The organism is Morganella sp. B601 (assembly GCF_051172335.1).
Lineage (GTDB): Bacteria > Pseudomonadota > Gammaproteobacteria > Enterobacterales > Enterobacteriaceae > Morganella > Morganella morganii.
Map to the genome: position 1 here is coordinate 57,672 of NZ_JBPIZE010000005.1, position 115,343 is coordinate 173,014.

Sequence of the window (115,343 nt, forward strand, 5' to 3'; positions counted from 1 at the left end):
ATGCTCGCGGCTGGTATAAATGCCGTAAATGCCGAGCGCAGGCAGCCGGTATTCCGGAAACAAGCGCACCAAGCGCCCGGTTTTCAGATGTTCATACACCGAACAGTAAGGCTGCAATGCAATACCTTCCCCGTTCAGCGTTGCTTCCAGCAGAAAAGTGGATTCATTGGCACTGAGCACCCCGCTTACCGGGACAGAAATCACCTGTTCATCCCGTTCAAACAGCCACAGACTGCGGCCGTAAAAATTATAGGTCAGACAGGTCAGTTCACTGAGTGCTTCGGGTGACGGCGGGTACCCGTGTTTTTCCAGATAGGCCGGTGACGCACAGACCACAGAATCACAACGGGAAAGCGGCTTTGCGATCAGGTTTGGTTCGAGATTGTTGGTAATGCGGATCCCCAGATCAATACGCTCCTCCACCAGGCTGATCGCTTTATTTGTGACCTGCACATCGACAGCAACGGCCGGATAGCGGGCCCGGAACTGCACAAGCGCCTTCGACAGTGCCACCATCGCCAGTGACTGGGCGCAGGTGATCCGCACCAGGCCGCTGACCGCCTCATCTTCCGTCACCACCGGACGGGCAATCGCCGTTGCCAGTAACAGCAATTCCCGGCTTTGCGTCAGCACCGCTTCACCGGCGGAGGTCAGCGTCAGACTGCGGGTTGTCCGGTTCAGCAACCGCACACCGGCCCAGTTTTCCATTTCGGCCAGATAGCGCGTGACCATCGCGCGGGACATTCCCAGTATATCCGCAGCTTTGCTCATGCTGCGCTGTTCGGTAATGGCAATAAAAACCTGAGCGGCAGTGATCCTGTCCATTTTATTTGTCCGGTTTATGCAACAATGAAGACCGGATTATGGGGTTTTTCCGGCGGATTATGCAACTTATTATAGCGTCATCTTAACGACTCACCTGTAAAAAGGATAACACTATGACTTCTGCAATCCGTACCTCACTGGTATTCAGCGCCCTGATGGGTGCCTCTTTTGTCACTGCCGCCGCACCGCTGTCGCTGGAAGTGTATAACCCCGGCGAAAAAAGTATCTTCCCGGTTTCCTCTGAAATCATCAGCGGCAAAAATGAGGTGGTTCTGATTGATGCCCAGTTTCAGAAAGATGATGCTCAGGTACTGGCGGATAAAATCCGTGCGACCGGTAAAACGCTGACCACCATTTATATCAGCCATTCTGATCCGGATTTCTATTTCGGTCTGGATGAACTGAAAAAAGCCTTCCCGCAGGCTAAGATTGTGGCAACTCCGCAGACCGTCGCACTGATTAAAGAGAGTAAAGACGGCAAACTGGCTTACTGGGGACCTGTTCTGAAAGAGAATGCCCCGCAGAGTATCATTGTGCCGGAGCCGTTAGAGGGCAACCGCATTATGCTGGAAGGGGAAAGTATTCTGATTGAGGGACTGAACAGCCCGGCGCCGGAGCGCAGTTATGTATGGGTGCCGTCACTGTCCGCAGTGATGGGCGGTGTGCTGGTTTCAGAGAATATCCATGTCTGGCTGGCAGATACGCAAACCCCGGAATCCCGTCAGTACTGGCAGCAGTCGCTGAAAAGTATGCAGGACAAACATCCTGCCACTGTGGTGCCCGGCCATTATATCGGTAACAGCCATTTTTCACCGGCTGCCATTACCTTTACCGCCGATTATCTGACCCGTGCGGAAGCCGCTCTGAAAGAGAGTAAGGACTCACAGCAGATGATCAGCACACTGAAAGCCGCTTACCCGGCCCTGGCGGATGAATCAAGCCTCGAACTGAGTGCCAAAGTGCTCAAAGGCGAAATGCGCTGGCCGCAGTAATCTGATTTAAGGAAAACAGAATGTCAGTAAAAACGCTGCACTATATTTATGATCCGCTCTGCGGCTGGTGTTATGGTATCGCGCCGTTTATTCAGGCCGCACATAAGCAGGGCGTGACGATCGCCCTGCACGGCGGCGGAATGATCACCGGCTCACAGCGCCGCCCGGCAGATGACAGCATGCGGGAGATGATCCGCAATCACAATCAGCGCATCACTCAGCTGACCGGACAGCCGTTTACCGATGCCTTTTACACCCTGCTGAAAAATCAGGAGTGGGTGATGGATTCCGTGCCGCCGATTGCCGCCATTCTCAGTGCACAGGCGCAGTCCGGTAAAGGCATTGACATGCTGGAAGCCTGCCAGAAAGCCTATTATCAGGACGGGCTGCCGCTTAACCGCGATACTTTGCGCAGACTGGCGGATAAACTGGGTATCAGCAATATTCAGTCTGATAATACTGAGCAGCATATTAACGAGAGCCGTCAGTTATTTGTGCATAACCCGACCGGCGGTTTCCCGACCCTGCTGCTGGAAGAGGACGGCGCATTTCAGCATATCCCGAACCAGGCTGTACTCGGTGCGGAATCGCACTGGGAAAGGCTGATCCCGTTACTGAAAACGACTGCCTGACATCAGCCCCATCACCATAATCATTCCCGCAATTAAATGCGGCCCGAAGGCAATAATGCGCGGGCCGCATCGCCGGTGATGATAACAGCGGTAACGTAAATATTGCATCCCGGACACCACCAGCGCGGACACACAGGCCAGCATCAGCAACAGCGCCAGCTGTTCCGCCCCCACCCAGGCCCCGGAGGCAGAAAACAGTTTGATATCCCCGCCGCCCAGTCCGCTTTTTTTCCGGCACCAGGCATAACCTTCCGCCACACACCAGAGCAGAAAAAAACCGCCGATCACCCCGTACAACGCGGAAGAGAGCGTCACCAGCCGGACCTCATTCTGAAACAACAATCCGGCCCAAAGCACCGGGAACACCAGTTTATCCGGCAGATAAAATACTGCGTTATCAATATGAAACAGCATTACCAGACACAAAAACAGCAGTGTCAGAAACAGGACATACACGCCCTGTCCGTCTGACCAGAACACAATCAGCACACCGGATAACAGGCAGTGCAGATACAGCCACCCGCCCGGCAACCGCTGCGGATACTGATAGTAATGGCGCAGAATATATTCCGTCCCGGCTTTCAGCGGCAGCGGCAAAAATACTCCCCAGATAATCATAATCAGCCCGTCCATGTTTTCCCCGCGGCTTTCCCTGTTGCGATATCCGCAGCCTGCCTGACCGTCCCGGGAAAGACACGTTTTTTTCCCTGATTACAGCCGAATTACATTTTTTTTCGGCCCAACACGCAATATTGACAGTTACTCCGGCATGTAATGATCCCGGCTGATGCTTGCAGTGAGGATCCCCCCTCTATTATCATGGGGCAATGTGTATCAACCGGCAGCGTGCCGGCAGAACGTAAAGGATATTTTCATGCGGATCCCGCGCATTTATCACCCCGGCACTTTAACCCCCGGCCTGGTGACAGAACTGACAGATGACGGCGCCAACCATGTTGCCCGTGTGCTCCGGATGAAAACCGGCTATTCCCTGATCCTGTTTAACGGCACCAACCGGATTTTTAATGCCGAAATTACGGATATCAGCAAAAAAAGTGTGTCCGTCCGTGTGACAGATGAGCAGGACGACAACCGCGAATCCCCGCTGTCTATCCACCTCGGACAGGTGATGTCACGCGGCGAAAAAATGGAATTCACCATTCAGAAATCCGTTGAGCTGGGTGTTCAGATTATTACCCCCCTGATCTCTGAACGCTGTGGTGTTAAACTGGACGGTGAACGGCTGGAGAAAAAACAGCAGCAGTGGCAGAAAATTGCCATCGCCGCCTGCGAGCAGTGCGGACGTAACATGATTCCGGAGATCCGCCCGGTGCAGACCCTGGAAGCATGGTGTGCAGAAAATGATGATGCTCTGAAAATAAATTTACATCCGCGCGCATCACAAAGTATCAATACTCTGCCCGCAGAAACCGCTAAAGTGCGATTGCTGATTGGCCCGGAAGGCGGGCTGTCAGCAGAGGAAATCGCGATGACCGCCGGTCATCAGTTTACCGACATATTATTAGGGCCGCGTGTATTACGCACAGAAACCACCGCGCTCACTGCAATCACCGCATTGCAGGTGCGTTTCGGCGATCTGGGTTAAGGAGAAAAAATGATCAAGCTCGGTATTGTGATGGATCCTATCGATTCCATCAAAATCAAGAAAGACACCAGTTTCGCGATGCTGCTCGAAGCACAGCGCCGTGGTTATGAAATCCATTATATGGAGATGAATGACCTTTATCTGCATCAGGGCGTTGCCCGTGCCCGTACCCGTACTCTGACGGTGAAAGAAGACCCGGCCGGCTGGTATCAGTTCGGCAGTGAGCAGGATATCGCGCTGGGCACACTGAATGTCATTCTGATGCGCAAAGATCCGCCGTTTGATACTGAATTCATTTACGCCACCTATATCCTGGAACGCGCGGAAAGTGCCGGTTCTCTGATCGTCAACAAACCGCAGAGCCTGCGCGACTGTAACGAAAAACTGTTCACCGCCTGGTTTGCCGATCTGACCCCGGACACCCTGGTCACCCGCAGTGCGCAGCGTCTGCGTGAGTTCCACAAAAAACACGGTGATGTGATTTTCAAACCGCTCGACGGCATGGGTGGTGCGTCTATTTTCCGTCTGAAACAGGATGACCCTAACGTCGGTGTGATTATCGAAACCCTGACCAGTCACGGCCATACTTTCTGCATGGCGCAAAACTTCCTGCCTGCCATCAAAGACGGTGACAAGCGTATCCTGGTGGTGGACGGCGAGCCGGTTCCTTACTGCCTGGCGCGCATCCCGGCCAAAGGCGAAACACGCGGTAACCTCGCTGCCGGTGGTCACGGTGAAGTGCGTCCGCTGAGTGAGAGCGATTGGGCCATTGCCCGCAGCGTAGCACCGGTCCTCAAAGAAAAAGGTCTGATTTTTGTCGGCCTCGATGTAATCGGCGACCGCCTGACTGAAATCAACGTAACCAGCCCGACCTGTGCCCGCGAAATTGAAGCCGCACAACCGGACGTTTCTGTCACCGGCATGCTGATGGATGCCATTGAAAAACGTCTCGGCCGGTAACAGCCGGCGCTGTGTCCGTACATTCACACCCGCAGGCCGTTTTTTCCGGTCTGCGGGCAGACTGAAAAGAAGGTTATGAACTTACAACATCATATTCTCATTGCTATGCCCTCGCTGGATGATCCGTATTTTGCGCGTTCAGTTGTGTATCTGTGTGAACACAATGAAAACGGGGCGATGGGACTGGTGATCAATAAACCGATCGAACAGCTGTCTGTCGGTAAAATTCTGCAAAAGCTGAAAATCTCCCCGGACATCCGTGAAGAAAGCCAGTCGCTGGAAAAACCGGTTCTGGTCGGCGGCCCTGTTTCCGAAGAGCACGGCTTCGTCCTGCACTCCGGTGATAAAAAGTACGCCGCCAGCACCCGCCTGACCGATGACCTGTTTCTGACCACCTCAAAAGATGTGCTGGAAACTCTGGGAACCGCAGAGCAGCCGGAGCACTACCTGATGACGCTCGGCTACTCAAGCTGGACGGCCGGTCAGCTGGAGCGGGAAATCATGGAGAACAGCTGGCTGGTGGCGGATGTCAGCGAGCGCCTGCTGTTCCGTACCCCTATGCCCGACCGCTGGCGCGAAGCCGCCGCCGGTATCGGCGTGAATATTTACACCATTGCACAACAGGCCGGACACGCATAATGAGCAGCAATACTGTGATTGCCTTTGATTTCGGCACCAAAAGCATTGGTGTGGCTGTCGGTCAGACCATCACCGGCACCGCCCGCCCGCTGGCGGCACTGAAAGCCCGTGAGGGAATTCCTGACTGGGAGCTGATCGCCGCCGTGTTCCGTGAATGGCAGCCGGATTATGTGGTTGTCGGCCTGCCGCTCAATATGGACGGAACGCCGCAGCTGGTCACTAATCAGGCGAAAAAATTCGCCGACCGCCTGCACGGGCGTTTCGGGATCCGCGCTGAACTCCATGACGAACGCCTCAGCACAGTGGAAGCCCGCGCCAATCTGTTTGCAGACGGCGGCTACCGCGCCCTCGGCAAAGACAAAGTGGATTCTGCCTCTGCCGTGATTATCCTTGAAAGCTGGTTCGAACAGCTTTACGGTTGACTATCCCGCTCCGGGCACGCGGTACTGTTTACCATGCCGGTACCGCGCCCGCCTCCCCGGCTATCTCCCCTCTGCCACGCCGCCATTGCAGACATTGCTCCTCCGTCATCATCCCGGACTGTGCGCCTGACTGCTGGTGAGAGGCAATCTGATACGCTTTATTATCACGGATAAGACTCGCCACCGCCGGGGTATTGATCAGCACATCAAACAATGCACAGCGCCCTCCGCCCTGTTTTGCCACCAGATGCTGGCTCAGCACTGCCACCAGACTGCCTGCCAGCTGGCTGCACACCCGGTTTTTCTCCGCACCGCTGAATACATCCGTCAACCGCTCAATCGCAGCAATAGCTCCGCGCGTATGAAGCGTGCTCAGCACCAGATGCCCGGTTTCCGCCGCCGTCAGGGCAAGGCGGATAGCCGCCTCATCCCGCAGTTCCCCCAGCATAATCACATCCGGATCCTGTCTCAGCGCGGCTGTCAGCCCCTGCTGATAATCCTCACAATCACGGCCGATTTCCCGCTGGCGGATCAGCGACTGCCTGCTGCGGTGACGGAACTCCACCGGGTCTTCCAGGGTAATCACATGCCGCCGGAAGTGCTGATTGATATAGCTGAGCATTGCTGCCAGCGTGCTTGATTTTCCGCTGCCGGTCGCCCCGGTGACCAGAATCAGGCCGCTTTGCGTCTTTGACAGCAGCCCGGCAAACACCGGCGGCGCCAGGATATCCTCCAGAGAGGGAACCACCGGACTTATCAGCCGCAGTGCGGCGTTCAGCAATCCCCCCGCCATAAAAATATTCACCCGCAAAGGTTGATCGCGGATAAACAACGCAAGATCCGCCTGCCCTTTTGTCATCAATCTGTGGTAATTTGCCTGGTCGAGGATCGTCTTTACCCAGCCGCGCAGTGCGTCATCGGTTACCGCCGCACAGTGTGTCTGCGAAAAAAGCTCTCCATCCACCCGTAACACCGGCACCTGACCAACACAAAGGTGCAGATCGGATGCATTATGCTTTACACTAAGGGCGATTAAATTATCCATATTCATTAGGTTATCTCCCGGATCATCATGAAACCAATAAAAGACAATCTGACAGAAATCAGAGAACGTATAACCGCTGCGGCGCAAAAATGCGGCCGCGATCCACACACAGTGACCTTACTTGCCGTCAGTAAAACCAAACCTGTGAGCGCGCTCGAAGAAGCGATAGCTGCCGGGCAAACCCGCTTTGGTGAAAACTACGTCCAGGAAGGCGTTGAAAAAATTCAGTATTTCTCCGCGAATCAAAATCTGGAATGGCACTTTATCGGGCCGCTGCAGTCTAATAAAAGCCGTCTGGTTGCGGAGCATTTTGACTGGTGTCATACCATCGACCGGCTGAAAATCGCCCAGCGCCTGAGTGACCAGCGTCCGGCGGACAAAGCGCCGCTGAATGTGCTTATCCAGATCAATATCAGTGATGAAAACAGTAAATCCGGTATCACCCTTGCGGAATTACCGGCGTTGGCAGAGCAGGTTGCGGCCCTGCCGAATGTCTGTCTGCGCGGGCTGATGGCAATTCCGGCACCGGAAACGGATCCTGAGCGCCAGTCTGCGGTTTTCCGTCAGATGGAAGCCGCTTTCCGTGAACTGCAGGGGAATTACCCGCAGGCGGATACGTTATCGATGGGTATGACCGACGATATGGACGCCGCTATCACCTGTGGTTCGACCATGGTACGTATCGGTACTGCAATTTTCGGTGCGCGTAACTATTCTGTATCCTGATCATTCGGTATCATGACCTTCCGGTACCTTAGTGCGTTATCACAAACCGGTTAATTTGTTTTCTGTTAAGGATTTCACCGATGCAAACACTGAATTTTGTTGTCACCACGCTCCTGCATGCCTATGCCACGATTTTACTGCTGCGTGTCTGGATGCAATGGGCGCGCGCGGACTTTTATAATCCGTTTGCCCAGTTTGTCGTGAAAGCCACACAGCCGGTTGTCCGTCCGCTGCGCCGTATTATTCCGGCTATCGGCCCGATTGATACAGCCTCTGTGCTGGTGGCTTATGTTGCCGTACTGCTGAAACTGCTTTTTCCGTGGTTTCTGGCCGGTTTTCAGGGGCAGCTCGGCGGGCTGATGCTGTTAGTCGCTTTCTTTAACCTTCTTTATCTTGCAGGTATGACGGTATTCTGGGTGATCCTCGCCCGCGCGCTGCTGAGCTGGTTCAGCCAGGGCCGCAACCCGGTGGATTATGTGCTGATGCAGCTGACCGAGCCGCTGATGTCGCCGTTCCGCCGTATCATTCCGCCGATGGGCGGCATTGATTTCTCTGCAATGATTGTCATTTTTATTTTGTATGCACTGGGCTATCTCTATAACGATATTGTTCAGTGGATATTTATGTAATCAGGCGCTGATATGACCCGCAAAATTGTTTTAGCTACCGGCAATGCCGGAAAAGTCCGCGAAATGGCCTCACTGCTGGCGGATGCCGGTATGGATGTGGTGGCACAGACAGAACTGGGAGTCGGCTCCGTTGAGGAAACCGGCCTGACATTTGTTGAAAATGCCATTATCAAAGCGCGTCACGCAGCGAAAGTAACCGGTTTACCGGCCATTGCGGATGACTCCGGGATCTCCGTCGATTACCTCGGTGGTGCGCCGGGGATCTACTCCGCCCGCTATGCCGGGACTGACGGCAACGACGGTGCCAATATCGTAAAACTGCTGGCCGCCCTTGACGGCGTACCGGCGGCGCAGCGTCAGGCGCACTTCAACTGTGTGCTGGTGTATATGCGTCACGATAACGACCCGACCCCGATCATCTGTCATGGCCGCTGGGCCGGTGTGATCGCAGAGCAGGCGCAGGGTGAAGGCGGTTTCGGTTATGATCCTGTCTTCTGGCTGCCTGAACTGAACAAAACCGCCGCACAACTGCGTCCGGAAGAGAAACAGGCTATGTCTCACCGCGGCAAAGCGCTGGCACTGCTGTCGGAAGCCCTGCGTAATGGGTAAGCTTCCCCCGCTCAGTCTGTATATTCATATTCCGTGGTGTGTTCAGAAGTGCCCTTACTGTGATTTCAACTCTCACGCGCTGAAAGGTGAAGTGCCGCATGATGATTATGTGGCACATCTTCTGGCGGATCTGGATGCCGATCTGCCGCTGGTTGCCGGACGCGAAATCCGCACTGTCTTTATCGGCGGCGGCACCCCCAGCCTGCTGAGTGCGGAAGCGATGCAGACACTGATGGACGGCGTACGTGCCCGTATCCCTGTCGCAGCGGATGCGGAAGTGACCATGGAAGCCAACCCGGGCACTGTGGAAGCCGGTCGTTTCAGCGGCTACCAGAAAGCCGGTATCAACCGTATTTCCATTGGTGTGCAAAGCTTCGGTGATGACAAACTGATCCGCCTCGGGCGCATTCACGATGCCGGAGAAGCCAAACGGGCTGCCCGGCTCGCGGCGACACTCGGACTGCGCAGTTTTAACCTCGACCTGATGCACGGGCTGCCGGAGCAGCATCTCGGCGAAGCGCTCAGTGACCTGCGCCAGGCGATTGAACTCGCACCGCCGCACCTGTCCTGGTATCAGCTGACGATTGAACCGAACACCAGCTTCGGCTCCCGCCCGCCGGTGCTGCCGGATGACGATCTTCTGTGGGATATTTTCTCACAAGGCCATCAGCTACTGACACAGGCCGGTTATGTGCAGTATGAAACTTCCGCGTATGCAAAACCGGGATTTCAGTGTCAGCATAACCTCAATTACTGGCGTTTCGGGGATTACCTCGGGATCGGCTGTGGTGCGCACGGCAAAATTTCGTTTGCTGACGGACGCATTCTGCGGACAGTCAAAACCAAACATCCGCGCGGTTATATGGAAGGGCGCTATCTTGATCAGCAAAATGAGGTGGCAACAGAAGACCGGCCGTTTGAGTTCTTTATGAACCGGTTCCGCCTGCTGGAAGCGATGCCGCGCCGGGATTTCACCGATTACACCGGACTGCCGGAATCCGTGGTTCGTCCGCAGATTGAAGCGGCACTGAATGCCGGTGAGATTTCTGAAACCGCAACCCACTGGCAGATAACCGAACACGGCAAGTTATTCCTCAATACACTGCTGGAACGGTTTTTATAAAACAAAAACCCGGTCGCTTTCACGTCCGGGTTTTTATTATTTATATGAATCAGCTGATTACAGCGCGCTTTCCACGGCCTGCACCTGACGGTTCAGACTATCCAGCCCGCCGCCGGAGAGATACCAGAGATCCGGCTGTAACACGATAATTTTGTCATTTTTAAAGGCATTGGTCTTTTTCACGCCATCGGTTTCAAAGGCCGCTTTATCCCACTGCCCTGCACCAATCGCCGCGCTGCGGTCAATCACCAGAATCACATCCGGATTCAGCTCTGCCACCATTTCCGGTGTCACCAGCGGGCGCTTATCTTTCTCTGCTTTCGGATCAACAGGAATATCAACAGCGGCCGCTTTCACCACCTGATAGACAACCGGCTGTTTATTCGGGAATAATTTTCCGTCATTATGCAGCATTACCAGCACTTTTTTACCGGATTTGGCGGCTTTTTCCTGAGCCTGAGCAACGGTTTTATTCAGCGCGGCCAGCTCTTCTGCGGTCTTCTTCTCAATATCATAAAGCTGACCGATCAGAGTAATATTCGCCTCTGCCGCTGCCAGATAATCATCACCGCCGGTACCGAGGTTCACTGTCGGCGCGATTTTGTTCAGTTCATCAAATGATTTGCCCTGACGGCCGGTGATCACAATCAGATCCGGCTTCAGTTCTGCAATTTTTGCCAGGTCCGGCGTTTTCATTCCGCCTGCATCAGCGACTTTGCTGTCCACCTGACCTTTCAGATATGACGGCAGATTGCCCAGCGGCAGCGCGACAACATTGTCAGCCAGTCCCAGCTTATTCATGGTGTCGTACACACCAAAGTCAAACAGCACCACGCGGGATGGCTTTTGTGCCACTTTCGCAGAGCCCGACTGATGTTCGATGGTCAGCAGCGGGCTTTTATCCGCCACGGCGGCAATATGATTCGGGGTATATTTCGGCGCGGAGTCAGCCAGCGCGGAAGCGGAGGCAAAGCCTAAAAACGGAATTAACACTAACGGAATGATCTTTTTCATGTTCCTGCCTGATTAAATGCGTTTAACGTCGCAGTTCATTCTAGGCAGAAGCCGAAACATGTCAATCAAATAAGAATCATTATCATAACAATTACCATTTATTTGAACCTGATCGGTTAAAAAAGCAGTTACCGGCACAGAATGTACCGGTAACCTTATATTACTTAAGGGAATTTATCAGCTGAATACGCTGCTGTTCCAGGGTAGTGACTTTGCCGCACACCTGTTTGCTGAACTGTTTAAAATCATCTTCCTGTTCACGCACGGCCTGCTGTAAGGATTTCTGTAACCCGTCCAGCCCGCTCAGTGCCGCACCGGCGGCGCTTTTGTCACCGGTCAGCCCGGCAAGCAGCTGTTTGCGGCCGATTTCATTGATAGCATCCTGGAGCATACCACCGAGACGCTGCTGGATCTGCGCCCGTCCGTCCTGCTCCACCTGCTTAATCGCCTGATGATGGAAGGCATAACCATCCGGACGGGTTTCAATGATCCGATCAACCTGTTTATTCAGATCCGCTTCCAGGGTTGTCAGATGGCCGCGCAGTTTGCTGTCCTGCCCCATCTCTTTGATCAGCACTTTATCCACAGCCTGACGGGATTTACCGATCCGGTTCACCGCCTGCTGTTTTATCCACGGCACATCCTGACGCACACCTGACTGGTAGCGTTTTGCATCCGCACTTTGTGCGGCGCTGAGTGTCAGGGATTTGCCGTCGCGGGTGATCTGCCCGTCAGGGGTGATCTTCATTTCCCCGCTTTTCCCGATCACCTGCACATAGGCCGGTGTGATAACCAAATCATCCTGCGGGGTGACACTGCACTGATACCCTTCCGCAGATGCCAGCGACGCGGCACCCAGACTCAGAACGGCAATCCATTTACGTAACATAAACACTCCTGATTCTCAGACAGCGGACGCTGAACCCGGCGGGTTCAGAAAATAGAGCGCCCGATTTTTGCAGATAACATTTCTAAGGCAGCGCAACCGGCCAAAGAGTTCCCTGAATCATCCAGTTCCGGTGACCAGACCACCACAGAAAACTCGCCCGGCACCACACAGACGATCCCGCCGCCGACCCCGGATTTACCGGGCATGCCTATCCGGTAAGCAAACTCCCCCGAGCCGTCATACATCCCGCAGGTCAGCATCAGGGCATTTATCTGCCGTGACTGTAACGGCGTGATCACCGGCTCGTTGCCGCCCAGCGGCACACCGCCGTTGGCCAGATATGCAAAACAGGTTGCCAGTTCAGCACAGTTCATTGAGAGTGCGCAATAGTGAAAATAGTTCTCCAGTACAGTCAGTACATTATTCTCAAAATTGCCGAAGGATTTCATCAGGAAAGCAATAGCCGCATTGCGGCTGCCGTGCTCCAGTTCAGAACGTGCCACCTGCAAATCATAAGTGATATCCTGACTGCCGGTCAGTTTGCGGACAAACTCCAGCATCCGCTGACGCGGCGCACTGAGGCGGGACTGCAGCATATCCGCGATAATAATCGCCCCGGCATTTATAAAGGGATTGCGCGGAATACCCTTTTCCATCTCCAGCAGCACCAGTGAGTTAAACGGCAGACCGGACGGCTCTTTGCCGACCCGCGACCAGATCTCCGATTCCTTATAACGCGTCATCGCGAGTGTCAGACTCAGCACTTTGGAAATGGACTGCACAGAGAAGCGCTGATACGCATCACCGGCGGAAAAAATCTCCCCGTCCACGGTACACACCGCGATCCCCAGCCTGTCAGGTGAGACTTCCGCCAGCGCCGGAATATAATCCGCCACTTTACCGGAGCCAATCAGCGGCCGGACACAGTGTAAGATATCGTCCAGCAGTTCATTACTAAAGTGTGTGGTCAAGGTTGTTACTCCAAAATACAGCACGCCTTAAATCCGGAGGCCGGAGAGAGATAAGGGCACCTTTTCAGGTGCCCTTATTAATAATTAGCGTGGTAAGAAATTTATCTCAGTCCCACCAGATATCGAACAGTTCAGACATCTGAATGTTCTGCATCCCTTTGGCTTTCAGCCAGTCACCCACCAGCTTACGGTGCTCATCGGTACATTCACCGATTTTCTGTAAACAGACCATGGCTTCCCAGCTCAGGTAACCGCTGGCATCCAGCGCCAGGCCGTTCGGCTCGATCACTTCCTCAACCAGCTGGTCAACGGTGCGGTCGATAGTGTCGACATCAGTGCCTTCCGGGAAGTCCCATTTGAAGGAAAAACCGAGTTCGCGGAACTCATCGATACGCATTTTTTTCCGTAATCGACGACTACGTTGTGTTGCCATTATTTCATCCTCTCAAACATCAGATCCCAGACGCCATGGCCTAAGCGATGGCCGCGTTTTTCAAACTTCGTGACCGGCCGGGTATCCGGACGCGGTACATAATCCTGTGTTGCTGACAGATTGCGGTAACCCGGTGCCTGAGTCATGACCTCAAGCATGTGCTCCGCATACGGCTGCCAGTCTGTCGCCATATGGAAGATACCGCCCTGCGTCAGTTTTGTCCGCACTTTTTCCGCAAACGGCAGCTGAACAATGCGCCGTTTATTGTGGCGGGCCTTATGCCACGGATCAGGGAAGAACAGCTGCACCATATGCAGGCTGTTATCCGAGATCATTTTATCCAGCACTTCGATGGCATCATGGCACATCACCCGCAGGTTCGTCACCCCGGCTTCCTGCGCATCCGCCAGACAGGCACCGACACCCGGAGCATGCACTTCAATGCCCAGATAGTTTTTATCCGGATTTTGTTTCGCCATCTCCACCAGAGAGGCGCCCATGCCGAAACCGATCTCCAGTGTGACCGGCGCATCACGCCCGAACAGCGCGGTAAAATCCAGCAGTTCCGGGGTAAAATCCACCCCCGCTGACGGCCACAGGTCTGTCAGGGCATCTTCCTGACGTTTGGTCAGCCGTCCCTGACGGCGCACAAAACTGCGGACACGGCGCAGGGCTCTGCCGTCTTCATTAAATTCCGGCGAAATTACATTGTTGATCATAAGGTTTGCTGTCAGTATCCCGGCAAAAATAAATCATAATGTGTCCGGCACAACGGGCTGCGCTGCGCTGACACACGCAAAGTGCGGCAAGTTTAGCAAGAGACAACCGACTTCGCACCGGTTAATCATCCTCTTTCGCACAATTTCAGGTAAAAGTTGGTTTACAGTCGCAAAACAGTGTGCTGGAATTCCCGTCAATTAAAACTATTCAATTATTATTTTATTCTCATGGAAGCACAGCAATTTTCGCAATCGGTTCTGACGTGGTATCACCGCTACGGCAGAAAAAATCTGCCCTGGCAGCAGGAGAAGACCCCTTACCATGTCTGGCTCTCTGAAGTGATGTTACAGCAGACCCAGGTGGCAACGGTTATTCCTTATTTTAACCGCTTTATTGAACGGTTTCCGGCAGTCACTGACCTGGCTGCCGCACCACTTGATGAAGTGCTGCATTTATGGACCGGGCTCGGCTATTACGCCCGTGCCCGCAATCTGCACAAAGCGGCGCAGACTATTGCTTCTGAATTCGGCGGACAGTTCCCGGTCACGTTTGAGGACGTGGTTGCCCTGCCCGGTGTCGGGCGTTCAACCGCAGGCGCGATTCTGTCACTTTCTCAGAATCAGCATTTCCCGATTCTGGATGGTAATGTAAAACGGGTGCTGGCGCGCTGTTATGCCGTCAGCGGCTGGCCCGGTAAAAAAGAGGTGGAAAACCGTCTCTGGGCGATCGCCGAAGATGTGACCCCGGCTGACGGTGTGCAGTATTTTAATCAGGCAATGATGGATCTGGGTGCGATGGTCTGCACACGCAGCAAACCAAAGTGCGAGTTATGCCCGCTGCAGTCCGGCTGCATTGCCTATGCAGAGCACAACCCGGCGGCGTATCCCGGCAAAAAACCGAAACAATCAATCCCGGAAAAAACAGCTTACTTTCTTATCATTCAGCATGATAATGAGATCTGGCTGGAAAAGCGCCCGGCAAAAGGGATTTGGGGCGGATTATACAGTTTTCCGCAGTTTGCAACGGAAGACGCCATGCACGACTGGCTGGCACAGCGCCGTATCAGTCACTCACCCTTACAGCAGCTGATTGCCTTCCGCCACACATTCAGCCATTTTCACCTGGATATTGTGCCCGTTGCCGCAAACGTCACCGATCGCACAGCAGTCCATGACGACAGCGACGGGATTTGGTATAACAGCCAAAATCCGCCGGTGATCGGCCTGGCCGCCCCGGTGGAAACCTTGCTTAAGCAGATCGGGTAAAGAACCCCATTTTTGAGGATGTTACATGAGCAGAACAATTTTTTGCACTTTTCTTCAGCGTGAAGCTGACGGCCAGGATTTTCAGCTCTATCCGGGCGAATTAGGCAAACGTATTTTTAATGAGATTTCCAAAGAAGCCTGGCAGCAGTGGATGTCCAAACAGACCATGCTGATCAACGAGAAAAAACTCAGCACCATGAACCCGGATGATCGCAAACTGCTGGAACAGGAGATGGTCAAATTCCTGTTTGAAGGCCACGATATCCACATTGAAGGCTACACACCGCCTGAAAAATAACCCTGTCATCAGAGCCCTTTCCCGGCTCTGATGTTGTATCTGAACCCGGATCACACCGTATTTATACCCATGAAAAAACTTGCTGCACTGATCATTATTGCGCCGCTGCTGGCTTCCTGTACCGGTTCACAGGAACAGACGGATTACCGTCCTGAATATGTTAAGGATACCAACGGATTTGATATTCTGATGGGTCAGTTTGCCCATAACATTGAAAATATCTGGGGTATAAAAGAAGTTCTGATCGCCGGTCCGAAAGATTATGTCAAATACACCGATCAGTACTACACCCGCTCCCATATCAACTTTGATGCCGGTACCGTCACCATTGAGACTCTGGCGGGTGTTGAGCCGGAAGCGCATCTGCGTCAGGCGATTATCAATACCCTGCTGATGGGAGAGGATCCGGGCTCGGTTGACCTCTATTCTGACGCCAACGATGTCACTATCAGTAAAGAGCCTTTCCTGTTCGGCCAGGTGCTTGATCATACCGGGCAGCCGATCCGCTGGGAGTGGCGCGCTACCAAATTCGCAGATTATCTGGTGACCAACCACCTGCAGCGCCGCCAGTCCGGCTCACAGATGATCACCTATATCACCCTGAAACTGGTGCCGAACCATCTGGACCAGCGTGCTCACAAATACCTGCCGCTGGTTCGTCAGGCATCGGCCAAATACGGTGTGGAAGAGTCTCTGATCCTTGCGATTATGCAGACGGAGTCCAGCTTTAACCCGTATGCGGTCAGCCGCTCTGATGCACTGGGGCTGATGCAGATTATGCCGAACACCGCCGGACGCGATGTGTTTAAATCTCAGGGCCGCTCCGGTGTACCGAGCCGCAGCTATCTGTTTGACCCGGCAAGTAATATCGATACCGGTACGGCATATCTGGCGATTCTGCAGAATACCTACCTCGGTGAGATCAGCAACCCGACATCACGGCGCTATGCGGTGATCACTGCCTACAACGGCGGTGCGGGCAGTGTGCTGCGTGTCTTCCACAGTGATAAGAAACAGGCCGCCCGCATTATCAGCGGGATGGAGCCGGGTAAAGTGTATGAAACCCTGACGACGAAACACCCGTCCGGAGAATCCCGCAATTACCTGCGCAAAGTAAACGACCTGCAGAAAGGTTACCGTCGTTAAGCTTTCCGGCGGACAGCATCCGCAGTTGTCCGCCGGTAATTTTACGTGTTATGCCGTAAAAACAGACGTTACTGATTAAAATTTCAGTAAATTGCAGAAAAAACCGGCACTTGATTAAATTTGAAGGAAATAAGATTGACGCCCCGAACGGAATCGGGTTTAATACGCCTCGTTGCCCGGATAGCTCAGTCGGTAGAGCAGGGGATTGAAAATCCCCGTGTCCTTGGTTCGATTCCGAGTCCGGGCACCAAATTCATGTCAACGGACCTCTACGGAGGTCCGTTTTAGTTTGTAAAGCCCGCCAGATATCTACTTCTCCGTAGTTCTTCATTCAACCCAACTCAACCAAATTCTACCCGCATCAAGTCGCTTGCGCGGGTACAAATGAGGGTATACCCTGATTCGACAGGAATTTGTACCCTCCCGCCTTCCGGAGACCCCTTTTATGGCACTTACTGACGCTAAGATTCGGGCTGCAAAACCGAAAGAAAAACCCTATAAACTTGCTGATTCCGGCAACATGTTTTTGCTTGTTCATCCCAATGGCTCACGTTACTGGAGACTCCGCTATCGCTTTCAGGGAAAAGAAAAAACATTGGCTCTGGGAATTTATCCTGAATTGTCCCTTTCTGACGCACGTGATAAAAGAGACAGCGCACGTAAGCAGATTGCTGAGGGTATCGACCCTTGCGAACAGAAACGGGTAAAGAAAGCTTTACCAGACGCTTCACAAAGCTTTGAAGCCATTGCCGGACTTTGGCATAAAAGCAACAAAACCTGGTCCGAATCCCACAGGGAAAAAACCTGGAAAAGCCTTCAGACGCATGTTTTCCCTTATATTGGTTCACGGGATATTACATCACTGAAAACACCTGATTTGCTTATTCCGGTTAAAGCTGCTGAAGCAAAAGAGATTTATGAAGTAGCAGCCCGTCTTCAACAGCGAATTTCCGCTATCATGCGATATGCCGCACAGTCCGGGATCATTGATTATAATCCCGCTACCGATATGGCGGGGGCGCTGGCCACAGTTAAACGGCAGCACAGACCTGCATTGCCACTGAGTCGGATACCTGAGTTACTGGAACATCTTGATACTTACCGGGGACAAATCATGACCAGACTGGCAACACAGCTTTCTTTGCTGATATTTATCCGCTCCAGTGAATTTCGCTTTGCCCGCTGGCCTGAGATAGATTTTGAAAAAGCCATGTGGACTATCCCTTCGGAACGAAAACCGATTGAAGGTGTAAAATTCTCTCATCGTGGCTCAAAAATGCGTACAGAGCACCTGGTTCCGCTTTCAACTCAGGCGCTGGATATTCTCCGGGTGATTCACACTATCAGCGGTGAGCATGAATTGATCTTCACGGGTGATCACAATCCCTGGAAGCCGATGAGTGAAAACACGGTAAATAATGCATTACGACTTATGGGATACGATACGAAGGTTGATGTTTGTGGTCACGGCTTCAGAGCTATGGCCTGTAGTTCATTGATTGAATCAGGATTATGGTCAAGAGATGCGGTAGAGCGTCAGATGAGCCACCAGGAGCGTAATGGTGTACGTGCAGCTTATATTCACAAGGCGGAGTTTCTCGAGGAACGCAGACTGATGCTGCAATGGTGGGCTGATTTTCTGGATGCTAACCGAGAACAAACTATTTCACCTTTTGATTATGCGAAAGTGAATAATCCTTTTAAGTAATCCTAGTTAACACTTTATCGTAATACGTCTTATTCAATAAACTTATACCACTGAAAGCCCCTGTCCTGATGGACAGAGGCTCTTTTCGTTTTGACCAACCCGAAGGGACATCATGACAGAAAACATATCGTGTTGTCGGCTCTATGAGCCAATTCATCATCCTGATCTAAAAAGTTATTAATTAATTTTTAAAGCCCGTGGCTATTTTTCAGCCATATCGACATCTCCGTTTTGAGTGAAGGGGATCGTCCCCTTTCTCAAAATATCGCTGTTTATAAAAACGCAAGACATCAATAATAGGAAATGAATATGTGCATAACTGCGACGGCTTCCCCATGCCTAAAATCGGGGATGATTTCTGTTTTTATCACGAATTTAGGAAAATATAACGAAGGTGAACTGGTTGGTGAGTGGCTTGAGCTTCCGGCAACCTCAAAAGAGATCGAATACTGTTTAGCCCGTATTGGTATTGATGGCATTCGCTATGAAGAGTATTTCCTGACGGACTATGAGTCCTCAATTGATGGCCTTTCTTCCTATATTTCAGAATATAACGCTTTAGAGGAGTTGAATGAATTAGCTACTCAGTTAGCTGCATTATCGCATGATGAAATGCGTCTTTATCAGGCAGCGATTGAAATCGGTGACTCAGTGAGCTCAATTCATGATTTGATTAATTTAACCGGTAATTTAGCGGTTATTCAGCGATTAGACCATGTGAATAATGAATACGACCTGGGCTATTACTGGATTCAGGAAAGCGGCTGTTATGATTTGGCACAATTCGGTGGCTTAGCACATTACTTTGATTATGAACGCTATGGACGTGATATCTGCATTGAACAAGGGGGAATTTTTTACGGTGGAGGATATGTTTATCATACGGACGGGTAGACAGGATAACCGTGTTATAGCGAGGAAGCTCATCATCGTAACACAACATCCTGAACGCCCTCATTCCGGAATAGCTTACGGCTAAAAATGTAATCATGCTCACTATTTAGCCATAACATATTTTATTGCCTAATACCTATCTGACAGAAAGCCCTTCTCTTCATCGAGAAGGGCTTTTTTATTTTAACCAAACCAAAAAGGACACTATTAATGGAAAATTTTATCCGTTGCCCGTTATGTCATTCTGTTTATACCCATGAGCGGCATATCGGTAAAAAAGGAGGTGCAATCCTCGGCGGCGTATCCGGTACCTTAAATGCAACAGATACTGAATCAGAACAACCTGTTATCAATACCCTGTCAGGGTCTCATATCGCCATGCTGCTCAGCCGTTTTGTCGCCGGGGCTGCTATCGGTGCCGTCACCGGCTCTTCACTGGACGGTATGCTCTTCGACCGTTTTAAATGCGCATCCTGCGGACATACCTTTAATTAGCTGACAGAGTCAGTAAACGGATACCTTAAAGGTATCCGTTTTACCGTACATTTATTTTTTTATATTTCCTGACGCGGGAGCGATGAGATAACAAGAGATCTGAGGTAAGCATATATCACGCTGGTTTCATAAATAAGCCAGCAACCATGCTACAGCGCAGCCAAATAGCTCACAGTAAAAAGATGGTTTCCATCCCGGATAATACAGGTATGTGCAAATACCTTCGCAACACTTTAACTGAGTACAGTTATCTACAGACAAAATACCATCATCTTTGTCAGCATCAAGGCAGAAGCTCACTCACAGATTATAAAAAACCAACATTATCAGCTATTTTCGCTATTTTTTACGCCATTGATTATGTTGACGCTTTTATCTCTGCCTTAATATGAATTGATCTGCGATACCGATCGACAACAACAAATTGATAGCTATTAACTATTGATTTTAATTAATTGATCGCCATTATTGATAGAAAATACAGATCAATTTCATTATTTCGATCGTTAATAACGATTTTAACTCTCTGTCAGGTTTCGCTATGCTGTCACTTGAAGTATCTAATTTTGTCTGTTTGTATATAGGCGATATTTTTGGAGAGTAAATCATGTCAGAAGACTTTAAAGACAGTCAGGAATATGAAGAGTGGATTGAAGAGACTGGTGGACGGGATGAGGAATATTCAGACTATTATAATGAATGGTTGAAAAAACAACAGAAAGAATGGCTCTCTTAAACAGCTAAATACTCTCTTTTTGTAAAAAGTAAGCCGGTATTATTCCGGCTTATTTTAGTAAAAAAAAAATAATAAAAATAATAAAAATAATTACTATTTTTATAATCAAAGAGTCATAAATTAAAATGACGCCAATCAAAAAAACCGAAATTAAAACCCACCCACCAAACATAATAGCTAAATATACTACATAAGGTAAAGTATGAAAAAATATACGTTATTGCTATCTGCATTATTATTCTCATCAATAACATATGCAGAGCAACTTCCTATAAAAATACAGGAAGGTTTACGGGAAAACATTGTTCACAAAGGGTTGTATTATAAATATATAAACATTGTATCATTAACCGATGAAATAATAATTGATGACGTTATTGTAAACCGGGGCAACTGCCAAAGAGTCATGGCCCCAACAGGAAACAAAAAATTGCATTATGGTCAGTCTATCCGCTATGACTATCCGAAAAATTGTCAAATTATGGAAATAACGGTCACAACTAACAAAGGTTCAGGCACATACTCAAAAAATTAAAACAACTCTATACACTTTTAACAGAAGTGACACGCAGAGCTCGGGCTCCCGGTGGTTATACCGTATCGATACGGCCCTCTGAGAGGGCCCGTAGCAGAAAATAATTAATAACATATCAAAGCACGTTGAACCTGTGTCGATTCACTGATGCGATACTATTCAGTGTTCACTATTATTTCACAAGCCACTCTATTAAGCTCAACAAATTCATCCCATGTATATAGATTGGCATAGTTAAGTGCATACTGTTTATCCACTCTACATATATCAGGTCGCTCATGATAAATAGTGCATAGCAAATTCGTTTCATTATAGTGCTTACAGATACCATCACCACGATCTAGAAACTGAGTTTCCTCCGCGCGGTCTACATGGCGGCAGCAAGCACCACATTTATCACAAGGAAAGCTATATTCAAGCGTTAGCGTCATAAGGAATCTAACCATTCGTCGAATGAATCTTCATTATCGACATCATAAGGCAAAGTGATATTATTTCGCTTAATTTCCTGAACGAGGATAATTTTACGTTCATATTCTGAATTTGTCGTTTGTAATCCATTCACAAATAACCGCATTTCAACGACATTAAAATTAAATTCCAATTGTGACAATTCAACTAGATATTGATCTAAAGCTAAATTAACCTGTTGATAATACTGCAATGTCAGCTCAAATTTATCACGAAATTTATTTAAAAAACGCCAGACCTTATTCATTAACTCACTGTACTCTAAAAAATAACACAGTGCTAATGTAACTAATCCCGAAACTAACGCCCCTATAAATATCGAGACATCATTTCCAAAAGGAAATGTTAATATACCATTTAGCCATGTTGTCAGCGCTGAGCCTAATATGACAGATATGCTTACTGAGATGATTTTTATTGCTGATTTTAACAAATCACCTAACGCTAAATTTTCTGGGTTAAAAAACAGCAACTTAACTGCTGAAACCAAGCTATTCCAAGATTCACGGATTAATTTACCCACTAGCTTTGTTGAGGTGAAAAATATATTTAATAAAGTGTTAGTGATGCTGGCTAATAAACCACCAAATAAACCATTTTTAAATTCCGTAAAAAAATCTTTAAAACGAACTTTCAATCTTTCCCAAATGTTAGTAACTACATTTCCCAAATCTTCTAAAAACACGTTAAATTTAAAATTTGATTTATGGCTATTGACCAATTTTGGGATAGCATCTTTTAATTCAAACCAAAGCTCTGCAAATACAATCCCTAGCATCTGCCTAGCCCCCATTCTGATGCCTGTATTGACAGCAGACAGGGCTGTATTAGCAAAAAACTTACTACTGCCATAATACTTACTGCTAACTTCAGCGTCATATTGCTTTCTAGCTGATTCATCGACAGCCTTCATCGCATCAAAATTGGCCTTTTCTTTATTCTTCAGCGTTCTTAATTTTTTTAATTCAACATCGGTCAGTTGCCCTTTATTTTCTAATGCACTTATATCTGCTTTTACTTGAGCTTGCTGAGATTGCATACGCAAAATAAAATCAGCCATTTTGCTGGCTTTTTTCGATTTATTTATTGTTTCATTAGTAAATGTTAAATTAGAATCGCGATTAGCTAAATCAGCGCCATTAAGCTCCGCTAAAACCCGAGCTGGGTCATTATGTACTTCATAAGCAGCGATGATATGGTCAAGGTTAGTCACATCATGTTGACTAAATGTCTCACCGGTATAAGCGTCCTTTAGCTCACCTTCAAGCTTTTTTTGCTTTCCCTGTCGATTTGTTTCTTTGTAATTTTGATGGCTATGATATTCATGGGAATCATATTCTCCGCGATTTTCATAGCGTTCTTGCTCTGCCTCTGTTGCCCAAATATTCTGCCTAACGTTATGTATGGTATCAACATCCCCACCTTTTTTATCCTTTAATAATAAAAAATCCAGACCAAAAGAAGTGGCCAAACTTTGAACAATTGTATCATTAATTTCTTTTTGCCAATTATAATTTGACTGTTGCATATACCTTACCTATAAAGTAGCCGCCTAACACGGCTACCTATGATTTACTACGCGTCATCAATATGAAGCATTAAGAGAGAGTGAATCGTTCTGTTTTATCTAATTGCTTATCCAGACTATCCTGATTTAGTACTTTTAATCCATTGCTATCAGTTTCAATTTCAATGACTCCATCGACAATAGTCGCTTCATTATTTTCATTCAATTTTGGTTTAAATAATGGAGTTGTTATTAGATTGGTCATAATTGACGCAAGGCTATAACCATTTTGAATGATGAGTTTCAAATTTAAGTCACTATTAATAACGCTAGAAACTGATTGCCCTGATGCTTTAGTACGTTCAATGAGTTCATTTGCTTCAGTCAATTTAGATAAATAAGGCTGGAATACTGTAAATTGCGCTTCCAAGACTTGATAAATAGCAGCGACATATTCTTTAGTTTTGGTTAAATTTTCTTTAGCGAGTGCCATTTTATATACAGCATCACTAACTTCAGAACGAATTTTTTGCGCATTATCTAATGCTTTTTCAGCATGAGAGTTATAAGCCCATCCCGCAATTGCCAGAATAGGTGCAACAACAGCTCCACCTAAGACCATCGCTCCTCCAGCCATCCCCCAACCGCCAGCAGCTAGCGAACCGCCACCTATCGCGGCCATTGTCGCATTATAAGCTGCGGCACCAGATAAGGCTGCGATTGGTGTACCTGTAGAAGCCGCAGCAAATGCCATCACACCACCATAGACAGCAAAGCCTGCAGCAGCACTTGACGCGCCAGCGCCAACTACTGTTCCGAGATACTCTGTCGCTGAAATCGCTAAATTTTGAATTTTATCAATTTCGTGACGTGGAATAGAAACTGTGATGTCTTTACCAGACTCATTAAGCTGCTTTAAAATTGCTTGAGCAAGAATGTTGAATTTATTAAAACTCTCACCAATGTTTAATTCTAATGTGCCAAGTTTTTCTAATTCAGCTGTTGTGCTGACATTGACTTCCTCTAGTACTTCTTTATTTTCATCGTAACGATGCTGTGCTTTGCCTAAAATATCCTCAGCTTCTGATTTAGTTTGATATCCGTCATATGCTTTTTTTCCGCCAAATGCAGCTGCCGCAATAGCAGCCCCAGCAATAATAAATGGAATAGCCATAGTACCCTCTTAACTTTTATGACATTGAAATAATCGACTATAAACGTGTAATATAGTCGTGTAGATTTTGTTCAAATTTTAACTTTAACCATTCAGGCTCTAATATCTTAATATTAGGTAGCCAGTATTGAATTAAAGGTAATATTTGTTTGTCACTCATTGCTACACATGAAATAGTAAAATAATTTTCATTCTCCTCAATAATAGATTGCTGAGGAAATATATCTCTTCTTTTAAAATATTCTGCTATCGAGGATGATATCTCAACCCTAACATTAAAATAGCTACTCGCTATCCATGGATCATGACTATGCAGCAATAGTCCTGCAATACTATCATCAAATTGAAATGACTCTTTACTTACATCCAACCACTCTATTCTATTTAATGAAAATGACTTTAATTTATCATTTTCAGTTGCCTTCAAATACCAAATCGTATTATGACAAACCAATTTATAGGGGTTTAAAATACGATTTTTACCCTTATAAAAAACTTGACACTTTCTTTTATTGTCAATTGAATACCTAATTTTTTCGTAATACTTACCAAGATAGTTTTTAACCCTGTGCTCAATACCATTGAAATTAATCATAACACTTTTACTTTGAATTGTTTGTGGAATACTTCTCAAAAATGATTGATTAAAATCAGGCAGATACTTATCTATTCCAAAAAAAGAAATCATTTTGTAATATTCGACAACAATCGAAAATCCATATTTAGAGCCTCCTTTGTGCTCTAAAATTAGACTCAGCGAGCCCAGATCTCGGTAAATTGTACGTTCACTGACATTAAAGCGTGTAGCTAATTCATATTTGTCAACTTCACCATACAAATAAGTATCTAGAATGATTGTTGCTAATCTTATCCCTTGATTTTTTTTATCATCATTCATGTTTATTCAAAAATAAGGCTATAAAAATTTAGGTTAAGGGAATTATACTAGCTATAGTGACAAATGGTGTCAGTGTGATCTAGTTATTTTTATAAGATAAATCTTAAAAATCAAAGAAGGTAGATTTGACCTTTATATCTAGGCTCATATTCTCTCTCATGGACAACTCCTTTCTCGCAGCTAGCTCGTCTGACGAATGTCTATCGTGACATACACCACGACCCGATCGTCAAACACTACCACCGGAACTTTTTGAATACCAAGTTGACAGGCTTCTCCTCCCTGCCGTACCTCAGCAATCTGCTGCTGCGGTCACGCTGTCGACTGCCTCATAGCGTTTGTCTAGCGCTCAGCATCAACAGGTGAAGCGGGCAGTTCGCCAAAGACTCACGCCTGAACCATATCCGAGGGTAATCCCCCCGAAAAACCGGTGTGTTCATAAGTAGAATTTTCTCGTAATCTGAACCTGGGAGAATTCTATGAAGAAAGCACGTTTTACCGACAGTCAGATCATGTCTATCCTGAAACAAGCAGAGGCCGGAACACCGGTAGCTGAACTGTGCCGCGAGTACGGCATGAGCAATGCCAGTTTCTATAAATGGCGTTCACGCTATGGCGGAATGGATGCTTCTATGGTGGCCCGCCTCAAAGAGCTGGAAGATGAAAACCGCCGCCTTAAAAAGATGTATGCCGAAGAACGCCTCAAAGCCGAGATCATTCAGGAGGCCATGGCAAAAAAGTGGTAAAGCCATCATGCCGGAAGCAGATGGCGCAGGATGTAGTCAGAAGCCGAAACGTCAGTATACGTTTTGCCTGCCAGCTGTTTGCTGTCAGCGAAAGTTGCTATCGTTATCGGCCTAAACTGAATGAAGAAAATCAGGTCATTGCCGACGGGTTGCTCCGCATTACTGACAGTCAGCGCAACTGGGGGTTTGGCCTGTGTTTTTTGTACCTGCGCAATGTAAAAGGCCTGCGGTTCAACCACAAAAGGGTGTACCGGATTTACTGCGAGTTGTCACTGAACATGCGCATCAAGCCCAAAAAACGACTGAAGCGGGATAAACCGGAACCACTGACAGTGCCTGAAAGCAGCAATGAATGCTGGTCAATGGACTTTATGCATGATCAGCTATCAGATGGTCGCTCTGTCCGTTTACTGAATGTTATCGATGATTTTAATCGTGAGGCACTGGCCATAGAGGTGGATTTTTCTCTGCCAGCAAGTCGGGTAGTCAGAACACTGGAGCAACTCATTGAATGGAAGGGAAAACCCGCAGCCATTCGGTGTGATAACGGACCGGAATATACAGGTAACATACTGATATCATGGGCAGCTCAGCAGAATATAATGCTTCGCTTTATACAACGAAGTTCAATACGGTTGTTGGCAGTTAGTGCACGTATTACAAATGCAGAGCTACTTTTGTGCTGTATAAACCTTTATGCGTGTATCTACCCGCCTGAAAACGTTAATGCCTTCAGATGATAGCTGCTCATCTTGAGTGAAAACACCAAGAAATCGATACAGCGTCCGGTTCAGCTCGTCACAAGAATGAGCCATTACGATACGATAACACCATGTCTCCCTGTAGTTGCGCAGTGAATTAAGACTTTTTTCCGTTATCAGGTCGCCATCAATGGACAGTGAGTTGTCCCACTCCCCGGCCTTATATAAACGCGGAAACCAAACTATCACATCCCCGTCCAACCCGATCGCCTTTACAACAGTCTCAGGTACCCGCCAGCTACCTGATTGGTGGTGTCCTTTATTATCTCCATAACCAAAACACTGCAAAGCATCCCTGTGATATCGGAATGCAGCATAAGGTCCTGCTTCAATAAAGCCTGCGTCCCTATACTTTTGAGCGGTATAACGGCCGTCATAGTCCCAGGGCCGGAACAAGCCCTGCGCTTTCAGTTGGACTTTTCTATCCCTAACAAGAAGGATGAACTCATCAACAAGATGATCGATCTTGTCCAGTGTTATGTTATTGGCTCGAATTCGTTTTTCAATAAACCCCGTCGCTTCCATGATATCCAACCGGCGGATCGCGTCAGCCATTTTAGCTTCATCACTGTCATGGTGCGCCTCGTCTATTTCAAGGTACAGTTTAAGCTGTGGAAAAAGCAGATCCGCAAGGTAAATCTTGCCGGAATGCCCTTCCTTTCGAATACACTGCTGGCAAACGAACTCAAGCTCAGGGTCATTCAACCTGTGAAAAATACGGTTGATGATATAGTGTTCCCAGCGCTTGTGAGAAATTTTTGATAGCGCACGAAGGATATAATCATCTTTACTCATGTTAATACCATTTAACAGCAAATAAACTATACTGCTTGTGACTTCAGCTCACATGCATCGTTACGTAACAACCCGGTTGTAGTGGCTAACTAAATTTGGTCTATTCACACTGACAATTCAAACCCTCACTGCAATTATCCTGACCTTTTTTATTTTTTATATTCTCAAGCGCTTTTTTGAAATTACTGAACGCTTCATCATATGAAAAACTTCCTGAGCTGGGGTGTTTTACCCAGCACCACTCAATAGCGTCTACCTCCGGTAGCTGGTCCCACAGCTGGGTCCCCAGGACGATAATGATTTGCGGTTTTAATTCTTTCACAACGTTTAAAAATGGCTGCCTGGCCTCATCCCACATTTCCGGTGTCGGCGATATCCGGCTTGTTATCCCGACGATATCCTGTATGTAGTTATAAAAAGCCACCTGCTCCCATGCCGCCCTTCGTTCAGTATCATCCGGCGCGTCTTTGGATAAACGCAGTAAATTAGTCAGAAGTGTGAAAAACCGGTTTCCCGGTGCATACGCATTCTCATCGATAACGTCTCTTGTGAATTCCGGATATGCATCCTCCGGGTCGCCATAATGAGATAATCCGAGAATCATCACCCTGGCCCCGTAGATACTGTCTTCATACTGACGGCCAATAAAAGGTAAAAAACCGCTCATATTTTTTCCTCAGTTGCATTATTACTCCCGCAGAGGGGTTAAATAGCGGGCTCCGGGGGATGGAAATACGCAATACTCGCCTGCTGATATATAACAGGTCCCCCGTCCCAGTTTCAGCTGTTCAGGCAACTGACCACTATTCCCGCCGACACCTTAAAATTTCTCAATAACAGTTAAATCTCTGAGCTTTCATAAACAGCCGCCAACTCTTCCATTTTCTCTCTCACCAGCTCAGCTACGGCTTTGCGGGCTGTGACCTTTGGCCTGACAGATAAAACAGCGAGCAGTTCTTTAATGTCTGGTAGCCTGTTACGGTAGATGTACTCTTCATACAGGGTCTTAAAACCAGCTAAATCGGCATTGAGTTCTTCACAGACCAAAGCCATGGCTTCTTTTCGTTTCTCAGCCACGAACAGATTGAACTGTTTTTTGACAAAACCTTCGACCTTATCGTCTGATTTTGGCTTCAGCCCGGGTAGCTTGGTATCGATGAAGTCCCTGAACAGTTGCTTTTTATGACGTAGCTCAGGGTCGGTCTGTAAGACATTCAGGATCATGTCACGGGTGAGGTCATAAGTTTTCTGATTAGCGTCACCTTTCTTCAGCTTCTCAATCAACTGAATGATGTAGGTCACGTTAACCTCATCACGTTTGATCAGATCGATCTCAAAGTCAAAATCAAAGTTGAACTGCTCTGGATTAGGTTCATCTGACCCCTTTTCATCACCGGTACTGACATCAGGTTTCTTCTTCCGGCGTTCACGCTGAGCGGCTTCTAAATCTTCACGCTTATCAAGGTATTTACTCTGGTAATCCAGTAATGTTTGCTCATCGATATCCAGTACTTCATTCTGAAGGTCTTCATGGAACTCACTGAAAGTCTTCAGGGTATTTTGCAATCTCAGGACATCACGGAATTTAGCTAAGAAATTTAACTGGTCTTCTTCTTTGTAAAGCTCATCCACCGCATCCGGTGTTTCAGCGATGGCTTTGAGCTGTGCCACTCCATCTCTGAAGGAGTCCACCAGATCAGGATAAGGTTTCATGATCACAGTGCTGATCACCTCATCGACACCACCGGCCTTAGCATCACGGTTCGCAAAGATCGACAGGGCCTCATCGGTGGCATCTTTCAGACGACGATAACAAACGATATTGCCGTGTGATTTCCTGGCATCAAAGACACGGTTAGTCCGTGAAAAAGCCTGGATCAACCCATGGTGTCTGAGGTTCTTATCCACGTACAAGGTGTTCAGTGGTTGACTATCAAAACCGGTGAGGAACATACCCACCACGATAAGCAGATCGATTTCTTGATTCTTCACTCGCTTGGCAAGGTCACGGTAGTAGTTCTGAAAGCCATGACTGTCCACGCCATAGTTAGATTTAAACATGACGTTATAATCCGTGATCGCGGCGCTCAAAAACTCTTTCGCACTGCTTTTCATGGCACTAACTTCAAAACTCTCATCTAAAATATCACCAATAGCATCCTGCTCTTCATTAGCTGCAAATGAGAAGATAGTCGCAATGCGAAGAGGTTTACTTGTGACTTATCCAGCCCCAGCTCCTTGGCAATTTGACGTCCTTTCAGCCATGATGACTCATCTGATAACTCTGAGTTTGCCTTTACAAACCATCACTCCTTTCTAGCTACATACCAACCATTCGTCGCATACTTTGCGTCCACGACGCTTTAAATGCTGAATCTCCAGCGAACAACTTGTAGAGCTCAAGTTCATCTTTACGGCGTTGTAGCATGATTTCCTTGAGCATTTTTTCGAAGGCCAAATCTCGATTATGGGGATCTGGGTTGTTTTTGTATTTCGATTCGAAGTCAGGGTGATTGCGGATACTTTCAGCGATGTTCACGAACTTAACCTTTTGCTCTTCAGGTGTGGCACTCCAGCCCTGGAACCATCGCTCATTAAATGTGCGAATAACTTCATCCAGCGGGTCAGTTTCTTTTTCACCGCCATGCACCCCACGTGGGTTTGGATTTTGAGGATCAAGCTCCGCTTCTTGGTCACTAAGTTTAATGCTGTGGTTAAGCTTCACACGTTGCAAACCGTATGAACTCAGATCGACAGAATCGAGAAGCTCATCAATAGCATCAGCATCGGGATCTTCCACTTTCAATTTCGGTATTAAAAACTTCAGGAACCAAAACAGTTTTTCCCAGCTGACCATTTCATAAGGCATGATAGAAGCCATCTGCCCATAGATTTTAACGAACTGTTTGGCTTTAATCTTAAAGTCCACTTTAGCTTCAGCTTCAAGATCTAGTTCATGGTCAAACCGCGCTGCAGCAATATCAATGATTGGACTGAGTGTTTGGGCGTCTTCATTCTTGAAATAACGCGTCACAAAGTCTTCAACTTCATACCACTCGTACACACCGACATCGTCCATTTCATCTTTCAACTCGTGCAGTACGTTTATATCTGTAGCTTGGGACAATGACGTTGCTGTATAGAAAGGATCGAATGCTGATTGAATATCTTCAACCGAGTTGAAAAAATCCAGGATAAACAAGTCTTCTGTTTTCTTCCCTAGCTTAGGTGCACTGCGATTGAGCCTAGATAGCGCCTGAACACACAAGACACTGGCGAGCTTCTTATCTACATACATGGCGCAAAGTTTAGGCTGATCAAACCCAGTCAGATACTTGTTCGCAACCACTAAAAGTCGATACTCATCGGTATCAAACATATCTTTGGTATCTGACTCTGCAAAACCATTAATATCTGCTTCGGTATATTCAATACCATCAACTTCTTTGGTTCCTGAGAAAGCAATGGCAACTTTAAAGGGGTTCCCTTGCTCCTCAAGTATTCGCCTTATCGCTTTGTAGTATCGAATGGCCGTCTCAATATTTTGAGTGACCACCATTCCTTTACCTTTACCTTTGAGCTTTTTCGTATTCACGACATGCGAAACAAAATGCTCCAGCATAATCTCTGCCTTGGTATCAATTGTTTGCTGGCTTCGTTCTACATAAGCTCTGAGTTTTTTCTGCGCCTTTTTGGTATCAAACTCAGGGTTATCAGCTATTGATTTCTCAATCTCATAATAACTTTTGTACGTCGTATAATTTGCCAGCACATCCAAGATGAAGCCTTCTTCAATGGCTTGTTTCATCGAATACAAGTGAAACGGCTTGTAAGAGCCATCTTCTTGGCGTTGACCAAATTTCTCCAAAGTGCTGTTTTTTGGTGTCGCTGTAAATGCCAGGTACGACGCATTCCCGCGCATCTTACGCGATCTCATCGCCTGAAGGATTTTATCCTGAGCATCTTCTGCCTCTTCGACTTCAGACTTGCCCATCGCTCGGTTCATATTGTCATGCGCCGAACCAGACTGTGAGCTGTGTGCTTCATCGATGATCACTGCAAAGCGCTTGTCACTAAGATCGGCGATACCATCAATAATGAACGGGAATTTCTGAATCGTCGTTATAATAATCTTTTTGCCATTCTCCAGCGCCTGCTTAAGCTCAGAAGACTTGTTCGCTGGGGCAATAATGTTCTTTACTTCAGAAAACTCTTTAATGTTATCCCGCAGCTGCTTGTCCAATAGGCGTCTATCGGTGACCACAATCACAGAGTCAAACAACGGCTGCTCCAAGCTTTTTCCGCCTGCCACATCAGACGAAGCAGGATAGGTTTCAATTAGCTGATAAGCTGCCCAGGTAATCGAGTTAGACTTACCTGAACCGGCTGAGTGTTGAATTAAGTAAGTCTGACCGACACCGTGCTGGGCGGCATGGTCTACTAATTTTCTCACCACATCCAATTGGTGGTATCGAGGAAAGAACAGGGTTCGCTTTGGTAATGGATCTTTGCTTGACCCATCCAGACGCACAAAATGCTGAATAATATTCGCCAAGCTGTCTTTAGTGAATACTTCTTGCCATAGGTATGCCGTTTTATGGCCAGATGGATTCGGCGGGTTGCCTTGTCCAAGATTGTGACCTTTATTGAACGGCAAGAAGAATGTACTGCTACCTGATAACTTGGTGGTCATATACACTTCGTCGGTATCGACCGCCATATGCACTAGGCAGCGGCCAAAGGTCAGCAATGGCTGAGTTGCATCCCGATCATCTCGATACTGCTTTTGGCCGTGATAACGTGCTGTTTGCCCGGTCCATGCGTTCTTCAACTCCAGCGTTATCAAGGGTATTCCGTTGATAAACAATACCATGTCGATTTCTTGTAGGGGATTTACCATGGAATAGCGCACTTGGCGAGTACAACTAAACACGTTATCTGCAAAGTTTTGCTTTACCTTCTCACTACTGCTTGCCAAAGGGGCTGGATAGAGCAAATTGAAATGAGCATCGTCTACGCTTAGCCCTTTCTTAAGTAAATGAAGAATGCCATGCTTCTTAATCAGTCGGTCAAATCGTTCGAGTAACTTACGCTGCCAATCTGAGGGGTTGTTCTTTTGCAGTTTGGCCAACTCTACTTCTTGTGTCTTTTGCAGAAATTGCCAGAAAAAACGTTCATCAATGGCATATTGCATATTAAAGTCACTAGCAGCACCAATGAAGTATCCAGCACCCAGTGACTGCTGACTCAGTCCCTCTTTAAGCTCTTCAGTACTGATCCCAGCCAGACATTTCTCAATGGCCGACTCTAATGCTTGTTCATTGGTTTGACTGACCATAATTGTAAATTCCCTTAATCAAAATTCTTCTGTTTCATTGCTTCAGCCGCTTTTTGCAGCGGTCCTTTCAAGGCTTTTTCTAACTTTGTCATCTGCTCTAAGTGCCACGCAACCGCTTGGGGCCAAGTCTCTTTGTTAAACCCGTCAGCTTTGGTCGAAAACTGGATACGGCAAGATTTCTTCTCATCCAGCCTCATCCACTCAAGTTCTGCACCAAAAGTATGCTCAATGTCTTGTTTGGACTGACTCAACAAATCAAAAAGGTATTTATTCTCTTCGGTAACCCCACGGCTGATCCAAAGCTCTACTCGAAGCTCTTTTTGCAGAAATATCAGGTTATACGGACATCCACTTAGCCCTGAGCCTGCTGATAACCAATGATCTTTGCTTGGGCTAATGTTGTTATAGAGTTGGCAAGAGCTTTTCTGAAACGCCTCTAAGGCACGCTCCCAGTACTCGCGACGCACGGTATGGCGGTTTTTTAGTACCACTTCGGTGGTTTTTTCTTCCGCTTCCTTGGCATTAATGCCGATCATCAACTCTTTCGCTTCTGGCGTTGGAATGATCTGGTCAATATTAATCAGTAGCTGTTCACCCAGTGAATAAGGCGTGATTTTGAAGCAGGCAATGCTAATGCCTTGACCCAATAACCACAGCGCGGTGCTGGTCACTTCTTTGCGAAAGTTTGCCGCAACTAACATAATGCGCTGGCTGTTACCCAGGTTGAGCTTTAACTCATCGAGATCGGGCGCATCCAAAAACTCACATATTCTAGCAGAGGCACTTGCAGGGGTATTAAACAAGTCAACCTCTCCTGTTACAGGCTCATAGCGGTCTAAGTACTGCTGGTAAATTTCAACGATTTGCGCTTTGGTTAAACTTGCGCAGTAGGAGGCATATTTAAGCGCCTGCCACACCACATCGCGGCCACTGTCGTCCAGCTTGTTTTCAATAATGACCAAGTTGCCATCTTTATCCAGTGCCAGTAAATCTAAGCGTTCACGGGTGTCATCAAAGCCATCGAACTCTTTTTGAATAATCAGCAGCTCTTCACCCAGTGCGGAAGGCTCGTGTGCCAACCATTCCTGAAGATTTTTGCGCTCAGTAAAGCCCAACTCACTGAACTTCTTTGTCCTAACAGGACTAATCCTGTTGGTTTGATGATTTACCGTGAACATATTCGCGTCCTATTGCTCAACCATTTCTGGGGTGATCTTGATTTTTCCTGTTACGGCGCTGTTGATCAGGGTGGTTTTATATTCTTTAAGCTTTTCGATTTGCTTTTCTTTGATCGAAATAGCTTCGTCGATTAGAGCGGTTTTCTTGTCTAGAAAGTCGGCGACCTCTGCCTGAACAAATTCATCAGGAAAACAGAAAACTTCATTTAAATACGAATTCGCATCAAGGTTTTGGATACCTGTTGTTTGCTTAATAGATACGTAATTGACACCTCGACTATATAAACTAAAAAATACATACTTTAAAAAACTGTGATTTACCCAATTTTTTGGAGTCATTTTTGCGACGAAGTTTGACGTGACTGCCGTATAGCTTTTATCAAACAAAACAACTCTACCAACTAAAGTTTTATCGCCTCCACCTGATTTTTCTATCAATAAATCACCAAATTTCAATAGGCGACTTTTCCGTTCGTTTTCAGGTATGGAACGGTAAGTAAGTTTTTCATCAGAAACATTCAGTTTTTGCTCGTCAAAATCCGCGACTCTTACTACAACCAATTCATCTTTACCATTTGGATCAGCCCCCCATAAGCCATTGACGCATCCATTGATCGTATTTTTCAATCTTGTAATCTCCCAATGCTCTGGAATCTTACCAATCCAATCCACACCGGAGTCTTTCATTGGCACATTGGGATCAAGCCCTTGGGTCACCGCCTGTTGGATGATGATCTGCTTATGTTCTTTTAACAGATTAATTTGCTTTTCTTTGATCGAAATAGCTTCGTCGATTAGAGCGGTTTTCTTGTCTAGGAAGTTGGCGATTAGGGTTTGTTCTTCTAGAGGTGGAAATACCAGCAAGCTATTCGCAATATGGTTAAAACTAATTGTTTGTCGTACCCCTGAACCCAACAGCTTCATATAAGCAACATCATATCTGTGCAAAAGATATTTGAAATACTGCTTTTGCAGTTCTTCCTTTTCTCTAATGACGATATATCCTGCACTAACAACCACATCGATTTCTGAAAGAGCAATTCTCAAACTGATCAAGTCGTAATTTAGATTTAACGGATTTATTAAAAACTCACCAGATAATACCTCCTGATAAGAGGCTTTAGTGCTTAGTAAAATCTTTTCATCATCTTTTGTAACCACTTTTCCAAAACTAATAGCACCGCAATTCAAGCTCATATTTGGCCTATGCTTCTTTTCATAAAAGAGATGCTTTAACTTTCTAATATCCCAGTGTTCCGGTACATCACCAATCCAGCCCTCGGTAGAGTCCTTGTAAGTTTGATATTTAGGCATTTCAGCAATATTTGTCATAACTGCTTACCCCTGAACCTTTTTTACTTCCGCACCAAGAATCTGCGCAATCAAACCTTCGGCTTTTTGTTCTAGGTTGATGATGTCGGTTGCGACCTCTTCTAAACTACGCAGCGGTTTATGACGGTAGAAATACTTATTGAAGCTGATTTCATAGCCAATTTTTACCGTATCTAGGTTTATCCATGCTTCATCGACATGAGGCTTCACTTCATCTAGGAAGTACTGGTAAATGCTTTGCTTTAATGGAACAGATTCTGTATCTCGCAGGTCTGAATTGGTCTCGTAAGTGATATACTCGCCTTTTTTACCGCCTTCTGCTGAAGGAACGGGGTAATAACCAAAATCTGGCAAGTCAGCGACTTCACACTCATAGCGCTCCAGCAGGTCGTTTAATTTATCACCCGTTAATTTAACTACCTTTTTAACCACTTTCTTGGCGGTTTCGTCATACCAGCTCACCGCGTGAAGAATGGCATTTTTCTCAGGTGCTGAAAGCTTAATAGCATGGGCTTTTAGCGATTTATCAACTTGGGTTTTAAAGCTATTGAAGTCATCAAATTCAATGCTACCGATGTCAGCCATCAGCGTTTGTGCAGTTTCAAGCAATGCTTTTAGCGCCAGCCAGTGTTTCACATCAAGCAGTTTGGCCTTAGCCTTAGCATTGAGACTGATGTCGTTATCTTCACACCAAGAAAGAATGTCTTTCTCGATGGATTTTAAGAAGCTCTTTTTCTGATCTGACCCGTAGCCAGTTTTTTCGTAAACACGTTCGCCGTGCTCTGCGTACACGTACTCCATCACTTCACTAAGTTGCTTATCAAAACGCAGTGGGGCTATGGCATCTTGAGTAAACTTGGCTTTGCGGCGATCTGGGCGCTCGATAGTGACTTTGTAGTAGCCAAAATCGTCATTGCTGAATACCTTACTGGCGATGCCAACAGGATCATTGTTTGCATCCAGTGCTCTTTCAACATCCTTACACGCGAGGTAAGTATCGGTAATTTCCGTGATGTGCTCAGGCGCAAATTCGCAGTTTTTGTTACCTAAGTTCTTGCGCAACTTACGGTAGAGCAAGCTGGCATCAATTAATTGCACCTTACCTTTACGCGCCTCAGGTTTATTGTTGTTCAACACCCAAATGTAAGTGGTAATGCCAGTGTTATAGAACAGGTTATTAGGTAACTGAACGATGGCATCTAGCATGTCGTTTTCAATGATGAAGCGACGAATATTACTTTCGCCACCGCCCGCATCACCGGTAAAGAGCGATGAGCCGTTATGAACAGAGGCAATCCGGCTGCCTAATGGACTTACGCTCGGATCTTTCATCTTGTTGACCATCTCCATTAAGAAAAGCAGCTGGCCATCACTCGAACGTGGCGTGGCATCCACCACTTCGAGATTTCCCCAATAGTCTTTCAGGCTAACCTTAAAACGCGGGTCAATCACATCACTGCCGTCTTTAATGTACTTCTGTTCAGACGCCCAACTCTTACCGTATGGCGGGTTAGACAACATAAAGTCAAAGCGTGAAGCCGCAAACTCGTCGGTAGACAAGGTTGAGCCTACTTTGATGTTCTCAGGGTTGTTGCCTTTGATCATCATGTCCGATTTACAAATCGCGTAGGTCTCGTCATTGATCTCTTTGCCGTAAAGGTAAATATCTCGGCTGTCGTTCGGGTAATTCTCTTCAATGAAGTTTTGAGATTCAGTGAGCATACCACCGCTACCACACGCAGGGTCGTAAACGGTCATGGTCAATGGTAGCTGCTCTTTCACTGGGTCAAAAACCAAGTGTGTCATCAGCTCAATCACTTCCCTAGGTGTAAAGTGCTCACCGGCTTCTTCGTTGTTTTCTTCGTTGAACTTACGGATCAACTCTTCGAACACGTACCCCATACCCAGGTTAGTAAGGGCTGGCATCTTGTTGCCATCTGGGTCTTCGACCGTTTCATGAGTTAAGTTGATGTAAGGGGAAACAAACTTTTCGACGACATCAAGAAGGACTTGCTTTGAGGCCATGTGACGAATTTGCGACTTGAGGTTAAAGCATTCAATGATTTCTTTAACATTATCGCTAAAGCCAAGCAGGTACTCTTCAAAGTTGGCGAGTAATATCTGTTGGTTATTCGTTGCGGTGTTGAACAGGGATTTCAGGGTCCATTTAGATGTATTGTAAAAAACATAACCACTAGCCGCCTTCAATGGTTCATCATCAAGCTCCGTGGCTTGCATCTCTTCTTTTTGGAACTTGACCTCTTCAAGCACGGCTTCTTTGGTGGGTTCAAGTAACGTATCTAAACGTCGTAATACCACCATAGGTAAAATCACATCGCGGTACTTACCGCGAACGTACACATCACGTAAACAGTCGTCGGCAATGTTCCAAATAAATGAGATGAGCTTGTTATGTACACTATGATCCATTTTCTTTTCCTGTTCAGTGTTGGTTGCACCCCACAAAGTTGCTGCAACGGTTTCACTATACATTTAAATTCTGTTCTTTCTGTAACGCCTAAATGGCCGCTACATCGTTCGATTAACTTGTTCTACCCGGCGCTAGATTTAAGTTTATGACACCATAAAGTGCCTGGCTGTTACGCAACCAAAGCTGATACTCAAAGCCCATTAATGAGTGCTCCGTAGAACAATCCACATGCCATTGGCGAAGCAAATAGCCAGCAGTAGCCGCTCTAATCTCAACTTTCATCACGCCCCCCGTCATGCCATAGTCTAGCTCAATCGCTTCGCTGTGCTCAATACGAGGATGCGGCACTAACTCTAGCTCTACAAAGCGATTCCATTGCCGGTCTTGGGGTTCGATCTCCATTTCAGACAAAGTGGAGTCTTCAAGCACAATAGCTGCTTTAATTCGAGTCAATACAAAGTCACGAAATTCACCATGCTCGCGGTCAAAACCACGAACGTGCCAACGCAGGCCATTGTCCACCAACGTATGCGGCACAATTTCACGTATTGTTTCACCGCTCGATAACGACACATAGGTGATACGCAAGGCTTTGCCTTTATGGATGGCCTCGGTAACTTTCGCCACTATCGATAAACTCGGCTTGTTAAGGTGATAAGGCGCTTCACACGCAAAAGGCGGTTTTACCTTGCCAGTAAAGCCATCTCCGAACCCTTGGCTAATTGTCGCCAATGTTCGAACGACGTCGTAGTCGAACAAGGGTTCAAATGCTTCACCTCGCTTATGCAGCTTGAGCTTTTGGTCATACTCAATGTTACCTGGTGCAAGCACTTTGTATAGCGCGAAGTCTTTCGTTGCTTGTGTAGCCGCTATGCTGAAGCGATCGACTAAATCTGCCCGTACCGCTTCCCCCTTAAACAATAAGGTGAAATCGATGTGAGCAATGCGATCCCGGATTGCTTGTGGCAACTGTGCTATCTCCGAAGCCCTATGTGACTTCGCCCCTACCGTTTGTTTCAGACCATCATTTATCATGCGTCTTGTTTATCCCATTCAAGCAATGTCTTAATACTCTGTTTATCAAGTCATGACTGGCATCGCATCATCACATTAAACTGATCCGCTCAACGCGGTTATTCATCCATACTGACTCAATCATCTCTACGGGTTGAAGCTGGACTGATGGATATAAAGTACGGAATAAGCCCCAACCTAATTAATTTTATTAGGCCTTATCCTATCATAAATTATTTTATAAGGAAGACTAAAAACCTACCCCAGAAGGGTTTTAAGGACAGACTAAATACCTTAATGGGTAAAAGCTCCATTCGTAACTTTGCAAGTGAATGTAACAATCAGTGATACCATAATTAGAAAATACCTAAGCGGTCAGAGCCTTCCGGGTATTGACAAAATTGAAGCAATAGTCAAGTACACAGGGTGTTCATTAGAGTGGTTAGTTACGGGAAAAGGTACTCTGCAACCTGCACCACCCAATAATGTCACACCGAAAGAAATTGAAGCGGGTTGGAACTACATCTTTCAGTCATTGACACTAGAAGAAAAACATCGCGTGATTTCAACGTTTAATCGAGGTGGATTACAGGCGCTATTTGCTGAAGGCATCATTAAATACAATGAAGATGTAATAAATTGAAATTTAAATATAAAAGTGACCAGACCGCTAAAACAATTATACCGAGGTATCACTTCCTATATGATTTATTGGTATTAGGTTAACGCTAAGTACGCGATTCTTGAATTCGCTCTTGTAGCCACTGTTCAACTTCACTTTTCAGCCATCTTGAGCTGCGTCCCAGTTTGATAGGCTTAGGAAACTGACCGTCCTGTATCAGTTTATAAAACCATTTATCCGATAACCCTGTCAGTTGTACAATAAATTTCATGTCAATAAACTTGTCTTCAAGTAGTGTATATTCAGTCATGAGAATAATTCCTTATATTAATAAAAATAAGGAGTAATAATTTTAATTACCACTCCCCTCATGACATTCCACTCAGAGTTATTTATTACAGATTTGTTTACTGTATCCAATTGATCGTTCTTTTACATCATAAGTCTTGGTGTATTCCTTAGTTAAATAAAAATAGTAATCCAGCATTATTTTCTTTTTCTCTTCAATATCATCGTCATATATGCTTAAGTTTTCATATTGAAAGAAACAGTAGTGAACAAGTTTTTTTTCATCTGATAAACCTAACGCACTATTCCATGCACTATCAATGATTCGCTGCAAGCGACTGCTTATATTACAATTAAAAAAACAATCCTTATTAAAAAACATCAGCACATGATAGTGTTTCCTTTCTGATTCCTCACCTATCTCTTTTACCCATACATATCTCATACCATCTTCATATTTTCTTGGTTTATGTTTTATTAATTTAGCCTTGTATTTCTTCATGGATTCAGAATGTCGTCTGTTTAACTCAGCTTTTATTTTACTTTTTACTGATGAAAAGAAACGAGTAATGACTTTGTTATTCCTCACAACAGAATAATCATAGATACCATCATCACAATCATCGTTAATAATCACAGGAAAGCGTAAATCAAACCTGACAACATAAATCCGCTTATACATTTCTAAAGAGGAATACAACTTATCTGTTACAATCATCTTATACTTTTCATTGAATTCGTATTTATCATTTATTTTTAATTTATCTTGATTCACAAAGACCACCATTATTGTTAAGTATAAAAGTAAAATTAAAAGGGATGTATTAACAAAAACCATGAGGGTGATTGAATTTAATTAATCACATAGTTTTTAACCTCCTGAAGGTTTATATGCTCAATGAATAAATAAATCTGTCTAGATAATAAAAACTATTCATCTGTGCAGAGCTGTATCACAAAGATATATCCTATATAGTTACACACTGACACCTACCCATTATCACTCACACTCTTTTCTATTCGCCATATAGATTATTTATTCATGTAATTAATCACATGCTAGTATTTTTATTTATATAGTTCATTTGATTAGAATACCTTTCTTATTTACCTGTACAATAACATTATTATATTATTACCTTATAATATAATAAACATATAATATAATAAATATATAATATATTACTATACCGTCAATATATAACTAAGTTAAACAGACTGAATACAGTAATATAACTGTACTGGATATGCATAATGATTTAAAAAACAACTCTGATATTATGTTTCCATTCAAGAAAAGGAAGCAGCACACTCTGACATCAGAAAAACACCTGAAAAACCTTAATCTCAATCACTACGCTAAAGATCACCACACCAGAAGATATGCAATCAGAGTATTTTATTACATACACATACAAGACAGGACAGGACAGGACAGGACAGGACAGGACAGGACAGGACAGGACAGGATTACCGCTCATTTTATAAAAATCAATATACTGATTTATAATAACAATCTAAAAGTGCAGCACCATTGACAGGGCCGTTACAAAATGATAAAAACCAAAAATAAATAAATCAAAAGTGCAGCACCGATCAGGATAAAGCCCATGACCAGTAAATACAGAAAAACCATAAATTTTAAAAGCAAAGAACTCTTTGATAAAATAGAGTCAATATCAAAAGCAATGGGATGTTCAGAATCAAATTTTCTTGAAGGAATAATTCAGGACTGGTACATTAAAAACAGAGAAAAAGAACCTCAGACATTAACATACCCTGTATATCTTGATACAAATAAAAAAGAATTGCATATCAGCAGATACCACCTAATAAAAAGCACAACAAAAGAAATTAATTTCTACAAAGATGATTTGATTCTTTACAGTAACAATAAGAAAATAAACGATATTTTTATATATGGAAAATTAGAAAATATCACATCAAACATGCTAACTAATCTATACGACACTGATGATGTTGATTTCTATATCGTCATTGTAAAGTCAGCAAAAATTTACATTAAAAATGATAATGCAGATAACAATAATAATAGATTCTCCATGAGGATAAGCATTGATATACTACCCATTCCTATCTTATATAAAAATGAAACAATCCCTGACAAAATAAAAAACCTTGATATAAGTAAAATAAAATACAATACATATAAGGACGAACTAACACGAATATACAAGAGCAATAAAAAAAGATTCTTGATTGCAGATACAGGTGGAAGAAATGGTGCATATTTCATAGAGAAAGGAACCCTGACTGATAGTGACATAAAATCAGTTGCCACTAAAAAAAAGAGCTTTAATTTAGTTATAGATAATAAGGTAATAGAAATGACATTTAAAGACAAATCACTCAAGGATTATTTATATAACAAAAACACATTTCGCACCTTAACATCAAGATCACGTAAAGATACGCAAGAAAAAATATAACCACCACAGGGGCAATCAATCAAGCCCCTCTATTAAAACTTTTAATCCCTCCCCCCTTAAACTGAAATCTTTGATTTGTTCTTCATAACTTAAATCACCTATCACAGCAACATTAAAGCAACTATAAAAAACCAAGTATATTAATCTGGAAAATTATTCAGTAATATATTATCAACAGGTCTGAACATGAATAATTACTTTATTTACTCATTAACACCCCCCCCATCCAAAACCTTTGAGTTATTATTTTAAAAGGATTGAAACTATGTTTAACTTACATCAACAAGAACCAGAGACGATTAAAGCTAACCTTGTCCATCCCCGTGGCAGAGATTCATTCTGGCGTTTTTACTTTGGTGCCATTCCCGGCTGGCAGCATATTGAAGGCGATATTTTTAAGATGATGGATAATCTGTGTGAGATTTATCACGGTGCCTTCTGGGAATTCAGTATGCTTTCTAATGGCGGGGCTTTTATCTGGCCTGACATGATTGAAACATCGCTCCCGATGTTTAACCCGCATAACGGTAATAATGCCGAACTGAGTCCGGAAGCAGCCGGTATCGCTGTCTGTTTAATGACGTTCAGTATCTGGTCATTTAAAACGGAAAGTCCCGTGCTGGTGGAGTATTTTTACCAGTTACGTGACTACGCCCTTCAGCATGACGAGTGTGCCGCTATTTTTCATCTTATCGATTAACTGAGGACGATATTCATGAAGAACCGTATATTACCCGACTCACCGGCTGCCGTCTGGCAGACGCTGCTGACTTACCTACTCAGGCAGCACTATGGCCTCACTCTGAACGACACGGAGTTTTGTGATGAGCGCGTCATTGAAGCCTGCCTCCGCCGTGGGGTATCGTTATATGAGGCACTGAACGCTTTTGCGGAGAAATACGCACTGGTCCGCACTGACCGGCGCAACAACGGTATCACTGAGCCGTCACATAGTATCACTGCGACCGATATTCTTCGGGCACGGAAAGCCACTGGTTTACTCGCATATCGAAGAACTCCCCCCACCAGCTGATACATCTTTGTATAAAAAGCCCGTACCTCATCTTATTTGTTTCTTTATCCCGTTCAGTACGGGTTTTTATCTGACTACCCTTTTACCCGTTTAATTTTACCGGAGAATGACTATGACGCGTTTAGCCTCGCGCTTCGGCAGGGCGAATATTATTCGTCGTGACCGCCCGTTAACCACCGAAGAATTATACTGCACAGTACCCAGTGTCTTTTCAGCAGAAAAACATGAATCCCGCAGTGACCGTTATACCTATATTCCCACCATAACCCTGCTTGAGAGCCTGCAAAAGGAAGGCTTTTATCCGTTCTTTGCCTGCCAGACCCGTGTCCGGGATGACAGTCGCCGGGAGCACACCAAACATATGCTACGCCTTCGCCGTCATAACCAGATCACCGGCGCCCAGGTACCGGAAATTATTCTGTTAAACAGCCATGACGGCACCAGCAGTTATCAGATGCTGCCGGGATTATTCCGTGCGGTTTGTCAGAACGGACTGGTCTGTGGTGATACCTTTGGTGAGGTCAGAGTGCCGCACAAAGGTAATGTCGTCGATAAAGTGATTGAAGGGGCTTATGAAATGCTGGAAACGTTTGATACGGTGGCTGAAAAACGCGAACAGATGCAGTCTCTGTTGTTACCACCACCGGCACAGCAGGCGCTGGCGCATGCCGCTGTCACGTACCGGTTCGGGGATGACCACCAGCCGGTCACAGAAGAACAGGTGCTGCAACCCCGCCGGTGGGAAGATAAGAAAGATGACCTGTGGACGGTGTACCAGCGTTTGCAGGAGAACCTGATTAAAGGCGGACTGTCCGGACGTACAGCCAAAGGGAAACGATCACATACCCGGGCCGTGACAGGTATCGATGGTGATATCCGTCTGAACAAAGCGCTGTGGGTGATGACAGAGAAAATGTATGAACACTTCACTGATCGTCAACAAATCTGAGTAAATTCTCAGATATGGAAAAAAACAAAATACATAATCATTTAAAGGAGGTAAAGTAACCCTGTGATATCCTTTTAAGACCTCAGGCTGACTGGTAGGATTTATAACTATTAACCCTACTTTTATGCCGTTTTTGGTCCTTCATCACTGTATGATCCCGGACCGAGGGTACAAATGAGGGTATAAATATAATCACATCAAAAATTAAATTTAAAAACCAACAAGATAAGAAATGAAATCGATTCCGAGTCCGGCACCACTAATTTATAAGGCCTCGCTGAAAAGCGGGGCTTTTTTTATGTCTAACGCTTGTGCTATAAGGGCTGTAAAGCGGCACAGCAGACCTCCACTCCCGGCAATTTCCACAAAAGTTTATAATTATCTGTTTTTATTTATAAAAACTAAACAGATAACCCTCAATTTTAAAATATTTATCTGAAATGATATTCCCAATTTGACTTTCTATAAACGGTGTTATATTCAATTACAATCACCCCATGATAATGAGTAATGCAGATGAAAAAACTATCATTAGTTTTAGTTGATGACCATCCAATTGTTCTCTCCGGATTAAAGGAGACATTATCACAATCATCAAATTTATCTGTTATGGGAGCTTTTACCCAAGACGCTGAGCTATTTACATTTTTAAAAAAAAATAATGTTGATGTTATTGTGACTGATTATATGATGCCAAATAACACATTATTAAGTGACGGCCAAAATTATATTCAGTTTTTACGTCGTAAATATCCTGGTACTGCTTTAGTTGTATTAACAATGATTTCTAACCCCATGATCATACAGATGTTGTATGACAACGGTGTCAGCGCTGTTGTTTCAAAAGAAGCTCCTTTGCAGGATTTGATGAAAGCAATAAAACTGGCAGGGCAAGGCCGGGAATATCACCAACCTGCTGCTGATTTAACTACAACATTAAAAAGCCGCAATGCCACAACCCTTGATGAACGGGTAAAAACACTATCACCCCGTGAATTAGAGGTGCTGCGACTATTTGTACAGGGGAAGCCCATTGTTGAAATTGCGAAGCTGTTAAACCGAAGCGATAAAACGATTAGTTTACAAAAAAATGCAGCAATGCGTAAATTGGGGGTTGATAATAATCAGGCTTTAATCAGTTATTGCGTCACTCACCATCTGTTTGATTAAGCTTGTTGACCCAGGTTATCAGATCATTGCAAATACTCTGACCAAATTTGATTAAGCCTGAGTTTGCAGTTTCTGAATTTAATGACTTTTCAAATTGCAGAAGCTTATCGGCAAGCTCTTGTTGTTCTGCGCTGACTAATGCTCCGCGCAGCCGATGCGAAAGTTGTTTTACTATTTCGATATCCAGTTTGTTTATAGCCTGGTTGAGCTCTTGTATATCAATACTAAATTGCGAAATAATTTTTTCCCTATCTTTACTATTGAGTGGATTAACGCGGGTAATTAATTCATCTTCAGAAAAAAAAGACTGGCTGACAGGGAAAAAGCGACTTAAAACATGTACTAAAGTTTCTAATTCTATTGGCTTGACAAGCCAGGCATTCATTCCTGCCTGTAAACAACGTTCTTCTTCTTCTTTCAGGCCATTTGCAGTTATACCGATGATTGGGCAGGTTTCTCCTTCAAGGCGAAGTTGTTTTGTGAGTTCATAACCATTGCGGTATGGCATATTGACATCAGTAAGAATAATATCAACGATTTCATTATCCCAAATAACTAAAGCTTCCTCACCATCACTGGCTGTAAAGACCTGACAACCAAGTAGTTCAAGCTGTTCCTGAAGAACAACCTGGTTAATCATATTATCCTCAGCAATTAATACTTTTAATGAAAACAGATCAGTATGTGCTTGAATCCTGGGAATTGGATTAATTAATGAGGTTGTCAGATCCCCGTTATTTTTTAATAAAAATAGCTTTTGGTTTAGTTCTGATAGTTTGCAATAGCTTTCAGAGGCTAACCATATTTTCCCCTTCCAGTATTCAGGTAGTGAAATATGTTCTATTAATATACCAACTGCGATAACTGATGATGTATCCTCTGGTAAGCTATCTTGCGTTAAATAAACAGTAGCTCCCCATTTTTTTAACCATTGAGTAAGATTTTTGGTAAGTAATGGATTAATGGTTTGGAGCCAAATGTGGGTACCTGTCAGATCTTCCCATATATCGTCTTGTTGTCCGGACTTAAGAGGTAGCGTGATAAGAAAAGAGCTCCCCTTGCCGGGCTGGCTTTGCAAGCTTATCAGTCCCCCCATTAGCTTAACCAGATTTGAGCAAATAAATAATCCTAAACCAGTGCCGCCATATGTGAGAGATTCCGGATGCGCCTGGTAAAAAGGTTCAAACAATTTTTTCTGTTGCTCAGCATCAATACCGACCCCGGAGTCAATAACCCGCAACAATATATTGTCATTGGTGCCTGTTTTCAATTCGACAATAATAGTACCTTTTTGTGTAAATTTAATGGCATTACTCAATAGGTTTCCAATAATCTGCTGTAATCTTGCCTCATCTCCGACTCTGTTTGAGTGGATGTCCGGATCTATAATCTGGAAAAGCACTAAATTCTTTTGTTGTGCCAAGCCTTGATATAGTTGAACAGTTTGTTGTATTAATTCCAAAAGAGAAAATGGTTGATTTTGAATTTTAACCTGATTAGCTTCGATTTTACTGATATCGAGAATATCTCCAATCAATAGCATTAATAATTGAGATGTTGTCGACATACGGTTAATTAAATTAACTTGCTGAGGAGATAACAATGTATTAGATAGTAATTCTAATGTACCAATAAGCCCATAAAGTGGTGTTCTTATTTCATGACTCATGGTTGCTAAAAATGAAGATTTAGCCCGGTTTGCTTCTTCAGCTAACCGTTTGGCATTAGCTAGCTGTTTCTCAGTTTCTGCCTGCATCGTTATATCGGTAAATGCACACAAAATTACAGAACGTTGCTGGTAATTCGTCTCTGTACTCGTGATATACAGAACATTATCTCCTGATTTTTGTATTGTTTTGACGTGTTTTTCCCGGGTAATAACATGGCTAAGAAGTTCCCGGTATTCACCGGAGTCCTGAGGCCGGGAAGGTTCTGTAATTTTAAGCCAGTATTGTGCAAGTTCATTTGCGAAACGCAACTGCCGAGTTTCTCTGTCAATAACACACAGACCAATCGGCGTTATAGCAATAAGTGTCCGATTAAAAGATTCATTATCTAAGATAATTTGCTGGGACTGAATAGCTGGCTGAAGAATTTTTCTTTGGTACCAACGGTGGTAACCCCAGCCACAAAAAAAGCTGAAGAACAGAGCTGTGATTAAACTAATGGGTAACCAAAGATTATCTTCAAAAAAAGCGGCGTAACTAATTCTGTAATATCCGCTCCATTTTTTATTTTGAGAATCCAGTTTCAGAACAAGCCCGTCTTTGGTATAAAAAAGTCCTTCACTGGTTTCAAATGGTATATTTGTGTCACCTGACAACTGACCAAACTCATTATGAGTTAACCAAAATTGATGTGTTAGTGACGGGTTTAACATTCTTTCAAAAACACGTATTCTTATTTGGCTCAGTAACGAAGCAGCATAAATGTTTTGTGGCGATAATTGTGCATTCTCCCACAAATGTACGTCGAAACCTGCAGAAATAACGCCTATAAGATTATTCGTTGAGTTTGATTGTCTTATCCAAATAACAGTATTTTTCTCATGTTTTTTTTGTGCTTCATCAAGCTGTTTTTTTATTGAAGGGAGGTTGATGCGAATACTGTCTGTCACCGCATGGAATAACTCAGGTGATATCGATTCATTACCCATGACTGAACCCACAGAAGGAACGCCGATACTGATATGGTCATGTTCATTAATAAAGAATACTGCTGCAGCAGGATAATATGACCCTCCCCAAAATGTAGAGTAAAAATCAGCTAAATATGCACCAAGTGAAAATAAAATACTTGGCACCCTGGAGCACTCTAAACTCTCATTGCAACCTAATGTGAATGGCATAGCAACAAGCGATTCTTTACCCTCCAGTAATTGGAGTGGCCATTTTTTGGGAAACGATTGGTAATTTATTGAGTAAGTCCGGCTTTCTACTAACTCTGATAAGTCTTGATTTTGCTGATTTAATGCAATTAAAAACTTTTCTTGTTCAAAGATATAGCCGGTAAGTGTTCTGAAATCTACCTCTAACCGCTTTGTTTCTTGTTGAATAATTCGTTCAGCACTCCAAACCAGAGTTGCAATCAGAATAAACAGGAGAGGAAGCGCAACAGTTAATATGCTATTTGTACGCCCTGAATTACGTGTTATCCGTGAAAATGCAGTTGGAGAGGAATTGACCATGACGCTATTCTCATCGATTACATTCAGACCCTGTTATTTCCATCATAATATAAAAAATAAATTAAACAATAATTCTTTTTAAGATGTTGCAAAAGAGTGATAACAGATGAGCTCACCCGGAAACAGCACCGGAATAAAGCAGTGTTTATCACTGCCACAGAAGTCGTGGCGACCGGGAGGACACATAGCGGATACGGAAAATAGCAGTAACCCGGACCCGCAATGACTGCCTGTCATTCAAATGCTATTACCCGTTCCCGACAGACGTTTAATGGGCGATCTTCATTCCCGGTAACACACATTCAGTAAGAGACTACAACCCGGATCGTTTTTGAAAATGGTCCTGAGCTTATAGTGCTGCCCGGCACTTTATTTAAGATCGCAGTATAAGGGACACTTACCGGCGATTGAGGTAAGATTTCGCCAATCGCATAGTTCTGGCTGTAATTTATTTCTGTTGAGCCACTTTGTAACATTGTTTGTAATCCATTTCCCATATCAAGGTATTTTCCACCCAGAATAGTATTATTATTTGGTTCAAAACGGACAGATACATTTAAACCAGTTTCACAATCGGGGGGAACAGCCATCATTAAGTAAAAAGGACGACTAATTGACTCTCCTGTATTCATTTGCTTTGGTGAAACTGTATTAAACTCGATACTGCCACCTTGTGATACTGATAAATTAACCGCAGGGGTTGGACAAAGTAATGTTAAATTACCGACAATATGAGCATAAACTAATACACCAAGATATTGCCCCTGATAATCTTCATGATAACCCAACAAAAAAGAACCTGTGTCAAACGACTTTAATGCATTATTCCCTTTATTGACAGAAAAGTTATACATTATCCCAATAGTCGTCGTAACACCGGTAGCAGGTTGGCTCCAATAACCTAAATCAATATTAGGTACACTTGGGTTTGTAATTGTCACAGCTATACCGCCACCAATGGCGTTTTGTTGTGTTACAGTTACACCACTATTAATTAAAAGTGTTTTTATCTCCGGTGGCACTGTGTTTTTAAAATATACATGGTTAGGAGCAGCTACTGTTCCTGTAAAATCACATGAAAAAGAAACTACTGAAGAGGTAGCTGATGCTAATTGTGTACCGGTCGCCATTGAACTATTACTACTGGTAATATTAAATGTGAGGTCTTGCTGTATGTAACCCGGACCTGAATTTGTCCGGCAATTAGATACCGATGCCGATACATTAAAACTCAAAAATAAAAACCCCAATATAATAAATGAAGATATTTTTTTTAAACAGAACATAGCCCCCCCTTATTCTTTCTCTCTGTCAAGTACACACGATGCACTACTGCATGAGTAGTTTAATAATTTCGGGGAACCATAATCATCAACATATGTTATAACTATTTTAGATGAATTTTTTTGTTTATCAGATAAAAAATAATTCATATTACTATTAGGTTTAATGATCACTTCTTCAAAATTAGCAACCTTACTTTTACTATCATTGATATTTATCACGACAATATGATAATCAGTAGGGTTTACCAGTTTTAATGTACTACCTATCTTTTCAACTTTTAATTCTTTTTGCCAGTTATTACCTGCATATTTAACAATTCCTTTTGGACGATAAAACAACTTAAAACGAGACTGAATAACAATTTCAACTGCATTTTCAGATTGGCTTTTAGGTGGGATACCAAGCACATTAAAATAAAATAATGACTCTTCATTACCGGCAATAGCCTGGTTAATTTTTGATGTGCTAATCCTGATTTGTTTCTTTTGGTTAGGTTCAATACGTTGCAATAAAGGTAATGCAACTAACGGATCAGTAATTTTCTTACCTTTTTCATCTTCCACCCAGGACTGAACTAAAAATGGGTCTTTATTATCTGTATTTTCAACAACCACACTAACGCCCTTGCTACCTTCATCATAAATGACGCGAGTACGGTCGACAGAAATTGATGCATATGTGTATGTGCTTACTAAAAGTAATACACTCATTATTAATTTTAAATTTTTCATAATATTCTGCTATTTATAACAAGTTATTTTCTGAACGTTAGTATTATCTAACGTAATCCGGCAGGATTGATTCCCTGTCCATTTAACAATTAATTTCTGATTTGGTTGAATACCTGCTAAATAAACTTCACCTTGTTCAGCAATCATACCCAATACTTTTTCATCAGAATCGTAGACTAACGCACCAAATGGTGGTGTTTTTCCATCAGGAAAACTGATTGTTAATAATGCTTTCTCACCCATAATGGTATTTAGTTTAGAATATCCAACCGCACCGTCTGTTAGTGTTGATTCAATAACACTGTCATCAATACTGACATTTTCTGGTATGTTATTCAGATCCACATACTGAGTTGATTTATAATAGGTTGGTACATTACTGATTGCAGCTAAACCAAACCTGTTGGTTATTGACTCATTTTTATTGATAGACACATCTTTTGCTTTATCTGTATCAATAACCATTCTTGCCTGGTTTTCGTAAACTCTGCGATGTAAAACAGGGCCATGGCTTGTTAATGTTAAAGACCCATCTAATGACCCGCTCGCTGTATGATAATCATTACCATAAGCACCAGTGAACTGAGCCATACCATATTGTGTGTCACGATATAAAGATGCATTAATCGTCGTGTTCTCAAAAAAATCTTGACCTGACAACCCAATATTGACATTATTTTCATCTATTTTAGTATAATAATTTACATTATTACTATATTTTTTGTCCCGATCATTATAAGAAGAAAAATATTGTAACCTGGAGTCCCGTTCTTTACCTAAAGGAAGACTTAAAGAAAGATAAGCCTGTTTAGATCGTTTTCCTTTTGTATAGCTACTTTCACCAATTGAAAAAGATAGAACCGCATTATCAAGATAATCATTTCTGATTGTTTTGTTAAATGATAAATTCAAGGTGTCATTACTTTTAGATTCATTCCAGTAACTTTCTCTTGAATAGCTTAAGCTTATATCAGCATTCCAGTCAGGGATTTGCTGAGTAAAAGATGTTGTAAATACATTCTTTTGTCGATAATGATTTCCTGATGGATTTTCTTTAGTGTCAATGTAATTATTAACTGACATGAAGCCTTCATTAGAAAATTGATATCCAGTTAAATCAAGACGACTTGAATTTGAAAAACGCTTAGCATAATTAATCCGATAACTCTCTCCTGTATGTGAGGAAACATCCTTCAATTTGTTTCTTGATTGAGTAATATCAAATGACATCGCACCAAAACGTTCCATATTTAATCCGATACCTACGTTATAAGCATAGTATTCATTATCCGATGTTGAAAATACTCCACCAAATGCAGATAAGTTATTTAAAGCCCCCCACGAAAATTCAGTTGAAATGAAATCATTTTTAACATTCTTATATCCCATAGGATCCAACTGACCCGCATTAAATTTATATTGAACCATACCCGGCCGCGTTAAAAATGGAATACTTGTTGAAGATACCTGGTACTCCCTGACAGAGCCATCTTCTTCTGTTATTTTAACATCTAATGTCCCCAACAAAGAGGAACTTAAATTATCAATCAAAAATGGTCCCGGTGCGACTTTGACCTGATCTAGTATCCGTCCATTTTGCGATACTGTGACTGTTGCATTACTTGTTGCTATTCCTGAAACATTCGGAGCATATCCCCTTAAAGATGCGGGTAACATTTTTTCATCTGTAAAAATACTAATCCCGTTAAAGCGGACAGAGTCAAATAGCTGGTTAGCTGTATAGTGTTTTCCAGCAAAAAATTTAGCTGATAAACCTGGTAAATCAGTAAATATATATGTTTGCACCCATTTAAAATTATCATTCTTTGTGTTGTTAAAATCTTTCAGGAACTGATAATTACTGCGCATCCTCCATCGTCCAATATTGGCCCCCAAAGCACCGAATGAACTCAGGTTATTCGTACTTTCAGTATTCTTATATTTAAAGTAATTTTCGATAATATTATAATCAAAAACTAATGCATTAATACCGATCTCACGCTGCATGGGAGGAACCCAACTGTCATCAGCATATAAAAAATAAGCTTGCGGTATTGATAATACCAATTCTTGTTTTTCATCATCGAATCTTGATGTGATGTTTTTATCCTGTGATGATAAATCATAACACCGACCATCCTGCCACGTGGGAATTTTATTTATAAATTCTTCTTTCAAACCAATAAGTTCCACTAATTTTTGTGGAATACAGGGCTGAATTTTCCCGTTGTTATTCAGAAAATCAATTTTATCCAGAAAATTAACTCTTTTACCATTTACAGAAACATTTGAAAAATAAGAACCTTCTGCAACTGAGTTGTGTTCAAAAGCACTTAAGTCAATATCTGAGTCACCAGAAATAGACAAAGCATCCTGATTAAATTGAATTGAGTCTGCATTAACATAGTTTGAATAAAAAAATAATCCAGCTATTAAACTAGCTACTATGTTTTTTTTAAAATTGTTCATTTTCATTAGCTGGAATATTCTGTAATTGATATATTTATTATATTACCATTTATAAACAGCCGAAAATGCTGCAACATATTAATTTCACACAGCATTATCGGCATGCTAACAATCAGATAGAAATCTTATTTATTGTTATTAAAGTGATCAATATATATTTATTGGTAATCTAAGACATAGGCCACTGTAGATTTCACTGAGCCTCCTGTCGCCACACCTAATGCTTGCATACGAGCGGATAAATTAATCGTATTAGAACCCGCATTTAAGTTCTGAAAGATAACATCACCTGTTTTTAAATTATTGCCATTACCATCCTGGAATAAAATACCGACATTCTGTGCTGTACCACTGTTTGCCCATAAAACACCCGCGGCATCCATCTGGCCTGTGAATTTAACTGTTACTTTAGAGTAATCTGTACCGCTTGCCGCTGGATCTAATACACAGTCAGCGAGTTCAAGAGTAAAATCAACATTAGGACCCTGTGCTCCCGCCGTTTTTAAAGAAACAGCAGGAATGGAACCTAACTGAACTTCTTTATTAATTGATGATGGTACAATACTGCAGGCACCTGAGTTAACTGTACCATTAAATTCAATAGTACCGCTTCCAACATCGGCAGCAAATGAAGTTGATACAGCTGTAAATGTTAATGCGATAATTGAAGATGCTAAAAGCGTCTTTTTCATTTTTAAGTCCTTGAAAATTTTATAAATAGTTATTTAATTGGTTAATATGATTAACCCGGATACGTCACTGACTTTTATTTCAGATGACATAATTTTAATTTCATACCATCTCAACGAATAAAAAATACATTTAGGCTGGTATAAATAAAATTTTATACAAAGAAAGTAAACCCGACTATAAGGTGATCCTTAAAAGAGGAAATCCATCATGAGCAACCTGGCATGTATTTAATCATCTTTAAGTTCATAAATTATATTTTTATTTTCAGTAAAAAAAACATCTGACGAACAGACCTCTGATAACTCATCAAAAAAATAGTTTATGTCAACCTTAAATAGTGATGATATACAGATCAGTTTATCAATATCAATCCTACTTGTTCCTTTCTCATAACGAGAAACTTGTTGTTGGCTTATTTTTAATATTATGGCCAAATCGGATCCTGTTAATCCCCTTTCTTTCCTTAGTTTTTTTATTTTCTCCCCTATAGCTTTAGCTATAGGGTATTTTACGGTCATAATTAATTTCCTTTTATCACATTATTTTAATACATGGTGTCAATCAAAATTAATGTCATAATTTAATAGAAATATTAATCCGTGCAATACTTACGGATATATAATTTAAAAATTAATAGAAATCAACTTGATTATAGTGATACTAAATCTACACATAACAAACACAAATAACTATAAGGGGATCCTTAAAAAGGCTGGATTATAATCTTAATTAGTGTGTTTTTTCGATTATAAACTTATATTTAGGGTAAATACAAAAATACACTCACACAAGATATGGATATATTTGCAAGGAAAAAACATTAGACTATTTTAACTTAAATATAATTAAAAGGTTATTAATTTAGATTTTTTGTGAAAAAAGTTAAAGTATTTTAAACAATTCTATAATTTAAAAAAATTTTCAGATAAAAAAAACGCAAAACAATTGAAGTTTTGTACCAAAAAAAAAATAAATTTCAAACTAAAGTAGTATAAAAAATAAAATGCTCAAGATTTTATGTCACCCAGAGCCTCAGCAGACTACCGGGTTCGGTTTTCCTGTTCAACACTGACTAAAAATCGGATAGCTAATCCGCGAATTCATGCGGGGAACAGTCACAATGATCGGTAATTACTACCTTCCCGTTTTTAAGTAATACAATCCCGCGGCTGATACAGCTCATCACGGCAGAACTTCAGTAGCTTTGCCTGAATCGCCCCCTGTCATTCCGGATATCAGATTCAGGAATCCGACATCAGGGATAATTCAGCCTCGAATGTCATAATGACAACATCATGGAGAATAAAAATAACCCATTGATTTATTATAAGAATAATAAAAAATATAATACTGTAAATTGCCGGTACAGCCCGAACGTTCAATAACAAGCCACAGTTGTTAAACTATACACAGCAGATAAAACCATCCCGTATTTTTCACCTGTCACTGTTATTTCCTTACTATTCTCAAATTGTTACATATTACCGCCTTATTACAACACGGATGAGTAGAAACATACGCGTCTGAGTGGTATTTTTCTTATTAACGATCTGTATATCTGAATTAATTCCGGCAGACGGTATTTACCGGCTGTTTCATTATTTTATTACCTGTAAAAAATAATATTCCGTTTTATTTCCGGACGGTTTTCTTACAGCTCACAGCACCACATTCAATCTGATAAATAATTTTAATTCGCTTTTTAAAGCAAGGATTTGGATATGACATTTAATAATTCAGTGCTGATTGCACTGTTTTCCGCTTCTTTCAGCGCTTATGCCACGGAACCACCACCACCTTATCAATCAGAGGTTGAAGTCCCTGATATTAATACCATTCTCAGCAGTGCCACCGATGGCTGGCCGACCGCAAAAGATAAGTGGGATAATAAATATCAGTCAATTATCACCGGCAACCAATATATTAATGGTCAGACATTAACCAGAACCTGGTTCCCGGAACAATTTCTTTATGTTGAGAATAATTCTTACAGCCTGAATAACACCATTGATTCCTTCCAGACCACATTCCGGAGCGGCAGTGTCGCTATCGGAAATATAGTCAAAGGCGGAATTACCAATCCGTCCGACCCTTCCAAAGTCTATCGCGGCTTTATGTCGATGATGGAAGACTCCGTCGCGTATAACACTATTGTTGAAGATAACGGCAGCCTCAGCCTGGGAAATGACGCCAAAGCGTATAACACCACAGTGAATGCCGGCGGCAGAATGGTTGTCGGTACACGGGGCTATGCGCAGGCAATTCTGATCGACGGCGGTTATCTGGAGCAATCCGTTACCAGCACCTCAAATACCAAAGATGTCATTGTCGTGAATGGCGGCCAGCACATTATCTACGGCGGTACGGCAACCAACAGCCATATCGGCAGCGGCAGCTATCAGATGAGCAGCGGCAACACGATAGATACCGTGCTGTATGACGGTGCGGTTCAGCAGATTTATGCCGGGAAAGATGGTGTGACTGACCGCAATACCATCGTTAACCACGGTGCATTACAGTTTGTGACCCACGGTAATACAGAAGATACCCGTGTTTACGGTACCCAGATTATTACCGGTGTTGACGGGGAATGGGAAAACGGCGAGTGGACATCCGACGGTTCTTTCCGGATTGATGATCAGACAGCCAAAAATGCCACCATTTATGCCGGCGGTGTTCAGCGTATTCAGACCGGCGAAGCCATTGATACCCAAGTTTACGGACAGCAGATTGTCAGCGGCAAAAAAGGCGGCTGGACCGGCGGACAATGGGTTGAGCAGGACGCCTGGATTGGCAAAGATCAGGTTGCCACCGGCTCAGTGATCCACCAGGGCGGTGAGCAGATTGTTGAATACTATGCCGATGCGGTTGGTACACTGGTTAACGGCGGTACACAGCTGGTCAAAGAGTTTGGTCATATTCAGGATACTACCATTGAGAACGGAGGTTCATCCTTTATTGCTTACGGCGCCTACTCCACCGGTGACCTGAATGTTAATGACGGTTCAGTAACGATGGAAGGCGGTAGTCTTCACAGCTGGACCGGAGCTCTGGACGGCAAAGGTGCTTATGTTACCCGCCTTAATCTGACCGGTGACAATGCGTTTATGTATCTTAAGCATAATGACACCACCAGCGAATCCGAAGCAACGATTGAAACACTGGCTAACAACGGCACCGTGGTATTCGGCAGCAGTGACGGCAGTGATGCCGGTAAATACAGCCGTTTACAGATTTCAGATCTGACCGGTTCCGGTACCTTTGTGATGAACACTAATATTAACGGCGGTACCGGTGATTTCCTGAATATCAGCAACAGTATCAGCGGTGAGTTTAATGTCAGAGTAATGGATTCCGGTCAGGAGCTGAAAAGCCGCGGCGGTGTGAATCCTCATCATCTGATCTTTGCCAACGGCAGTGACAGCAACAGCTTTGCGCTGGTGAACGGCAGTGTTGACCTGGGTGCTTATAAATATTACCTGGTACAGGGTGATGAGCAGGACAGCGATAACTGGTATTTATCGCCGAAAGCAAATGAACCGGCACCAAACCCGGATCCGGAGCCGGGCCCTGATCCTGATCCGAAACCTGAAATCTCTGAAAGCGGGAAAAACGCTATCGCTATGGCCAACGTGACGCCAACTATCTGGAACAGCGAATTATCCACACTGAGAACCCGGCTGGGCGATCTTCGTGATAACCAGACGGCACAGGATGGTGTGTGGGGCAAATATATCGGCAGCCGTAACCGCATCTCAACCAGTAATGTCGGTTACACCCAGGATATGAATGGGCTGATGCTGGGCGGCGACCACGCGATTGCGCTGGAAAACGGCCGCCTGCTGGTCGGGGGAATGTTCTCCTATACCCATTCAGAACTGGATGCCCGCACCAGTGACGGCAAGGTGGACAGCTTAGGTCTTGGTGTCTATACCACCTGGATGCACAACAGCGGTTACTATGTGGATGGCGTGCTGAAAGCCAACCATTTCAGAACCAAAAACAGCGCACAGTTTAATGACGGAAAAACCACGGCCAAAGATAACACCAACGGCATCGGTTTCTCTGTGGAAGGCGGTAAACACATCACCGCAGGCAGTTACTTTATCGAGCCTTATGTGCTGGGATCTTACTTCCGCGGCGAAAAAACAGCCTACCGTTTCAGCAGCGATATGAAAGTGAAAGCGGATGCTGCAGAATCCGTGAAAGGTGAAATCGGTACCACCTTCGGTAAGACGTTTGTCACTGAAAGCGGCGGACTGATTAAACCTTATGCCCGCCTGGCGGTCAGCCACGAGTTCAAAAAGAACAATGATGTGGTAATTAACGACACGGAATCATTCAGCAATGATATGTCCGGAACCGTCGGTAAGTACGGCGTGGGTCTGACAGCACAGATGAATAACCAGTGGTCCGCCTATGCAGAGTTCAACTATGCCAAAGGCAGCCATGTGGAAACCCCTTACAGCGGCAACCTGGGTATCCGTTACAGTTTCTGATAACCCATACAGTACAGAATGACAAAACCGGCCTTTTTAACAGGGCCGGTTTTTTTTATGCTGTTTCTTTATACCACCGCTTTTTCTGCGGCTTTTTCAGCCCGGTGGTCATAACGGAAAGTGAACTGGAAAATAATCGCCAGCACTACGGTGTAAGAGGCGAATATCAGCCAGATTGACTGCCAGTCTTTCACACCGTCCACCGTGAACATATCCACAACCTTACCGCTGACAATCGCACCGGCATAGGCTCCCACACCGTTAACCATCATCATAAACAGCCCCTGCGCACTGGCACGGATTTTGGAACTGACGGTTTTTTCAATGAAAATCGAACCGGAGACATTGAAGAAATCAAATGCACAACCATAAACAATCATCGACAACACGAGGAAGAAGAAACCGATTGATACCGGCTCACCAAAGGCAAACAGACCAAAACGCAATGTCCACGCAATCATACTGATCAGCATGACAGTTTTGATGCCGTAACGTTTAAGGAAATACGGGATCGCGAGGATAAACACCACTTCAGCCATCTGTGAGACAGAAAGCAGCACAGACGGATACTGTACCACCAGCGTGTCTTTATATTCCGCGATACGGCCGAAATCATGCAGGAACGGGTTACCGAATGTATTGGTGATTTGCAGCACTGCGCCGAGCAGCATGGCAAACAGGAAAAATACCGCCATGACCGGCTGTTTAAACAGCACAAAGGCATCCAGGCCGTAACGCTGTGCCCAGGTGGTTGTGCCGGTCTGTTTTACCACCGGAATCGCCGGCAATGTCAGTGAATACAGTGCGAGCAGCAATGATGCGCCGGCGGCAATATAAAGCTGCATATTGCTCAGCTCGAATTTCATCAGACTGACCGCCCACATCGCCGCGATAAAACCGACAGTACCGAACACCCGGACAGACGGGAAATGTGTAACCGGATCGAGATTATATTTTTGCAGGCTTGCGTAACTGACGGAATTTGACAGGGCAATGGTCGGCATAAAGGCCATTGCATTCAGCAGCATCACCCAGAACAATACATTCACATCGGTGACAGTTGCGGCATAAAAGAGTGCACCGGCACAAATCAGGTGACACAGGCCGTAAAGCCGGTTCGCCGGAATAAATTTATCGGCAATAATCCCGACCAGGCCCGGCATAATCACCGCAGCCAGCCCTTTGGTGCTGTAGATCCAGCCCACATCGGCACCGGTGAATTTGAGGGTTGCCATCATATACGAACCGAGGGTGATTAACCACGCACCCCAGATGAAATACTGGAGGAACAGCATCGCTTTCAGTCTGACTTTTATATCCATGGGTATCTCCGCTGAGATAAAGAAAAAAAGGCCGCCGACGTCCCATGATGTCAGGGCGGCCTCTGAACGACGGTTTTCTTAATGTTATACTGAGAAAAAGAAAACCACGCTTAACTGATGATTATCTGATTAAAAACGGGAAATAATACCGGTAACCAGCTTCAGGAAAGTGTTTTTCACCCGCTCAGCGGTTTCAATCACTTCGTCGTGGCTCAGCGGGTGGTCGAGAATGCCGCACGCCATATTCGTCAGGCAGGAAATTCCCAGGGTTTCAATCCCGGCATGGCGCGCCACCAGTGCTTCCGGAACGGTGGACATCCCCACCGCATCCGCACCCAGTGTGCGGATCATCCGGATTTCCGCCGGTGTTTCATAAACCGGGCCGGTCCACCAGGCGTAGACACCTTCGCGCATGGTCACGCCCTGCTCTGCGGCTACTGCTTTGGCGATACCGCGCAGATTTTTGCTGTACACTTCGCTGACATCCAGGAAGCGCACACCGAGATCCGGGTTATTCGGCCCGATCAGCGGATTATTTGCTGTCAGATTGAGGTGGTCCGTGATCAGCATCAGGTCACCCGGGGCAAAACCGGTATTTACTGCACCACAGGCATTGGTGATGATCAGCTTTTCTACACCCAGCGCTTTCATCAGACGCACCGGGAAGGTAACCTGATCCAGCGACACGCCTTCGTAATAGTGGAAACGGCCTTTCATCGCCACCACAGTTTTGCCGCCCAGCGTGCCGATAACCAGCTCATTGGCATGGCCGACAGCGGAAGAGCTGGCGAAATGCGGAATATCGTTGTACGGAATGCGGACAGCATTCTCCAGGGTATCGGCAAACGGTCCCAGACCGGAGCCTAAAATGATACCGATAGTCGGTTTAACAGTGATCTGCGCTTCGACGAACGCTTTGCTTTCTGCGATATCAGCGGTGAGATGCATTATTTATCTCCTGAATTTATCCGGGATGTAACAATTGATGAAATGTATGCCGCGATTGTAGATCAGATGTAAACACGGAAACAGGACCTTATTCTCAATATGAGAAAAAGAATCCAGATACAATGATGAATAACAGGCAGTGCCCCGTGATAAAAGGAGATTCGGGCTTATGACGTTATCCGGCATACTCAGTGAATTCCGGTCATCCAAAAACTCCAAAACCCGGAAACTGAAAACCCTCTGGCAGCTGATTCTGAATGACGGGCCGATCCGCGCGGAAACGCTGTCAGAAAAAGCCAACATGAATGGCGCCACCTGTGCGCGGCTGCTGGATGAGCTGAGCAGGCTGGGTCTTATCAGCGCGGCAGAACTGGGACAATCCACCGGCGGACGCAAACCGATTCTCTACAGTGTCAATCCGGACAGAGGGCGGCTCGCCGGGATTGAAATCAGCAATATCTATTCCACGATTGTGCTGCAAAACCTGAAGCTGGATGTGCTGGCGACCTGCAAAATCAAAGCCGCCGGACAGGAAACGCCGCAGGTGCTGCTGGATCGGCTGCTCACCCGGCTGTTATCGCTGCTGGAGGAGCATCACCTCAGTACGGATGATCTGCTCGGTATCGGCATTGCGGCGGATTACACCCTGCCACCCGGCAGTGACCGCCGCGCCATGAATGATTATCTGATCCCGTTACTGCGTGAGATGGCGGAAAGCCGCACCGGGTGTCAGGTGACTATCGGCAGCGGGGTGAATTTTGCCGCGCTGGCAGAATACCGGCTGCGCCATAAAGAGAGCCGCCGCCTGTTTTTCACCACCTGTGACGCGGAGATCCGTAGCAGTACCATTCTCAGCGAGCCTGTCCGCTTTATGCCGCCGAGTTCGGAAAATGCGTTCGGGCATATGACGCTCGATCTCCACGGCCGCACCTGTGAATGCGGCTCATTTGGTTGTCTTAATCAGTACAGTTCACTGGAAGCTATTCGCAAAACAGTGATTCAGCATCTGCGGCGCGGCAAAGCGTCCGTTATCACCTCGCTGGTCAGTGATGAGCAGGAGATTGATTACCATGTGATTTTTAAAGCCCTTGAGCTGGCCGATCCAATCTGTACCGATGCACTCGAAGAGGCTGCTTATTATTACGGTCTGGCAATCGCCAATACCATCCTCTCCTTCCAGCCGGATGTGGTGGTCTGCGGCGGGACTCTGACCCCGAAACACACTTTCTTTGCCACTGTGCAGAAAACCGTGGCACAAAAACTGGCCGGATTCCCGCAAATTAATACCCGGATAATGCCTGCGTTTGATTCCTATGAGGTGGTTTCTCAGGGAGCCGGCGCGATGGTGCTGGAGAGCCTGCTCAGTGATACGCCCTGATAATCCTCTGCCGGGGTTTTCCTGAACAGGTATCCGCGTAATAACCTGCGCAGTGTCGCCCTCACTGCGCTATCTTTCCCTGAATCCGCCGTCAGCGTTATATACAGGATTGCCAAGCCGCCGGATGTCCGTATACTGCCGGTATTTTCATCAGAAAATAATAAAAACACCTGTTGTCTTTTAAAGGAAAAACCTATGTTTAAAAAAATCGCCCTCACCCTGATGCTGCTGGCCGGCAGTATGATGCTGACCGCCTGCGGCAGTGATTCCCCGCAGGATGTTGTTAAACAGTTCTACAGTGCTGTTGAGAAAAAAGATGCGGATAAAGCTTATGATTTGCTCGCCATCCCGGAAAAAGATAAACAAAAAAATGAGATGGAAATCAAAGGCAAAGTACAGATGATTGTCGGTGATATGGCGCGCCGCATTGAAGGCAACGGCGGCGTGGAAAGCACAGAAGTGAAATCCGTCGATATTGATGAAAGCAAAAAACGCGCAACCGTGATTCTGACGGTTAATTTCAAAGACGGCAAACAGAAAGATGAGCGTTTCCTGCTGACAAAGGATGAAGGTGACTGGAAAATTATCCTGCGCTGATGAGACACACACTCCGCGCCGGGCTTCTGCTCCCGGCGCTGCTGACAGCCGCACTGCCGTTGCGGGCGGCAGTACCGCCGCCCGGCATTCAGAGCGGCGACCTGGTTTTCCGTGACGGCGGCGAAGCCATCAGCGACATTGTCAGAAGTATCGATAACAGCGGTTTCAGCCATGTCGGCGTTGTTGATATCACGCCTGAAGGGACTTATGTTATCCACGCCACCCCGCAGGAGCACCCGGACGGTATCAGCGGCGTGAACCGCGATCCCCTTGATTTCTTTATTGAACACGCCAAAGACGGACAAGTAGCCTGGTATGCCGTACAGGCGGACAGCGAAAATCACCACCGCGCCCGTAATAATGCCCTTGCGCGGCTCGGCACGCCTTTCAGCATCAACCCGCAGGACGGACTGTACTGCACGCAACTGGCAGCAGACGCCTGGCAGTCTGCCGGGGTCACGATCATCACCGGCAAAACCCGTCTGAGTTTACCGCTGGCGGAAGAACCGTTAATCTTACCGGAAAATATTACCCGCTCGCCGCAACTGCGCCGTATTCCGTAATACCGGCCTCCGCGTGGCGGCAACTGCAATACAGGGAACAACATGGAGTTAATTTTTCTGGGCACCAGTGCCGGTGTTCCGTCAAACAACCGCAACGTCAGCAGCCTGGTGCTGGATCTCAAATCATTACAGCGCGGCCTGTGGATGTTTGACTGCGGCGAAGGCACTCAGCATCAGATCCTGAAAAGTCCGGTCAAAATCCCGAAACTGGAAAAAATCTTTATCACCCACCTGCACGGCGACCATATTTTCGGCCTGCCCGGTTTGTTATGCAGCCGCTCCATGGGCGGATGTGAGGAACCACTTACTCTCTTTGGCCCGCAGGGACTGGCGCAGTTTGTTGAAACTGCACTGACACTCAGCGGCTCGTATCTGACCTTCCCGCTGGAGATCATTGAGATAGATGAGGAAGGGGTGATTTACGATGACGGACAACTGAAAGTCAGCGCTTACTCACTCGAGCATCCGGTGATCAGCTACGGTTACCGGATTGAAGAACATGACAAACCCGGCGCGCTGGATGCACAACGCCTGAAAGCCGAAGGCGTACCGGGCGGCCCGTGGATGCAGACCCTGAAACAGGGCGGCAAAGTGACACTGGACGATGGCCGGGTAATTTGCGGAGCGGATTACCTCGGCGAGCCGCAGCGCGGACGTCATCTGGTGATTTTCGGTGATACCGCACCGTGCGAAAATGCGCTGAAACTGGCACAGAATGCAGATGTGATTGTGCTGGAAGCCACACTTGACGGCAGCATGACCGAAAAAGCCAACAGCCGCGGACACTCTTCTACTGTGCAAACAGCTACCCTGGCGCGGGATGCCGGCGTTGGTACGCTGATCGCCACCCATTTCAGCGGGCGCTACAGTGAAAAAGATTGTGAGCGCTTACTTCACGAGTGTCAGGCGATTTTCCCAGCCACGGTGTTTGCCTTTGACCACATGGTGTACCCGCTTTAACCTGTCTGTCTCCGGCGTGATTATCACTGTTACACAGATTTTGATATAGTGAATGCTGCTTATTGTTTCATTCACTGCCGGAGGTTTTACCATGCTGCCCGCCCACGAGTACGCCAATGATCTGATTTTATTTGCGCTGATTGTGGATTGCGGCTCTTTCAGTAAAGCGGCGGAAATGGCCGGTGTCACCGGCTCCGTGCTCAGCAAACGGGTAGGCCGGCTGGAAAAAGCCCTCGGTGCCCGTCTCCTGTACCGCACCACCCGCAGCCTGTCTGTCACGGAAAACGGCCGCGTGTTGTATCAGCATGCCAAATCCCTTACCGGCCAGGTTCACAGCGCATTACAGGCAGTCAGTGCCAACAGTGATGAGCTGACCGGTCTTATCCGTATGTCAGTACCCACTATCTCCGGAGAGCTGGTTCTCAGCGACAGCGTGGCGGAATTCTGTGAAAAATACCCGAATGTGAAAGTAGAAATGCATCTGGAAAACCGGTTTGTTGACCTGGTGAATGAACGGATTGATCTGGCTATCCGCACCGGCATGATGAGTGACTCCAGCCTGATAGCCCGTCCGCTGATTGATTCTCACTGGGTGATCCTCGCCTCCCCCCGCTATCTGGAAAAACATCCCGCGCCGCAGAATCCGGAAGATTTACTGACACACAACTGCCTCACTTACACCTATCAGCAAAGTGGTACCTCAAACTGGCTGATGCGCCGCCCGGATACCGGTGAAATCTATGAATTACAGGTGAGCGGCAATATCGCCTTCAATAATGCCCGCGCCATCCGCAAAGCACTGCTCAGCGGCCACGGTATCGCTATGGTGCCGCGCTGTATGGTGCATGAGGATCTGGAGGCCGGGTTGCTGACGGAAGTCCTGCCGGGTTACAGCGGCAAAAAACTCGGCGTGTATGCCGTGTATCCGTACACCCGCCATCTGCCGGTCAAAATCCGCCTGCTGATCGATCATATTCAGCAGTCATATCAGGCAATCCGTCCCTATTTCGGCTGACAGATTCAGGATTGTTATATATCTGTAATGCCGATTAGTCGATTTTTGGAATTTCTCTATTGACCATAGTGGCCTAATTAATGTGACTCCGTCCTTTTATCATACAAATTAACCTATTAATTTACTGATAAATAACATTTTTTTATTTCCTTTTTTCGCCTGATTTTCTGCGTTTTCCGTCATTTCCCTCCCGCATTCAATTGTTAAAAAAATGCAGCATAGATAATTCTTTTTGGTTGTGATTAAAATAATTACGTAATGAAAATTTAACGAATCCTGCATGCAACATTAATTTTTAAAACAATAATAATGTCAGAGGGCTTTATGGCTATTTTTTTCAGTCTTGCACCGATCGTGATGTTAATCTGGATGATGACAAAACGCCGCAGTATCCCTTCTTACGTCGCATTACCCTTCACGGCCGCCGTGGTGTTCTGTATCCAGCTGTTCTGGTTTAAAACGGATCTCACACTACTGAGTGCCAATATTGTCACCGCCTTTATTTCTGTGCTGACACCGATCACCATCATTGCCGGGGCAATTATGCTCAATAAGCTGATGCAGGTGAGCGGCGCAGAAAACGTAGTGCGCAGCTGGCTGGAAAATATCAGTCCCAATCCTGTGGCACAGCTGATGATTATCGGCTGGGCATTCGCCTTTACTATTGAGGGCGCAAGCGGGTTCGGTACTCCGGCCGCTATCGCCGCCCCAATCCTGGTCGGTCTCGGCTTCCCGGCTATGCGTGTCGCTCTGCTGACCCTGGTGATGAACTCCGTACCGGTTTCGTTCGGCGCTGTCGGTACACCGACCTGGTTTGGTTTTGCCAACCTCGGGCTGAATGAAGAGAGTGTTTATCAGATAAGCCACTACTCCGCCCTGATCCACTTTGTGGCTGCATTTGTGATCCCGCTGCTGGCGTTGCGTTTTATTGTCAGCTGGCAGGAGATCCGTCGTAATATCGTGTTTATTCTGATCAGCGTGCTCGCCTGTACCGTGCCGTATCTGCTGCTGGCTCAGGTCAACTATGAGTTCCCGGCACTGCTCGGCGGGGCAATTGGCCTCGGGATTTCTGTCGTGACCGCCCGTGCCGGTATCGGCCTGACCCGCACTGAACAAAAAACAGAGAAAAAAGTGATCCCGTTCGGGCAGGTTATCAAAGCGATGACCCCGACCCTGCTGCTGATCGGCATTCTGATTGTCACCCGCATCCACCAGCTCGGCCTGAAAGGGCTGCTCAACAGCACTAACGTGATTTGGGAAGGGACTCTCGGCTTCCTTGGCCATATCACGCTGAGTGATGCACTGATTGTCCGCCTGAGCAATGTGTTCGGCACCCCGGCGGCGGCAGATTATAAAACCCTGTATGTTCCGGCGCTGATCCCGTTCTTCCTGGTCGTGTTTATCGGTATTTTCCTGTTCCGCCTGAAACGGACTCAGGTAAAAACCATGTTTGTGCAGACCGCACAACAGACCAACAAACCGTTTATTGCCCTGTTTGGTGCGCTGATTATGGTAAACCTGATGATGCAGGGCGGTGAAAATGCGCCGGTTTACATTATCGGCCGCTCACTGGCGGGAGCCACCGGCGAGAGCTGGATCTACTTCGCCTCTTACCTCGGCGCACTCGGCTCGTTCTTCTCCGGCTCCAATACCGTGTCCAACCTGACCTTCGGCGGGATCCAGCAATCCATTGCCCAGACCACCGGTTTGAATGTCAATTTAACCCTCGCGCTCCAGTCTGTCGGCGGTGCCATGGGGAACATGGTGTGTCTGAATAATATTATCGCTGTCTGCACCATCCTCGGTATTACCAACGCCGAAGGCTCAATTATCAAAAAGACAGTGGTTCCGATGTTTGTCTACGGCGTGATTGCCGCCGTGATGGCACTGATACTGACCCTGTAACCGGGCACAGTACTGAATTTGTTACATACATATACAGGTATTTAAGATGATTATTTCCGCTTCAACAGACTACCGGGCGGCTGCCGAATCCAGACTGCCACCCTTCCTGTTTCACTATATTGACGGCGGGGCGTATGCCGAGCATACCCTGAAGCGCAATACGGCGGATCTGGCGGATATCGCCCTGCGTCAGCGGGTGCTGCGCGATATGTCGTCTCTCAGTCTGGAAACTGAACTGTTCGGGGAAAAACTGGCGATGCCGGTTGCCCTGGCGCCGGTCGGGCTGACCGGCATGTACGCGCGGCGCGGTGAAGTGCAGGCGGCAAAAGCGGCAGCCAATAAAGGCGTACCTTTTACCCTGTCCACCGTCTCCGTGTGTCCGATTGAGGAAGTCGCTCCGGCGATTGAGCGCCCGATGTGGTTCCAGCTCTATGTGCTGCGCGATCGCGGTTTTATGAAAAATGCCCTTGAGCGCGCCAAAGCCGCCGGGGTCAAAACCCTGGTCTTTACCGTCGATATGCCGGTGCCGGGAGCGCGTTACCGTGATGCCCATTCCGGGATGAGCGGCCCGAATGCCGCCATGCGCCGTGTGTTACAGGCGATGGTTCACCCGCGCTGGGCGCTGGATGTCGGCGTGCTGGGCAAACCGCATGATCTGGGTAACATCTCGGTCTATCGCGGCGCACCGACCAAACTGGAAGATTATATCGGCTGGCTGGGGGCAAACTTCGATCCGTCTATTTCCTGGAAAGACCTCGAATGGATCCGCGAGTTCTGGGAAGGTCCGATGATTATCAAAGGTATCCTGGATCCGGAAGATGCGAAAGATGCGGTGCGTTTCGGCGCGGACGGTATTGTGGTCTCCAACCATGGCGGCCGCCAGCTCGACGGTGTGCTCTCCACCGCCCGCGCTCTGCCTGCTATTGCCGACGCGGTGAAATCAGATATCACTATTCTGAGTGATTCCGGGATCCGCAACGGGCTGGATGTGGTACGGATGCTGGCGCTGGGGGCGGATTCAGTCCTGCTCGGCCGTGCCTTTGTTTACGCGCTCGCGGCACAGGGACAGGCGGGGGTCGAAAACCTGCTGGATTTGATTGATAAAGAGATGCGCGTGGCAATGACACTGACCGGCGCAAAAAACATCCGCGATATCACCCGCGACTCGCTGGTTAATCTGCCCGGCTGATCCGTTTTTTACTTCTCTGTAAAAGTCACTCCCCGGAGTGGCTTTTTTGTTTTATGTGGTTTTTCTGTGTGATTGGTACGGTTAATTATGATCAAACTCACATAAAACAACATAAAGCAAAATAATTAGCTAATAATTAAACAGCATTAAATAAAACGAAATCCCATCACAATCAGTTAATAACACTGATAACTACCTACGACAACACTATTTTCCCCGAATTGAATCAATTCAGTGATTATTTCATAAACAATACGCCCTATTTTGATGTGTTGATTTACGTTGTTATACCAAGCAATATCAACAAAAAACAACAATAAGTCGTTACTTACCCTGAACCCCCTGAGGTCCGATTATGAAAAAAATTGTCATACTGGGCAGTAGTGGCGGGAACCTGTACAACCTCGGTGGTGCAGATCCTGAAAAACTTCTGAGCGAAATCTACACACAATGTCAGTCCGCCGGTGTTTCTGTTGCTGCGGTGCAGTTTATTGCAGCACAGGCGTCGATGGATGTTGCCAAACCCTCTACCGCCGCCGCGGTCTACACCCTGACAGAAGCAGATGCCGTGCCTGCGGTGACGTTCTCCGGCACCCTTGCAGAAGTCAATGACGCCGTGCGCGGCAGTGATGAACAGATTGCCCGGCTGATAGAACAGGGCGATATCGACGGCATCATTATTATGAGCGGTGATCCGCACAACGCCAACCGCCTGGCTCTTCAGGCTGCGGCGGAAAAGAAAGTGCCGATCGCCGGTACCGGCGGCACCTCGATGGCCCATATCGCCGCCGCCGGTGCCAATGTGATTGCCACCTCGGGTACCACCGGCACCACCAGCAGAACCCGGGCTATCTCGTTTATCTCTTCCCTGTGCAAACACTGGGGGATTAAATTCCGTCCGGTACTGGGCAGTGCAGGCAGCACCGGCGGGCCGTCCGACAAGAGTCTGCTTAAGCGGATGAATATCCGCGGCATTATGATCCCGGCTCTGCCCGGCTTTATTGCCATGGCGATTGTGCTGGCGCTGAGCCACATCCCGGGACTGGAAAGCCTGGATGCGATCTTCCAGCTGCTGCTCAAAGGGCTGCCGGTGATTGTGGCGGTGATTGCTGCCAAACAGGTTTCCGAACTGGATGAGGTTTCGATTGTTTCCGGGGTTGTCGCCGGGGTGCTCTCGGTCGAGGGTGGTCTGATCGGCGGGATCGCAGGCGGGATCATGGCGGGTATTTTTGTCCGTTACCTGTTTGCCCTGTGCATCAGCTGGAAATTCCCGATGACCACCGTCAACATCGTGGCGGGCGGGATTTCCGGTCTGGCCGCCGGTCTTATCATGTTTTATTTCCTCAGTCCGCTGGCGCTGCTGGCCGGTAACTACATCAAACTGGCGCTGGAAAGCACCCTCGCCTTCAGTCCGGTTCTGGCGGGACTGCTGGCCGGTCTGGTTATCTGGCCTGCGATCCTCGGCGGTGTGTATCACGCCGTGATCCTGCCGCTGGTGCTGCTCGAGATGGAAAAAACCGGTGTCAGCTTCCTCGGCGCGGTGGATATGGTCGGGCTGGTGATGGTGGCCGCCGGTATTAACCTGGCAAACGTTATTGCCCCGCGTGAACGCAGTGAGGCCGCGGTCGCCGCCCCGGGACTGCTTATCAATCTGGGATTCGGTACCTTTGTGGAATCGGCGTATCCCTTCATGTTTGCCAACAAAATCGTGTTCGGCGGTGCCATTCTTTCCGCCGGGATCGGCGGCATGATGCTCGGCATGTTTAATGTCAAAGGGGTGGCGTATGTCCCGGCGTTTGCCTCTCCGTTCTTATCCAGTAACGCACTTTACATGGCGCTGACCATGACCGTGATTCTGGTTTTAACCTGCGCCATAACTGTCATTGCCAACCGTTTCAGTGCCGTGACAACCGCGAAAGCCGCAGGCTGATGCAAAGACAACACAGCAATGAATAAGTGTGAAAAATATCACACGCCAACACCAGGGCTTTATAAAAACGGCACCTCCGGGTGCCGTCATACAAAAACACAAAAAAAGTAATAAGAGGTTGATATGTTTATAGGTGATATGAATAAAAAACGTGAACAGGCCATGGCGAAAGTCAGAAATGCTATTGCGCTGCACAACGGGCAGACTCTGCTCAGCACAGGTATCACCGGTGATGACGCGCGACTGGCGAAAGCAGTGTGTGATGCCGGGGTCAAAATGCTGGAGCCGAACCATCCGGCGCTGGCGCTGGCACGCGGACACAGAGGCGTAAATAACATGCACGCTGCCGAGCAGATCCGCCATGAAATCTCCACCACACAGATGGCGGAAGCCGTCAACGGTATCCGCAATGTGATCCCGGATGATGTCTTTATTACGGTCGGGATCGCCGGCGGATTCACCGAAACCATCCCGGTGCCGGTGACGGAAGAGGATATTTTACAGATCGCCCGCGCCGGGGCTGACGGCCTGCACACCCATAAATCCACTTTTGAGGATCTGGCGGATATTGTCAGTCTTGCGCACCGCTTCGGCCTGACCGTAGATGCTTATATCGGCCACCCGGACGATCTGCATACCTTCGGCATCCCGGCGGAAACCCCGGAAGAAGTCGCGGAAGTGGCGAAGAAAATGGAAGCCATCGGCGTGGATATGATCGGCCTGATGACCGGTATGAGCTACGAGGGCGTGGCTGCCGGTGAAATTCCGGAGCAGATTAAAGCCCGGCTGAAAGCTTTGGTCGGTGCAGTCAGTGTCCCGACACTGGCAGAAGGCGGTATTAACGTCGCCAATGCCAAAGCGTTTAAAGAAACCGGTGTGAATATTTTAGTGGTCGGCACCGCGATTGATAACGTGGTGTGTCAGGCGGCCGCACAGGTCACCCAGTCCTTTATTCATCACAACTGACCAGTATTTCCAATGCGGGGGCACGGCTCCCGCTGAGGCTTTTTATGACCACACTGGCTATCGATCTCGACGGCACGCTTTTACATCCGGATAACCGTATTTCAGAGGGCAACCGCCGGGCACTGCTGGCACTGCCGCCGGAAACGGATATTGTGATCTGCTCTGCCCGCCCGCTGCGGGCGATTTTGTCTCTGACGGACAGCGCCGGGCTGCTTCCGGTGCTCCGCGCTATCGGCGCCTGTAACGGCGCGGTGATTTATGACTGCCGCACACAATCCGTTCTCAGCCGGGCAACCCTCTCTCCGGCCGTGTTATCCGCACTGCAAAACATGCTCACCACCAGCTGGCATGCTTTCGGTGAGGATGCTCTGCTCTGTCCGCCGGGGAAAATATCAGAATACACAATTCATGAAGCTGAATTATTCGGCCTGCCAATACAGACACTCGCGGCAGACGATATTTTCAGCCGGACAGATATCATTAAAATCACCCTGTGCGGGGAAGCGGAAGCCCTGCGGCAACGGGCTGAAAACCTTCGCCCGCAGTTACCGGCAAAGGTCAGCGCATTCTTTACCGACCAGCACTATTTTGAACTGGTTCCGGCATCCGTGAGCAAAGGCAGTACCCTGCAAATACTGGCGGAGCGCGGTATTCTGCGGCCGGGAACCATCATGGCCATCGGGGATCAGGAAAACGATCTCTCTTTATTTGCCGCATCGGATCTGCGCGTGGCAATGGGCAATGCCGTACCGGCACTGAAGCAGGCCGCCGGGTATATTACGGCTGACTGCCGGGAGGATGGCGTTGCTGCCGCACTTCATCATTACAGAGCGGCATTCCGCAACGACACATAATGCGCTAATATTGTTCACGTTTACGAGTGTGATGAGAACGGTCATGAATCCGATAAAAAGAAAGGAATACATCCTCGATCTGCTGAATCAGCAGGGGGAAGTCAGTGTGCAGGATCTTGCTGATACACTGAATGTCACCTCTGAGACGATCCGCCGTGACCTCTCCATTCTGGAGAAAGAAGGCGAGATCATCAAAATTCACGGCGGGGCGATGAAGAAAAAGAGTGTCAGCGAAGGCAGTTTTGAACAACGGCTGGAACTGAACCGTGAGGAAAAAATGACCCTCGCGCGCTATGCTGCCGGGCTGATTTCCGAGCACGACACACTGTATATCGATTCCTGTTCGACAACGCTCCTGTTTTCCGCGCAGTTACCGGCAATTGCATTTACCGTTTTCACCAATTCCGCCCTTATTGCGGATAAAATCGCCTCACAGAACCCGCTGGCAAAAGTGTATGTGCTGGGTGGTGAATACAACCATGAATTCCGGGCCAATCTCGGTGCGAAAACCCTGCATGAAATTGATCATATTTATGCGGACTTTGCGTTTGTCGGCGCAGGCGGTGTACGTGATGAAGGCATTCTGGTCAAAAGTGTTGAAGAAGGCATGATTGCACGGAAAATGCTGGAAAAAAGTAAGCAGAAAATTATTCTGGCCGACTCCAGCAAATTCGGCCAGCAGGGGATTTTAAAAATCGCGGAGATTGCCGTTATCGATAAAATTATCTGTGACGATAAATGGCAGAAAGCGCACGAATTCCGTGAAAAATATCCGGAAAAAGTCATTATCGTGCCGTAAGGGAAAAAACCTTACGGCTGTGACGGCTCGCTGTGATGGCCGGTCATCCGCCCGTCCTTCATCACCACATTGAGGCTGCCGTTATAAAATTCCGCCAGGAAAACAGACTCAGGGTCGTCAATTCCCTGCTGTTTCAGGCGGTCTGCCAGCCACGGCTCATCATGACCAATCTGCTCCAGTTCATATTTACGCGGTACGCCGTCTTTCATCACAATGACAGACGGCATCTGTGACTGGTCACAAATCACCGTCAGCTGGCCGTCCGGCTCTATCTGCGCATAATACACATCGCGGTATGAATAGATCCCCTGTGCATGCATTCGGGAGGTGATATTCAGAATATCGATCTTATTGCGCTTCTCATGAATGCTATCCATGATAAATACCCCGTTTTTAATAATCGGGATCGGGTTACCGATAGTCACCGCGCGCAGTACACTGATATGTTTGCTGACCCAATTGATTATGCTGATAAAACTCACCCCCATCAGCAGAATAATAATATATTGCGTCAGCGGAATGGTATCACTGTAAATAACACCGCCGATAATGCCGCCCAGTACAAAGTTTCCAATAAAATCAACCGGTGTCATTTGTGATAATTGGGTTTTCCCGGAGATATTCATGTGCGTTAACACAATAACAAAGCCGATGATAAATTTAACGATAACCAGAAGATAATATGTCATGGTATTTCCTTACACTGACAGAAACGCTAACCAACTGAAATAAAACACGTTACTATGTTACGCTTATAAGACTACATTCTGTATTGATATTACCGGATATTTTTATGCAGCGGGATATTATTTTATGCCGTTACTGATAAATCCCCCTCAGCACTATACAACCTGCCCTTCATTTTCTATGCTGAAAGGGATAACCCTGACAGAAAATTATATCTGTCAGCAGATTGCCTGATTTTATTATATAATCAATAATCGCGGACACGATGTTATCCGGTTATTTTACTCAGTATTGCTGAAGAGGAGTTAATCATGAAAAAAGCATTATTAAGTTCACTCATCCTTGCGGGGGTATTTGCGCTGGCCACCGGGTGTGACGACAGCAGCAAAACAGACCCTGCTACGCAGAAAGCACAGGAAGGTGCCGCGCAGATTAAGGAAGCCGCAGAGCAGAAAGCGGATGAGATAAAGCAGGATGCCAAAGAGGCTGCGGATAAAACAGAGCAGAAAGCCGCTGAACTGAAACAGAATGCAACTGAAGCCGCCGGTGATGCCAAAGAAAAAGCCGGTGCGGTGATGGCTGACGCCAAAGAGAAAGCAGCCGAAATCCGTGACAGTGCCGATGCCAAAGCGGATGAGCTGAAAAAAGAGGCTGATGCCCTGCTGGCCGATGCCAAAGATAAAGGCGAAGACGCCAAAAAAGCCGCGGAAGAAAAAGCCGCAGAGCTGAAACAGAAAGCGGATGAAGCCAAAGCCGCCGCTGATAAAAAAATTGATGAGCTGAAACAGGATGTCAGCGGAAAACCCGCAGATGCTCAGTAAACCTGAACAGGTAATATCCCGTATCAATCCGTAAAACAGCCGTCAGCCGGAAACAATGATTGTTTCCGGCTTTTTTATTGTGTTATTTCAGGCAGTTTGTCAATTACCGCAAATAAAATTCACAGATAAAAATACCTCTTTTTCCCGCAAAAACACCCCGTGACTTGCCGCAGAGTGACATTTTTGGCACTATAATCCTCTTTTTTTCACCAACCGGGGGAATAAAATCTAATATCACCGCATTTTTTCCGCAGGTTTAACCTGTATTTATCTCCGTTTTTTCTGATCTCCCGCTGACACTATTTTACCGGGGTTTCTATTTACCGCTGCGCAGCCGCGTACCGTTTTCAGAAGGAAAATCTGACGCTTTGATGCAGTTCTCCCCTTTTTACTGCCGGCGTTATCTGCAACTGATAAAAGGAATAATTCATGAGTCATCAGGACACTGAACAATCCGCAAAAAAAATGAAGATTAATCCGCCGGTTTTTTATATTTCGGCCCTGGTTATTCTCCTGATTGTCGGCTTTGCCGCCCTGTTTCCCCAGACGGCGGACATACACCTTAAAGCCCTTCAGACCAGCCTGTTTAAAAATGCCAGCTGGTTCTATATCCTCGCCGTCGCCCTGATTTTACTGAGCGTCACCTTTATGGGGCTGTCCCGTTTCGGTGATATTAAACTCGGCCCGGACCACGCCCGTCCGGCATACAGTTATATTTCCTGGTTTGCCATGCTGTTCTCCGCAGGAATGGGGATCGGGCTGATGTTCTTCGGTGTCGCCGAACCGGTGATGCACTATCTTTCCCCGCCTGTCGGCACACCGGAAACGGTTGAAGCGGCAAAAGAGGCCATGCGCCTGACCTTCTTCCACTGGGGGTTACACGCCTGGGCTATTTACGCGGTTGTGGCGCTGATCCTTGCGTTTTTCAGCTACCGCCACGGCCTGCCGCTGACACTGCGTTCCGCACTTTACCCGATTATCGGCGACCGTATTTACGGCGCGGCCGGTCATGCGGTGGATATTTTTGCTGTGGTCGGTACGGTATTCGGGGTCGCGACCTCCCTCGGTTTTGGCGTGTTACAGGTGAATGCCGGGCTGAATCATCTGTTCGGCCTGCCGCAGACAGAAACCGTACAGGTGGTGCTGATTGTGGTGATCACCTCACTGGCAACATTATCAGTGGTATCCGGTCTGGATAAAGGCATCCGTTTTCTGTCAGAGCTGAACCTCGGCCTGGCGGTTCTGCTGCTGATTATGGTCGGTGTGTTAGGCCCGACCGTACTGCTGCTGAAATCCTTTGTTGAGAACACCGGCGGTTATCTTTCTGAAATCGTCAGTAATACCTTTAATCTCTTTGCTTATGAGCCGAAGTCAGACGACTGGCTGGGTGGCTGGACCCTGCTTTACTGGGGCTGGTGGCTGTCATGGTCACCGTTTGTCGGGATGTTTATCGCGCGGATTTCACGCGGGCGCACCATCCGTGAATTTGTCTTCGGCGTGTTGTTTGTCCCGGCGGGCTTTACCCTGCTGTGGATGACCTTCTTCGGTAATACCGCCATCGATCTGATCAAAAATCAGGGCGCAACCGCACTCGCCACGGTCGTGAAAGAGGATGTGTCACTGGCGCTGTTCCAGTTCCTCGAGTATTTCCCGTTCTCCACGGCGCTCTCTTTCTTTGCCATGCTGATGGTCATTGTCTTCTTTGTGACTTCTGCTGACTCCGGCGCGATGGTCGTGGATACCCTGGCCTCCGGCGGGGATACCCATACGCCGGTCTGGCAGCGGATCTTCTGGGCCGCGCTGATGGGCGTGGTGGCTATCACCCTGCTGCTGGCCGGGGGATTATCCGCCCTGCAGACAGTAACTATCGCCAGCGCCCTGCCGTTTGCGGTTGTGTTGCTGTTCTCGATTTACGGGCTGATCAAAGCCCTGCGGATTGATGTGCACAAGCGTGACAGCCAGCAGCTGGCGACCATTGCGCCGACCGCCAGCCGCAACCCGATCCCGTGGCAGCGTCGTCTGCGTAATATCGGCTATTTTCCGAAACGTTCGCTGGTCAAACGCTTTATTGATGAAGTGGTGTCTGAGGCGATGGACATGGTGTCTCAGGAGCTGGAAAAACAGAGCACACCGAGCCATATCGACCGCAGCCGCGACGACCGGATCACTTTTGAGGTCGATCTGGGGGATGATATGAACTTTATCTATGAAACCCGGCTGCGCTATTACAATCAGCCGTCCTTTGCCCTCTCCGGAATGACCGACGAGGAAAAAGATGAGGAACACCGCTATTACCGCGCGGAAATCCATCTGAAAGAGGGCGGACAGGATTATGACATTATGGGCTGGAACAAGGAGCAGATCATTCATGACATCCTTGACCAGTATGAAAAACATATTCACTTCCTGCATCTGCTCGGCAAGAAGTAAGTCTGAAATGCCGCTCATCTGAGCGGCATTTTTTATTCTTCGTCGCTGTCGCGCTGCGGCAGTGCAACCAGGTCATCCAGCAATGCATAGAGCTGGCGTACCTTCTCCGGCGTGAACTGTAATTCCAGCGCCTGATAGCCGGTCTCCACTTCCGCCTGCACACGGTGATACAGCGCCGTGCCTTCGTCAGTCAGAGAAAGATAGAGTTTGCGCTGATCACTGAGGGGCTTGAGGCGGTGGATAATGCCCGCTTTTTCCATCCGCGTCAGAATACCGGTTAGGCTGGGACGCAGAATACAACTTTTCTGTGCCAGAAGATGAAAATCAAGCGACGGGGTCTTAGCCAGTATGCGAATGATCCGCCACTGCTGCTCCGTCAGTTGGTGTGCTTTCAGGGTCGGGCGAAAATAGCCGAGGACCACTTCACGGGCCTGCAAAAGGGCGATAAGTAATGATTCATGCATAATGGGTAATTTCTCCGCGATGTACTCACATCATAAACATCGACGTTATCAAAAAAAGGCACAATTTTATCGGGAAAATGCGCAATCAGACATCCTCTGTTAGAATAAAAAGCATATCAGTCATAAAGACCCAAAGGACTCTCCTTTTATTAACGCTATATTAACAATAAATCAATGGTCTTCTGCTGATATCTCAGTGCCCTCATCACTTTTTTGAGAAAACGCAACGGAGCTCTCTATGTTCACCTCATCGTTAACCGATCCTTCCTTTTCCCTGCTGCGCACCGGCGGCTATATTAATGGTCAGTGGACCGATGTACAGGATAAGGCCACGTTTGATGTGACCAACCCGGCCACCGGCGGACTGATCACCCGCGTCAGCGACCTCGGCGCACACGAAACCCGGCTTGCCATTGCCGCCGCTGAAAATGCCCTGCCGGGCTGGCGCGCCCTGACCGCCAAAGCCCGTGCGCAGATCCTGCGCCGCTGGTTTTATCTTGTCATGGAGAATCAGGAGGAACTGGCACAGCTCCTGAGTCTGGAGCAGGGCAAACCGCTGGCGGAATCACGCGGGGAAATCGCCTACGGTGCCAGCTTTATTGAATGGTTTGCCGAAGAAGGCAAGCGCGTGTACGGCGAAACCATTCCGGCCACACAGAGCGGACAGCGGATCGCCACCATACGCCAGCCGATCGGGGTGGTCGGTGCTATCACACCGTGGAACTTCCCGAATGCGATGATCACCCGCAAAGCCGCTCCCGCACTGGCGGCAGGCTGTACCATGGTGCTGAAACCGGCAGCGGAAACCCCGCTTTCCGCTCTGGCGCTGGCGGCACTCGGTGAACAGGCCGGTATTCCGGCCGGGGTGTTCAATGTTGTCACCGGGCTTGATGCGGCGGCTATCGGCGGCGAACTGACCACCAGCCCGGTCGTGCGCAAAATATCCTTTACCGGCTCCACCCGGGTCGGCAAGCTGCTGATGGCGCAGAGTGCGGAGACGGTTAAAAAGCTCTCTCTCGAACTGGGCGGTAACGCACCGTTTATTGTGTTTGATGATGCCGATCTCGATGCGGCGGTTGCCGGTGCCATGGCCGCCAAATTCCGTAACAGCGGGCAAACCTGTGTCTGCGCCAACCGTATCTATGTGCAGGATGGTGTGTATGATGCCTTTGCCGAGAAACTGGCGGAGGCTGTCAGTGCCCTGCATGTCGCGCCGTACACCGACGAAAAAGCACAACAGGGACCGCTGATTAATGAGGCTGCTATCCGTAAAGTCAGTGAGCATATCGCCGATGCGGTCAGCAAAGGTGCGACTGTTGTCAGCGGCGGGAAACCGGCGGCACAGGGCGGATTATTTTTTGAGCCGACCGTTCTGACCGGTGTGACTTCAGACATGCTGGTGACCCGAGAGGAGACGTTCGGCCCGCTGGCACCGCTGGTGCGGTTCCGCGATGAGGAAGAGGCCATCCGCGCGGCAAATAACAGCGAGTTCGGTCTTGCCGCTTATTTCTATTCCCGCGATATCGGCCGGGTCTACCGCGTGGCGGAAGCCCTGGAGGCCGGAATGGTCGGTATTAATGAAGGCATTATTTCCACGGAAGTGGCGCCGTTCGGCGGTATCAAGCAATCCGGCCTCGGCCGTGAAGGCTCCCGCCACGGTATTGATGACTATCTGGAAATCAAATACCTCTGCTTCGGCGGGATCCGTTAATCCCCGCTGACCACCGTCTGCGGCTGTCCTTCCGGCAGCCGCATTTTCTGACTCTCCCTTGTATTTTTCCCCGGCTATCATTAGACTGCGTATCATTCGCAAATAAGCAACAATTGCGTCACATTTTTTATCCCACCGGGAGTTGGTATGTCTTTGGATAATTCACAGCGTCTGTTGTTCCGCGACGCAATGGCGACACTCTCCGCTGCCGTCAATATCGTCACCACCGACGGCGACGCCGGGCGCGGCGGGCTGACCGCCACCGCGGTCTGCTCTGTCACGGATACACCGCCGACCCTGCTGGTGTGCATCAACCGCAGCAGTGCGCTCAGTGAAGTGTTCAGAACCAACGGACGTTTGTGTGTCAATGTGCTCACCCATAAACACCAGGCACTGGCGTGTGATTTTGCCGGGATGACCGGCCTGAGTATGGACGCGCGTTTTGCCGGTGATCACTGGCAGCCGGGAGCGCTGAGACAACCTTGTCTGCATGGCTCGCTGGCCTGTCTGGAAGGCGTGGTGACGCAGGTGCAGGAAATCGGCACACACAATATCTTTATGGCAGAAATCCGCAATATTGATGTCCGCGACGAAGGTCACGGCCTGATTTACTTCCGCCGCGATTTTCGCACTGTCGAAACCGGTGATATCCCCGCTGCTGCTGTTGCCTGATCCTCTTTCATTATTGTCATAATATTCGTTAACACATCATGTGTTAACGAATCATTATTCATCAGAAAAATACCTGTTACAGTTTGTCATATTTAATTCCGCCCCCTCCGGACAACAGAATAAATAACCATCAATCTGCTCAATACGCCATCAACAAAACCATTGCTGACTAATTATTGATGTCAATCTAATGAATTTTATTTCAATTATGATATTAATTATTGCAGTAAGTGTGATCTGTCTTTGAGATGCTCAGACAGCAATATATTAGTCTGAGCCCTTTGGCAAATACCCTGACAAATACGCAAACACTCAACCTTACGCAAGAGTTTATCTTTTAGCTTTGCCTCCGCGATGCCGGGAAGGCTTTTGCGTGATGAATAATTATTAATAAGAGGCATTAAACCATGAGTAAACCCGCGCAGGTTGGATTGTTTAACCAACCTAAGCCATTCTTCATGATTTTTATCGTGGAGCTGTGGGAACGCTTCGGCTATTACGGTGTGCAAGGCATCCTGGCCGTCTACTTCGTTCAGAAACTGGGATTCAGTCAGGAACAGGCATTTATTACCTTCGGGGCATTCGCCGCGCTGGTATACGGTCTGATCTCTATCGGTGGTTACGTCGGTGACCACGTCCTCGGGACCAAACGGACCATCATCTTAGGGGCCATCGTGATGGCTGTCGGTTATTTTATGACCGGCCTGTCTATCATGCACCCGGATCTGATCTTCTATGCACTGGGTACCATTGCTGTCGGTAACGGTTTATTCAAAGCCAACCCGGCCAGCCTGCTGGCAAAATGCTATCCGCCGAAAGACCCGCGTCTGGACGGGGCATTCACCCTGTTCTATATGTCGATCAACATCGGTTCCCTGATTTCCCTGGCACTGGCGCCGGTTATCGCGGACAAATACAGCTATACCGTCACCTATAATATCTGTGGTATCGGCCTGCTGATCGCCCTGGCGGTCTTCCTGTTCTGCCAGAAAATGGTGCGTAATATCGGTTCCGAGCCGGATCACAAACCAATGAAATTCGGCAGCCTGCTGGTAGTCATCGCCGGTAGTGTGGCAACCGTCTTCCTGTGTGCATGGTTACTGCACAACGTAGTTGTTGCCAACTATGTGTTACTCGGCGTCACCGCCGTGGTTATCTTCTTCTTCTTCCGTGAAGCCTTCAAACTGAAAGGCGTGGAACGGAACAAGATGTATGTAGCGTTTGTTCTGATGCTGGAAGCGGTTATCTTCTATGTGCTGTATGCCCAGATGCCGACTTCACTGAACTTCTTCGCTATCTATAACGTACATCACACCATTATGGGTATTGATGTGCATCCGGTCAGCTTCCAGGCACTGAACCCGTTCTGGATCATCGTGCTGAGCCCGGTTCTGGCTTACTTCTACAGCAAGATGGGCGCACGCGGCAAAGACTTCTCCATGCCGGGTAAATTCACCATCGGTATGTTCTGCTGCTCCGCCGGTTTCCTGACAGCAGCTGCATCCGGTATGTGGTTTGCCGATGCGTCCGGTCTGACATCACCGTGGTTTATCGTCCTGGTTTACTTCTTCCAGGCCGTCGGCGAGCTGATGATCAGTGCGCTGGGTCTGGCAATGGTGGCTGCATTCGTTCCGCAGTACCTGATGGGCTTTATTCTCGGGATGTGGTTCCTGACTCAGGCGATGGCAACACTGCTGGGCGGTTACGTGGCAACCTTTACCGCTCCGCCGGAAGGCGTGACTGATCCGCTTCAGACTCTCGTTATCTACACTGATGTGTTCGGTAAAATCGGTATTGCAACGGCAGTTGCCGGCCTGATTATGTGGGCTATCGTACCGAAACTGAACAAAATCATGAAAGAAGAAAAAACAGCCTGATTGTGTTAACCGGTGCTGCGGCGGCAGTACCGGTTTTCCGTCTCGTTTGCGTAATGACACGCTGTTCTGCATAACCCGGGCTATCCGGGTTTTTTATTATCTCCCCGTCCTGCTTTTCTGCCCGGTTTCACATTTTCCCGCACGCCATTTCTCAAATATTGGTATCCCTGCTATACGTTAATTAACTATTAATTAACAAATAGTCAATCAATCCCTCATACAAAACCCTGCACGATCAAAGGAGATAATAATGATAACCCCATGGCGAACACCTGTTCTTCTGCTCTCTCTGCTGCTTTCCCCGCAATTGTATGCCGCTTCCGAACCCGCTGCTGAAGCCCGCAACGGGATGGTGGTCTCTTCCCAGCATCTGGCGTCACAGGCCGGGGCTGATATTCTGAAAGCCGGCGGTAACGCGGTGGATGCTGCAGTGGCTGTCGGCTACGCTCAGGCGGTGGTGAATCCCTGCTGCGGTAATATCGGCGGCGGCGGCTTTATGACCCTGCATCTGGCAGACGGAAAAAATATTTTCATCAATTTCCGCGAAACAGCCCCGGCGTCCGCTTCTGCGGATATGTATCTCGATAAAGACGGCAATCTGATCAAAGATGCAAGCCTGTACGGCTACCTCGCCGCCGGGGTGCCTGGAACGGTCAAAGGGCTGGATTATGCCCTGGAAAAATACGGTACCATGAAACGGGAGCAGGTGATGGCACCGGCGATCAAACTGGCGCGTGACGGTTTTATCCTGACCCGCGCGGATACCGATGTGCTGGACACCACCACCGCCCGCTTTAAGCAGGATCCGGAAGCAGCACGGATTTTCCTTAAACCTGACGGCTCCGCATTCCAGCCCGGCGACCGCCTGATTCAGACCGATCTGGCCAATACCCTGGAACGGATCGCCAAAGAAGGCCCTCCCGCCTTTTATGAAGGTGACATCCCGCAAATCGTGGAAAAAGCCTCTCAGGCCGGTGGCGGTAAGCTGACCGCCAAAGATTTCGCGGATTACACCATTTCTGAGGTTGCGCCGATCACCTGTACCTATCGCGGTTATGAGTTTATATCCGCCCCGCCGCCGAGCTCCGGCGGTGTGACTATCTGCCAGACCCTGAATATTCTGGAAGGTTATGATCTGAAAGCAATGGGCTTTAACTCGGCGGATTATATCCACACTCTGACAGAGGCAATGCGCCATTCGTATATGGATCGCAACACCTTCCTCGGTGACCCGGCGTTTGTGAAAAATCCGACCGAAAAACTGACCAGCAAAGCCTATGCGGAAGAGCTGCGCAAAGAAATCATTCCGGGTAAAGCCACACCTTCCGCTCAGGTGCAGCCGGGTACAGGTCCGCATGAAAAACCGGAAACCACACACTATTCCGTGGTGGATAACAAAGGCAATGCGGTTTCCACCACCTATACCATCAATGGCCGTTTCGGTGCGGTGGTGATCCCGCCGGACACCGGCTTCTTCCTCAATGATGAAATGGATGATTTCACCACCAAAATCGGCGAGAAGAATATGTACGGCCTGGTTCAGGGGGAGCGCAACGCGATTGCCCCGGGCAAACGTCCGCTTTCTTCCATGAGCCCGACCATTGTCACCAAAGACGGTAAGATTTTCCTGGTGCTCGGTTCGCCGGGAGGCTCACGGATCATCTCTATCACCTTACAAACCGCACTGAATATTATCGATCACGGTATGGCACCGCAGGAGGCCGTGAATGCACCGCGTATCCACCATCAGTGGCTGCCGGATGAGGTGTATTACGAGCAGCGCGGTGTGTCAAAAGACTCACTGAATTTGCTGGATAAAATGGGTTATAAGATGGTTGAGCAGACACCGTGGGGGGCCGCAGAGCTGATTATGGTGGGGTTACCGGGTGCCGCCGGGGTCAGTGCGGATTCTTCCGGCAATGATGCCGCCGTGTCCGGTAAGGTGCGTGAAGGCTATCTGTACGGTGCCAACGATGTGCGCCGTCCGGCCGGGGAGGCAGCAGGAGTCGAGTAATCTCCCGGCCGGATTTGTAAACGCAGCATGCCCTGTCCGTCACGGACAGGGCATTTTTTACGGCAACCAGCTGATATCAATAATTAAATATTAACACCGTGCTGAGATGCTAATGCAGACAGACCACCGGCGAAGCCCTGGCCGACGGCTTTGAATTTCCACTCTGTACCGTGACGGTACAACTCACCGAAGACCATCGCGGTTTCTGTTGATGCATCTTCAGACAGGTCGAAACGGGCAATTTCACTGCCGTTATCATTGTTACAGATACGGATGAAGCTGTTGCTGACCATACCGAAGTTCTGTTTACGTGCTTCCGCATCATAAATCGTGACGGAGAAGACCAGTTTTTTCACATCTGCCGGAAGGGTGTTCAGGCTGATTTTAACCTGCTCATCATCACCGTCGCCTTCACCGGTGCGGTTGTCGCCCTGGTGCTCCACCGCGCCGCACGGGCTGGTTTTGTTATTAAAGAAGATGAAATGGCTGTCGGATAATACTTTTCCGTCGTCACCCACCATAAATACAGATGCGTCGAGGTCAAAATCCTGACCATCAGTCACACGCGCATCCCAGCCCAGACCAACCATCGCCACGCTCATTGACGGGGCTTCTTTGGTCAGGGAGACGTTACCGCCTTTTGTAAGAGAAACTGCCATTTTCGGACTCCTGCTGCGGGTTATAAAGAGGGCTGGTTGTCAGCCCGCTGAAAAAAATACTCAGGACGCGTTGATACCGTACTGTGCACAAACTGATGACAGACCACCGGCATAGCCCTGGCCGACGGCACGGAATTTCCACTCAGCACCGTGACGGTAGAGTTCACCAAACAGCATCGCGGTTTCGGTAGAGGCATCTTCGGTCAGGTCATAACGGGCGATTTCAGTATTGGTATCATCATTGACCAGGCGGATAAATGCGCCGGATACCTGGCCGAAACTCTGACGGCGGGTCTGCGCGTCATGGATAGTGACCACGAAGACGATTTTGTCGATCTCCGCCGGAATCATATCCAGTTTGATGATCAGGGATTCATCATCACCATCGCCCTGGCCGGTGCGGTTGTCGCCGGTATGGGTGACAGAACCGTCAGATGAACGCAGGTTGTTATAGAAAATAAAGTCTGCATCGCCACGCACTTTACCGGCGGCGGTCAGCAGAAATGCAGAGGCATCAAGGTCGAAATCCTGACCATCTGTGGAACGAACATCCCAGCCTAAGCCAATCAGGACGTTTTTCATTGAAGGGGCTGTTTTGCTCAGCGACACGTTACCACCTTTAGAAAGAGAAACGCTCATTTCACTTACTCCTTAGTTAAATCAGTGACGGGTGGCGGATAATTACTTATCCGCACTTTCCGTTTTTTCCGGGAAAACAAAGCTGGCGATAATACCCAGTGCCAGGACCCCGAGCACCACGAACAGGCTGCTGGTGGCCGAAATATGTAATCCGTGACCCCAGAGGCTGTCTGTCGCATTCAGACCCAGTTTCACCGCGATAAAGAACAGTAACGCAATAACCGCTTTTTCCAGGTGAACCAGATACTGCTTCAGTGCTTCCAGGACAAAATACAGGGTACGCAGGCCGAGGATCGCGAACATCATGGCGCTGTAAACAATCAGCGGCTCACGGCTCACCGCGATAATCGCCGGTACGGAGTCAAACGCAAACATCACATCGGACAGTTCCACCACGGCCACACACAGCATCAGCGGTGTGGCATACAGAGCGGCTTTTTTACCGCGTCCGATAGTGACGTCTTTGTTCTCCGGTTTTGCCAGCTCGGCATCCACTTCTTTCTGGGTCAGCAGGAAGGCGTGTCCGCTCAGTTTCGGCCAGATCGGGAACAGTTTTTTCACCATCCGGTAAGCAATGTGCTGCGAGTAATCTTCAATCTCTTCCTTCTCTTCGCGGTTACGCAGCATCATGACCGCGGTCCAGGCGACGATCAGGGCAAAAATCACTTCCACATACGGCCCCAGGCTCAGCAGACCGGTACCTATCGCCACGAAAATCCCGCGGAAAACGATAGCCCCGATAATGCCCCAGTACAGCACACGGTGGCGGAAACGATCCGGAACCGAGAACCAGGAGAAAATCGCCATCATCACAAACAGGTTGTCGACAGACAGCACTTTCTCAAGCGCATAACCGGTGACGAACAGGCTCGCAACTTCCGAACCGTGGTGGATATAGAGAAACCCGGCAAAACCCATTGCCACAGCAACCCAGAAAACAGACCAGATTGCCGCATTTTTCAGTGAAACCGGCTTATCGCCCCGGTGCATAAACAAATCAATAAAAATCGCACCGATTGCGAGGACGACGAAAACGGTGACTGTTTCCATCGGAAAACCGATATGTGTTGATTCCATAATTAACCCTTAGGTATAAAAATCAGAGACCGAATTCTGCCGGGTCAAACCCCAGGGCAGCGGCGATCTCTTTTGCTGCTTTCTGCTCATCCTGATCGAAGTTACCGTCACTCTTCGCGACTGCAATCCCGACACGCACCGCTAACTGCGCTGCTTCCGGCTGATCCTTCAGCGCCAGGATATATTTCATGGTTTCACCTTTGCCGATTTCCATGTCGAAATCGAAACTGGTGACCAGTTTGTTGAAAAATGTAATGACTTCTTCGGTTTCAAATACTTTCAGTTCTTCAGAGGATTTCAGAAAACCGATCATTTTCTGTTTTTCTTCCGCACTGACCCCGTCACTGGAAACCGCAATACGGGCACAGACAGCGATTGTACCTTCCATAAACTTACGGTTTCTGAAACGGCTGACCTGTTTTGTCAGCTCTTCGCGGCCTGAATTAAACGCACTTTTGACCCTGTTAAGTATACTCATTGCTGTATCCTCACTTAAATTATTTCGAGCCGGCTTTCCAGCGGAAACCCCACCCGAATGCTTCATCCATATCGCTTTGATTTTTAAAGAAACGGTTAAGACGTTCGACTTTTATCGCCCCGTTCTCATTGACCAGGCGGGCAATCGCGCACATGGTGCGGCGGTCGTCCCCTTCTGTCAGCCGGGTTTCCACCGGCGGCTGTTCCGGTACAAAGACCGTCACCACGCCATCTGTTTTATCCCAGCTCGGCACGCCCTGATAAATAAAGGCGTAGATGAGGATCTGACGGATGTGTTTCCACTCGCCGCCGTTGATATGCAGCCACTCACCTTCTGAAACCGAGCCGGTGCGATCATCGCCCTGCAGCTGAATAAAGGGTTCACGCCGGTAATCACCAAATGCATTACCCAGCGCCTGAATCACCGATTTCTGACCATTCTGTAACTCAACGAATGCGCCCAGATCCAGGTCAATACCTTTGTTACCGCCACCGAACACATTGCTGAGAAAGCCCCCGGAGTTGCTGCTCTGAACATCACGGTGCCAGTTCAGATTAATGCGGATTTCACCGAAGTTATCCCGCTTGCTCAGGCTGATTGACGGCTTTTCTTTGCTCAGCGATATCTTGCTTAAACTGATTTTGCTTTCTGCCGGTTTTGGTACAGGCGCTGGTGCCGGTGCGGATTCTGCCGCCACATCCACCCCGAAGTGTTCCGCCAGTGGTTTCAGTCCGCCGTTGAAGCCCTGGGCAACAAAGCGGAATTTCCACTCATTATTGCGGCGGTACAGTTCACCGAGGATCAGTGCAGCTTCCTGACGACCGGCGGTGTCCACAATGCCGCTGAGCAGTTTTTCACGCTCCGCCTCAACCTGAACTTCAAGGCTGCGCAGACCGGCAACAGTCTGTCCGCCGTCACAGGTGACCACAAACGCAACTTTCTGCACATCCTGACGCAGACGGCTGACATCCACCGTAAAGACGGTATTGTTGTCGTTCTGCTGCCAGCTGATGGTGTTGTCATCATTCTGCGGCTGGCCGTAGAAGACCATATCCGGATCGCCCTGCACTTTGCCGTCAGCATACAGACGGAACGCAGAGGCATCCGCCGCCGCACCGGACAGCACCGTCACCCGCAGTGTTTTCAGCGGTACGGGCGCATTCGCCCCGGGCGTCATGTTCATCAGCGCACCACCGTACTGACAATGTCAGAAGACATGTCGTCAATCGTGCGGCCGCGGCATGCAGCACCGTGCGCGGTAAAGTTCCACTCACCGCCGCTGCGGCACAGGGAGGCGATCACGATACCGGTGTGTGAGCCCTGTTCATTCAGCTGATAACGCACCAGCTCTTTACCGCTCTGATCCAGTACACGGCAGAAGGCATTTTCCACATCGTTAAATGTCTGACCACGGAAGCTGTTCACCGTAAAGGCCAGATATTCGGTATTCTGCGGCAGACGGTTCAGATCCACGCGGATCACTTCATCATCGCCGTCACCCTCACCGGTCAGGTTATCCCCTTCATGGATCACCGATTTACAGTCTGATTTCAGTTTGCGGAACCAGATGGTGTCGAGAATACGGCCGTCTTTATCCAGCAGGATGCAGCTGGCATCCAGATCAATGGAGTCGTTACCGCCGCCGAACAGCGAACCGAGAAAACCTTTCTTTTTCTGAACTGGATCCCAGCCGAGACCGAAATGCAGCTGATTTAATGCGGCAGATGCCTTGCTGAGAGATACCGTCTGATTCTTCGTCAATGAAACCATATTTTCATTCCTTAAACGGGAGATAAAACCCGGCAACAGGTGCTGGTGATAATGAATTTTAAAAAATCATATCATGACGGAGTTCTTTGGCAAGATATATTTCAAACAAAATTAATAATACAGATTAAACATATAGTTAATATAGAAATAATGACATTCGCAGTTATGGATAATGTCAGGTTTCGTCAGCGGGTTGTCAATTTAAACATAATCATAATATGATTGACATGTAAATTAATCCTAAATAAACTCGCCCCTAATCTATCGGATAAAACAGAACAGGAATAAACAATAATGGCGCATGCGATCTGGCTGACGGAAGGGCTCTCTTCCCAGCGTGATTTGATCCGGAATATCAGGCTGTTCGCGCAGACATTACAGGTTGATCTCACGATTTTTGCCTCTCACCGGCAGCCCCGTCATGAGATCCTGTCAGAAGCAGATTTTTCACTGACTGAACCGGCTGATGAAAATGAGCGGCTGGCGTTTATCCTGTCTGTTACGGAGAAATACGGTATTCCGGTAATCCACGCCGGGCGGAATATCCCGTGGTTTGAAACACACAGAAACACTATCACGGCTTCCGGCACCCGGCTGATAACCGGCGTCGCCTCTCTGTCCGATTACACCGTGGCGGATGATAAAGTCCGCTTTGCTGCTGAAATGGCATCACACGGCCTGCCGGTTGTGCCTTCTGTGCAGATTACCTCTGCGGCGCAATTGCGTGATGCACTCTCTCATTCCCCGTTTCCGGGGCTGCCGCTGTGTATTAAACCGGTTCAGGGCATTTACGGTGCCGGTTTCTGGCAGTTTGATGACAATGCACAGCCGATGGCCATGTTCACAAACCCTGAACGGCGGATCACCACACCGCAGCAGTATTTGTCCGCCCTTGAAAGCGCTGACAAATGCCCCGCGCAGGTACTGATGCCTTATTTGCCCGGCCCGGAGTATTCCGTGGATATTCTGGCGGATAACGGTGAGGTGCTGGCGGCTGTTGCGCGGCGCAAAGACGGTTCTCTGCAATACCTTGAACATTCAGGTGCCGCCTTTGAGCTGGCCTGCGCCTGTGCGCGGGTGATGAAGGCGGACGGACTGGTGAATGTACAGACCCGCCATGACCATCACGGGCAGCCGCTGCTGCTGGAAATCAATATGCGGCCGTCCGGTGGTATCGGTTATACCGTGCTGGGCGGCGTGAATCTGCCGGGCCTGTTTGCCCTGTACAGTACCGGGCTGCTCAGTGCGGATGAGGTCAGAGAATATAACCGCACTGCATTCCGTCCGGCAATTGTCCGCCCGCTGACCGAAGCCGTCAGCTACCCGTCTTCCCTGAACAATGCAATACACTGAGGTCACTATGCCCGGTTTTTCCCGTCCCGGTCACCACCGGTTCACCCTGACAACCGGCACGCTGGAAGTCCGCAGCGACGCCAGCCCGGAAACCCTGAACGCCCTGTTCGGAATAGCGGAGCGGCGTAACCCGAAACGGGCGTTTCTGTTTGTCAGCAAAGTGCTGGGCCGCCATATCCCGGTCGAGCCGGAAATCATGCGCGGTGTTTACTGCCGCCTCAGTGAGCAGTTTCCGCAGGATCTGCCGCAGCCGCTGCTGGTTATCGGTATGGCGGAAACCGCAGTCGGTCTGGGAGCTGGTGTATACAGCGAAATCCGCCGTCAGTACCCGGAATCCCTGTATCTTTCTTCCACCCGCCATCCGGCGGATGGCGAACTGCTGTGTGAATTTAAAGAGAATCACAGCCACGCCACGGATCATTTGCTCTATTTCCCGGCCGATCCGCAGTTGAAAACCCGGCTGCAACAGGCAAAAACCCTGGTGCTGGCAGATGATGAAGCCACCACCGGCAATACGTTTACCAATTTGCTGACTGCATTGCATGAAAGCGGTCAGCTGCCTGATCTACAACAGGTTGTGACTGTCACACTGACGGACTGGCGTGAGGATCCGGCCACTGTTCAGCACGGGCTGCCGTTGCAGCATGTCTCTCTGATCAGCGGCAGCTGGCGCTGGGAAGCTGATCCGGATGCGGCCCTGCCGGAGATGCCGGATGTGAATGTCAGCGCTGCGGGAGCCGTGCCAATCCGCCGTCCGCTGACACGGGTCCGGCTTGGTCTGCATGATCCGCATACCGGTTTTGGCAGTACGGTGACGACCGCACCCGGTGAGCGGATCCTGGTGCTCGGCTCCGGGGAGTTTGTCTGGCAGCCGTTCCTGCTGGCCGAACGGCTGGCAGAGGCCGGAGCGGATGTAAAATTCAGCGCCCTGACCCGCTCCCCGATAGCCCCCGGCGGTGCCATTGAATCCGTTATTTCCTTCACTGATAACTACGGGCTGGGGATCCCCAATTATCTCTACAATGTGGCACATCAGTCATTTGACCGTATTCTGTTGTGCACAGAAACGGATCCGGCGGCCTTTGATCCGCAGTTATTACAGGCACTGGCCCGCTGTGCGCCGCTGACGGAGGTGATTTATGACGACTAAACCGGTGATCCTGAGCGATCTGGATGACACCCTGTTCCAGACAAAGCGCAAAATGACGCAGGAGCAGGCACTGACTCCGTTCCGCGCCGGTGCGGTTGACCGCACATTGCAGCCGCGCAGTTTTATGACGAAAGAACAGGCGATGCTGACAGACTGGCTGCTGGCGCATGCCGATCTCATTCCGGTTACAGCACGCGGTACGGAAGAACTCCGCCGCGTCACTATTCCTTTCAGTTCTTATGCGATCACCACACACGGCGCGGTGATCCTGCAACCGGACGGCTCGCCGGAACCCGGCTGGCAGTCTGAAATGCTGGGCGCCCTCGCCCCTTACCGTGAACGGCTGCTGTCACTTCAGCAGTTTTGTACTGAGCGGATGGCAGAACGCGGTATTGATGCATGGGCACGTATTAATTATGAGTACGGTGATGTACCGGTCTATCTGGTGATGAAACACACTGACAGTACCCGCACAGCGGAACTGTATGCCGTTGCCGCAGAGATTGAACAACAGTTTCCGGCGGACGGGTTTTACATTCACCGCAACGGCAACAATATCGCCTGGCTGCCGGATCCGGTGGAAAAAGGCCATGCTGTTACGCACCTGCTGGCGTTATTACGGGCAGAGCGCGGCACCTTTCCGGTTATCGGCCTCGGCGACAGCCTGAGTGATTACCGCTTTATGAAACACTGTACCTGGTTCGGGATGCCGTCCCGCAGTCAGTTTGCGGAGGCAGTCGCCGCCCGGATTTTCAGTGAGGTATCCGATGTATAATTTCCCACCGTTCTCAGGCAGTTATCTGCCGGATGATGTGCAGTTTCTGCTCCGGCCGGTCACCATTGATATGACCCCGGTGGAACTGAAAGAGCAGCTGATTCAGTCCGGACAGAAACACTATTCCGATATGCTCAGCCAGGAGCCGGCTCCCACAGACTGGCATCTTGATCTGTTTAACCGCGCACTGGAAAAAGGCGCACCACGTCTGGCGCGGGATGTAAGCGCCCTTGCCCGCACACTGGGTAACTATTTTGCAGATCAGCCGGTTGTGCTGGTCAGCCTGGTCCGCGCCGGTGTGCCGTTAGGGGTGATGCTGCATCAGACGCTGCGTGATGCGGGAAAAATCTCACACCATTACGGCATCAGTATTATCCGCGATCGCGGTATTGATACGGCGGCGCTGGAGTGGATCGAACACCATCACGGCACCGCCGGTATTGTGTTTGTTGACGGCTGGACAGGTAAAGGCGCCATCACCGGTGAACTGATCCGCTCCCTGAAAGACAGATCCGGCTACCCGGCCGATCCGCGCCTGGTGGTGCTGGCCGATCCTGCCGGATGCGCCTGGCTTTCCGCTGCTGATGATGACTGGCTGATCCCCTCCGGGATTATGGGGGCGCCGGTTTCCGGGCTGATCTCCCGCTCTGTCTGGTCAGATACCGGTCCGCACGGCTGTGTGCATTGTGAGCACTTACAACCTTATGAGTGCAGCCGGACACTCACCGATACTGTTGCCGCGCTGCGCCGTCAGGAAACCGCGGCTCCGGCTGCGGCCTTCCCGGAGCCGGACACCAAAACAGCACTGCGGAAAAAAAGCCGAGCGGTGATCACTGCACTGGCTGAACGCTGCGGTGTCACCGATCTGAACAGAATCAAACCCGGTATTGCCGAAGCCACCCGTGCTGTTCTGCGCCGGGTGCCGGATCACGTCTTTGTGCGCGACTGCACAGAGCCGGATGTGGAACTGCTGCTTTATCTCGCCCGTCAGAAAGGGATCACTATCACGGAAGCCGGCGATGCCCTCGGGCAGTACCGCGCCGTCACTATTATCAGGAAGGTATCACCATGACCCGACGTCTCTCCCCGTGGAATTTAGGGGCTTCACTCTATATGCCCGCCACCCGCACCGATATCACGGATGCGATTATCAGTAATAAAATCAGCGGGTTGCGTTCACTGATTATCTGTCTGGAAGATGCGGTCAGTGAGGCGGATATCCCGCAGGCACTGGAGAATTTACAGGGCATCCTGGCCGCGCTGACAGCGGAAAAACAGCGTGCCGGTAACCAGAACTGGCCGTTGGTCTTTATCCGCCCGCGTCACCCGGAAATGGGATTGTGGCTGCGGGAGCACTGCGATCTCAGTGCCGTTGACGGGCTGGTGCTGCCGAAATTCACACAAAAAACGCTGCCGGTCTGGTGGCAGGTGGTGAAAAACACCCCGCTGTGTATGATGCCGACCCTGGAAACAGAAGAAGTCTGTGATGTGGTGCAGATGCGGGAACTGGCTCAGGTACTTAAATCCCATCCCTGCCATGACAAAATCATCGCGCTGCGTATCGGCGGCAATGACCTGATGAATGTGATCTCCCTGCGCCGCCCGCGCCATCTCACCCTGTATGACGGCCCGATGGGTTATGTGATTAAAATGCTGGTCTCTGTGTTTGCCCCGCATGATTTTGCCATGACCGCACCGGTCTGTGAGCATATTGATGATCACGATGTCATGACGCGGGAACTGGCGCTGGATATTGCCCACGGGCTGGTGGGCAAAACGGCGATCCACCCGAATCAGGTAGCGGTGATTGAGCAGGCGCTGCGGGTCTCCGCCGATGAACACGCCGATGCACTGCGGATCCTCAACTCCACACAGGCGGTATTCAAGTCACAGGGGGCTATGTGTGAACCGGCGACACACCGTCGCTGGGCATCCGCTATTCTGGCCCGTGCCCGGGTGTACGGGATCGCACAGCGCAAAACAGACGAACAGTCGTTTAAAACACAAAACGGGTGAGACAGAGGACATAAATATCATCAGACTGAATATCCTGCACTATTATATCTGAATGCCTTGATATATCCTGATCAGCTGATTAAATAGAATTGTTATGCGGAACAGCCGTTTCCGGCATAACAGCGGCTTTGTCTCTTTGTTTTTATACAGGTGTCCCCAGACTATGCAATTAAGCACACGACAGGTTCGTTTATTCACCCTGGCAACCCTGCTCGGTACCGGAAAACCGGTTCCGTCAGATGAAATCCTGGCGACACTACGCTGCTCAGAAGCAACTCTGACCCGTACTTTCAAAGAGTTGCGTGATACCTGGTCGGCGGAAATCCGCTACCGCAAAGCCTCACATACCTATGAAATGACTGACTCCGGCACACTGGATCGCAAAACACTGAAAAAGATGAGCGAAGAGCTGGAAAACCATAACGGTCAGAAATCGGTGTATTACAGCGGGAAAGTGTCACTGGATAAAGAGAAGAAGAAGGCAATTTCGCTGTCACTGACCGGTACAACCGTCCGGAAAATAGCGCATTTATCTATGCTCTCCGGTAAAACCCGCAGTGACGCCGTAGAGATGCTGGTCAATCTTCATATCGATGAGTTAATTGAATCGATAATCCGGCGTAATGAAAGCCAGCAGAAAAAATAATCCGTAAAAAAAGCCCGGTAAAATACCGGGCTTTTTTATTATTCACGCAACAAATTACAGAACGTTAACGCAGTGCAGTTCTTTGAATGCTTTTTCCAGACGTTCGATCATTGTCTGCTGACCGGCACGTAACCATGCACGCGGGTCATAGTATTTTTTGTTCGGCTTGTCTTCGCCTTCCGGGTTGCCCAGCTGCCCCTGCAGATAACCTTCATTTTTCTGGTAGTAGTGCAGGATACCTTCCCAGGTTGCCCACTGAGTATCGGTATCGATATTCATTTTCACCACACCGTAACCCACTGCTTCTTTGATTTCTTCCGCAGTAGAGCCGGAACCGCCGTGGAAAACGAAATTCAGGCTGTTGTGCGGCAGGTTATATTTCTCAGAGACGTAGTCCTGAGAGTTACGCAGAATTTTCGGCGTTAACTGCACGTTACCCGGCTTGTAAACGCCGTGCACGTTACCGAATGATGCCGCGATAGTGAAACGCGGGCTGATGGCATTCAGTTTTTCATAGGCATACGCCACGTCTTCCGGCTGGGTGTACAGCGCGGAGTTATCGAGGTGGGAGTTATCCACGCCGTCTTCCTCACCACCGGTGCAACCCAGTTCGATTTCCAGGGTCATACCGATTTTCGCCATACGGGTCAGGTATTTGCTGCAAATCTCAATGTTTTCTTCCAGTGACTCTTCTGACAGGTCGATCATGTGAGAAGAGAACAGTGGTTTACCGGTTGCGGCAAAGTGTTTTTCACCGGCATCCAGCAGGCCGTCTAACCACGGCAGTAATTTCTTCGCGCAGTGGTCAGTGTGCAGAATGACCGGCACGCCGTAATGTTCCGCCATCTGATGCACATGATGCGCACCGGAGATGGCCCCCAGAACAGCGGACTGCTGGCCTTCGCCTTTGAAACCTTTACCGGCGATAAATGCGGCACCGCCGTTTGAGAACTGAACAATAACAGGCGCACGGACTTTGGCCGCCGCTTCCAATACGGCGTTGATCGAGTCTGTCCCGACGCAGTTTACCGCTGGCAGTGCAAAATTATTCTCTTTGGCTACCGCAAAGATTTTCTGAACATCATCGCCAGTGACGACACCGGGTTTTACAAAATCAAAAACTTTAGACATGTCAAATTTCCTGTATTGGTCTTTCGGAAGTTGTCACGGGCAGCTCACACCGCCCGTTATTGTCATCTGATTATGACTGTTACTGTTTTGCACGTTCTTCGAGCATGACAACGGCAGGCAGTTTTTTGCCTTCGACGAATTCCAGGAATGCGCCGCCGCCGGTAGAGATGTAAGAGATTTTGTCAGCAATGCCGAATAAATCGATAGCAGCCAGGGTATCACCGCCGCCTGCGATAGAGAATGCGTCACTGTCAGCAATGGCGTTAGCCACGATTTCAGTCCCTTTACGGAAGTTCGGGAACTCAAACACGCCGACCGGGCCATTCCACAGAATGGTTTTGGCATTTTTCAGGATTTCAGCCAGGTGCAGTGCGGATTCATCACCGATATCCAGTACCTGCTCGTCATCTTTGATGTCATTGGCTGATTTCAGCACCGCTTCTGCGGTTTCTGAGAACTCAGTCGCCACGCGGACATCAACCGGTACCGGGATATCACAGCTGCTGAGTAATTTTTTCGCTTCCGGAATCAGGTCATCTTCATACAGTGAACGGCCGACATTGTGCCCTTCTGCCGCGATAAAGGTGTTGGCGATACCACCGCCGACAATGATCTGATCCGCGATTTTGGACAGAGAGTCCAGTACGGTCAGTTTGGTGGACACTTTGGAACCGCCGACAATCGCCACCATCGGACGCGCCGGGTTATCCAGTGCTTTGCCGAGTGCATCCAGTTCCGCCCATAACAGCGGACCGGCACAGGCAACAGGGGCAAATTTTGCCACGCCGTGAGTCGATGCCTGGGCGCGGTGTGCAGTCCCGAATGCATCCATCACGAAAATATCACACAGTGATGCATACTGTTTTGACAGGGTTTCGTCGTCTTTTTTCTCGCCTTTGTTAAAGCGGACGTTTTCCAGTACCACCAGCTCACCGGCATTCAGTTCCAGACCGTTGAGATAATCTTTTTCCAGGCGCACCGGGCAGCTCAGTTTATCTGCCAGATAATCAACAACCGGTTTCAGTGAAAACTCTTCGTTGTATTCCCCTTCAACCGGACGGCCGAGGTGAGAGGTCACCATGACTTTGGCACCCTGTTTCAGTGCGGCTTCGATTGTCGGGAGCGAGGCACGGATACGTGCATCAGAGGTAACTTTGCCATCTTTGACAGGAACGTTCAGGTCAGCACGGATAAAAATACGTTTACCCGCCAGATCCAGATCGGTCATCTTAATTACGGACATGGTGAATCCTCTTGTTGATTCTCTTATCAGTTAAATTGTGTTCAATTTTCTGCCGGGGCACGCCGTCCCTCAGTGAAAACCAGCCTCAGCCATTGCCAGAGTGGTATCCAGCATACGGTTCGCAAAGCCCCATTCGTTATCGCACCAGACCAGCATTTTTATCAGATGCTGTCCGCTGACGCGGGTCTGAGTGCCGTCAACGATAGCACTGTGCGGATCATGGTTAAAATCCGCCGAGACTAACGGTAACTCTGTGTAGTCCACTATACCACGAAATGCCCCCGTCGCTGCGTTTTGCAGAAGGCGGTTTACATCCTGCGTGGTGACATTACTTTTTACGGTGACGCTCAAATCAATCGCCGTCACATTAATTGTAGGCACCCGGACTGAAATCGCCTCAAAATGATCTTCAAATTTCGGGAAAATCCGCCGGATCCCCGCAGCCAGTTTGGTATCCACCGGAATGATGGAGTGCCCGGCCGCCCGCGTGCGCCGCAAATCACTGTGATATGCATCAATCACCGGCTGGTCATTCATCGCCGCGTGAATGGTGGTCACTGTACCGGACTCGATGCCGAATCCCTCATCCAGTAATTTTATCACCGGAATGATGCAGTTGGTGGTACAGGACGCATTCGATACAATTTTATCCTGCGCCGTCAGTGTGTCATGGTTAACGCCGTAGACAATGGTGGCATCCAGGTCGTTACCGCCGGGATGGGAAAACAGCACTTTTTTCGCGCCGCCGGCGATATGTGCCAGCCCGTCATCACGGGAGCCGTACACGCCGCTGCAGTCCAGCACCACATCCACACCGAGTTCCGCCCAGGGCAGCTGGTGAATATCCGCTTCATGCAGGATGCGGATAGTGTCATCACCGACTTTCAGTACATTTTTTTCTTTCAGCTGTACCGGTTTAAAAAAGCGTCCGTGGCTTGTGTCATATTGAAGTAAGTGTGCAATACCTTCGGAATCCGCCAGCTCATTAATAGCAACAACGGTAATCTGCGTGTTACGCCCGGTTTCATACAACGCCCGCAGCACACTCCGCCCGATTCGCCCAAACCCGTTGATTGCAATTTTTATTGTCATAGTATCCTCAGAAATAGCCAAATTATCAGCGGACTAAGAATAACGGACTCACGGGTTTTTGTACGGGGTATTTATCATAGAAACCGCAATCTTTTTTATCCTCTGCGGTACATTCAGTATACCCTCAAAACTGAAACGGTTCAGCTCAATAAAGACAGGTTATGCTAAATGAAAAAAGATCGCAAGACAGTCAGAGGAGCAGATATAAAAAAAGCGCATTCGGTCAAAAAAACCGGAATGCGCTTTCAGAATCTGTATCAGCAGATTATTTCAGCAGAGCTTTTGCCTGAGAAACCACGTTTTCAACAGTGAAACCAAATTCACTGAACAGCTGACCGGCTGGTGCAGATTCACCGAATGAATGCATGCCGACGATGGCACCCTGCATACCGGTATATTTGAACCAGTAATCCGCAATACCCGCTTCAACAGCAACTCGTGCGGTCACGGCTGACGGCAGAACAGATTCACGGTAAGCCGCGTCCTGTTTGTCGAATGCATCGGTGGACGGCATGGAAACCACGCGCGCTTTACGGCCTTCGGCTGTCAGCTGCTCGTATGCTTTCACGGCCAGTTCCACTTCAGAACCGGTGGCAATCAGGATCACTTCCGGCTGACCAGCGCAATCTTTCAGGATATACGCCCCTTTTTCGATATCTGCCAGCTGCTGCGCGGTACGCGGCTGCTGTGCCAGATTCTGACGGGAGAAGATCAGGGATGTCGGGCCATTTTTACGCTCAATCGCGTATTTCCAGGCTACCGCAGATTCCACCTGGTCACACGGACGCCATGTGCTCATATTTGGTGTCACACGCAGGCTGGCGATTTGCTCAACCGGCTGGTGAGTCGGACCGTCTTCACCCAGACCGATAGAGTCGTGAGTGTAAACGAAGATGCTGCGGATCTTCATCAGAGCCGCCATACGCACCGCATTACGGGCATATTCAACGAACATCAGGAAGGTCGCGCCGTAAGGAATGAAACCGCCGTGCAGGGCAATACCGTTCATGATGGCTGACATGCCGAACTCGCGCACGCCGTAGTGAATGTAGTTACCCGCTTTGTCTTCATTGATTGGCGCTGAGCCGGACCACATGGTCAGGTTACTCGGAGCCAGGTCAGCGGAACCGCCCATAAACTCAGGCAGTACTTTACCGAACGCTTCCAGTGCATTTTGTGATGCTTTACGGCTGGCAATGCTGGCCGGGTTATCCTGGAGGTTCTGAATGAAGGCGTTTGCATCCGCTTCCCACTGTGCAGGCAGCTCACCATTTACACGGCGGCGGTATTCACGGGCCAGTTCAGGGAAAGCTTTTTCGTAGTGAGCAAATTTCACATCCCACTCAGATTCAGCGGCAGCACCGGCTTTCTTCGCATCCCACTCAGCATAGATTTCCTGCGGGATTTCGAACGGCGCATACGGCCAGTTCAGTGCTTCACGGGTAGCGGCGATTTCCGCATCACCTAACGGAGAACCGTGCGCATCTGCAGTACCGGCTTTCTTCGGTGAACCGAAGCCGATAACGGTTTTGCACATCAGCAGGGATGGTTTGTCAGTAACCGCTTTGGCTTCTTCAACAGCTGCTTTGATCTGGTCAGGGTTGTGACCGTCAATGCCGCGCACGACGTGCCAGCCGTAAGCTTCAAAGCGTTTGGCGGTATCGTCAGTGAACCAGCCCTGAACATTACCGTCAATGGAAATGCCGTTGTCATCATAGAAGGCAACCAGTTTACCCAGTTTCAGGGTACCGGCCAGAGAACAGGCCTCGTGGGAGATCCCTTCCATCATACAGCCGTCGCCCATAAAGACGTAGGTGTGATGATCAACAATATCGTGACCCGGACGGTTGAACTGCGCCGCCAGTGTCTGTTCCGCAACAGCAAAACCGACTGCGTTTGCGATACCCTGGCCTAACGGACCGGTGGTGGTTTCCACTCCCGGTGTGTAGCCGTATTCAGGGTGACCCGGGGTTTTGGAATGCAGCTGACGGAAGGCTTTTAAGTCATCCATCGATACATCATAGCCGGTGAGGTGCAGCAGGCTGTAAATCAGCATTGAGCCGTGGCCGTTTGACAGCACAAAGCGGTCACGATCACTCCAGTGCGGATTGGCCGGGTTGTGCTTCAGATAGTCGCGCCACAGTACTTCCGCGATATCAGCCATGCCCATTGGTGCGCCGGGGTGTCCGGAATTTGCCTTTTGCACCGCGTCCATGCTCAGGAAACGAATCGCATTAGCAAGAGTTTTACGAGAGGTCATTGTCTACTCCAGGTTCGGATAAAAAGCAGATACAGGCTATTTTCGCAGTGCCGCGCACGGATGGCAATCCTTATCACCGGTCAGAGGCAAAGGGTCGGGGCTGAAAAGGCAACAATGAGACGTCAGGCGAGGCGTGTCTGAGGACAGAAACAATACTTCGCACAGGCGGCATTTTCGCTGACTAAATCGTTTAAGCACCAGGTATTGCGCAACAGCGGAAGTGACCTATTAAACCCGATTACCACAATGAATAGCAAGCGGAAATACCGCATTCTGTGCGCTTATCCGGCGGATGGCGGGAGTTTCCTGCCGGCAGCAGAAAAATTCCGCTTACCGGCAGACGAAGATATTACTGTTTCGCTTTTTTACCGACGACACTGTCAAAATTGAATAAAAGATTCAGCACGATAGCCAGAACAAAGGTCACTATCACGCCCTGGGAAAGAATAATCCGCAGCATTTCCGGCAGCTGAGAAAGGGCTTCCCCCTGACCGTTAAACATCAGCCCGACACTGACTGAAATCCCGACCACCATCATATTGCCCATTTTGGTCATATCGACAGATTTTGTCAGTGTGTCTATCCCCGCCACCGTAATAAAGGCAAAAATCACCAGGGTCGCACCACCGAAAACCGAAGCGGGGATCATGGTCGCAATTGCGGAGAATTTGGGAATAATGCTGAGGATAATCAGGATCAGGCCGCTGCACGCGGTTACATAACGGCTGCGCACACCGGAAATAATAATCACCCCCGCATTGTTAATAAAAGAGGTCAGCGGCGTACAGTTAAACAGCCCGGAAATGGTCACCGCCACCCCTTCCCCGCGCATCGGAGAGTTCAGGGCATTACCTTCCATAGAGCGGTTACACAGGCGGCCGACAGTGGAGAAAGTACCGACAGAATCCAGAGTGGCCATAAAGGTACCGAGGAACATCAGAATAATGGCGGTCAGATCAAACTGAATGCCGTAATGGGCGGGACGAACAAACGAAAACCACCCGGCACTGCTCACAGGGCCGAAATTGACCATATCCATCACCACCGCGACCAAAGTGGCCACGATCAGGCCGATCAGAATCGACATTTCCCGCAACGCGCCTTTACCGAAGCGGTTTAGCAGCACAATTACCGCGATAGTCAGCACACCGAGAAAAATACCGGCCGGGTCGCCGTAGGAGGCATCCCCCGGATAGCCGACAATGCCGGAAAACGAAACCGGCAGCAGGGAAACACCGAGCATTATAAGATAACAGCCGATGACTATCGGTTTGAATAAGAAAGCGATTTTTCCGTACAGCGGCGCGAGGAAGAACAGCAGCACCCCGGAGACCAGGGTTCCGCCGAAGACATAAGGCAGCGATTCAAGCCCCCCGCCGAACCGCGAGGCGATAATAAAAACCGGCGGCATCGCCACAAACGAGGTGCCGAGGATCAGCGGCAGACTGACGCCGACGTATTTGGTGATACTCAGTGACTGGATAAGTGTCCCCACGCCGGAGACAAAAATCGCGGCGGCAATCAGCAGGGTGGTATCTTCCTGTGATAGTTTCAGAACCTGGGAAATCACTATCGGCACGGCAATGGTGCCGGTAAACATGGCAAAAATATGCTGAACAGCATACGGAAACAGTTTCCGCATCGGCATCATTTCATTGACTTCATCACTCCCGGTGTTTGTTTTCATAAATACAACCTCTGTGATTGGTTTTATTGTTTTTACCGGCACAGCGGCGACGGCCGCGCAACCGGTTACGGAAAACAAACAGCAAGATATGTGCCAGCACCTGAACATTATTTATTCACATAAAGTATGAGTGTGGTCACAACGCATTATCAAAATGATAAGAGAGGTAATACCGGGGGATGATAATGATACAGGGCGATTGTGCAGTGTAAAAACAGAAAAGCCCTGACATTACTGTCAGGGCTTCTGTAATCTGGCGGAACGGACGGGACTCGAACCCGCGACCCCCTGCGTGACAGGCAGGTATTCTAACCAACTGAACTACCGCTCCGTGTGTTCCTTTTCGGGAACGGTGCGGATAATACGATGCCGGTTCCCGTTCGTCAATACCTGATTTGTGTAAATCCATGCAATTGCACAGTTTTTCACCTGAATATACTGTTTTATACGGGTCACCGCACACGACACACGGTCTCCCGCAACGCGCTCATCCGGTTTCAGGGCGCGGTTTGTTTTTCCAGATCAAGCAGATAAATCATGGCCTCATCCCGGCTATCCCCGCACATTTCCCGCGAGGGCTGTAGTCCGCTGCAAACCGCCGGACGCAGCGGTGAGCCGAAAATCAGGCACAAATTCTGCTCCGATAACTGAACGCAGCGGGTATTGGCAGGTTTACCGTCCGGCATCCCCGGAATCGGTGATGAGATGGATGGCGCAGTACAGCAGGCACCACAGTCACTGCGGCAGGCAGTCAGCTCCGCCAGATGCACGGGTTCGCCCCTTTTTTCTCCGCCAGATCCAGACGCGCCTCGTGCGCGGCAATTTCCTCATCCGTGGCATACACCACACGCAGACCGCTCTGCGGGCGGGTAACGCGCTGAATAGTCTGAACGTTCTCTTCGCCGCTGCTCTCATTATCCGCTGAAAAAGCCAGTGATGTCTGGCCGCCGGTCATTGCCAGATAAACATCCGACAAAATCTCGGCATCGAGTAACGCGCCGTGCAGCAGACGTTTTGAGTTATCTATCTGATAGCGGTCACATAAGGCATCGAGGTTATTACGCTTACCCGGAAACAGCTGTCTGGCGAGCGTTAAGCTGTCTGTAATGGTACAGAATTCCGCTGTCGGCGGGATCCCCCGGTTCAGCTTGCGGAATTCATAATCCATAAAGCCGATATCGAAGGGCGCGTTATGAATAACCAGTTCTGCGCCACGGATAAATTCAATAAATTCATCTGCGATGTCGGCAAATACCGGTTTGTCCATCAGGAATTCATCACTGATTCCGTGCACACCAAAGGCTTCCGGGTCCACCAGCCGGTCAGGCCGGATATAGAGATGGAAGTTACGGCCGGTCAGGCGCCGGTTGATCACTTCAACCGCACCGATCTCAATAATATTGTGCCCCTCGTAGTGGGCACCCAGTTTGTTCATACCGGTGGTTTCGGTATCGAGAACAATTTGTCGTGTAATATCAGTGCTCATAATGGCGTTTTGTGTCAGACTCAGGTAATTGCCAATCAATCAGAGGAAGAGTCTACCAGAGATGAGTGACAAGGTAGAAATTTTCACCGACGGCTCCTGCCTCGGAAATCCGGGCCCCGGCGGCTACGGCGCACTACTGCGTTATAAAGGCCATGAAAAAGCACTCAGTGAGGGCTTTTTTCTTACCACCAATAACCGGATGGAGCTGCTGGCCGCTATTGTGGCGCTGGAAACCCTGAAACGTCCGTGTAATATCGTGCTGACCACCGACAGCCAGTATGTCCGTCAGGGCATCACACAGTGGATCCATAACTGGAAGCGGCGCGGCTGGCGCAAAGCGGATAAATCCCCGGTGGTGAATGTCGATTTGTGGCAGCGCCTGGATGCCGCCATCACCCGCCATCAGATTGACTGGCAGTGGGTGAAAGGTCATGCAGGGCACCCGGAAAACGAACGCTGTGATGAACTCGCCCGGGCAGCGGCAGAATCTCCGTCACAGGACGATACCGGTTATCAGCCGGCAACGGAATAATCCTCAGCGCCGTTTCAGACAGCGCGGCGGCGTCTGCTGGCGTGTCGCGCCCACCACATTGTTCAGTTTCGGCCGCAGCAGGCGCAGCTTCTGCGGTGTGAACGTCAGCGGCACCGTACGTTTACGGGCCACAATCACCCCCAGACAGCCGAAAATACGCGCATGCCGGTTGCCGAAACTTGCCGGATCACACCAGGGGATCGGCGTGGTAAGCCGGTGATACATAATTTCGTAATTAAGCAGACTGAGCCAGTCGAGCATACGGAACTGTGAAAACATCCGGCTGCACTGCGGCTCCCGGTTCAGACGCCACGGGATCAGTTTGCGTGCCCCCAGCAGGCTCAGCGGGTTAAATCCGCTGATAATCAGCCAGCCGTCCTCAATCAGGACACGGTCAGCCTCGCGCAGCAACCGGTGCGGATCACTGCTGTAGCCCAGATTATGTGCCAGCACACAGACATCCGCGGATTTGTCCAGAAACGGCAATTGCGCCGCCTCCCCGAATACCTGTAAGGTGTTACCCTGCGGTGCCACATTCACCTGATGCGGGATCATGCAGCTGCTGCTGTCAATTTCACAGCTCAGCGTGCCGATCTTAATCAGATGAAAACCAAACATTTTCGGCCACCAGGGCGCCAGCTGTGCTTCCAGCGATTGCCGGAAGCGGCGCCCGCAGGGAATATCGCACCACGAGTCCGGCATCGTCAGAGTTTTTGTCGCTCGTGCAGAAAACATGGCTTTATCCTTGGTTCACACTCAGAAAGGTGAGGTATCTATGGAGCTTATCAGAATTTCCGCGTTATCAGATAACTACATTTGGCTATTACGGGATAATGCGCACACCTGTGTCATCGTTGACCCCGGCGTCAGTGAGCCGGTACTGAATACACTGCGGGAGCGGGGACTGACCCCTTCAGCCATCCTGCTGACACACCACCATGCAGATCACACCGGCGGCACGGCGGAGATTGTGTCACATTATCCCGGCCTGCCGGTTTACGGTCCCGCCGAAACCCTGCCGAAAGGCGCAAATCACTGCGTGCAGGATAATGACACTATCACCTGCGGCGGGCTGACATTTCAGGTCATGGCAGTGCCGGGGCATACACTCGGTCATGTGGCTTATTATTGCGAACCTTATCTGTTTTGCGGCGATACGCTCTTCTCCGGTGGCTGCGGCCGTATTTTTGAGGGCACACCGGCACAGATGTTCCGTTCGGTCAGCCGCCTTGCGGCGCTGCCGGATGAGACGCTGGTCTGCTGCGCACATGAATATACACAGTCTAACCTCGCCTTTGCGCGCGCTGTCTGGCCGGAAAACCGTGATATTCAGGCATATCAGCAATATATTGCAGAATTACGTCAGAATCATGAAGCTACGCTGCCCGTCACACTGAAAACAGAAAGGAAAATTAATGTTTTTCTTAACTGTGATAATATTGATCTGAAACATAATTTATCAGTAAGTAAACATACGGCGACAGCTGAAGAAACTTTTACGTCTTTACGCGCAAAAAAAGATCAATTTTAGCCGTAATCGTTGTCAGGGCGGAATAACACCAGTATGATTGCAAAACCTACAGACTTAAGAATAATAATGCTGATTCCGCCAACATGAAAATCAAAGCAACACTTCTTGCCGCCGCAATTTTGCTGGCGGGGTGTCAGACTGCGCCGCAGAAAACTGCTCAGAACCCTCATTATCCTTCCGGTAACGGCTTTTTACTGACTGCCCGGCAGATGAACACAGCAAAGGCATCCTCTGTCAGTCCCGAAGATGATATCTGGGGTTATATCCGTGATGAAATGAAGATGAACATCCCGGACAATGATCGTATCCGCGCCGAAGAACTTTCTTACCTCGCCAAAAAGAGCTATCTCCACGATGTGACACTGCGCGCAGAACCTTACATGTACTGGATCATCGGTAAAATCGATGAACGTAACATGCCGATGGAACTGGTTCTGCTGCCCATAGTGGAGAGTGCTTTTAATCCGCATGCCACCTCACCGGCTCAGGCTGCCGGGTTATGGCAGATTATCCCGAGTACCGGCAAAGCAAGCGGGCTGAACCAAAACCAGTGGGTCGATGATCGCCGTGATGTGGCTGCATCCACCACTGCCGCGCTGGATTTACTGGAGCGCCTGAATACTATGTTCGGCGGAGACTGGGCACTGACCCTGGCCGCGTATAACAGCGGTGAAGGCCGCGTGCTGCGCGCGATGGAAGCAAATGCCGCCGCCGGAAAACCAACAGATTACTGGTCATTATCCCTGCCGAAAGAAACCATGGATTATGTGCCGCGTATTTTTGCCCTGAGCAATGTTATCCGCAACAGTGACCGTAACGGTGTGAATTTACCGGTACCGGATGCAGAGCGCGCCCTGGCACGGGTGAATATCGGTCAGCAGATTTCCCTGGATGTCGCGGCACAGTTGCTGGATATGCCGGTTTCCAGACTGAAAGATTACAACCCGAGCCTGAAACGCGGTGTAACCTCACCGGCCGGTCCTCACTATCTGATGCTGCCGAAAACCAAAGTCGACCAGCTGATGAGCGCATTATCTGATGACGCGGTACTTAATGATATCCGCACAGCGGTCGCGAGAAACAATCAGCGTACTGAACAGCTGAGTTCACCGGCAGGCCGTGCGCAGGCCGCGAAGTACAAAGTGAAAAGTGGCGATTCATTCTACGCCATTGCCAACCGCCATAAGATGACCGTCGCCGAGCTGAAAAAGCTGAACGGACTGAAAAGCGCCGCGGTTCTGAAACCGGGACAGACATTGCAGGTAAAAGGCAGCCCGGTGGTGAAACCATCTAAAGCCGCAACCAAAAATGCTATGCGTCTGGCGAAGTATAAAGTGCGTCAGGGTGATTCTTACTACAGTATTGCGCAGCGCCATGGTGTGACACTGAAAGAGCTGATGTCCTGGAACAGTAAAGTCAAAATGAAGGACTTGCATCCGGGTATTGAGTTAACGGTTTATGTTGCCAATAAACGCGGCTGATAATCACTGAATCACCACGCTTTATCTGAAGCCCTGCATGATGCAGGGCTTTTTTATATCCGGTGATATCCGAATGTCTTTCCGGCTGCTCTTCTTCTCTCCCGCACTTCTGCGATATCAGTACATCCGCACCGATATTCTTTGTTGCCGGTATAAAAAAACCCGCTGATAGATCAGCGGGTTTTCTGTGTTGAACTTTGCTTTCGTGTTTATTATCAGCTGTGCCGTTATACCCAGAACAACCAGGCGAAGGCTGAGATAACAATGATACAGGCGATATTCAGCACACCACCGACCCGCACCATCTCAGACTGTTTGATAAACCCGGTCCCGAACACTATCGCATTCGGCGGTGTCGCCACCGGCAGCATAAAGGCACAGGATGCACCGATACCGATAATCATGGTCAGCGCCATCACCGGCATTCCCAGACCTTCTGCCACACCGGCAAAGATAGGTACCAACAGTGCGGCACTCGCGGTGTTACTGGTGAACTCAGTCAGCACAATAATAAAGGTGGTGACAGCGATAATAATCACCAGCCAGCTGCTGTTACCAAAGGAGGTTTTCATCCAGTCCGCCATCACTTCACTGGCACCGGAATCTTTCAGGATCATACTCAGTGTCAGACCGCCGCCGAACAGGAACAGAACTCCCCACTCGGTGTTGTTCTGAATCTGTGACCAGCTGGCCACCCCGGTAATACCAATCAGGACAGCGGCACTCAGGGCGATAATAGTATCGAAATCTTTAATTTTACCCAGCAGATCACTCAGCGGTGCACTGCCGATCCAGCAGATAACGGTCAGACCGAAAATCGCCAGTGTCAGCAGACGTTTTGGTGTCCACTGAACCTGCTCCACTTCAATTTCAAAGCGGGCACCGAGCTTCGGACGTAACATCAGGTACATAATACCGAACATAATCGGCATCAGGATCAGCACCATCGGAATGCCGTATTTCATCCAGGTGAAGAAGTCCATTCCCAGCTGGTTTGCGGCAATAATGTTCGGCGGGCTGCCGACCATCGTTCCCAGGCCGCCGATACTGGCGCTGTACGCCACGCCCAGCAGCATAAATACGAACGTGTTACGGTCGTGACGGATATCGAGGTTCCCCAGAATACCCAGCACCAGCGGTAACATCATCGCGGCGGTAGCAGTGTTACTGATCCACATGGACAGCGCACCGGTCACACTGAACAGCAGAATCACTGCCGCCCATAAACGACCGCGGGCAATCAGCAGCAGGCGGTTGGCAATCAGGCGATCCAGCCCCTGAATATGCAGTGCCGTCGCCAGCGCAAAGCCACCGAAGAACAGGAAAATGGTCGGACTGGCAAAAGACTGTAATGCCTTACCTGCGCCCAGTAATCCGAGAAAAACGGCCAGAATCGGGATCAGTAACGCGGTCAGCGTGACATGAATCGCCTCAGTCAGCCATAAAACAGCGACGAACACCATCAGCGCCAGCCCGGCATTTTCTTTGTCGCTGTAGGGCAGGTATTTCAGCAGCAGTATCAGCACCACGATGTCCAGAGCCAGTATGATGAGTCCCTTTGTATTAAAAGAACCCAGCCCGGTGGATTGGGTGAGCGTTTCTGAAGCGTCCATGATAATTCCCTCAGTAGGATGAAAAAGTATTCACGAAACCGATTGCTGTCATAGTTTAATAACCGGTATTTTTGCGTGAATGCTAAAAATGTTAAACAATTTATCTTCATGTGAAATATAAAAAGTATTAATGACAAAATACATCACAAATCGTCCGTTTTGCGATCTGAGGCAACAGAATAAGTAAAAAAACTTGTCATAGCATGGTAAACAACCAGTTTTAGTCATTGAGGGAACGGATAAAAAGCGGGGAAATATTCGTAAGATAAGATAACGCAGACATAAAAAAAGGTGTGTCCGCCGGACACACCTTTTTTAACATTAACAGTAACAATTACTGACCTTTGATCTCTTTGCGGCCGTGGAACGGAGCACGTTCGCCCAGCGCTTCTTCGATACGGATCAGCTGGTTGTACTTGGCAACACGGTCAGAACGGCTCATAGAACCGGTTTTGATCTGGCCTGCTGCGGTACCGACAGCCAGGTCGGCAATCGTGGCATCTTCGGTTTCACCGGAACGGTGAGAGATAACGGCAGTGTAACCGGCGTCTTTCGCCATTTTGATAGCAGCCAGTGTTTCGGTCAGTGAACCGATCTGGTTGAATTTAATCAGAATGGAGTTAACGATACCTTTTTCGATACCTTCTTTCAGGATCTTGGTATTGGTCACAAACAGGTCATCACCGACCAGCTGGATTTTATCGCCCATGACTTTAGTCTGATACGCGAAGCCATCCCAGTCAGATTCGTCCAGACCATCTTCGATAGAAACGATCGGATACTCTTTGGTCAGCTCTTCCAGGTAGTGAGTGAATTCCTGAGAGGTAAAGGTACGGCCTTCGCCTTTCAGTTCATACATACCGGTTTCTTTGTTGTAAAACTCAGATGCTGCACAGTCCATCGCCAGGGTAACGTCTTTGCCTAACTCGTAGCCTGCTGCTTTAACAGCTTCTTTGATATCAGCCAGCGCTTCTGCGTTAGAGCCCAGGTTTGGTGCATAACCACCTTCATCACCCACAGCGGTGTTCATGCCTTTCGCTTTCAGCACTTTTGCCAGGTGATGGAAGATTTCAGAACCCATGCGGACAGCTTCTTTCAGAGATGGCGCGCCGACAGGCTGGATCATGAATTCCTGGATGTCCACGTTGTTATCAGCGTGCTCACCACCGTTCAGGATGTTCATCATCGGCAGCGGCATAGAGTATTTGCCCGGGGTGCCGTTCAGTTCTGCGATGTGTGCGTACAGAGGTAAACCTTTTGATGCGGCAGCGGCTTTGGCGTTTGCCAGAGACACAGCCAGAATCGCGTTTGCACCGAAGTTGGATTTGTTTTCAGTGCCATCCAGGTCGATCATGATCTGGTCAACTTTTGCCTGATCTTTGGCATCCTGACCCAGCAGCGCCTGTGCGATCGGACCATTTACCGCGCCGACTGCCTTCAGAACACCTTTACCCAGGAAACGTGATTTATCACCGTCACGCAGTTCCAGCGCTTCACGGGAACCGGTAGATGCGCCTGACGGAGCTGCCGCCATACCCACAAAACCGCCTTCCAGGTGTACTTCAGCTTCTACAGTAGGGTTACCGCGGGAGTCGATGATTTCACGGCCGATCACTTTAACGATTTTGGACATTAGGTTTTCCTCAGTACAAGTTAAATTTTCAGATAAGTAACCGGCACTTACAGCCGGTCACTCACCTCACATCTTATTTTAGCAGACCTTTCTGGTTATCAGAGGCTGCCTTGACAAAACCTGCAAACAGCGGATGACCATCACGCGGGGTAGAGGTGAACTCCGGATGGAACTGACAGGCCACAAACCACGGATGGTTCGGGTTCTCGATGATTTCCACCAGTTTGTTATCCACTGAACGGCCCGCAACCAGCAGACCCGCATCTTCAAGACGCTTCAGTAACATGTTGTTCACTTCATAACGATGACGGTGACGTTCAGTAATCGCATCTTTGCCGTACAACCGGCGAACCAGGGAATTGTTCGTCAGGTGGCATAACTGACCGCCGACACGCATTGTACCGCCGAGATCGCTCTCTTCGCTGCGGACTTCAATATTGCCGTCTTCATCGCGCCATTCAGTGATAAGCGCAACGACCGGGTACTTACAATCAGCATCAAATTCCGTGGAGTTCGCGTCATCCATACCAGCCAGATTACGGGCAAAGTCAATCAGTGCCACCTGCATCCCCAGGCAAATGCCCAGATACGGAATGTTGTTCTCGCGGGCATAGCGGGCAGTCATAATCTTGCCTTCCACACCACGGGAACCGAAGCCGCCCGGCACCAGAATCGCATCCAGACCCTGTAACAGTTCTGTACCGCGGGTTTCCACATCCTGAGAATCAATCAGTTTGATGTTCACAGTGACGCGGTTTTTCAGGCCGCCGTGTTTCAGTGCTTCGATAACGGATTTATAGGCATCCGGCAGTTCAACATATTTGCCGACCATCCCGATGGTGACTTCACCTGACGGATTGGCTTCCTCATAAATCACCTGCTCCCATTCGGAGAGATCTGCCTCAGGAGCATTAATGCTGAATCGTTTACAGATATAATCATCTAATCCCTGGGATTTCAAGAGGCCGGGGATTTTATAAATGGAATCTACATCTTTCAGACTGATCACTGCTTTTTCAGGAACGTTACAGAAAAGCGCGATTTTGGCGCGTTCGTTAGCAGGAATCACTCTGTCTGAACGGCAAATCAGCACATCCGGCTGAATACCGATGGATAATAATTCTTTCACTGAGTGCTGAGTCGGCTTGGTTTTTACTTCACCGGCAGCCGCCAGATACGGAACTAAAGTCAAATGCAGATATAAGGTGTGTTCACGGCCGACTTCCGCCGCCATCTGACGGATAGCTTCCAGGAACGGCAGTGATTCGATATCACCGACAGTCCCGCCGACTTCCACCAGCACCACGTCATGACCTTCACCGCCACGGATGATACGGTCTTTGATTTCGTTGGTGATGTGCGGGATAACCTGAATAGTGGCACCGAGATAGTCGCCGCGGCGCTCTTTGCGCAGAACTTCAGAGTAAACACGTCCGGTGGTGAAGTTATTGCGGCGGGTCATTTTGGTGCGGATGAAGCGCTCGTAGTGACCTAAGTCGAGATCAGTTTCAGCGCCGTCGTTGGTGACGAAAACTTCCCCGTGTTGGGTCGGGCTCATGGTTCCCGGATCGACGTTGATGTACGGATCCAGTTTCATCATGGTGACATTGAGTCCACGGGCTTCGAGTATAGCCGCTAAAGAGGCTGCGGCAATGCCTTTACCCAGAGAGGATACGACCCCGCCGGTCACAAAAATATAATTAGTTTTCATGCTGAACCTGAAAGTTTAGGTGTAATAGATGATGGATATAACAGGACGGGAAAATAGTATACCCTAACCTTATTTTGGCGACAAATAATCTCGTCACCTCTTTTCGGTTATCCGTCGCTCCCGGGGCGGTAAAAACCGCCTTTTTACACTAACTAATCAACGTCTTACATTTTATAAAAAACTTTTCATTCTCCGGTAAAATCATTAGCTGAAAGCATTAAGCTTACCCCTCACGGGATTTAACATCCTGCCAACTTTTCTCCATTTCATCAAGTGTTGCTGATTCCATGGTCAGTCCGCGGGCGGCAATATCGCTCTCCACCTGACGAAAACGGTTCTCAAACTTACGGCAGGCTTTTTGTAACACCATTTCCGGTTTATGTCCCAGATGACGGGAAAAATTCACCACCGCAAACAGCAAATCACCCAACTCTTCAGCCACGCGCTCATCATTCACCTGCGGCTGATTCACTTCCTCCATCACCTCATCCAGTTCCTCGTACACCTTACCGAGCACCGGCGGGAGTGTATCCCAGTCAAACCCAGCAGACGCACAGCGTTTCTGAATTTTATAGGCACGCATCAGGGCGGGCAGTGTTGCCGGGATATCATCCAACAGGGAATATTGTGATTTTTCAGCACGTTCAGCACTTTTTCGCTGCTCCCAGCCGGAAATGGCCGCTTCCGCGCCGATCCCCTGCTCACGGGCAAAAATATGCGGGTGGCGGCGGGTCAGTTTGTCACTGACAGCGGCAGCGATATCCTCAAAATCAAAACGCCCCTCTTCTTTCGCCATCTGCGCGTAAAACACCACCTGAAATAATAAGTCACCTAACTCACCTTTCAGATCGTCAAAATCTGCCCGCTCAATCGCGTCCAGAACCTCATAGGTCTCTTCCAGGGTGTAAGGGGCGATAGTGGCATAAGTTTGCGCTTTGTCCCACGGACAGCCGTTTTCCGGGTCGCGTAACTGCGACATGATCGCCAGCAGGCGCTCAACTGATACAGACATGTGATTAATTCCTGAATATGATTTCCTGCTTCTTACTGAGTGTGACGTTTTGCCTCAATCACATCCGGCAGCTGGTTCAGTTTTGCCAGTACACGGCTGAGGGTCTGGATATTGTAGATTTCCATATCCATATCAATGGTGGCAATCTGCTGTTTCACATCACTGTGGCTGCGCACTCCGAGAACATTGACTTTCTCGTTGGCCAGAATGGTGGTGATATCGCGCAGCAGGCCGCTGCGGTCATTCGCCACCACCCGCACCACCAGGGAATAGCCGCTGGAGTAACTCGCACTCCAGACCGCTTCCACCAGACGCTCAGGTGCCTGTTCCTGCAATTCCGCCAGCTGTTCGCAATCCGCACGGTGGATGGAAATCCCCCGGCCTTTGGTGATAAAGCCGACGATATCATCCCCCGGAATCGGCTGGCAGCAGCGGGCGATGTGATGCATCAGGTTACCGACGCCCTCAACCACAATACGGCCGCTGCTCTGGTGAGCCGGTGCCGGTTTGGCCGGCGGGGTTTTTTCCAGAGTTTTCAGAGCCTCGCGGTCGGCTTCTTCCGCTGTCGGCTTGTTCAGTTTGCTTTGCAGGTAATTCGACAACTGGTTAATGCGGATATCACCCACACCAATACCGGCCAGCACTTCATCCAGCGAGTGAACGTTATAACGGGCAATCAGCAGTTTTTCCGCCTCTTTCAGGCTGATATCCTGCGCGGCCAGTTCGTTGTCCAGCATCTGCCGCCCGGCGATAATATTTTTATCGCGATCCTGTTTACGGAACCAGTTATGGATCTTGGCGCGGCCCCGGCTGGTGGTGACATACCCCAGATTCGGGTTCAGCCAGTCACGGCTCGGGTTCGGCTGTTTCTGGGTGATCACTTCAATCTGATCGCCCATCTGCAACTGATAACTGAACGGCACAATACGGCCGCCGATTTTTGCACCGATGCAGCGGTGACCCACATCACTGTGGATATGGTAGGCGAAATCGAGCGGCGTGGAGCCGGCCGGTAAATCCACCACATCCCCTTTCGGGGTAAAGACGTAAACGCGGTCATCAAACACCTGACTGCGCACTTCATCCAGCATTTCGCCGGAATCGGCCATCTCTTCCTGCCACGCGATCAGTTTACGCAGCCAGGCGATACGGTTTTCGTAACTGCCGGTTTTCCCGCCGCCCGCAGTACCTTCTTTGTATTTCCAGTGCGCAGCAACGCCGAGTTCCGCATCCTCATGCATCTGCCGGGTGCGGATCTGAATTTCCAGGGTTTTGCCCGCCGGACCCAGCACCACGGTATGAATCGACTGATAGCCGTTCGGTTTCGGGTTCGCCACATAGTCATCAAACTCATCCGGCAGATGACGGAAATGGGTGTGAACAATCCCGAGCGCGGCGTAGCAGTCCTGAAGACGCTCCACCACAATCCGCACAGCGCGGACATCAAACAGCTCATCAAAGGAGAGCGATTTTTTCTGCATCTTGCGCCAGATACTGTAGATATGCTTCGGCCGTCCGTAGATCTCGGCCTGAATGCCCTCTTCTTTCATGTCGTTGCGCAGGGTCGTGACAAAGTTATCAATATACTCTTCGCGGTCAAGACGGCGCTCATGCAGCAGGCTGGCAATGCGTTTGTAGTCATCCGGGTGCAGATAACGGAAGCAGTAATCCTCCAGCTCCCATTTCAGTTGCCCGATCCCGAGGCGGTTCGCCAGCGGGGCATAAATATTGAAACACTCTTTGGCGGCCAGAACGCGCTCGTCCTCACCGGCATCTTTCACTTCGCGCAGATGGGCTATCCGCTCCGCCAGCTTGATAACCACGCAGCGGAAATCTTCCACCATGGAGAGCAGCATACGGCGGATGTTATCCACCTGCACCGAACTGGTTTCGTCATTATGAGTGGCTTTGAGCTGACGGATAGCATCCATATCCATCACACCTTTGACCAGCAGCCAGATAGCGGGACCAAAGGCTTCGCTTATCTCTTCCTCTCCGAGGATCTCCGCTTCGGCCAGCGGAAAAAGCAACGCTGCGCGCAGACTGTCGAGATCCATACTGAGGGTGGATAAAATCTCCACCATCTCAATACCGCGCCCGAGCAACAGCGCCGCATCCTGATGTCCATCAACCTTCTGATGACAGTAATGCCAGACCTCTTCCAGTTTTTCACCCGTCACCGGGTTATGCAGCCCGAGGCTGTTAATCCAGTGTGCCGGGTCAAACTCACCGGCCGGTGTTAAATGCGCACTTCTTACCGCGACCATACATTCTCCCTACTGACTGACCGGTGGTGTCTTTGTGAAAAGCACCATCGACTCCAAATGGCCGGTTTGCGGAAACATATCCAGCATACGGACAGCATTCCGGTGATACCCGGCACCATGCAGAACCTGACTATCCCTTGCAAGTGTTGTGGGATTGCAGGAAACATAAACGATGCGCTCAGGGGAAAGCGCAACAATATGCGGCATAATCTCAGCCGCCCCGGCACGAGCCGGATCCAGTAATACTTTGTTAAACCCGGAAGCCGCCCACGGCTCTCCGGTAATATCCTGCGACAAATCCGCGTGATAAAATGCGGCATTCGCCAGATTATTGAGACGGGCATTCTCCCGTGCCGTGCGGACCAGCGCGTCCACGCCTTCCACCCCGACAACCTCACCGGCGCGTTCCGCCACCGGCAGCGTAAAATTGCCCATCCCGCAGAAGAGATCTAACACGCGATCGTGTTTTGTCAGCTCCAACCAGTTCAGCGCCTGCGCCACCATCAGCTCATTCAGGGCACCGTTCACCTGGATAAAATCCTGCGGGCTGAACTGTAATTTTAACCCGGCTACCGCGTAATGCGGAGGATACGGCGCACAAACTGCCACAGGCGGTGCACCGGCACTGCCCTGCAGATAAAGCGCGGTATTGTGTTCAGCACAA

Annotated in this window: 103 protein-coding genes, 2 tRNA genes and 2 pseudogenes (2 of these 107 cut by a window edge); 53 read left to right on the forward strand and 54 right to left on the reverse strand. The window is 48.4% G+C overall.

The genetic code is table 11. The annotated features are described in order from the left end of the window. Positions 1 to 825: the 5' portion of a LysR family transcriptional regulator gene (locus ACSBQN_RS13805; RefSeq protein WP_354632906.1), read on the reverse strand. Its footprint begins 102 nt before the window's first position; the window shows 825 of its 927 coding nt (coding positions 1-825); the start codon lies at positions 823 to 825; its stop codon lies off the left edge, out of view. A gap of 155 nt (positions 826 to 980) precedes the next feature. Here ACSBQN_RS13805 and ACSBQN_RS13810 point away from each other — a divergent pair, with 155 nt between their 5' ends. After that, positions 981 to 1,817, forward strand: a complete 837-nt coding sequence (locus ACSBQN_RS13810; protein WP_227989274.1) for an MBL fold metallo-hydrolase — start codon at positions 981 to 983, stop codon at positions 1,815 to 1,817. 20 nt (positions 1,818 to 1,837) lie between these two features. Continuing rightward, positions 1,838 to 2,449: a DsbA family protein gene (locus ACSBQN_RS13815; protein WP_024472658.1), complete on the forward strand. Its 612-nt coding sequence runs from the start codon at positions 1,838 to 1,840 to the stop codon at positions 2,447 to 2,449. Here the strand turns inward: ACSBQN_RS13815 and ACSBQN_RS13820 are convergent. Next, positions 2,429 to 3,082, reverse strand: a complete 654-nt coding sequence (locus ACSBQN_RS13820) for a prepilin peptidase (protein ID WP_201893370.1) — start codon at positions 3,080 to 3,082, stop codon at positions 2,429 to 2,431. The genes ACSBQN_RS13815 and ACSBQN_RS13820 overlap by 21 nt on opposite strands. A 241-nt stretch (positions 3,083 to 3,323) precedes the next feature. Here ACSBQN_RS13820 and rsmE point away from each other — a divergent pair, with 241 nt between their 5' ends. The 4 genes from rsmE (at position 3,324) to ruvX (ending at position 6,076) form a co-directional block, all read left to right on the forward strand. Next, positions 3,324 to 4,055: a 16S rRNA (uracil(1498)-N(3))-methyltransferase gene (gene rsmE, locus ACSBQN_RS13825; protein WP_024472660.1), complete on the forward strand. Its 732-nt coding sequence runs from the start codon at positions 3,324 to 3,326 to the stop codon at positions 4,053 to 4,055. Between the two features lie 9 nt (positions 4,056 to 4,064). Then, positions 4,065 to 5,015 carry a glutathione synthase gene (gshB, locus tag ACSBQN_RS13830; protein ID WP_024472661.1) on the forward strand — a complete coding sequence of 317 codons (951 nt, stop codon included), beginning with the start codon at positions 4,065 to 4,067 and terminating at the stop codon, positions 5,013 to 5,015. Positions 5,016 to 5,090: 75 nt separating this feature from the next. Then, a complete protein-coding gene (locus ACSBQN_RS13835) occupies positions 5,091 to 5,654 on the forward strand; it encodes a YqgE/AlgH family protein (protein WP_024472662.1) in 564 nt (187 codons plus the stop codon). Next, complete coding sequence (ruvX, locus tag ACSBQN_RS13840; protein ID WP_036409711.1) at positions 5,654 to 6,076, forward strand: Holliday junction resolvase RuvX; 423 nt, start codon at positions 5,654 to 5,656, stop codon at positions 6,074 to 6,076. The genes ACSBQN_RS13835 and ruvX overlap by 1 nt, the downstream gene beginning before the upstream one ends. Before the next feature lie 28 nt (positions 6,077 to 6,104). On the opposite strand, the gene ACSBQN_RS13845 is transcribed toward ruvX, so the two are convergent. Then, on the reverse strand, positions 6,105 to 7,127 hold the full coding sequence (locus ACSBQN_RS13845; protein ID WP_024472663.1) for a type IV pilus twitching motility protein PilT: 1,023 nt from the start codon (positions 7,125 to 7,127) through the stop codon (positions 6,105 to 6,107). Positions 7,128 to 7,148: 21 nt separating this feature from the next. On the opposite strand from ACSBQN_RS13845, the gene ACSBQN_RS13850 reads away from it, so the two are divergent. The 4 genes from ACSBQN_RS13850 (at position 7,149) to hemW (ending at position 10,208) form a co-directional block, all read left to right on the forward strand. Beyond that, on the forward strand, positions 7,149 to 7,847 hold the full coding sequence (locus tag ACSBQN_RS13850) for a YggS family pyridoxal phosphate-dependent enzyme (protein ID WP_004238783.1): 699 nt from the start codon (positions 7,149 to 7,151) through the stop codon (positions 7,845 to 7,847). Between the two features lie 80 nt (positions 7,848 to 7,927). After that, positions 7,928 to 8,476: a YggT family protein gene (locus ACSBQN_RS13855; protein ID WP_004237823.1), complete on the forward strand. Its 549-nt coding sequence runs from the start codon at positions 7,928 to 7,930 to the stop codon at positions 8,474 to 8,476. 12 nt (positions 8,477 to 8,488) lie between these two features. After that, complete coding sequence (gene rdgB, locus ACSBQN_RS13860; protein ID WP_036409707.1) at positions 8,489 to 9,085, forward strand: RdgB/HAM1 family non-canonical purine NTP pyrophosphatase; 597 nt, start codon at positions 8,489 to 8,491, stop codon at positions 9,083 to 9,085. Next, positions 9,078 to 10,208, forward strand: a complete 1,131-nt coding sequence (gene hemW, locus ACSBQN_RS13865) for a radical SAM family heme chaperone HemW (RefSeq protein ID WP_024472665.1) — start codon at positions 9,078 to 9,080, stop codon at positions 10,206 to 10,208. The genes rdgB and hemW overlap by 8 nt, the downstream gene beginning before the upstream one ends. A gap of 57 nt (positions 10,209 to 10,265) precedes the next feature. Here the strand turns inward: hemW and ACSBQN_RS13870 are convergent, their stop codons facing one another. From ACSBQN_RS13870 to trmB, 5 genes are all read right to left on the reverse strand, one after another. Next, on the reverse strand, positions 10,266 to 11,222 hold the full coding sequence (locus ACSBQN_RS13870; RefSeq protein WP_004237820.1) for a siderophore ABC transporter substrate-binding protein: 957 nt from the start codon (positions 11,220 to 11,222) through the stop codon (positions 10,266 to 10,268). A gap of 160 nt (positions 11,223 to 11,382) precedes the next feature. Next, positions 11,383 to 12,111, reverse strand: a complete 729-nt coding sequence (locus ACSBQN_RS13875) for a DUF2884 family protein (protein WP_004237819.1) — start codon at positions 12,109 to 12,111, stop codon at positions 11,383 to 11,385. 44 nt (positions 12,112 to 12,155) lie between these two features. Next, complete coding sequence (gene glsB / locus ACSBQN_RS13880; RefSeq protein ID WP_024472668.1) at positions 12,156 to 13,082, reverse strand: glutaminase B; 927 nt, start codon at positions 13,080 to 13,082, stop codon at positions 12,156 to 12,158. Positions 13,083 to 13,188: 106 nt separating this feature from the next. Then, positions 13,189 to 13,515: a YggL family protein gene (locus tag ACSBQN_RS13885; protein WP_015422519.1), complete on the reverse strand. Its 327-nt coding sequence runs from the start codon at positions 13,513 to 13,515 to the stop codon at positions 13,189 to 13,191. Then, positions 13,515 to 14,234, reverse strand: coding sequence for a tRNA (guanosine(46)-N7)-methyltransferase TrmB (gene trmB, locus ACSBQN_RS13890; RefSeq protein WP_354632907.1), 720 nt, complete (start codon positions 14,232 to 14,234; stop codon positions 13,515 to 13,517). The genes ACSBQN_RS13885 and trmB overlap by 1 nt, the downstream gene beginning before the upstream one ends. Positions 14,235 to 14,462: 228 nt before the next feature. Here trmB and mutY point away from each other — a divergent pair, with 228 nt between their 5' ends. The 9 genes from mutY to ACSBQN_RS13935 all read left to right on the forward strand — a co-directional run bounded on the left by mutY (position 14,463) and on the right by ACSBQN_RS13935 (position 21,312). Beyond that, positions 14,463 to 15,500, forward strand: coding sequence for an A/G-specific adenine glycosylase (mutY, locus tag ACSBQN_RS13895; RefSeq protein WP_024472670.1), 1,038 nt, complete (start codon positions 14,463 to 14,465; stop codon positions 15,498 to 15,500). A 25-nt stretch (positions 15,501 to 15,525) separates the two neighbouring features. Continuing rightward, positions 15,526 to 15,798, forward strand: coding sequence for an oxidative damage protection protein (locus ACSBQN_RS13900; protein ID WP_004237812.1), 273 nt, complete (start codon positions 15,526 to 15,528; stop codon positions 15,796 to 15,798). A 69-nt stretch (positions 15,799 to 15,867) separates the two neighbouring features. Beyond that, positions 15,868 to 16,944 (forward strand): membrane-bound lytic murein transglycosylase MltC, encoded by a 1,077-nt coding sequence (gene mltC, locus ACSBQN_RS13905; RefSeq protein WP_152696885.1) that lies wholly within the window; start codon positions 15,868 to 15,870, stop codon positions 16,942 to 16,944. A gap of 174 nt (positions 16,945 to 17,118) precedes the next feature. Beyond that, positions 17,119 to 17,194 (forward strand) — tRNA-Phe (locus ACSBQN_RS13910). A gap of 195 nt (positions 17,195 to 17,389) precedes the next feature. Continuing rightward, positions 17,390 to 18,652 carry a tyrosine-type recombinase/integrase gene (locus ACSBQN_RS13915; RefSeq protein ID WP_434991716.1) on the forward strand — a complete coding sequence of 421 codons (1,263 nt, stop codon included), beginning with the start codon at positions 17,390 to 17,392 and terminating at the stop codon, positions 18,650 to 18,652. Between the two features lie 309 nt (positions 18,653 to 18,961). Further along, positions 18,962 to 19,546 (forward strand): antirestriction protein ArdA, encoded by a 585-nt coding sequence (locus tag ACSBQN_RS13920; protein WP_434991717.1) that lies wholly within the window; start codon positions 18,962 to 18,964, stop codon positions 19,544 to 19,546. Between the two features lie 210 nt (positions 19,547 to 19,756). Next, positions 19,757 to 20,041, forward strand: a complete 285-nt coding sequence (locus tag ACSBQN_RS13925) for a hypothetical protein (protein ID WP_354620637.1) — start codon at positions 19,757 to 19,759, stop codon at positions 20,039 to 20,041. Between the two features lie 607 nt (positions 20,042 to 20,648). Next, positions 20,649 to 20,777 (forward strand): hypothetical protein, encoded by a 129-nt coding sequence (locus ACSBQN_RS13930; protein WP_260474027.1) that lies wholly within the window; start codon positions 20,649 to 20,651, stop codon positions 20,775 to 20,777. A gap of 202 nt (positions 20,778 to 20,979) precedes the next feature. Then, positions 20,980 to 21,312, forward strand: coding sequence for a hypothetical protein (locus tag ACSBQN_RS13935; RefSeq protein WP_349461009.1), 333 nt, complete (start codon positions 20,980 to 20,982; stop codon positions 21,310 to 21,312). A 155-nt stretch (positions 21,313 to 21,467) separates the two neighbouring features. On the opposite strand, the gene ACSBQN_RS13940 is transcribed toward ACSBQN_RS13935, so the two are convergent. The 5 genes from ACSBQN_RS13940 to ACSBQN_RS13960 form a co-directional block, all read right to left on the reverse strand. Further along, positions 21,468 to 21,758 (reverse strand): YkgJ family cysteine cluster protein, encoded by a 291-nt coding sequence (locus ACSBQN_RS13940; RefSeq protein ID WP_354633376.1) that lies wholly within the window; start codon positions 21,756 to 21,758, stop codon positions 21,468 to 21,470. Next, positions 21,740 to 23,311: a cobalamin adenosyltransferase gene (locus tag ACSBQN_RS13945; RefSeq protein WP_349461007.1), complete on the reverse strand. Its 1,572-nt coding sequence runs from the start codon at positions 23,309 to 23,311 to the stop codon at positions 21,740 to 21,742. Before ACSBQN_RS13945 ends, ACSBQN_RS13940 begins: the two co-directional genes overlap by 19 nt. 70 nt (positions 23,312 to 23,381) lie before the next feature. Next, positions 23,382 to 24,464 carry a chemotaxis protein gene (locus ACSBQN_RS13950; protein WP_434991718.1) on the reverse strand — a complete coding sequence of 361 codons (1,083 nt, stop codon included), beginning with the start codon at positions 24,462 to 24,464 and terminating at the stop codon, positions 23,382 to 23,384. 37 nt (positions 24,465 to 24,501) lie between these two features. Beyond that, positions 24,502 to 25,362 carry a helix-turn-helix transcriptional regulator gene (locus tag ACSBQN_RS13955; RefSeq protein ID WP_354620635.1) on the reverse strand — a complete coding sequence of 287 codons (861 nt, stop codon included), beginning with the start codon at positions 25,360 to 25,362 and terminating at the stop codon, positions 24,502 to 24,504. A 180-nt stretch (positions 25,363 to 25,542) separates the two neighbouring features. After that, positions 25,543 to 25,662, reverse strand: a complete 120-nt coding sequence (locus ACSBQN_RS13960; protein ID WP_349461106.1) for a DUF1525 domain-containing protein — start codon at positions 25,660 to 25,662, stop codon at positions 25,543 to 25,545. 179 nt (positions 25,663 to 25,841) lie between these two features. Here ACSBQN_RS13960 and ACSBQN_RS13965 point away from each other — a divergent pair. Further along, a pseudogene (locus ACSBQN_RS13965) lies at positions 25,842 to 26,728 on the forward strand (IS3 family transposase); the annotation flags it as partial. A 51-nt stretch (positions 26,729 to 26,779) separates the two neighbouring features. Here ACSBQN_RS13965 and ACSBQN_RS13970 read toward each other — a convergent pair. The 8 genes and pseudogenes from ACSBQN_RS13970 to ACSBQN_RS14005 form a co-directional block, all read right to left on the reverse strand. After that, entirely contained in the window at positions 26,780 to 27,664 is an 885-nt protein-coding gene (locus tag ACSBQN_RS13970) for an AbaSI family restriction endonuclease (protein ID WP_349461005.1), read from the reverse strand. 100 nt (positions 27,665 to 27,764) lie between these two features. After that, entirely contained in the window at positions 27,765 to 28,331 is a 567-nt protein-coding gene (locus tag ACSBQN_RS13975; RefSeq protein WP_349461004.1) for a hypothetical protein, read from the reverse strand. Positions 28,332 to 28,504: 173 nt separating this feature from the next. Next, a pseudogene (locus tag ACSBQN_RS13980) lies at positions 28,505 to 29,881 on the reverse strand (type I restriction endonuclease subunit R, EcoR124 family); the annotation flags it as partial. A 103-nt stretch (positions 29,882 to 29,984) separates the two neighbouring features. Further along, on the reverse strand, positions 29,985 to 33,002 hold the full coding sequence (locus ACSBQN_RS13985; RefSeq protein WP_434991719.1) for a type I restriction endonuclease subunit R: 3,018 nt from the start codon (positions 33,000 to 33,002) through the stop codon (positions 29,985 to 29,987). A 14-nt stretch (positions 33,003 to 33,016) separates the two neighbouring features. Then, positions 33,017 to 34,180: a DUF4268 domain-containing protein gene (locus ACSBQN_RS13990; protein ID WP_210234565.1), complete on the reverse strand. Its 1,164-nt coding sequence runs from the start codon at positions 34,178 to 34,180 to the stop codon at positions 33,017 to 33,019. A gap of 9 nt (positions 34,181 to 34,189) precedes the next feature. Beyond that, positions 34,190 to 35,512: a restriction endonuclease subunit S gene (locus ACSBQN_RS13995; protein ID WP_434991720.1), complete on the reverse strand. Its 1,323-nt coding sequence runs from the start codon at positions 35,510 to 35,512 to the stop codon at positions 34,190 to 34,192. 6 nt (positions 35,513 to 35,518) lie between these two features. Then, positions 35,519 to 37,942 (reverse strand): type I restriction-modification system subunit M, encoded by a 2,424-nt coding sequence (locus tag ACSBQN_RS14000; RefSeq protein ID WP_349481423.1) that lies wholly within the window; start codon positions 37,940 to 37,942, stop codon positions 35,519 to 35,521. A 112-nt stretch (positions 37,943 to 38,054) separates the two neighbouring features. Then, positions 38,055 to 38,912: a WYL domain-containing protein gene (locus ACSBQN_RS14005; RefSeq protein ID WP_434991721.1), complete on the reverse strand. Its 858-nt coding sequence runs from the start codon at positions 38,910 to 38,912 to the stop codon at positions 38,055 to 38,057. Positions 38,913 to 39,285: 373 nt separating this feature from the next. Between ACSBQN_RS14005 and ACSBQN_RS14010 the strand changes: the two genes are divergently transcribed. Continuing rightward, positions 39,286 to 39,600 (forward strand): helix-turn-helix domain-containing protein, encoded by a 315-nt coding sequence (locus ACSBQN_RS14010; RefSeq protein WP_434991722.1) that lies wholly within the window; start codon positions 39,286 to 39,288, stop codon positions 39,598 to 39,600. Positions 39,601 to 39,685: 85 nt separating this feature from the next. On the opposite strand, the gene ACSBQN_RS14015 is transcribed toward ACSBQN_RS14010, so the two are convergent. Beyond that, complete coding sequence (locus tag ACSBQN_RS14015; RefSeq protein ID WP_434991723.1) at positions 39,686 to 39,889, reverse strand: helix-turn-helix transcriptional regulator; 204 nt, start codon at positions 39,887 to 39,889, stop codon at positions 39,686 to 39,688. A 78-nt stretch (positions 39,890 to 39,967) separates the two neighbouring features. Beyond that, positions 39,968 to 40,642, reverse strand: a complete 675-nt coding sequence (locus tag ACSBQN_RS14020; protein ID WP_434991724.1) for a YagK/YfjJ domain-containing protein — start codon at positions 40,640 to 40,642, stop codon at positions 39,968 to 39,970. A gap of 835 nt (positions 40,643 to 41,477) precedes the next feature. Here ACSBQN_RS14020 and ACSBQN_RS14025 point away from each other — a divergent pair. The 5 genes from ACSBQN_RS14025 to ACSBQN_RS14045 all read left to right on the forward strand — a co-directional run bounded on the left by ACSBQN_RS14025 (position 41,478) and on the right by ACSBQN_RS14045 (position 45,469). Continuing rightward, the gene (locus ACSBQN_RS14025; RefSeq protein ID WP_354632134.1) at positions 41,478 to 42,317 is read left to right on the forward strand and encodes a hypothetical protein; all 840 of its coding nucleotides are present in this window, start codon (positions 41,478 to 41,480) and stop codon (positions 42,315 to 42,317) included. Between the two features lie 265 nt (positions 42,318 to 42,582). Continuing rightward, entirely contained in the window at positions 42,583 to 43,017 is a 435-nt protein-coding gene (locus ACSBQN_RS14030; RefSeq protein WP_369441930.1) for an antirestriction protein, read from the forward strand. 15 nt (positions 43,018 to 43,032) lie between these two features. Continuing rightward, the gene (locus ACSBQN_RS14035) at positions 43,033 to 43,350 is read left to right on the forward strand and encodes a TA system toxin CbtA family protein (RefSeq protein ID WP_434991725.1); all 318 of its coding nucleotides are present in this window, start codon (positions 43,033 to 43,035) and stop codon (positions 43,348 to 43,350) included. Between the two features lie 112 nt (positions 43,351 to 43,462). Beyond that, positions 43,463 to 44,299 carry a DUF932 domain-containing protein gene (locus ACSBQN_RS14040; protein WP_434991726.1) on the forward strand — a complete coding sequence of 279 codons (837 nt, stop codon included), beginning with the start codon at positions 43,463 to 43,465 and terminating at the stop codon, positions 44,297 to 44,299. Between the two features lie 516 nt (positions 44,300 to 44,815). Next, positions 44,816 to 45,469: a response regulator transcription factor gene (locus tag ACSBQN_RS14045; RefSeq protein ID WP_024472672.1), complete on the forward strand. Its 654-nt coding sequence runs from the start codon at positions 44,816 to 44,818 to the stop codon at positions 45,467 to 45,469. On the opposite strand, the gene ACSBQN_RS14050 is transcribed toward ACSBQN_RS14045, so the two are convergent. The 6 genes from ACSBQN_RS14050 to ACSBQN_RS14075 form a co-directional block, all read right to left on the reverse strand. Then, positions 45,447 to 48,656: an ATP-binding protein gene (locus ACSBQN_RS14050; RefSeq protein WP_024472673.1), complete on the reverse strand. Its 3,210-nt coding sequence runs from the start codon at positions 48,654 to 48,656 to the stop codon at positions 45,447 to 45,449. The genes ACSBQN_RS14045 and ACSBQN_RS14050 overlap by 23 nt on opposite strands. Before the next feature lie 302 nt (positions 48,657 to 48,958). Further along, positions 48,959 to 49,942, reverse strand: coding sequence for a fimbrial protein (locus ACSBQN_RS14055; protein ID WP_152696883.1), 984 nt, complete (start codon positions 49,940 to 49,942; stop codon positions 48,959 to 48,961). 9 nt (positions 49,943 to 49,951) lie between these two features. Next, the gene (locus tag ACSBQN_RS14060) at positions 49,952 to 50,674 is read right to left on the reverse strand and encodes a fimbrial biogenesis chaperone (RefSeq protein ID WP_214167792.1); all 723 of its coding nucleotides are present in this window, start codon (positions 50,672 to 50,674) and stop codon (positions 49,952 to 49,954) included. A 9-nt stretch (positions 50,675 to 50,683) separates the two neighbouring features. Further along, complete coding sequence (locus ACSBQN_RS14065; protein ID WP_434991727.1) at positions 50,684 to 53,143, reverse strand: fimbria/pilus outer membrane usher protein; 2,460 nt, start codon at positions 53,141 to 53,143, stop codon at positions 50,684 to 50,686. Between the two features lie 158 nt (positions 53,144 to 53,301). Next, positions 53,302 to 53,835, reverse strand: coding sequence for a fimbrial protein (locus ACSBQN_RS14070; protein WP_152696881.1), 534 nt, complete (start codon positions 53,833 to 53,835; stop codon positions 53,302 to 53,304). Between the two features lie 228 nt (positions 53,836 to 54,063). Continuing rightward, complete coding sequence (locus tag ACSBQN_RS14075; RefSeq protein ID WP_024472677.1) at positions 54,064 to 54,354, reverse strand: helix-turn-helix domain-containing protein; 291 nt, start codon at positions 54,352 to 54,354, stop codon at positions 54,064 to 54,066. Between the two features lie 1,203 nt (positions 54,355 to 55,557). Between ACSBQN_RS14075 and ACSBQN_RS14080 the strand changes: the two genes are divergently transcribed. Further along, positions 55,558 to 58,335, forward strand: a complete 2,778-nt coding sequence (locus tag ACSBQN_RS14080) for an autotransporter outer membrane beta-barrel domain-containing protein (protein WP_036408706.1) — start codon at positions 55,558 to 55,560, stop codon at positions 58,333 to 58,335. Between the two features lie 68 nt (positions 58,336 to 58,403). Here ACSBQN_RS14080 and ACSBQN_RS14085 read toward each other — a convergent pair whose 3' ends face one another. Then, positions 58,404 to 59,657 (reverse strand): nucleoside permease, encoded by a 1,254-nt coding sequence (locus ACSBQN_RS14085; protein WP_024472679.1) that lies wholly within the window; start codon positions 59,655 to 59,657, stop codon positions 58,404 to 58,406. Positions 59,658 to 59,786: 129 nt separating this feature from the next. After that, on the reverse strand, positions 59,787 to 60,605 hold the full coding sequence (locus tag ACSBQN_RS14090) for a purine-nucleoside phosphorylase (protein WP_354632915.1): 819 nt from the start codon (positions 60,603 to 60,605) through the stop codon (positions 59,787 to 59,789). A 169-nt stretch (positions 60,606 to 60,774) separates the two neighbouring features. On the opposite strand from ACSBQN_RS14090, the gene ACSBQN_RS14095 reads away from it, so the two are divergent. The 11 genes from ACSBQN_RS14095 to ACSBQN_RS14145 all read left to right on the forward strand — a co-directional run bounded on the left by ACSBQN_RS14095 (position 60,775) and on the right by ACSBQN_RS14145 (position 72,761). Next, positions 60,775 to 61,983 (forward strand): ROK family protein, encoded by a 1,209-nt coding sequence (locus ACSBQN_RS14095; protein ID WP_036408703.1) that lies wholly within the window; start codon positions 60,775 to 60,777, stop codon positions 61,981 to 61,983. A gap of 195 nt (positions 61,984 to 62,178) precedes the next feature. Next, on the forward strand, positions 62,179 to 62,580 hold the full coding sequence (locus ACSBQN_RS14100) for a DUF4878 domain-containing protein (protein WP_024472682.1): 402 nt from the start codon (positions 62,179 to 62,181) through the stop codon (positions 62,578 to 62,580). Further along, a complete protein-coding gene (locus ACSBQN_RS14105; protein WP_205500981.1) occupies positions 62,580 to 63,143 on the forward strand; it encodes a YiiX/YebB-like N1pC/P60 family cysteine hydrolase in 564 nt (187 codons plus the stop codon). The genes ACSBQN_RS14100 and ACSBQN_RS14105 overlap by 1 nt, the downstream gene beginning before the upstream one ends. 42 nt (positions 63,144 to 63,185) lie before the next feature. Beyond that, a complete protein-coding gene (gene rnz / locus ACSBQN_RS14110; RefSeq protein ID WP_354632916.1) occupies positions 63,186 to 64,103 on the forward strand; it encodes a ribonuclease Z in 918 nt (305 codons plus the stop codon). A gap of 91 nt (positions 64,104 to 64,194) precedes the next feature. Next, positions 64,195 to 65,118, forward strand: a complete 924-nt coding sequence (locus ACSBQN_RS14115) for a LysR family transcriptional regulator (protein ID WP_024472685.1) — start codon at positions 64,195 to 64,197, stop codon at positions 65,116 to 65,118. A 324-nt stretch (positions 65,119 to 65,442) separates the two neighbouring features. Next, complete coding sequence (locus tag ACSBQN_RS14120) at positions 65,443 to 67,023, forward strand: L-lactate permease (protein WP_024472686.1); 1,581 nt, start codon at positions 65,443 to 65,445, stop codon at positions 67,021 to 67,023. A 46-nt stretch (positions 67,024 to 67,069) separates the two neighbouring features. Then, the gene (lldD, locus tag ACSBQN_RS14125; protein WP_214191702.1) at positions 67,070 to 68,212 is read left to right on the forward strand and encodes an FMN-dependent L-lactate dehydrogenase LldD; all 1,143 of its coding nucleotides are present in this window, start codon (positions 67,070 to 67,072) and stop codon (positions 68,210 to 68,212) included. Between the two features lie 355 nt (positions 68,213 to 68,567). Then, entirely contained in the window at positions 68,568 to 70,142 is a 1,575-nt protein-coding gene (locus tag ACSBQN_RS14130; RefSeq protein WP_004238840.1) for a membrane protein, read from the forward strand. 123 nt (positions 70,143 to 70,265) lie between these two features. Beyond that, positions 70,266 to 71,108, forward strand: a complete 843-nt coding sequence (locus tag ACSBQN_RS14135; RefSeq protein ID WP_024472687.1) for a histidine biosynthesis protein — start codon at positions 70,266 to 70,268, stop codon at positions 71,106 to 71,108. Between the two features lie 44 nt (positions 71,109 to 71,152). Further along, a complete protein-coding gene (locus ACSBQN_RS14140; protein ID WP_214167795.1) occupies positions 71,153 to 71,962 on the forward strand; it encodes a Cof-type HAD-IIB family hydrolase in 810 nt (269 codons plus the stop codon). Positions 71,963 to 72,005: 43 nt separating this feature from the next. Then, entirely contained in the window at positions 72,006 to 72,761 is a 756-nt protein-coding gene (locus ACSBQN_RS14145) for a DeoR/GlpR family DNA-binding transcription regulator (RefSeq protein WP_024472689.1), read from the forward strand. A gap of 11 nt (positions 72,762 to 72,772) precedes the next feature. Here the strand turns inward: ACSBQN_RS14145 and ACSBQN_RS14150 are convergent, their stop codons facing one another. Further along, positions 72,773 to 73,450: a DUF421 domain-containing protein gene (locus ACSBQN_RS14150; RefSeq protein ID WP_004235920.1), complete on the reverse strand. Its 678-nt coding sequence runs from the start codon at positions 73,448 to 73,450 to the stop codon at positions 72,773 to 72,775. A 309-nt stretch (positions 73,451 to 73,759) separates the two neighbouring features. Here ACSBQN_RS14150 and ACSBQN_RS14155 point away from each other — a divergent pair, with 309 nt between their 5' ends. Together ACSBQN_RS14155 and ACSBQN_RS14160 are read left to right on the forward strand one after the other, a co-directional pair. Then, positions 73,760 to 74,269 carry a hypothetical protein gene (locus ACSBQN_RS14155; RefSeq protein ID WP_036408689.1) on the forward strand — a complete coding sequence of 170 codons (510 nt, stop codon included), beginning with the start codon at positions 73,760 to 73,762 and terminating at the stop codon, positions 74,267 to 74,269. 429 nt (positions 74,270 to 74,698) lie between these two features. Then, positions 74,699 to 76,699, forward strand: a complete 2,001-nt coding sequence (locus tag ACSBQN_RS14160; RefSeq protein ID WP_036408686.1) for a BCCT family transporter — start codon at positions 74,699 to 74,701, stop codon at positions 76,697 to 76,699. A gap of 32 nt (positions 76,700 to 76,731) precedes the next feature. Here the strand turns inward: ACSBQN_RS14160 and hpaR are convergent, their stop codons facing one another. After that, on the reverse strand, positions 76,732 to 77,163 hold the full coding sequence (gene hpaR / locus ACSBQN_RS14165) for a homoprotocatechuate degradation operon regulator HpaR (RefSeq protein WP_024472692.1): 432 nt from the start codon (positions 77,161 to 77,163) through the stop codon (positions 76,732 to 76,734). Between the two features lie 238 nt (positions 77,164 to 77,401). Here hpaR and ACSBQN_RS14170 point away from each other — a divergent pair, with 238 nt between their 5' ends. From ACSBQN_RS14170 to ggt, 4 genes are all read left to right on the forward strand, one after another. Beyond that, positions 77,402 to 78,874 carry an NAD-dependent succinate-semialdehyde dehydrogenase gene (locus tag ACSBQN_RS14170; RefSeq protein ID WP_214167796.1) on the forward strand — a complete coding sequence of 491 codons (1,473 nt, stop codon included), beginning with the start codon at positions 77,402 to 77,404 and terminating at the stop codon, positions 78,872 to 78,874. 147 nt (positions 78,875 to 79,021) lie between these two features. After that, the gene (gene hpaC / locus ACSBQN_RS14175; protein ID WP_289647874.1) at positions 79,022 to 79,546 is read left to right on the forward strand and encodes a 4-hydroxyphenylacetate 3-monooxygenase, reductase component; all 525 of its coding nucleotides are present in this window, start codon (positions 79,022 to 79,024) and stop codon (positions 79,544 to 79,546) included. Between the two features lie 407 nt (positions 79,547 to 79,953). Beyond that, positions 79,954 to 81,423, forward strand: coding sequence for a dipeptide/tripeptide permease DtpB (gene dtpB, locus ACSBQN_RS14180; protein ID WP_024472695.1), 1,470 nt, complete (start codon positions 79,954 to 79,956; stop codon positions 81,421 to 81,423). 250 nt (positions 81,424 to 81,673) lie between these two features. Next, positions 81,674 to 83,437 (forward strand): gamma-glutamyltransferase, encoded by a 1,764-nt coding sequence (gene ggt, locus ACSBQN_RS14185; RefSeq protein ID WP_153642662.1) that lies wholly within the window; start codon positions 81,674 to 81,676, stop codon positions 83,435 to 83,437. 83 nt (positions 83,438 to 83,520) lie between these two features. Here the strand turns inward: ggt and ACSBQN_RS14190 are convergent, their stop codons facing one another. From ACSBQN_RS14190 to ACSBQN_RS14215, 6 genes are read right to left on the reverse strand one after another with little or no spacing between them, the layout of a single operon-like run. Next, positions 83,521 to 84,096 (reverse strand): TerD family protein, encoded by a 576-nt coding sequence (locus tag ACSBQN_RS14190; protein WP_004235930.1) that lies wholly within the window; start codon positions 84,094 to 84,096, stop codon positions 83,521 to 83,523. Between the two features lie 60 nt (positions 84,097 to 84,156). Beyond that, positions 84,157 to 84,735, reverse strand: a complete 579-nt coding sequence (locus tag ACSBQN_RS14195) for a TerD family protein (protein WP_004238854.1) — start codon at positions 84,733 to 84,735, stop codon at positions 84,157 to 84,159. Between the two features lie 42 nt (positions 84,736 to 84,777). After that, positions 84,778 to 85,812: a TerC/Alx family metal homeostasis membrane protein gene (locus tag ACSBQN_RS14200; protein WP_024472697.1), complete on the reverse strand. Its 1,035-nt coding sequence runs from the start codon at positions 85,810 to 85,812 to the stop codon at positions 84,778 to 84,780. A 22-nt stretch (positions 85,813 to 85,834) separates the two neighbouring features. Further along, entirely contained in the window at positions 85,835 to 86,290 is a 456-nt protein-coding gene (locus ACSBQN_RS14205) for a tellurite resistance TerB family protein (RefSeq protein WP_024472698.1), read from the reverse strand. Between the two features lie 19 nt (positions 86,291 to 86,309). Further along, the gene (locus ACSBQN_RS14210; RefSeq protein WP_036408675.1) at positions 86,310 to 87,473 is read right to left on the reverse strand and encodes a TerD family protein; all 1,164 of its coding nucleotides are present in this window, start codon (positions 87,471 to 87,473) and stop codon (positions 86,310 to 86,312) included. After that, positions 87,473 to 88,060, reverse strand: coding sequence for a TerD family protein (locus ACSBQN_RS14215; protein ID WP_004238857.1), 588 nt, complete (start codon positions 88,058 to 88,060; stop codon positions 87,473 to 87,475). Before ACSBQN_RS14215 ends, ACSBQN_RS14210 begins: the two co-directional genes overlap by 1 nt. Before the next feature lie 294 nt (positions 88,061 to 88,354). Here ACSBQN_RS14215 and ACSBQN_RS14220 point away from each other — a divergent pair, with 294 nt between their 5' ends. The 6 genes from ACSBQN_RS14220 (at position 88,355) to ACSBQN_RS14245 (ending at position 94,000) form a co-directional block, all read left to right on the forward strand. Next, positions 88,355 to 89,413, forward strand: a complete 1,059-nt coding sequence (locus ACSBQN_RS14220) for an ATP-grasp domain-containing protein (RefSeq protein WP_354632918.1) — start codon at positions 88,355 to 88,357, stop codon at positions 89,411 to 89,413. Between the two features lie 7 nt (positions 89,414 to 89,420). After that, positions 89,421 to 90,563, forward strand: coding sequence for a phosphoribosyltransferase domain-containing protein (locus ACSBQN_RS14225; RefSeq protein ID WP_354632919.1), 1,143 nt, complete (start codon positions 89,421 to 89,423; stop codon positions 90,561 to 90,563). Continuing rightward, positions 90,553 to 91,338 (forward strand): hypothetical protein, encoded by a 786-nt coding sequence (locus ACSBQN_RS14230; RefSeq protein WP_036408667.1) that lies wholly within the window; start codon positions 90,553 to 90,555, stop codon positions 91,336 to 91,338. The genes ACSBQN_RS14225 and ACSBQN_RS14230 overlap by 11 nt, the downstream gene beginning before the upstream one ends. Then, complete coding sequence (locus ACSBQN_RS14235; protein ID WP_214177398.1) at positions 91,331 to 92,410, forward strand: cysteine protease StiP family protein; 1,080 nt, start codon at positions 91,331 to 91,333, stop codon at positions 92,408 to 92,410. Before ACSBQN_RS14230 ends, ACSBQN_RS14235 begins: the two co-directional genes overlap by 8 nt. After that, on the forward strand, positions 92,407 to 93,354 hold the full coding sequence (locus tag ACSBQN_RS14240; protein ID WP_182090357.1) for an HpcH/HpaI aldolase/citrate lyase family protein: 948 nt from the start codon (positions 92,407 to 92,409) through the stop codon (positions 93,352 to 93,354). Before ACSBQN_RS14235 ends, ACSBQN_RS14240 begins: the two co-directional genes overlap by 4 nt. A 163-nt stretch (positions 93,355 to 93,517) precedes the next feature. Continuing rightward, complete coding sequence (locus tag ACSBQN_RS14245) at positions 93,518 to 94,000, forward strand: hypothetical protein (RefSeq protein WP_036408657.1); 483 nt, start codon at positions 93,518 to 93,520, stop codon at positions 93,998 to 94,000. 54 nt (positions 94,001 to 94,054) lie between these two features. Here the strand turns inward: ACSBQN_RS14245 and fbaA are convergent, their stop codons facing one another. From fbaA to dnaQ, 8 genes are all read right to left on the reverse strand, one after another. Further along, positions 94,055 to 95,131 carry a class II fructose-bisphosphate aldolase gene (gene fbaA, locus ACSBQN_RS14250; protein ID WP_354632920.1) on the reverse strand — a complete coding sequence of 359 codons (1,077 nt, stop codon included), beginning with the start codon at positions 95,129 to 95,131 and terminating at the stop codon, positions 94,055 to 94,057. A gap of 79 nt (positions 95,132 to 95,210) precedes the next feature. Next, positions 95,211 to 96,374 carry a phosphoglycerate kinase gene (gene pgk / locus ACSBQN_RS14255; RefSeq protein ID WP_004238864.1) on the reverse strand — a complete coding sequence of 388 codons (1,164 nt, stop codon included), beginning with the start codon at positions 96,372 to 96,374 and terminating at the stop codon, positions 95,211 to 95,213. A gap of 69 nt (positions 96,375 to 96,443) precedes the next feature. Continuing rightward, on the reverse strand, positions 96,444 to 97,466 hold the full coding sequence (gene epd / locus ACSBQN_RS14260) for an erythrose-4-phosphate dehydrogenase (protein ID WP_004238866.1): 1,023 nt from the start codon (positions 97,464 to 97,466) through the stop codon (positions 96,444 to 96,446). Positions 97,467 to 97,731: 265 nt separating this feature from the next. Next, the gene (tkt, locus tag ACSBQN_RS14265) at positions 97,732 to 99,726 is read right to left on the reverse strand and encodes a transketolase (RefSeq protein ID WP_036408650.1); all 1,995 of its coding nucleotides are present in this window, start codon (positions 99,724 to 99,726) and stop codon (positions 97,732 to 97,734) included. Between the two features lie 349 nt (positions 99,727 to 100,075). Next, complete coding sequence (locus tag ACSBQN_RS14270; protein WP_036408647.1) at positions 100,076 to 101,413, reverse strand: uracil-xanthine permease family protein; 1,338 nt, start codon at positions 101,411 to 101,413, stop codon at positions 100,076 to 100,078. Between the two features lie 254 nt (positions 101,414 to 101,667). Then, positions 101,668 to 101,744 (reverse strand) — tRNA-Asp (locus ACSBQN_RS14275). A 166-nt stretch (positions 101,745 to 101,910) separates the two neighbouring features. Further along, positions 101,911 to 102,183 (reverse strand): YkgJ family cysteine cluster protein, encoded by a 273-nt coding sequence (locus ACSBQN_RS14280; protein WP_024472709.1) that lies wholly within the window; start codon positions 102,181 to 102,183, stop codon positions 101,911 to 101,913. Further along, on the reverse strand, positions 102,165 to 102,899 hold the full coding sequence (dnaQ, locus tag ACSBQN_RS14285; RefSeq protein ID WP_024472710.1) for a DNA polymerase III subunit epsilon: 735 nt from the start codon (positions 102,897 to 102,899) through the stop codon (positions 102,165 to 102,167). Before dnaQ ends, ACSBQN_RS14280 begins: the two co-directional genes overlap by 19 nt. A gap of 61 nt (positions 102,900 to 102,960) precedes the next feature. Between dnaQ and rnhA the strand changes: the two genes are divergently transcribed. Then, entirely contained in the window at positions 102,961 to 103,431 is a 471-nt protein-coding gene (rnhA, locus tag ACSBQN_RS14290; RefSeq protein ID WP_024472711.1) for a ribonuclease HI, read from the forward strand. Positions 103,432 to 103,434: 3 nt separating this feature from the next. On the opposite strand, the gene ACSBQN_RS14295 is transcribed toward rnhA, so the two are convergent. Next, a complete protein-coding gene (locus ACSBQN_RS14295) occupies positions 103,435 to 104,166 on the reverse strand; it encodes a methyltransferase domain-containing protein (RefSeq protein ID WP_024472712.1) in 732 nt (243 codons plus the stop codon). 40 nt (positions 104,167 to 104,206) lie between these two features. On the opposite strand from ACSBQN_RS14295, the gene gloB reads away from it, so the two are divergent. Beyond that, complete coding sequence (gene gloB / locus ACSBQN_RS14300; protein ID WP_024472713.1) at positions 104,207 to 104,962, forward strand: hydroxyacylglutathione hydrolase; 756 nt, start codon at positions 104,207 to 104,209, stop codon at positions 104,960 to 104,962. Positions 104,963 to 105,045: 83 nt separating this feature from the next. Then, positions 105,046 to 106,443 carry a murein transglycosylase D gene (mltD, locus tag ACSBQN_RS14305; protein ID WP_024472714.1) on the forward strand — a complete coding sequence of 466 codons (1,398 nt, stop codon included), beginning with the start codon at positions 105,046 to 105,048 and terminating at the stop codon, positions 106,441 to 106,443. A 227-nt stretch (positions 106,444 to 106,670) separates the two neighbouring features. Here mltD and ACSBQN_RS14310 read toward each other — a convergent pair whose 3' ends face one another. The 6 genes from ACSBQN_RS14310 to rlmD form a co-directional block, all read right to left on the reverse strand. After that, entirely contained in the window at positions 106,671 to 108,056 is a 1,386-nt protein-coding gene (locus ACSBQN_RS14310; RefSeq protein WP_354632922.1) for an SLC13 family permease, read from the reverse strand. Positions 108,057 to 108,390: 334 nt separating this feature from the next. After that, complete coding sequence (gene eno, locus ACSBQN_RS14315; protein ID WP_004235956.1) at positions 108,391 to 109,689, reverse strand: phosphopyruvate hydratase; 1,299 nt, start codon at positions 109,687 to 109,689, stop codon at positions 108,391 to 108,393. 73 nt (positions 109,690 to 109,762) lie between these two features. After that, the gene (gene pyrG, locus ACSBQN_RS14320) at positions 109,763 to 111,400 is read right to left on the reverse strand and encodes a glutamine hydrolyzing CTP synthase (RefSeq protein ID WP_004235957.1); all 1,638 of its coding nucleotides are present in this window, start codon (positions 111,398 to 111,400) and stop codon (positions 109,763 to 109,765) included. A gap of 223 nt (positions 111,401 to 111,623) precedes the next feature. After that, the gene (gene mazG / locus ACSBQN_RS14325; RefSeq protein WP_004235958.1) at positions 111,624 to 112,412 is read right to left on the reverse strand and encodes a nucleoside triphosphate pyrophosphohydrolase; all 789 of its coding nucleotides are present in this window, start codon (positions 112,410 to 112,412) and stop codon (positions 111,624 to 111,626) included. 32 nt (positions 112,413 to 112,444) lie between these two features. Further along, positions 112,445 to 114,679 carry a GTP diphosphokinase gene (relA, locus tag ACSBQN_RS14330; RefSeq protein WP_024472717.1) on the reverse strand — a complete coding sequence of 745 codons (2,235 nt, stop codon included), beginning with the start codon at positions 114,677 to 114,679 and terminating at the stop codon, positions 112,445 to 112,447. Between the two features lie 9 nt (positions 114,680 to 114,688). After that, positions 114,689 to 115,343, reverse strand: the 3' portion of a protein-coding gene (gene rlmD, locus ACSBQN_RS14335) for a 23S rRNA (uracil(1939)-C(5))-methyltransferase RlmD (protein WP_080740636.1). It continues 728 nt past the right edge of the window; only the last 655 of its 1,383 coding nucleotides appear in the window; its start codon lies beyond the right edge, outside the window — the gene reads right to left on this strand; the stop codon is at positions 114,689 to 114,691.

What these genes read in the sequence shown, in the direction of transcription:
- ggt (WP_153642662.1), top strand. Translation starts at nt 81,674, where the DNA reads ATGATAACCCCATGGCGAACACCTGTTCTTCTGCTCTCTCTGCTGCTT.
- ACSBQN_RS13915 (WP_434991716.1), top strand. Translation starts at nt 17,390, where the DNA reads ATGGCACTTACTGACGCTAAGATTCGGGCTGCAAAACCGAAAGAAAAA.
- ACSBQN_RS14155 (WP_036408689.1), top strand. Translation starts at nt 73,760, where the DNA reads ATGAAAAAAGCATTATTAAGTTCACTCATCCTTGCGGGGGTATTTGCG.
- ACSBQN_RS13820 (WP_201893370.1), bottom strand. Translation starts at nt 3,082, where the DNA reads ATGGACGGGCTGATTATGATTATCTGGGGAGTATTTTTGCCGCTGCCG.
- ACSBQN_RS13970 (WP_349461005.1), bottom strand. Translation starts at nt 27,664, where the DNA reads ATGAGTAAAGATGATTATATCCTTCGTGCGCTATCAAAAATTTCTCAC.
- ACSBQN_RS13995 (WP_434991720.1), bottom strand. Translation starts at nt 35,512, where the DNA reads ATGACAAATATTGCTGAAATGCCTAAATATCAAACTTACAAGGACTCT.
- ACSBQN_RS14015 (WP_434991723.1), bottom strand. Translation starts at nt 39,889, where the DNA reads ATGACTGAATATACACTACTTGAAGACAAGTTTATTGACATGAAATTT.
- trmB (WP_354632907.1), bottom strand. Translation starts at nt 14,234, where the DNA reads ATGATCAACAATGTAATTTCGCCGGAATTTAATGAAGACGGCAGAGCC.
- ACSBQN_RS14215 (WP_004238857.1), bottom strand. Translation starts at nt 88,060, where the DNA reads ATGGTTTCATTGACGAAGAATCAGACGGTATCTCTCAGCAAGGCATCT.
- ACSBQN_RS14220 (WP_354632918.1), top strand. Translation starts at nt 88,355, where the DNA reads ATGGCGCATGCGATCTGGCTGACGGAAGGGCTCTCTTCCCAGCGTGAT.
- ACSBQN_RS14150 (WP_004235920.1), bottom strand. Translation starts at nt 73,450, where the DNA reads ATGACATATTATCTTCTGGTTATCGTTAAATTTATCATCGGCTTTGTT.
- rsmE (WP_024472660.1), top strand. Translation starts at nt 3,324, where the DNA reads ATGCGGATCCCGCGCATTTATCACCCCGGCACTTTAACCCCCGGCCTG.
- rnhA (WP_024472711.1), top strand. Translation starts at nt 102,961, where the DNA reads ATGAGTGACAAGGTAGAAATTTTCACCGACGGCTCCTGCCTCGGAAAT.
- rnz (WP_354632916.1), top strand. Translation starts at nt 63,186, where the DNA reads ATGGAGTTAATTTTTCTGGGCACCAGTGCCGGTGTTCCGTCAAACAAC.
- gloB (WP_024472713.1), top strand. Translation starts at nt 104,207, where the DNA reads ATGGAGCTTATCAGAATTTCCGCGTTATCAGATAACTACATTTGGCTA.
- ACSBQN_RS14045 (WP_024472672.1), top strand. Translation starts at nt 44,816, where the DNA reads ATGAAAAAACTATCATTAGTTTTAGTTGATGACCATCCAATTGTTCTC.
- ACSBQN_RS13845 (WP_024472663.1), bottom strand. Translation starts at nt 7,127, where the DNA reads ATGAATATGGATAATTTAATCGCCCTTAGTGTAAAGCATAATGCATCC.
- ACSBQN_RS14080 (WP_036408706.1), top strand. Translation starts at nt 55,558, where the DNA reads ATGACATTTAATAATTCAGTGCTGATTGCACTGTTTTCCGCTTCTTTC.
- hpaC (WP_289647874.1), top strand. Translation starts at nt 79,022, where the DNA reads ATGTCTTTGGATAATTCACAGCGTCTGTTGTTCCGCGACGCAATGGCG.
- mazG (WP_004235958.1), bottom strand. Translation starts at nt 112,412, where the DNA reads ATGTCTGTATCAGTTGAGCGCCTGCTGGCGATCATGTCGCAGTTACGC.
- ACSBQN_RS13835 (WP_024472662.1), top strand. Translation starts at nt 5,091, where the DNA reads ATGAACTTACAACATCATATTCTCATTGCTATGCCCTCGCTGGATGAT.
- ACSBQN_RS14210 (WP_036408675.1), bottom strand. Translation starts at nt 87,473, where the DNA reads ATGAACATGACGCCCGGGGCGAATGCGCCCGTACCGCTGAAAACACTG.
- ACSBQN_RS14120 (WP_024472686.1), top strand. Translation starts at nt 65,443, where the DNA reads ATGGCTATTTTTTTCAGTCTTGCACCGATCGTGATGTTAATCTGGATG.
- mutY (WP_024472670.1), top strand. Translation starts at nt 14,463, where the DNA reads ATGGAAGCACAGCAATTTTCGCAATCGGTTCTGACGTGGTATCACCGC.
- ACSBQN_RS14225 (WP_354632919.1), top strand. Translation starts at nt 89,421, where the DNA reads ATGCCCGGTTTTTCCCGTCCCGGTCACCACCGGTTCACCCTGACAACC.
- hemW (WP_024472665.1), top strand. Translation starts at nt 9,078, where the DNA reads ATGGGTAAGCTTCCCCCGCTCAGTCTGTATATTCATATTCCGTGGTGT.
- ACSBQN_RS13930 (WP_260474027.1), top strand. Translation starts at nt 20,649, where the DNA reads ATGTCAGAAGACTTTAAAGACAGTCAGGAATATGAAGAGTGGATTGAA.
- ACSBQN_RS14075 (WP_024472677.1), bottom strand. Translation starts at nt 54,354, where the DNA reads ATGACCGTAAAATACCCTATAGCTAAAGCTATAGGGGAGAAAATAAAA.
- ACSBQN_RS14100 (WP_024472682.1), top strand. Translation starts at nt 62,179, where the DNA reads ATGTTTAAAAAAATCGCCCTCACCCTGATGCTGCTGGCCGGCAGTATG.
- ACSBQN_RS14140 (WP_214167795.1), top strand. Translation starts at nt 71,153, where the DNA reads ATGACCACACTGGCTATCGATCTCGACGGCACGCTTTTACATCCGGAT.
- ACSBQN_RS13885 (WP_015422519.1), bottom strand. Translation starts at nt 13,515, where the DNA reads ATGGCAACACAACGTAGTCGTCGATTACGGAAAAAAATGCGTATCGAT.
- ACSBQN_RS14200 (WP_024472697.1), bottom strand. Translation starts at nt 85,812, where the DNA reads ATGGAATCAACACATATCGGTTTTCCGATGGAAACAGTCACCGTTTTC.
- ACSBQN_RS13920 (WP_434991717.1), top strand. Translation starts at nt 18,962, where the DNA reads ATGTGCATAACTGCGACGGCTTCCCCATGCCTAAAATCGGGGATGATT.
- ACSBQN_RS14270 (WP_036408647.1), bottom strand. Translation starts at nt 101,413, where the DNA reads ATGAAAACAAACACCGGGAGTGATGAAGTCAATGAAATGATGCCGATG.
- ACSBQN_RS13850 (WP_004238783.1), top strand. Translation starts at nt 7,149, where the DNA reads ATGAAACCAATAAAAGACAATCTGACAGAAATCAGAGAACGTATAACC.
- ACSBQN_RS14085 (WP_024472679.1), bottom strand. Translation starts at nt 59,657, where the DNA reads ATGGATATAAAAGTCAGACTGAAAGCGATGCTGTTCCTCCAGTATTTC.
- hpaR (WP_024472692.1), bottom strand. Translation starts at nt 77,163, where the DNA reads ATGCATGAATCATTACTTATCGCCCTTTTGCAGGCCCGTGAAGTGGTC.
- ACSBQN_RS13815 (WP_024472658.1), top strand. Translation starts at nt 1,838, where the DNA reads ATGTCAGTAAAAACGCTGCACTATATTTATGATCCGCTCTGCGGCTGG.
- ACSBQN_RS14025 (WP_354632134.1), top strand. Translation starts at nt 41,478, where the DNA reads ATGACCAGTAAATACAGAAAAACCATAAATTTTAAAAGCAAAGAACTC.
- mltC (WP_152696885.1), top strand. Translation starts at nt 15,868, where the DNA reads ATGAAAAAACTTGCTGCACTGATCATTATTGCGCCGCTGCTGGCTTCC.
- ruvX (WP_036409711.1), top strand. Translation starts at nt 5,654, where the DNA reads ATGAGCAGCAATACTGTGATTGCCTTTGATTTCGGCACCAAAAGCATT.
- dtpB (WP_024472695.1), top strand. Translation starts at nt 79,954, where the DNA reads ATGAGTAAACCCGCGCAGGTTGGATTGTTTAACCAACCTAAGCCATTC.
- ACSBQN_RS14030 (WP_369441930.1), top strand. Translation starts at nt 42,583, where the DNA reads ATGTTTAACTTACATCAACAAGAACCAGAGACGATTAAAGCTAACCTT.
- ACSBQN_RS14145 (WP_024472689.1), top strand. Translation starts at nt 72,006, where the DNA reads ATGAATCCGATAAAAAGAAAGGAATACATCCTCGATCTGCTGAATCAG.
- ACSBQN_RS14205 (WP_024472698.1), bottom strand. Translation starts at nt 86,290, where the DNA reads ATGAGTATACTTAACAGGGTCAAAAGTGCGTTTAATTCAGGCCGCGAA.
- ACSBQN_RS13900 (WP_004237812.1), top strand. Translation starts at nt 15,526, where the DNA reads ATGAGCAGAACAATTTTTTGCACTTTTCTTCAGCGTGAAGCTGACGGC.
- ACSBQN_RS14035 (WP_434991725.1), top strand. Translation starts at nt 43,033, where the DNA reads ATGAAGAACCGTATATTACCCGACTCACCGGCTGCCGTCTGGCAGACG.
- dnaQ (WP_024472710.1), bottom strand. Translation starts at nt 102,899, where the DNA reads ATGAGCACTGATATTACACGACAAATTGTTCTCGATACCGAAACCACC.
- ACSBQN_RS13870 (WP_004237820.1), bottom strand. Translation starts at nt 11,222, where the DNA reads ATGAAAAAGATCATTCCGTTAGTGTTAATTCCGTTTTTAGGCTTTGCC.
- ACSBQN_RS14130 (WP_004238840.1), top strand. Translation starts at nt 68,568, where the DNA reads ATGAAAAAAATTGTCATACTGGGCAGTAGTGGCGGGAACCTGTACAAC.
- ACSBQN_RS13985 (WP_434991719.1), bottom strand. Translation starts at nt 33,002, where the DNA reads ATGGTCAGTCAAACCAATGAACAAGCATTAGAGTCGGCCATTGAGAAA.
- ACSBQN_RS14055 (WP_152696883.1), bottom strand. Translation starts at nt 49,942, where the DNA reads ATGTTCTGTTTAAAAAAAATATCTTCATTTATTATATTGGGGTTTTTA.
- pyrG (WP_004235957.1), bottom strand. Translation starts at nt 111,400, where the DNA reads ATGAAAACTAATTATATTTTTGTGACCGGCGGGGTCGTATCCTCTCTG.
- ACSBQN_RS14090 (WP_354632915.1), bottom strand. Translation starts at nt 60,605, where the DNA reads ATGCATCTCACCGCTGATATCGCAGAAAGCAAAGCGTTCGTCGAAGCG.
- ACSBQN_RS14245 (WP_036408657.1), top strand. Translation starts at nt 93,518, where the DNA reads ATGCAATTAAGCACACGACAGGTTCGTTTATTCACCCTGGCAACCCTG.
- ACSBQN_RS13950 (WP_434991718.1), bottom strand. Translation starts at nt 24,464, where the DNA reads ATGGCTATTCCATTTATTATTGCTGGGGCTGCTATTGCGGCAGCTGCA.
- ACSBQN_RS14105 (WP_205500981.1), top strand. Translation starts at nt 62,580, where the DNA reads ATGAGACACACACTCCGCGCCGGGCTTCTGCTCCCGGCGCTGCTGACA.
- eno (WP_004235956.1), bottom strand. Translation starts at nt 109,689, where the DNA reads ATGTCCAAAATCGTTAAAGTGATCGGCCGTGAAATCATCGACTCCCGC.
- ACSBQN_RS13955 (WP_354620635.1), bottom strand. Translation starts at nt 25,362, where the DNA reads ATGAATGATGATAAAAAAAATCAAGGGATAAGATTAGCAACAATCATT.
- ACSBQN_RS14230 (WP_036408667.1), top strand. Translation starts at nt 90,553, where the DNA reads ATGACGACTAAACCGGTGATCCTGAGCGATCTGGATGACACCCTGTTC.
- ACSBQN_RS13990 (WP_210234565.1), bottom strand. Translation starts at nt 34,180, where the DNA reads ATGTTCACGGTAAATCATCAAACCAACAGGATTAGTCCTGTTAGGACA.
- relA (WP_024472717.1), bottom strand. Translation starts at nt 114,679, where the DNA reads ATGGTCGCGGTAAGAAGTGCGCATTTAACACCGGCCGGTGAGTTTGAC.
- pgk (WP_004238864.1), bottom strand. Translation starts at nt 96,374, where the DNA reads ATGTCCGTAATTAAGATGACCGATCTGGATCTGGCGGGTAAACGTATT.
- epd (WP_004238866.1), bottom strand. Translation starts at nt 97,466, where the DNA reads ATGACAATAAAAATTGCAATCAACGGGTTTGGGCGAATCGGGCGGAGT.
- ACSBQN_RS14295 (WP_024472712.1), bottom strand. Translation starts at nt 104,166, where the DNA reads ATGTTTTCTGCACGAGCGACAAAAACTCTGACGATGCCGGACTCGTGG.
- ACSBQN_RS14060 (WP_214167792.1), bottom strand. Translation starts at nt 50,674, where the DNA reads ATGAAAAATTTAAAATTAATAATGAGTGTATTACTTTTAGTAAGCACA.
- ACSBQN_RS14065 (WP_434991727.1), bottom strand. Translation starts at nt 53,143, where the DNA reads ATGAACAATTTTAAAAAAAACATAGTAGCTAGTTTAATAGCTGGATTA.
- ACSBQN_RS14135 (WP_024472687.1), top strand. Translation starts at nt 70,266, where the DNA reads ATGTTTATAGGTGATATGAATAAAAAACGTGAACAGGCCATGGCGAAA.
- mltD (WP_024472714.1), top strand. Translation starts at nt 105,046, where the DNA reads ATGAAAATCAAAGCAACACTTCTTGCCGCCGCAATTTTGCTGGCGGGG.
- ACSBQN_RS14115 (WP_024472685.1), top strand. Translation starts at nt 64,195, where the DNA reads ATGCTGCCCGCCCACGAGTACGCCAATGATCTGATTTTATTTGCGCTG.
- ACSBQN_RS14050 (WP_024472673.1), bottom strand. Translation starts at nt 48,656, where the DNA reads ATGGTCAATTCCTCTCCAACTGCATTTTCACGGATAACACGTAATTCA.
- ACSBQN_RS14095 (WP_036408703.1), top strand. Translation starts at nt 60,775, where the DNA reads ATGACGTTATCCGGCATACTCAGTGAATTCCGGTCATCCAAAAACTCC.
- ACSBQN_RS14235 (WP_214177398.1), top strand. Translation starts at nt 91,331, where the DNA reads ATGTATAATTTCCCACCGTTCTCAGGCAGTTATCTGCCGGATGATGTG.
- ACSBQN_RS14040 (WP_434991726.1), top strand. Translation starts at nt 43,463, where the DNA reads ATGACGCGTTTAGCCTCGCGCTTCGGCAGGGCGAATATTATTCGTCGT.
- fbaA (WP_354632920.1), bottom strand. Translation starts at nt 95,131, where the DNA reads ATGTCTAAAGTTTTTGATTTTGTAAAACCCGGTGTCGTCACTGGCGAT.
- ACSBQN_RS13975 (WP_349461004.1), bottom strand. Translation starts at nt 28,331, where the DNA reads ATGAGCGGTTTTTTACCTTTTATTGGCCGTCAGTATGAAGACAGTATC.
- ACSBQN_RS14070 (WP_152696881.1), bottom strand. Translation starts at nt 53,835, where the DNA reads ATGAAAAAGACGCTTTTAGCATCTTCAATTATCGCATTAACATTTACA.
- ACSBQN_RS14160 (WP_036408686.1), top strand. Translation starts at nt 74,699, where the DNA reads ATGAGTCATCAGGACACTGAACAATCCGCAAAAAAAATGAAGATTAAT.
- ACSBQN_RS13940 (WP_354633376.1), bottom strand. Translation starts at nt 21,758, where the DNA reads ATGGTTAGATTCCTTATGACGCTAACGCTTGAATATAGCTTTCCTTGT.
- ACSBQN_RS14000 (WP_349481423.1), bottom strand. Translation starts at nt 37,942, where the DNA reads ATGGATCATAGTGTACATAACAAGCTCATCTCATTTATTTGGAACATT.
- rdgB (WP_036409707.1), top strand. Translation starts at nt 8,489, where the DNA reads ATGACCCGCAAAATTGTTTTAGCTACCGGCAATGCCGGAAAAGTCCGC.
- ACSBQN_RS14195 (WP_004238854.1), bottom strand. Translation starts at nt 84,735, where the DNA reads ATGAGCGTTTCTCTTTCTAAAGGTGGTAACGTGTCGCTGAGCAAAACA.
- tkt (WP_036408650.1), bottom strand. Translation starts at nt 99,726, where the DNA reads ATGACCTCTCGTAAAACTCTTGCTAATGCGATTCGTTTCCTGAGCATG.
- lldD (WP_214191702.1), top strand. Translation starts at nt 67,070, where the DNA reads ATGATTATTTCCGCTTCAACAGACTACCGGGCGGCTGCCGAATCCAGA.
- ACSBQN_RS13875 (WP_004237819.1), bottom strand. Translation starts at nt 12,111, where the DNA reads ATGTTACGTAAATGGATTGCCGTTCTGAGTCTGGGTGCCGCGTCGCTG.
- ACSBQN_RS13925 (WP_354620637.1), top strand. Translation starts at nt 19,757, where the DNA reads ATGGAAAATTTTATCCGTTGCCCGTTATGTCATTCTGTTTATACCCAT.
- ACSBQN_RS13810 (WP_227989274.1), top strand. Translation starts at nt 981, where the DNA reads ATGGGTGCCTCTTTTGTCACTGCCGCCGCACCGCTGTCGCTGGAAGTG.
- ACSBQN_RS14170 (WP_214167796.1), top strand. Translation starts at nt 77,402, where the DNA reads ATGTTCACCTCATCGTTAACCGATCCTTCCTTTTCCCTGCTGCGCACC.
- ACSBQN_RS14240 (WP_182090357.1), top strand. Translation starts at nt 92,407, where the DNA reads ATGACCCGACGTCTCTCCCCGTGGAATTTAGGGGCTTCACTCTATATG.
- ACSBQN_RS13855 (WP_004237823.1), top strand. Translation starts at nt 7,928, where the DNA reads ATGCAAACACTGAATTTTGTTGTCACCACGCTCCTGCATGCCTATGCC.
- ACSBQN_RS13945 (WP_349461007.1), bottom strand. Translation starts at nt 23,311, where the DNA reads ATGCAACAGTCAAATTATAATTGGCAAAAAGAAATTAATGATACAATT.
- ACSBQN_RS14310 (WP_354632922.1), bottom strand. Translation starts at nt 108,056, where the DNA reads ATGGACGCTTCAGAAACGCTCACCCAATCCACCGGGCTGGGTTCTTTT.
- ACSBQN_RS13935 (WP_349461009.1), top strand. Translation starts at nt 20,980, where the DNA reads ATGAAAAAATATACGTTATTGCTATCTGCATTATTATTCTCATCAATA.
- ACSBQN_RS14190 (WP_004235930.1), bottom strand. Translation starts at nt 84,096, where the DNA reads ATGGCAGTTTCTCTTACAAAAGGCGGTAACGTCTCCCTGACCAAAGAA.
- gshB (WP_024472661.1), top strand. Translation starts at nt 4,065, where the DNA reads ATGATCAAGCTCGGTATTGTGATGGATCCTATCGATTCCATCAAAATC.